We start from the raw sequence: 112,099 nt of genomic DNA on the forward strand, positions 1-112,099 counted from the left end.
TCGTCGACGGGCCCTGGCTGTTCGACTCCGCTCCACCGTCGTACGGTCCCGGCGCGTCGCAGGACGACCCGATCCCCGCGTTCGCGCCCAAGCAGGGCGAACTGCCGGAGGAGTACCGCACCGCATCCAAGGAGGAGCTCGCCGAGCGCATCCGCACCGCCAAGGCGACCCTCGGCGACCGCGTCGCGGTGATGGGCCACTTCTACCAGCGCGACGAGGTCGTGCAGTTCGCGGACTTCGTCGGCGATTCGTTCCAGCTCGCCAACTTCGCCAAGGCGCGCCCGGAGGCCGAGACCATCGTCTTCTGCGGCGTGCACTTCATGGCCGAGACCGCGGACATCGTGTCGCGGCCGGAGCAGAACGTCATCCTCCCGAACCTCGCCGCCGGCTGCTCGATGGCCGACATGGCCGACCTCGACTCGGTGCAGGAGTGCTGGGAGGCGCTGGAGGAGCTGTACGGCACCGAGCCGGACGCCGACGGCCGCGTCCCGGTCATCCCGGTCACCTACATGAACTCGTCGGCGGCGCTCAAGGCGTTCTGCGGCGAGCACGGCGGCATCGTCTGCACGTCGTCCAACGCGGCCACCGTCCTGCAGTGGGCGTTCGAGCGCGGCCAGCGCGTGCTGTTCTTCCCGGACCAGCACCTCGGCCGCAACACCGCCAAGGCGATGGGCGTCCCTGTCGAGCGGATGCCGCTGTGGAACCCGCGCAAGCCGCTCGGCGGCAACGACGAGGCGTCCCTCGGCGAGGCGCAGGTCATCCTGTGGCACGGCTTCTGCTCGGTGCACAAGCGCTTCACGGTCGGCCAGATCGAGCACGCCCGCGCCGAGTTCCCCGACGTCCGCGTGATCGTGCACCCCGAGTGCCCGATGGAGGTCGTGGACGCCGCCGACGAGTACGGCTCGACCGACTACATCGTCAAGGCGATCCAGGCGGCGCCCGCGGGCTCCACCTTCGCCATCGGCACCGAGATCAACCTGGTGCAGAGGCTGGCGGCGGAGTACCCGCAGCACACCATCTTCTGCCTCGACTCGGTGGTCTGCCCGTGCTCGACCATGTACCGCATCCACCCCGGCTACCTCGCGTGGGTGCTGGAGGGCCTGGTGCGCGGCGAGGTCGTGAACCAGGTGCGCGTGGCCGACGAGGTCGCGGCGCCCGCCCGGGTGGCGCTGGAGCGCATGCTCGCCGCCCGGCCGGACACCACGATGGCGGCCTGACATGGCCCGCGTCGTCGTCGTCGGGAGCGGGATCGCCGGACTCGTCGCCGCGCTGCGGGCGGCCGAGCGTCACGATGTGACGATCGTGACCAAGGGCGGTGTCGAAGACGGCAGCACCCGGTACGCGCAGGGCGGGATCGCCGCCGCCGTGTTCTCCGACGACAGCGTGGCCGAGCACGTGGCTGACACGCTGCGCGCGGGCGCCGGCCTGAATGTGGTGGCGGCCGTGGAGGCGCTCTGCGGCGACGGGCCGGCACGGGTGCGCGAGCTGATCGCGCTCGGCGTCGCCTTCGACCGCGACGGAAAGGGCCTCGCCCGCGGGCTGGAGGCCGCGCACTCCAGCGCACGCGTCCTGCACGCGGGCGGCGATGCGACCGGCGCCGAGATCGAGCGGGCGCTGGACGCGGCTGTGCGCGCCGCCGGCATCCGCGTGGTGACCGGGGCGTTCCTCCGGGACGTGCTCGTGACGGACGGCGCGGCCTCCGGGGTCGCGCTGCGACTGGCCGGCGGAACCGACGTCGAGCTCGACGCCGACGCGGTCGTCCTGGCGACCGGCGGCTGGGGACAGCTCTACGCGCACACGACGAACCCGGAGATCGCGACCGGCGACGGGGTCGCGGCCGCCTACCGGGCGGGCGCGCTGCTGGCGGACCTGGAGTTCACGCAGTTCCACCCGACCGCGCTGCGGCTCCCGGCAGCGGACGGCGGCTCGCGCACCTTCCTGGTGTCGGAGGCCGTGCGCGGCGAGGGCGCCGTGCTCCGCAACGCGCGCGGCGAGCGGTTCATGCTCGACGTGCACCCGGACGCCGAGCTCGCGCCGCGCGATGTCGTCGCCCGCGGGATCGCCGTCGAGATGGCGGCGCAGGACGGCCTCCCGGTCGTGCTCGACGCGACGGCGCTCGGCGCGGACTTCCTCGCGCACCGCTTCCCGACCATCGACGCCGCGTGCCGCGCGGCCGGGATCGACTGGTCCCGTGAGCCCGTGCCCGTGACGCCCGCCGCGCACTACGCGATGGGCGGCGTCGCGACGGACGTCCACGGCCGCACGAGCCTCCCCAGGCTGTTCGCGGTCGGGGAGGTCGCCTGCACCGGGGCGCACGGCGCCAACCGGCTGGCCTCCAACTCGCTGCTGGAGGGTCTGGTGTTCGCACACCGCGCGGCCGAGGCCATCGGCGAGACGTGGCCGGAGCCGCCCGCCTGGGTCGCGGAGCCGAGCCGGGCCGCCTCGGCTGCGGTGGAGCTCCCGGAGGGCGACGAGCCGTTCGACCGCGCGCGGCTGCAGTCCGTCCTCTGGACCGGCGCGGGTCTGCACCGCGACCGTGCCGGCCTCGAACGCGCCGCCCGCGCGCTGGCCGCCCTGCGCGAGCCGGCGCCCGGAGAGGACGCCAACCTCCTGCAGCTCGGCCGCCTCGTCGTCGCGTCCGCCCTGTCGCGCGAGGAGTCGCGCGGCGCCCACTTCCGCTCCGACTTCCCGCTGCCGGCCGCGCGCACGCCCCGCCACACCGTGCTCGCTCCGCTGTCCGTTCCTACCGAGGTGACCGTTCCATGCTGACCCGCCAGATCATCCACGACGTCGTCCGAGCCGCTCTCACCGAGGACGCGCCGTGGGGAGACCTGACCAGCGAGCTGCTCATTCCCGAAACGGCATATGCCACCGCGCGCCTCTCCGCGCGCGAGCCCGGCACGTTCTCGGGAGGTGCGGTGTTCGCCGCGGCGATGACGCTGACGGACCCCGCCATCGAGGTCGACCTGGCCGTCGCGGACGGCGACGCCTTCGAGGCGGGCGACACGCTCGCGACGGTGAGCGGCCCCGCCCGCTCGGTGCTGCAGGGCGAGCGCGTCGCGCTGAACTTCGTGCAGCGGATGTCGGGGATCGCGACTCTCACCGCGTCCTTCGTCGCCGAGGTGGCGCACACCTCCGCCCGCATCGTCGACACCCGCAAGACTACGCCGGGCCTGCGCGCGTTCGAGCGTCACGCCGTGCGCAGCGGCGGCGGGCACAACCACCGCTACTCGCTCTCGGACGCGGTGATGGCCAAGGACAACCACCTGGCCATCCTCACCGCGCAGTCCGGGCTGTCGGTGACCGACGCCCTCCGCCGGGTGCGCTCCGAGCTCTCGCACACCACGCACCTGGAGGTCGAGGTGGACCGCATCGACCAGATCGAGCCGGTGCTCGCCGCCGGGGTGGACACGATCATGCTCGACAACTTCACGCTGGACGAGCTGCGCGAGGGCGTGGCGATCGTCGGCGGCCGGGCGATCGTGGAGGCCAGCGGCAACGTCAGCCTCGCCACCGTGCGCGACATCGCGGAGACCGGGGTGGACGTCATCTCGTCCGGCGCGCTCACGCACAGCGTCCGCTCGCTCGACCTCGGCCTGGACGTGGTGCTGGAGAACGCATGACGTCCACCCTGTACCTCGACGCCGCCGCGACCTCCGCGGTGCGCCGGGAGGTCCTGGAGGCGATGTGGCCGTACCTCACCGGCGACTTCGGCAACCCGTCGAGCCACCACGCGGTCGGCGAGTCGGCGGCGCGCGCCCTGGCCGCCGCGCGCGCGACGGTCGCGGAGTGGCTCGGCTGCCGGGCGTCGGAGGTCGTCTTCACCTCGGGCGGCACCGAGGCGGACAACCTCGCAGTCAAGGGGATCGCGCTGGGCGCCCCGCGCGGCCGGCACCTCGTGACCACGCCGATCGAGCACGAGGCGGTGCTGGCCTCCGTCGACTACCTGGTGCGCGTGCACGGGTTCGAGGCGACGTACCTCCCTGTCGGGCGCGACGGGCTGGTCTCCCCCGACGACTTCGCAGCGGCGCTGCGGCCGGACACGACGCTCGCCAGCGTGATGCTCGCCAACAACGAGGTCGGCACCGTCCAGCCGATCGCGGAGCTGACGGCGCTGGCCCACGCGCAGGGCGTGCCGTTCCACAGCGACGCGGTGCAGGCGGCGGGCTGGCTCCCGCTCGACGTGCGCGCGCTCGGCGTCGACGCGCTCAGCGTCTCCGGGCATAAGATCGGCGCGCCCAAAGGGATCGGGGCCCTGTACGTGCGGGGCAGGCTCCCGCTCGAGCCGGTGCTCCACGGCGGCGGCCAGGAGCGCGGGCGCCGCTCCGGCACCGAGAACGTCGCGGGCGTCGTCGCGCTGGCCACAGCCGCACGGCTCGCGATGCGCGACCGGGAGGCCCACGCCGCCCGCGCCACGGCGGCGCGCGACGCGTTCACGGCCGCGGTGCTGGCACAGACCCCCGGCGCGGAGCTGACCGGCCACGCGTCGGCGCGGCTGCCGGGCACGGCCTCCTTCGTGTTCCCCGGCACCAACGGCGAGACGGTGCTGCTGGAGCTGGAGCGCCGCGGGATCGTGTCCTCCAGCGGCTCAGCGTGCGCGGCCGGCAGCGAGGACGCGTCGCACGTGCTGCTCGCGCTCGGCTACGACGAGGACGTGGCCCGCACGGCGGTGCGGTTCTCCTGGGGACCGGAGGTCACCGAGGACGCCCTCGTCGCCGTCGCCCCCGCGGTGGCAGAGGCCGTCCGCGAGGTGCGCGGCCTCGCCCCTGAAACCATGAAGCGACATTCGTGCCGAATGGCGCTTCTCGTCGCCGCATTCGCGCCATTCGGCACGAATCCTGTGCGTCGGTTACGCGGAGAGTGAACGGGAGGGCGAGTTCATCTGTTCGAAACCCACGATGTCGGGGGTCGTGGATAGTGTGGACCGGTGACTGAGAAGACCTCACCTGCGCCCGCCGACGCCATCGACACCGGAGCGCTCGGTGAGTCCCAGGCAGGCGCGGCCCAGCCGCGCATCGCGCCGCGCGATCAGCGCGTCATCTGGCTGCTGCTGGCCGCCACGTTCGTCGTGATCCTCAACGAGACGATCATGAGCGTCGCCATCCCCAAGCTGATGGACGACCTCCACATCGACGCGCTCGCCGCGCAGTGGCTCTCCACCGCGTTCATGCTGACGATGGCCGTGGTCATCCCGATCACCGGCTTCCTCCTGCAGCGCTTCACCACCCGCCAGGTCTTCATCGCCGCGATGTCGCTGTTCTCGCTCGGCACGCTGGTCGCCGCCCTCGCGCCGGGGTTCAGCATCCTCGTCGTCGCGCGCGTGATCCAGGCCTGCGGCACCGCGATCATGCTGCCGCTGCTGATGACCACGCTGATGACGCTGGTCCCGCCCGCGCTGCGCGGACGGACGATGGGCAACGTGTCGATCGTCATCTCGGTCGCGCCGGCGATCGGCCCGACCATCTCGGGCGTCATCCTCAACTTCCTGGCCTGGCGGTGGATCTTCCTCATCGTGCTGCCGATCGCCGTCGTGATGCTACTGATCGGCATCAAGTTCGTCGAGAACGTCACCGAGACCCGCAAGAGCCGCGTCGACGTGCTCTCGGTCATCCTCTCGGCGTTCGGATTCGGCGGCCTCGTCTACGGCCTCACCCTGAGCGGCGAGACCGGCCCGGCCGCGGCGGCCAACGAGCCGATCCTGTGGACTTCGCTCGCGGTCGGAGTGGTGGCGCTCGCGGCGTTCATCACACGGCAGCTCCTCCTGCAGCGCAAGGACCGCGCGCTGCTCGACCTGCGGACGTTCCGCAGCCCGATCTTCACGGTCGCGATCGTGCTGATGGCGATCACGACGGCGTCGCTGTTCGGCGTGATCATCGTCCTGCCGCTCTACCTGCAGCACGTGCTGCACCTCGACGTGCTCGGCACCGGACTGCTCCTGCTGCCCGGTGGGCTGGTGATGGGCCTCGCGGCGCCGTTCGTCGGCCGGCTCTACGACCGGATCGGACCGCGTCCGCTGGTGATCCCGGGGGCGATCCTGGTGAGCCTGGTGATGTGGGGGCTGACGATGGTGACCGAGACCACCCCGATCTACCTCGTGCTCATCGCGCACATCACGATGAGCCTCGGCCTGGCACTGATGTTCACGCCGCTGTTCACGGCCGGCCTCGGCGCGGTGCCCCCGCACCTGTACTCGCACGGCAGCGCCATCCTCGGCACCATCCAGCAGGTCGGAGGCGCGGCGGGCACGGCGCTGCTGGTGGCGGTGCTGTCCGCGCAGACCGCGGCCCTGGCGGCGGGCGGCGCCTCGCTCGACGCGGCCACTGCCGGAGGCATCCGCGCGGCGTTCTTCGCGGCGGCGATCATCTCGCTGTTCGGGGTGGTCGGCTCGTTCTTCATCAGCAAGCCCGCCGACGCCCCGTCCGAGGCCGCGTTCGCGCACTGACGCCACCGCCGAGGGGCACGTCGTTGTCACTTTCGAGCGCGAAAAGTGACAACGACGTGCCCTTCGGCTGAGGGGTGGCGGCTCTGGCACGGCCGCTGCCGCGGTGAGAGCATGGAGGCCGCGCCCCAACGACCTCGGGCGACGCGAGGAGGCAGCCGTGACCATCATCCAGACCCCCGACCCCGGGGACGCCACCGGCGACGTCGCCGAGATCTACGCGAAGGACGAGCGCGACCTCGGCTATGTGGCCGAATACACGCGCGTGATGGCGTTCAACCCCGAGGCGTACCGCGCCTGGGAGCAGCTGGTCCGGGCGATCATCGCCCAGCTCGGCGTGCGGCGCTTCGAGCTCGTCACCCTCGCCGCCGCCGAGGGAACGCACTCCCAGCACTGCCGCCTCGCGCACGGCCGCAAGACCCTCGCGGTCATGGACGCCGACGCGGTGGAGGCCGTCGCCCGCGACTTCCACGACGCCGGCCTGAGCGAGGCCGAGGTCGCGATGATGGACTACGCGAAGCGGGTCAGCGAGGACTCCGCGGCCATGACGGACGCCGACTCGCTGCGCCTGCGCGAGCTCGGCTTCACCGATCGTGAGATCGTCGACATCACGCTGGCCGCCGCGGCGCGCAACTACTTCAGCCGCGCCATCCAGGCGCTGGGCGTGTCGGTGGAGGTCCCGCCCGGGATCAGCGACGGCCTCCGCGACGCACTGCTGGCGCCGCTGTGAGCGCCGAAGAGGCCCAGCCGACCGAGGAGATCAGGGCGGTCGAGCGGGAGGTCGTGCAGGACGTCACCCTCGCCAACCCGCGCCCGGTCGGCCGCATCCAGACCCGCCGCATCACGATGCAGCCGGACGTCGTGGGCGGCCTCCACCTCCACAACGGCCCGGTGGTCGGCTCGATCGAGCGCGGCTCCGCCCTCTACCAGGTCGAAGGCGGGGCCGTGGTCACCCTGGAGGCCGGCGACACCTTCTACGAGGAGGAGGGCGCCCGCATCGCCCGGTTCGACGCCGGCCCCGAGGGGGTCGTCTTCCTCGCCCACTTCCCGGTCGGCACCCACGAGGAGCCGACCCTCACGATGCTGTAGGAGGCCCGTCATGGTCTATCGCGTCAAGCGCGTCTACGACCCGCCCGCCGTCGAGGACGGCCTCCGCGTGCTGGTCGACCGGCTGTGGCCGCGCGGCCTCACGAAGGAGAAGGCCAAGGTGGACCTCTGGCTCAAGGACGTCGCGCCCTCCACCGAGCTGCGCCGCTGGTTCCACCACGAGTCCCCGCTGTTCGACGAGTTCACCGAGCGGTACGACGCCGAGCTCGACGCGAACCTGGCGGTGGCCCAGCTCCGCGAGCTGGGCGACACGCATCCGGTCGTCACGCTGCTGGTCGGCGCGCGCGACCCGGAACTGAATCAAGGGGTGGTGCTCGAGAGATATCTCGAGCACCACCCCCGGTGACGGCAACCACAGCCGTCGACGCCGGCCACGCCCGGTTCAGACGGCCGGCGCCAGCTCCTCCTCGACCTGCTCCGCCTCGTCCACCAGGAACCAGGTGTACGCGGGGATCGTCAGGAAGGTCGGGAACTCCTCCGCGAGAGACACCTCGGCCAGCAGCTCGGCCGCGTCGTCGAAGCGGTCCGGCGCTCCCGCGGTGCGCGCCGCGGCACTGAGCCGCATGCACTCCTCGGCCAGGATCCCGGCGACCAGCGCGCGGTCGACCGGCGTCCCCTCGGCGGTGACGACCCGGTTCTCGATCCACTGCCGGAGCAGCGAGCGGGAGATCTCCGCGGTCGCGGCGTCCTCCATCAGCCCGTCGATGGCGACGGCGCCGGTACCCCGCAGCCAGGCCTCGATGTAGCGGAGGGCGACGGAGACGTTCGAGCGCACGCCCGCGTCGGTGACGGTGCCGCCCGCCGTCGTGACGTCGAGCAGGTCGGCGGCGGTGACGTGGACGTCCTCGCGCAGGCGGGCGACCTGGTTGGGCCGGTCGCCGAGCACCGCGTCGAACTCGGCGAGCGCCGTCGGGATGAGGTCGGGATGGGCGACCCAGGTCCCGTCGAAGCCGTCGCCGGCCTCCCGGCGCTTGTCGTCCGCGACCTGCGCGAGGGCGCGTTCGGTCGCCTCGGCGTCGCGACGGTTCGGGATGAAGGCGCTCATCCCGCCGATCGCGTGGGCGCCGCGCTTGTGGCACGTCGCGACCAGCAGCTCGGTGTACGCCCGCATGAACGGGACGGTCATCGTGATGCCGCTGCGGTCGCCGAACGCGAAGCGCTTGCCGCGGCCGAGGAACGTTTTGATGATCGAGAAGATGTAGTCCCAGCGGCCGGCGTTGAGGCCGGCGCAGTGGTCGCGCAGCTCGAAGAGGATCTCCTCCATCTCGAACGCGGCCGGGATGGTCTCGATCAGGACCGTCGCCCGCACCGTGCCGACCGGCATCCCGATCCGCTGCTGGGCGAAGACGAAGATGTCGTTCCAGAGTCGCGCCTCCAGGTGCGACTCCAGCTTCGGCAGGTAGAAGTACGGACCGCGGCCCGACGCGACCAGCTCCTCGGCGTTGTGCCAGAAGTACAGGCCGAAGTCGGTGAGGGAGGCGCTGGCCGGGGCGGTGCGCCCTGCCCGGTCGGTGAACGCGAGATGCTTCTCGACCAGGTGCCAGCCGCGCGGCCGCATCACGATGGTGGGCGTGTGCTCGTGCGGGGTGGTGACCCGGTAGTCCTTGCCCTCGGGGCTGGTGAAGGCGAGCTGGCCGCGGACCGCGTCATGCAGGGTGCGCTGGCCGCCGATGACGTTCGCCCAGGTGGGGCTGGTCGCGTCCTCCTGGTCGGCGAGCCAGACCCTGGCGCCCGAGTTGAGGGCGTTGATGGCCATCTTCGGGTCGGTCGGGCCGGTGATCTCCACGCGGCGGTCCTCCAGGCCCGGGCCGGCGCCGGCGACGCGCCAGTGCGGGTCCTCGCGGATCGCCTCGGTGGCGGAGAGGAAGCGCGGGTCGCGGCCGTTGCCGGCCTCCTCGCGGCGGCGCTGGCGCTCCAGCAGGAGCTCCTGGCGGCGCGCGGCGAAGGCCTGGTGCAGGTGGTCGACGAAGGCGAGCGCCTCCGGGGTCAGGATGTCGTCGGTCCCCGTCACGCGGGGTCCCGTGATCTCGATCATGGTCGTTGTCCTTTCGCTGGTCCCCCGCCATCGGTTCCGGAGTTGTGCACGCTTCGCACGGCGTGTCGACGTACATGACTCCGGGAGAGATGGAGGGGGGTGCGGGGGTGGGAGGTTAGAACTGGTGTTGTTCGGTGGAGCCGACGAGGGCGAGCGTGGCGCTGGTGGGGTTGAGCGCGGTCGCGATGCGGTCGAAGTAGCCGGTGCCGACCTCCCGCTGGTGACGGGTGGCGGTGTAGCCGGAGCTCTCGGAGGCGAATTCGGCCTCCTGGAGGTCCACGTACGCGCTCATCTGCCGGTCGGCGTAGTCCTTGGCGAGCGTGAACATGGAGTAGTTGAGGGCGTGGAAGCCCGCGAGGGTGATGAACTGGAACGCGTAGCCCATCGCCGCCAGCTCGCGCTGGAACCGGGCGATCGTCTCGTCGTCCAGGTGCTTGCGCCAGTTGAACGACGGCGAGCAGTTGTACGCCAGCTTCTTGCCGGGGAACTGCGCGTGCACGGCCTCGGCGAAGCGGCGGGCGAGCTCCAGGTCGGGCTCGGCCGACTCCACCCAGAGCAGGTCGGCGTACGGCGCGTAGGCGAGGCCGCGGGCGATGACCGGCTCGATGCCGTTCCGCACGTCGTAGAAGCCCTCCGCCGTGCGCGTGCCGGTGAGGAACGGCCGGTCGCGCTCGTCGTGGTCGCTGGTGAGCAGGGTGGCCGCGAGCGAGTCGGTGCGGGCGATCACGATGGTGGGGACTCCCGCCACGTCGGCCGCGAGCCGGGCGGCGTTCAGGGTGCGGATGTGCTGCCCGGTCGGGATGAGCACCTTGCCGCCCATGTGGCCGCACTTCTTCTCGCTGGCGAGCTGGTCCTCCCAGTGCACGCCCGCCGCTCCCGCCTGGATCATCCCGTGCATGAGCTCGTAGGCGTTGAGCGGGCCGCCGAAGCCGGCCTCCGCGTCGGCGACGATCGGAGCCATCCAGTCGGCCACCGGGCCGTCGGTGCCCTCGACCTGGCCTGCGCGCAGCAGCGCGTTGTTGATGCGGCGGACCACCGCGGGGACCGAGTTGGCCGGGTACAGGCTCTGGTCGGGGTAGGTCTGACCGGACAGGTTGGCGTCGGCGGCGACCTGCCAGCCGGAGAGGTAGATCGCCTCCAGGCCGGCGCGGACCTGCTGGACGGCCTGGTTGCCGGTGAGCGCGCCCAGGGCGGCGACCCACTTCGGGTCCTCTCCGCCGCCGTCGCGCTGGATGAGCTCCCAGAGCTTCTCGGCGCCGCGGCGGGCGAGCGTCTGCTCCTCGCGCACCGGGCCGCGGAGCGCCACCACGTCCTCGGCCGTGTAGTCGCGGCGGATGCCGGACCAGCGCGGGTCGGCGTCCCACTCGAGGCGGAGCTCGGCGGCGGTCTGCGTGGTGTCGCCGGGGCGGGCTGCGGGGTTCATGGTGACCTCCATCGGTCGGATCGTTTGACACGATCGTGGCCCGGCCGCAACAGGTCCGGAGAAGATCCGTCGACAGAAATTCGCGGGTTCTTCTGTTTGCTAGAACTTCCGGGGAGTGTCACCATGGCCTGCATGACCGACACCGCTGTCAGGATCGACGACGAGCCGACCGGAGCCGACGCGCTCACGCTCGGCCGGCGCGTGCGCGCGTTCCGCCTGGAGAGGGCCATGACCCTGGAGGCGCTCGCCGCCGCGATCGACCGGGCGCCCTCGCAGGTGTCCGCGATCGAGAACGGCAACCGGGAGCCGCGCCTCGCCCAGCTCCGTGCCATCGCCGCCGCCCTCGGCGTGACGGTGGACGACCTTCTCGCCCCCGACGCGCCGGACGAGCGCGCCGCCCTGGAGATCGCGGTCGAGCGGGCCCAGCGCGGACCCGTGTTCGGCGCCCTCGGGATCGACCCGGTGCGGGTGTCCAAGGCCGTCCCCGATGCGACGTTGCGGGCGATCCTGGCCCTGCACCAGGAGGTCGCGCGGCTGCACAAGGAGCGCGCGGCGACCCCGGAGGAGGCCCGCCGCGCCAACGCCGAGCTGCGCGCGACGATGCGCGCCCGCGACAACTACTTCGCCGACTTGGAGGCGATCGCCGCCGACCTGCTGGGCGCCGTCGGGCACACCGGAGGCCCGGTCTCCCACCAGACCGTGGCCGACATGGCCGACCGGCTCGGGTTCTCGCTGCACTACGTCGGCGACCTCCCGCACTCCACCCGGTCGGTGACCGACAAGCGCAACGGCCGCATCTACCTGCCGACCGAGCAGTCGGCCTCCCGGGACTCCCGCTCCCCCATCCTGCAGGCCTTCGCCTCCCAGCTCCTCGGCCACGACGAGCCGGGAAATTACGCCGACTTTCTGCGGCAGCGGGTGGAGACCAACTACCTGACCGCGGCGCTGCTGCTGCCGGAGAAGGACGCGGTGGCGTTCCTGACGGAGGCCAAGAACTTCCGGCGCATCTCGATGGAGGACCTCCGCGACGCCTTCGCGGTGTCGTACGAGACGGCCTGCCACCGGTTCACCAACCTGGCGACGGCGCGGCTCGGCATCCCGGTGCACTTCATGAAGGTGCACGAGTCCGGGACGATCATCAAGGCCTACGAGAACGACTCGGTGGCGTTCCCGTCTGACGCGCTGGGGGCGATCGAGGGCACGCCGGTCTGCCGGAGCTGGACGGCACGGACGGTCTTCGACGTCGCCGACCGGTTCAGCCCGTACTACCAGTACACGGACACACCGCGCGGGACGTTCTGGTGCACCTCCCGCATCGAGAAGGCCAAGGAGGGCGACTACTCGGTGAGCGTCGGCGTGCCGTTCGCGCACGTGAAGTGGTTCCGCGGGCGCGAGACGACGCACCGCGCGGTGTCGCGCTGCCCGGACGAGTCGTGCTGCCGCCGGCCGTCGGGTGCGCTCGCCGACCGCTGGGAGGGGATGGCGTGGCCCGCGGCGCGCACGCCCACCTCGCTGCTGGCGGCGCTGCCGACCGGCACGTTCCCGGGCGTGGACTCCACGGAGGTCTTCGACTTCCTCGAACGGCACGCGCCGACGGCCGGCTGAGGTACACGCGCGGGATTCACTAGGATCGCCGTGTGCGTGACGGAGTTCACCCACGTCAGGAGGACAGGGTGAAGACGCCGCGCCCCATCACGCTCGCTGCCGCCGTGCTCGCGCTCGCCGCGGGTCTCGCCGTGGCCTCGCCGGCGGCCGCCGACTCGGGACCGGTGGTCCACGGGACGATCAGCCTCGGCGACGCCTCCCACCCCGCCGCCGCGGGCGAGGCGCGCGTGAGCCTCGTAGGCACCTACCTCGACACGAGCGTCGTGCCCATCGGCAGCCCGGTGCTCACCGACGCCTCCGGTGCGTACTCGCTGACGGCCCCGCTCCCCTACCCGAACGAGCACCTCGAGTTGCACGTCGAGTACCTCGGCACGGGAGGCTACCAGTCCGTGTACGGCAACCGTGCGAAGTTCGTCGGGCTTCCCGGCGAGGGCGAGGACCTGTCGCTCCTTTCCGGCGCGGACATCACGTTCGACCAGACCCTCCCGCTCCCGACCACGATCACCGGCCGGATCGTGACGACGGCGAACGCCGCCGCACCCGCCGGATCGGTGATCGCGGCACGGTCGGACACGTGGCAGTGGTTCTCCGCGCACAAGGACCAGGCACCGGCGGTGACGACCCTCGCCGACGGCACGTACACGATCAGCGGCCTCCTCCCCGGTGCGTACAGCGTCGGGTACGACGGCCAGGGGTCCTACTGGACCGGGACGTCGTGGGCGAACCGGGAGACCGCCACCCGAGCGTTCGCCGTCGACACTGCCGCGGGTTCGGTGGCTGCCGCGGATCAGACGACCTACGGACTCGCTCAGATCTCTGCAGGATTCCAGTGCCCACGATGCTCCTCCACTGCGACGGGGTCGATCGTCGGCGACTCCCAGTTGATCCAGGTCGAAGCGGATGGCTCGGAGACCGTGCTGCAGCGCACCGCCCAATACATGGGCACGTACGGCACCTACGGCTTCCTGACCTTCCCGGGCACGTACCGGGTCATGGAGTACATCGCCGGCCAGCCGGAGGCCGGGACCTTCTGGTCCGATCCGATCACGCTCGGCGAGTACGACTCGATCTACCCCACGACCACCTTGAGCCTTCCCGCCACCACGCGGCTGGCCGGCGCCGACCGTTACGCGACGTCCGCGACGATCTCGGCGAACACCCTGTCGTCGTCCTCGCGCTACGACCCGGGAGTCGGAACCGTCTTCGTCGCCAGCGGCCAGAACTTCCCCGACGCGCTCTCCGCGGTTCCGGTGGCCGGCTCGCTCGGCGCACCGCTCCTCCTCGTGCCGCAGGGCTTCGTCCCGGACGCGATCGGCGCCGAGCTCACCCGGCTCCGACCCGGCCGGATCGTGATCGTCGGAGGCACCGCAACGGTCTCGGACAGCGTCGCACAGAGCCTGTCGCAGTTCGTCGCGTCCCCCGCCGACGTCGTCAGAGTGGCCGGCGGCGACCGCTTCGCCACCTCCCGCGCGCTCACGGAGTTCGGCTTCCCGACAGGGTCGAAGACTCTCCTCCTCGCGTCCGGCTGGACGTTCCCCGACGCCCTCTCGGCCGGTGCCGCCGCTCGCGCGAAGCACGCGGGCGTGCTCCTGGTGGACGGGCGTGCTTCCGCCCCCGACGCCGCCACGGTCGCTGAACTGCAACGCTCGGGCGTCACCAACGTGGAGATCGTCGGCGGCGCCGCTGCGATCTCCTCCGGATTCGAAGCGGGGCTGTCGGCCATTCCCGGCCTGACCGTCACGCGCGTGGCCGGAGCGGATCGGTTCGCGACCTCCGTCGCGATCACGGCGGACGCGTTCCCCGGCCTCGACTCCGCGCAGACGGGCGTCGTCGGCGCCCTCCACGAGCACGACACGGCCGTGATCGCGTCGGGGGCGAACTTCCCGGACGCCCTGGCAGGGGCTGCCCTCGCAGGGCGGATGGGAGCCCCTTGCTGATCGCCGGCCAGAGCTGCCTGCCCCCGGACGCGCTGTCGGCTGTCGAGCACCTCGGCGTCAAGACCGCCGTCCTCGTCGGCGGCACCGCCGCGCTGTCGACGGGCCTCGACACGCTCACCACCTGCCGCTGACCCTGGCGCCGAAGGGCACGTAGACGCCCCTGAAACCGCGTTTTCGGGGCGTCTATGTGCCCTTCGGCGTCCGTGGAACTCAGTCCAGGACGAGCTCGCGGAGGGCGACACCGTAGGGGGCGAGCGCCAGCTCGCCGCCGGGCTCGCCGCTCAGCGTCCGCAGCTCCCCCGCCACCTCCGGCCGCACCGTGGCGGCCGTCGCGTGCTGCGACACGAACACCGCGAAGCGCCGTCCGTCGTCGTGCACCAGCGTGTCCACGAACACCCGCGGGTCGTCGAGCCGCACGTCGCGCTCCACGTCGGCCGCCGCCGCGAGCGCGTCGTACAGCCGCCAGGTCTCCTCCGGGTTGCTGCGCGCCCGGGCGGACGCGAAGTACTCCAGCGGATACGTCGCCAGCACCGCGCGGCCCGCGCCGTGCTCCTTCACCACGATCGCCGGACGGCCGTGCGCGTCCACCGCGACGACGGTCCCGGAGGTCGCCCGCACCGGCAGGAAGGTCCGGCCGTTCTCGTTCCCGGCCGCGGGGACGCTGAGCACCGTCCCGGCGGGGAGCGACCCGAAGTCCGCCACGAACCGGATCGTCGCCGCTTCGTCGGTCACCGGCTCGGCCAGCCCGTACGCGCTCTGCGGGCGGACGCCGAAGAGCGCCTCCGTATTCGTCCACCACGGCCCGCGCTGCACCCCGCTGTCGCCGTGCGAGTACGACGCGTACACGGTCGCCCCGTCCCGCGCCAGCTCCTCCAGCTGCAGCCACGAGGTCGCGCAGAGCTGCTTGACCGACGGCAGCAGGTACAGGCCGTAGCCGACCGGGAGGCCGCCGTCCTCCCGCTCGCGGACCACCGCCACCGGGATATGCGCCTCGTGCGCCGCCAGGTACGCCTGCTCGCCGGTCGCGACGATGTGGGCGCGTTCGACCTCGTTGGTGAACGGGTAGTCCGCCTCCAGGTGCGACGGCACGACGATCGCGGCGTCCACCGGCGTGCGCTTCACGTTCGGGAGGTCGATCGCGGCGAGGTCGGCGGCGAACCGGGCGAGCTCGCGCAGCGGCGGCTTGGGCGCGCCGTGCCGGTCGGTGATGCCGAAGTGCATCTCGAACGGGTGGTGCGAGTACGGCCGCTGGCCGGCGAGGTCGTCGTAGTCGGTGTTGTTCCAGGCGATCCAGCCCGTCGCCCCGGCGAGGAGCGTCGTGTAGAGCAGCTGCCGGTAGTAGGAGGCCGCGCCCTCGTCGGAGACGAAGTCGCTGGTCAGGCCGAACTCCTCCATGATCACCGGGAGGCCGACACCGGCGAGCTCGGCGATGTACGCCGCCTTGAGGTGCTGGCGGGTCTGGTCGGTCTCCATCCGGTAGACGTGCGGGCCGACGAAGTCGGTGAACCGGGCGAGGTCGCGCACCGAGAAGCCGTTGTCGTGCCCGGTGGTCTCGATGCCCCACGACCCGTCGCCGACCGCGACCGGCTGCGTTCCGCCGCCCGCGCGGACCGCGTTCACCAGCAGCGAGGCCCAGGCGTCCACGATCGGTCGTGGCGCCTCCCCGCCGTAGATGGGCACCTCGTTGGTCAGCAGCCAGCCGGCCACCGCCGGATGCGCGGCGAACCGCGCGGTGAGCTCCCGCACGTACCAGGCCTGGCGGCCGACGAACCAGACGTCCCGGTAGAGGTCGCGCCCCTCCCGCCACACCGGATCCCAGTTCTCGCCCGACATGTGCCCGACCAGGAAGGTCGGCACGGTCGTCATCCCGGTCTCGGTGTGCGCGTCCAGGAAGTCGGCGAAGTTCGCCAGGCACTGCTCGTCCAGCGTGTCCGGGGTCGGATGGAAGTCGGGCCAGTAGAAGAACGACCGGGTCATGTTCAGGCCGTGGTCGGCCAGCACACGCAGCTCCTGACGGATGACCGCCGGGTCGTAGCGCTTCCACATGAGCGGTCCGCCGGTGCGCGACCAGAAGTTCGCTCCGAGCCAGACCACGGGCGTTCCGTCGACGGTGAGAAGGGGGACGGGCGGTCCATGATTCCTTTCGGGGTGGTGCGCAGGCTACTTGACGGCGCCGGCGGTGAGGCCCGCGACGAAGCTCCGCTGCAGGATGAGGAACGCGACGACGATCGGGATCGACACGACGAGCGAGGCCGCCATGATCTGGTTCCAGTAGACGTTCGTCTGCGTCGAGTACAGCTGCAGGCCGACCGCGAGCGTCCGGTTCTCGTCCGTCGTCATCACGGAGGCGAAGAGCACTTCGCCCCAGCTCGTCATGAACGAGTAGATGGCGACCGCGATCAGGCCGGGCTTGGCCGCGGGCAGCACGACGTGCCAGAGCGCGCCCATCGGCCCGGAGCCGTCGACCATCGCCGCCTCGTCCAGGTCGCGCGGGATGCCGTCGAAGTAGCCGGCGAGCATCCAGATCGCGAACGGCAGCGCGAAGGTCAGGTAGGTGATCACCAGGCCCCAGCGCGTGCCGACGAGCTGGATGCCGACCGCCTGGTTGATGTTCACGAAGATGAGGAACAGCGGCAGCAGGAACAGCACGCCGGGGAACATCTGCGTGGACAGCACCGTCGTGGTGAAGACGCCGCGGCCCTTGAACCGGTACCGCGACACCGCGTAGGCGGCGAACACGGCGATGATCAGGCTGAGGATGGTCGCGGCGCTCGCCACGATCACGCTGTTGATGAAGTACGACGCCAGCGGCACAGTCGACCACATGTCGATGAACGGCTGGAAGGTGATGTTCGTCGGCCACCAGGTGAACGCGCCCTGCACATCCGACAGCGGCTTCACGGACGAGGTGATCATCACGTAGAGCGGCACCGCCGTGAACAGGGTCAGGAAGACGACGACGACCCAGCGGAAGACTTTGGACGAGGCGGTCTCACGCATTGCGGTTCCTCCGGTTGAGCACGATCAGGTAGATGCCGGACACGATGAGCAGGAAGATCAGCAGCAGCACGCTCATCGCGGCGCCCGAGCCGAAGTTCCAGGTCAGGAACGACGCGTTGTAGATGTGGAACGAGATCAGGTCGCCCGCCGCGGGTTGGGCGTTGCCGAACAGCACGTACGGCGTGTTGAAGTCGTTGAACGTCCACAGGAACATCACCAGCAGCAGCACGGCGTTGACCGGCCGCAGCATCGGGAGGGTGATCGACCGCCACTGCCGGAAGGGCTTGGCCCCGTCGACCGCCGACGCCTCATACACCTCGTCCGGGATGGACTGGAGGCCCGCCATCAGCATCAGGAACGCGAACGGCCACAGCCGCCAGATCGCGACGATGACGATCGACCAGAACGCGTTGTCGCCGATCAGCCAGAACGGCTTCTGACCGGGCAGGCCGAGGTTGTCGAACAGGAAGTGGTTGACCGCCCCGGTGTCCTTCTGGAGCATGAACTTCCACGTGATGATGCCCGCGTAGAGCGGCAGCGCGTACGGCACGAGGAACAGGGTGCGGAAGAACCCGCGCCCGCGGAACCGGCCCTGCAGCGCGACGGCCGCGGCCATCCCGAGCGCCCAGGAGAGCCCGACCACGAGGATGGTGAAGCTGCAGGTGATGAGGAACGAGGTCAGCAGGCCGGCGCCGATGGACGTGTTGAAGTCCAGCGCGACCTGGTAGTTCTTGAGGCCGACGAACGGCGCCTCGCTCCAGTTGGCGATGAAGAACTTGGTGAGCTGCAGGAAGCTGATCCAGATGCCGGTGAGCATCGGGATGACGTGGATCAGCAGCTCGAAGAGGATGGCCGGCGCCAGCAGCACCAGCGGAAGCCACCAGCCCTTGGGCCGCTTGCGGCGGGTCTTCGCCGGGGCCGGCGCCTCGGCGGGGCTGGTCCGGACGGATGTCGTCGTCGACATGGAACTCCTTCGGTGGGTGCGGCGGCCGGGCGGGAGGAGGCTCCCGCCCGGCCGTCGCGGTGGCGGACTAGCCGCCGATCGACTGCTTCACCTGGTCCTGAGCCGTGCTCAGAGCCGACTTGATGTCGGAGTCGGAGACGGTGCCTCCGGTGGCGATCTTGGCGAACATGTCGTTCATGGCCTTGCCGACGGTGTTCTCGAACTGGTCCTCGGCCGGCACCAGCGGCAACGGCTTGGACATCTCGTTGTAGATCTTCGTGAACGTGGCGGCCTCGTCCGGGTTGTCCGTGAAGACGGCCTTGGCGCCCTTCAGAACCGGCAGGCTCGAGTACGGCTTGCCGAGTGTCGTCTGCGTCGACTCGCTCGTCATGTACTTGACGAACTCGAGGGCGGCGTCCTTGTTCTTGGTGTTCTTGAAGATCGACAGGTTGATGCCGGCGACGTGGCTGGCGACCGGCTTGCCGCCCTCGGGCGACGGGAACGGCACGACGCCGTACTGGTCGGACTTCATCCCGTTGGCGTTGATCGACGAGTCGGCGTTGTTCTGGCTGAGGATCATCGCGACCTTGCCGGTGGCGAAGTCGTTCACCGCCTGGACGCCGTTGTCGTACTGGGCGTTGGAGGTGTTGACGACCTTGTCGGTCTGCATCAGGTCGAGGTAGCGCTTGATGCCGTCGATGTTCGCCTGGCTGGTGAACGTCGGGTTGCCCTTGCTGTCGAACCAGGAGCCGCCGTTCTGCGCCGAGTTGATGAACGCGAAGTGGGAGTTCTCGGTGTAGCTGCCGGCGGCGAGCGAAAAGCCGTACTGGGTGCCGGTGGTCAGCTTCTTGGCCGCGGTGACCAGCTGCTCCCAGTTGGTCGGCGGCTGGACGCCGGCGTCGGTGAACATCTTCTTGTTGTAGTACAGGCCGTAGGCGAGACCGTAGAGCGGGACGCTGGTGGGCGTCTTGCCCGCCGCGCCGCCGGTGTCGAGGGCGGTCTTCACGAACTTGTCGCTGCCTCCGATCGCCTTCATCTCACTGTCCCCGAACGGCAGGAACGCGCCGGTCGCCTGAAGGAGGCGGCCCAGGTGTTGCCGATGTTCAGGACGTCGGGCCCCTGCCCGGAGGTGACGGCGGTCTGGATGCGCGTCTGCAGGTCGTTCCAGCCGATGACCTCCAGCTTGACCTTCACCCCGGTCTTCTTGGTGAAGTCGTCGAGCACCGGCGTCAGGACCTGCTTGTCGTTGTCGAGGCTGGTGCCCTGGTTGCTCGCCCAGTAGGTGATGGTCGAACCGCTGGCCGACGATGTCGACCCGCTGCTGCTGCAGCCCGCCGCCACGAGCGAGATCGTGGCCGCCAGCGCTGCGGCGGCGATGACGCGTTTCCTCATTGTGACTCCTTCGTCTCTTGATGGGCGCCGCCGCTCCCGTCCCCGGGGAGCGCACCTGACGCCACGGCGACTATAACTGAACCGGTTCAGTGATTCCAAGCGTTGACACCCCAGGTTTCAGGGGTATATCGGATACGTTTTCAGACCGAGGCGCGGACGCTGGTCGACCGCACGACCAGCTCGGAGGCGCGCGCGGTGCGGATCGCGGTCTCCACGCCGGCGAGCTCGTCCAGCAGCATCCGGGTGGCCCGCCTGCCCTGCTCCTCCGGGAACCGCGCCAGCGCGGTCAGCGGCCGGGACCCGAGGCGGCAGATCAGGGAGTCGTCCCAGCTGACCAGGGCCACGTCGTCGCGGCCGGCGCGGCTGAGGGCGGCCTGCGCGCCGAGCGCGAGGAGGTCGTTGGAGGTGACCAGCGCGGACAGCGACGGGTCGCTCGCGTGCGCGGCGGCGATCCGCTCGCCGGCCTCCATCGAGTAGTCGGTCGGCTCCGAGGCCGCCCGCATCCCGAGGTCGCCCGCGAATCGCGCGATCGCCTCGGCCCGCTCCCGCTCGTGCTCGAACTCGGCGGGGCCCTGCAGGTGCAGGATGCGGCGGTGGCCGAGCGCGTGCAGGTGGTCGACCAGGATGTGCGCGTCGCCCCACGCGTCGTAGAGCAGCACACGTCCGGGCGCGACGCTCTCGTCGTTGCCGTGCAGCACGAACGCCAGGCCGAGCTCGTCGAGGAGGGCCGGCCGCGGGTCGCCGACGATGATGTCGAAGAGCATGACGCCGTCGACGCGCTGCTCGGCGCTCCAGCGGCGGTAGGCCGCGAGGTCCTGCCCGTTCGAGGGGCCGACCATGCGCAGCAGCAGCGACTGCCCGCTCTCGGCGAGCTCGGCCTCCACCCCCGCGAGCAGGCTCATGTAGTACGGCTCGGTGCCGAGCAGCCCGGGATCGCGGCGCAGCACGATCCCGATCGCGTCCGACCGGGCGCGGGAGAGGGCGCGGGCGCTGGAGCTGGGATGCCAGCCGAGCTCGTCGGCGAGGTCGAGCACGCGCCGCCGGGTCTCGTCGCTCACACCGGGCTGGCCGTTCAGCGCGTACGACACCGACGCCTTCGACAGCCCCAGCCGGTCGGCGAGGCCACCGATCGTCACCCGGGTCGCTGTCCCCACGTCATGCTCCTCTCGCGCCGGCCGCTGCGGCCGATCGGGGAAAGAGTACATCGAACTGAAGCGGTTCAGCCCCCGTGTCGTCTGCGAGGATCCGCACATCTCCGCGCCGGACGGTCTGCCCGGAGTCGGGCCGGATTCGCGACGGACATCCGGTGCGGCGCCGGGCAGAATGGGCGGCACCAGCACCTCACCAGCACCGGATACCGCACCAGGAGGACATCGCCGTGGCGACCACCGTGTTCGAACGACAGGCACCCCCGGCCGCCGTGGTGACCCACGCGCTCGCTCCCGCCCGGCAGGCCGTGTTCTGGATCGAGGACGCCCCCGGCGACCGCTATCCGCGGTTCCGCGGCGACGTCGAGTGCGACCTCGCCGTCGTCGGCGGCGGCTACACCGGCCTCTGGACGGCGCTCCTCGCCAAGCGCGAGAACCCGTCCGCGCGCATCGTGCTGGTGGAGGGGCGCCGGATCGGCTGGGCCGCCTCCGGGCGCAACGGCGGCTTCTGCGAGGCGAGCCTCACGCACGGCGACGAGAACGGCCGCACCCGCTTCGGCGGGGAGTTCGACGAGCTGCAGCGGCTCGGGATGGCGAACCTGGACGAGATCGAGGCCACCGTCGCCGAGCTGGGCCTCGACGCGGAGTTCGAGCGCAACGGCGCGATCGACCTCGCGACCGAGCCGCACCAGGTCGGGTGGCTGCGGGAGGCCGCCGACGGCGAGCACGCGCGCTTCCTGGACCGCGAGGCCGTGCAGGACCAGGTGCAGTCCCCCACCTACCTCGGCGGCCTGCTCCGCACCCGCGACTCGGCGCTGGTCCACCCCGCGAAGCTCGCCCGCGCGCTCGCACGCGCCTGCGAGGCGGCCGGGGTCGAGCTGTTCGAGCACTCGCCGGTGGAGGGCATCGGCGAGGGCACGACCCTCTACACGCCGGAGGGCGTCGTCCGGTCGAAGCGCACGGCGCTCGCCACGAACGTGTTCCCGAGCCTGCTCAAGCGCAACCGGCTCGCCACCGTGCCGGTCTACGACTACGTCCTGATGACCGAGCCGCTCAGCGCCGACCAGCTCGCCTCCATCGGCTGGTCCGGCCGCCAGGGCCTCGGCGACTCGGCCAACCAGTTCCACTACTACCGGCTGACGCGCGACAACCGCATCCTTTTCGGCGGCTACGACGCGGTGTACCACTACGGCGGGCGCGTCCGCGAGCGTTACGAGGACCGGCCGGAGACCTTCCGGAAGCTGGCCGCGCACTTCTTCACGACCTTCCCGCAACTCGAAGGCCTCACCTTCACGCACCGCTGGGCCGGCGCGATCGATACCTGCAGCCGGTTCTGCGCCTTCTTCGGCGCCGCCCGCGGCGGGACGGTCGCCTACGCGACCGGCTACACCGGGCTCGGCGTCGCCGCGACGCACTTCGGCGCGCAGGTCATGCTCGACCTCCTGGCCGGCCGGGAGACCGAGCGGACGAGCCTGGAGATGGTGCGGAGCCGGCCGCTGCCGTTCCCGCCGGAGCCGGCGGCCTCCCTCGGCATCAACCTCACCAGGTGGTCGCTCGACCGCGCCGACCATCGCGAGGGACGGCGCAACGCGTTCCTCCGCACGCTCGACGCGGTCGGGCTGGGGTTCGACTCGTGAGCGGCGCTCTGGACGCCACGGGGAGCGTCCGCGCATCCGGGCTGCCGCTGGAGCGGTCGGAGGACGACCCGCTGACGGCCGCGGCCGAGCTCGGCCGGTTCGCCGGGCTGGAGGTCGGCGTCTGGGAGATGGCGCCGGGCACGACCACCGACGTGGAGGCCGACGAGGTGTTCGTCGTCATCGCCGGCCGGGCGCGGGTCGACTTCCCGGAGACGGGCGCTCGGCTGGAGCTCGGCGCCGGGGACGTGGTCCGGCTGACGGCCGGCGACCGCACGGTGTGGACGGTGACGGAGACGCTGCGGAAGGTCTATCTGGCGCCGACCGCCTGAGTCAGCGCCGCACCCGCCGCGCGAGCACCGCGGCGTGCAGCGCCCCGATCGTCTCCCCGTCGTCCAGGTCGAGGCCGAGCAGGTCCTCGATGAGCCCGATCCGCTGGTAGAACACCGACCGGGACAGGTGGCTCGCCACGGCGGCCCGCGTGCGGTTGCCCGGGTGGCTCAGGTAGGCGCGCAGCACCTCGATCAGATCGCCGTCGTTGGCGAGGTCGTACTCGATCAGCGGCCGCAGCATGCGCTCGGCGTACTCCTGCAGTCGCGGGTCGTCGCCGAAGGCCGTGACCAGGCGCAGCAGCGGACGGCTCTCGGCGCGCTGCACGACGGCGTGCCTGCCGCGGCCGCCGCCCCCGCGTCCGGTCAGCTCGACGGCCTCCTCCACCGACCCCAGCAGCCCCGGGATGCCGTGGGCGTCCGAGCCGACCCCGACGACCGCGGCGTCCCCTCCGGCGAGCGCGTCGGCGACGGCGTCCGCGCCCGGCCGCCCGTGCCGCGACGACACGGCGACCACGAGGAGCCCGGGTGCCGCGGGATGCGGCGCCGCGATGGCCTCCGACCCCGCCGTCCGCGCGGCCTCCAGCGCCCGCGCCGCCGCGCCGGCCTCCACCCGCCCCGACCGCGTGCGCACGGCGACCCCGGCGAGCACGCGCTCGGCGACCGGGAACCCGGACGCCTCGAACCGCGCGGCCATGCCGCCGTCGCCCGCGAAGCGCCGGCCCAGCAGCGCGCCGAGCAGCGCGTCGTGGCTGCGGCGCGTCCACTCCTCCTCGTCGCGGTCGGCCAGGCGGCTGAGCGCCAGCGCGACGGCCGCCTGCTCCAGCACGCTCGACCGGCCGGCGGGATGCGGCTCGCCGGGCAGTGCGACAAGGTGGCCCCAGCGCATCCCGCGCGCCGCGACCGGCGTCAGCGTCCAGCCGGGCTCGCCCGTTCCGCGATGCGCGGCCCGCGAGCGCTGCTCCCAGCGGTCCAGCTCGGCCTCGCCGTCGCCGACGTTCTCAGCCACGAGCACCTGGTGGCCGGTGTCCTCCAGCACCACGGGGCAACCGAGCACGCGCGCTGCCTGCGCGACGATGAAGTCGGCAGGGCTGCCGCGCAGGCTCAGCCCGGTGAACAGCTCGCGGATCTCGTCCCTCGCCCGCAGCGCGACGGTCTGGTCGTCGATGATCCTGGCGTGCACCGCCTCCGTGACCGCGACGAAGCGCGCCTCGCGGTGCAGGACGACGAACGGCAGACCGGCCGCGCGGAACTCCTCCACCAGGGGCGCCGGCGCCTGCGGCGTGCGGTCGCCGAGCTCCAGCACGAGGCCGGCGATCTCCGCCTCGGCCAGGTCGCGGCCGAGCGCCCGCAGCGCGCGAGCGTCCCGCGGCCAGCCGAGGCCCGTCGCCAGCAGCAGCTCGCCCCCGGAGACCAGCCGCGCCACGTCCGCCGTCTCGGCCACATGGACCCAGCGCACCAGCGTGTCGAGCGCGCCCTCGCCCGTCAGTACCTCCGGCAGCGCGTCGGCCATCGGGTCCATCCGCAGCACCTCGCGGACGGTCGGCAGCAGCATCCGCTCCGGCGTCGGACGAACTGTCTCCTCTTGCCCGAACGTCCGACGATCTGGCCTCATCGTTCGCTCCTTCACTCTGTGATCATGGGGATTGCAAGCCTACTTCCCCGCCGGGCATTCCGTCCGGCGCAGCAACCCCAGGAGGATTCCGTGGCCCTGATCCGCCACTTCGTGAACGGCGAGGAGTCCGGCGACCCGGCCCGCCTCGGCCCCGTCTTCGACCCCGCCACCGGCGTCCGGCAGCACGACGTCGTGCTCGCCAGCGTCGCCGAGACCGAGGCGGCGATCGCCGCGGCGAAGGCCGCCCTCCCGGCTGGCGCGCCACCAGCCTGACCAAGCGCGCCGACGTGATGTTCCGGCTCCGCCACCTCCTCGCCGAGCGCCGCTCCGAGCTCGCCGCGATCGTGACGAGCGAGCACGGCAAGGTGCTCTCCGACGCCGCGGGCGAGATCGCGCGCGGGCTCGAGAACGTCGAGTTCGCCTCCGGCCTGATCGACAAGCTCAAGGGCGAGTACAGCGAGCAGGTCTCCACCGGCATCGACGTGCACAGCGTCAAGCAGCCGGTCGGCGTCGTCGCGTGCATCACCCCGTTCAACTTCCCGGTCATGGTGCCGCTGTGGATGGTCGCCAGCGCGATCGCCTGCGGCAACACCGTCGTCCTGAAGCCGAGCGAGAAGGACCCGTCGGCCTCCGTCTACCTGGCGAAGCTGTTCGCCGAGGCCGGCCTGCCCGCGGGCGTGCTCAACGTCGTGCACGGCGACAAGGAGGCCGTCGACACCCTGCTCGACTCCCCCGACGTCGCGGCCGTCTCCTTCGTCGGCTCCACCCCGATCGCCCGCTCGATCTACCAGCGCGCCGCCGCCAACGGCAAGCGCGTCCAGGCCCTCGGCGGCGCGAAGAACCACATGGTCGTCCTGGAGGACGCCGACATCGAGGCCGCGGCCGACGCCGCCGTCTCGGCCGCCTACGGCTCGGCGGGCGAGCGCTGCATGGCCGTCAGCGTGCTCGTCGCGGTCGGCGAGGCCGGCGACCGGCTCGTCCCGGCCATCCAGCGCCGCCTCGGCGCGCTCGCGATCGGCCCCGGCACCGACCCGGCCAGCGAGATGGGCCCGCTCATCACGCGCGAGCACCGCGACAAGGTGGCCTCCTACGTCGCTGCGGCCGCCGCCGAGGGCGCCACCGTCGTCGTGGACGGCACCGCCCAGGAGTTCGACAACGACGGCTTCTTCGTCGGCGTCAGCCTGGTCGACCACGTGAAGCCGGGCACCGCGGTCTACGACGACGAGATCTTCGGGCCGGTGCTCTCGGTCGTCCGCGTCGACAGCTTCGACGAGGCCGTCGCGCTCATCAACGCCAACCCGTACGGCAACGGCGTCGCCCTGTTCACCCGCGACGGCGGCGCCGCCCGGCAGTTCGAGTTCGACGTGGAGGTCGGCATGGTCGGCATCAACGTCCCCATCCCGGTCCCGATCGGCGCATACTCGTTCGGCGGCTGGAAGAACTCGCTGTTCGGCGACTCGCACATCTACGGCCCCGAGTCGTTCCACTTCTACACGCGCAGCAAGGTCGTCACGACGCGCTGGCCCGACCCGGTGCACTCGAAGATCGAGCTCGCGTTCCCCGGCAACTCCTGATTTCGGAGGTACATGCATGACTGACACGATCGACACCGCACTCCGCACCGGCTTCACCGACCGCCGCGGAGTCGAGCACCCCTTCGGGGACGCCGACGCGGAGACCCAGGTCCGCAGCGACGACCGCAGCCACGTCTTCCACTCCTGGAGCGCCCAGGCGCAGATCGCCCCGCTGCCGATCGCCGCGGGCGAGGGCTCCACGTTCTGGGACTACCAGGGCAACGCCTACCTCGACTTCAGCTCGCAGCTGGTCAACCTCAACCTCGGCCACCAGCACCCCGACCTCGTCGCCGCCATCCAGCAGCAGGCCGGCCGCCTCGCGACCATCCAGCCCTCGATGGCGAACGACGTGCGCGGCGAACTCGCCCGCCGGATCGCCCGCGTCGCGCCGGGAACGCTGAACCGGGTGTTCTTCACGAACGGCGGCGCCGACGCCAACGAGTACGCGGTGCGGATGGCCCGCAGGGTGACCGGTCGCCGCAAGGTGCTGTCCATGTACCGCTCGTATCACGGCGGCACCGCGACCGCGATCTCGCTGACCGGCGACCCGCGCCGCTGGGCGAACGAGCCGAGCGACCCGTCCGTCGCCCACTTCTTCGGCCCATACCTCTACCGCTCGGCGTTCCACTCCACCACCCCGGAGGAGGAGACGCAGCGCGCGCTGGAGCACCTGGAGAGCGTCATCGTCCTGGAGGGCGCCGCCACCGTCGCCGCGATCATCATCGAGACGATCGTCGGAACGAACGGCGTGCTCATGCCACCGCCCGGCTACCTCGCCGGCGTGCGCGCCCTCTGCGACAAGTACGGGATCGTTTACATCGCCGACGAGGTGATGGTCGGCTTCGGCCGGGTCGGCGAATGGTTCGCGGTGGACGCGTTCGACGTGGTGCCCGACCTGATCACCTTCGCGAAGGGCGTCAACTCCGGCTACGTCCCGCTCGGCGGCGTGGTCATCTCGGACGCGATCGCGGACTTCTTCGACGACGTCTCCTTCCAGGGCGGCCTCACCTACTCCGGCCACCCGCTGGCGTGCGCGGCGGGCGTCGCGACGTTCGACGTGTTCGAGCGCGACGGCATCCTGGAGCGCGTGCGCGACCTCGGCGAGCGCGTCGTGGAGCCCGAGATCACCGCCTGGCTCGACCGCCACCCGTCGCTGGGCGAGGTCCGCGGCCGGGGCCTGTTCTGGGCGCTGGAGCTGGTCCGCGACCGCGAGACGCGCGAGCCGCTGGTCCCGTTCAACGCGGCCGGAGCCGACGCGGCCCCGATGGCCGAGGTCGCCGCGGCATGCAAGGCGGCCGGCGTCTGGCCGTTCACCCACTTCAACCGCATCCACATCGCCCCGCCCCTGGTGATCACCGAGGCCGACCTCCGCCGCGGCCTCGCCGCGATCGACGCCGCCCTCACCGTCGCCGACCGCTACGCGGTCTGAGCCGGCTCACCCATCTGAGCCACTGCATCCAGGGGACGCAACACGCCGCACCGCCAGACGCGGAACGGCGTGTTGCGCCCCCTTGTGCGTGCGCGGCGGGATGGGGACGGTCCGATGCGGCCGTGGCGGGATATCGTGACAGCATGAGTGAACCTGGGGACGGCCGTGTCGCGGTCTACATCGACTTCGACAACATCGTCATCTCGCGTTACGACCAGGTGCACGGCCGCGGGTCGTTCATGCGCGACCGGCAGAAGTCCGGCACGCAGCCCAAGCCCGCCTTCGTCGCGAAGCTCGCGGAGGCGCGCGTCGACCTCGGGGCGGTGATCGACTTCGCGTCCTCCTTCGGCACCCTCGTGCTCACGCGCGCGTACGCCGACTGGTCCGCCGCCGTGAACGCCGAGTACCGCGGCCAGCTCGTCGGCCGCGCCGTCGACCTGGTGCAGCTCTTCCCGGCCGCGGCCTACGCCAAGAACGGCGCCGACATCCGCCTGGCGGTCGACGCCGTGGAGGACCTGTTCCGGCTCCCCGAGCTCACCCACGTGGTGATCGTGGCGGGCGACTCCGACTACATCCCGCTGGCCCAGCGGATCAAGCGCCTCGGCCGGTACGTGATCGGCATCGGCGTCGCCGGCTCGACGGCGCGCTCGCTCGCGGCCGCGTGCGACGAGTTCGTCAGCTACGACGACCTCCCGGGCATCGCCCGCGACGAGGCGGCTGAGACGGACGCCGCCGCGGCGGAGACGGCCGGCGCCGAAACCGAGACGGCTCCGGAGGCCGCACCCGCCGGCACGTCCCGCCGCCGCTCCACCCGCTCGACCGCGGCCTCCACCGACACCGACGCAGCCGCCGACGAGGTCGCCACCGACCAGCCCGAGGAGCCCGAGCAGCCCGCGAAGCGTCCCGCCCGCAAGCGCAAGGCCGCGACGCCGGAGCCGGAGGCCGAGGAGGAGACCGCGGAGGACCCCCAGGTCGTCGCCACGCGCCTCCTGGCCCGGGCGATGCAGCTCGGCCACGAGAAGGACGACTCGGAGTGGCTGCACTCGTCGACAGTGAAGGGCCAGATGAAACGCATGGACCCGTCGTTCAGCGAGAAGGCCCTCGGCTACCGGTCGTTCAGCGACTTCATCAAGTCCCGCAACTACCTCGTGGAGCTCGACGACAGCTCCACAGCCCAGGTGCTCCGCCTCACGCCGGCCCGATCGCGGCGAGCCCGGCACAGCGGCAAGGCCTCCGACTCGGTGTCAGCGTCATGAGCACCGGCGACGCGGACGAGCCCGGCGGTGACCGCCGCGGCAACGCGGACCGCCCCGGCGTCGTGACCGCTGTCGCCATCCTGTGCTGGCTGGTGGGGACGATCGAGCTCATCCTCAGCGTGCTCCTGATCGTCCTCGCGGCGATCCGCGGCGTCCTCCCCGCGAACGAGACCGGGAACATCCTGGTCTCGACGATCGGATACCTGATCGTCGCGGTCGCCTACATCGCGGTCGGGTTCGGCGTCTTCCGCGGCGCGGACCTCGCGCGCGTGATCGTGCTCCTCGCGAGCGTGGTGCACCTCGGCGTCGGGCTGTACACGGCACTCACCACGCAGCCGGTCGCCGGCATCCTCTCGATGGGGCTTGCGGTCGCGATCGCGCTGCCGCTGTGGGTCGGGCGCGGCGCGGCCTGGTTCGGGCGCGGGCGCACGGGCACGCCCGAGCACTGAGCACCCACCCAGCCAAACCGCGTTGACTGGGCGGCATGGCACGAGTGTGGTTGGCAGAGCAGTGGGGTTCCCCCGACACGTGGACGTTCGCCGAGCGGGAGGTGCCGCGTCCGGGACCGGGCGAGGCGAGGATCCGGGTGCGCGCCGCGGGCGTCAACCCGGCCGACTACAAGCACGTCGCCGGTCCCCGTCCCGGTCTCGACCTCCCGGTGCCGATCGGCTACGAGGCGGCGGGCGAGCTGGTGGAGCTCGGGCCGGACACCGAGCTGGCCTCGGGCGGTGGCGCGCCGGGTGACGCGGTCGTGGTGTTCCGCATCCAGGGCGGGTACTCGACCGAGGTCACGGTCCCGGCGGCCGACGTCTTCGCCAAGCCGGCGGCGCTGTCCGACGAGGAGGCCGCCAACCTGCTGCTCGCCGGCGCGACGGCGGCGCAGATGCTCGACGTCACGCACGTGGGAGCCGGGGACACGATCCTGGTGCACGGCGCGTCCGGCGCGGTCGGCGTGAGCGCGCTGCAGCAGGCCGCCGAGCTCGGCGCGCACGTGATCGGGACCGCGAGCGAGGCCGGCTTCGCCCGCGTGCGGCGGTTCGGCGGCATCCCCGTCGCGTACGGTCCCGGCCTCGCGGACCGGGTCCGGGATGCCGCGCAGGGGCCGATCGCCGCCGCGCTCGACACCGTCGGCACGGACGAGGCGGTGGACGTCTCGCTCGAACTGGTCGAGGACCGCGACCGCATCGTCACGATCGTCGCCTCCGGGCGCGCCGGGACGGACGGCTTCCACTCGATCTTCGGCGCGCAGCCAGAAAGCGCGGCCTTCCGCGACGCGGTGCGGCCGCGGTTGCTGGCGCTCGCGGCGGAGGGGCGGCTGCAGGTCCCGATCGCGCGCACGTATCCGCTCGCCGAGGCCCCGGAGGCGCTGCGGTTCCTCGCCGAGGGGCATCCGGGAGGGAAGATCGCGCTGCTGCCGTGATCCGCCGCGCGCCGGCGCTCAGTGGTGGAACGCCACCCGGTCCGGCCCCGGCATCGGCGCCTTCAGCTCGTCCAGCTCCTGCACACTCGTCCGGATCGCGTCCACCAGGCCGCCCGCGAGGTCGCGGCTGAGCCCGTTCCTGACGACCGCACGCTGCACCGTCACCTCCGTGAGCGCCTCCGGCATCGGGTAGGCGGGCACCAGCCAGCCGCGCGTGCGCAGCCGCATCGACAGGTCGTAGAGCGTCCAGGGCGCGTCGTGGCCGGCCTTCACCTGCCACGCCGCGACCGGGATGTCGCTGCCGTCCGTCCAGATGTCGAAGCGTCCCAGCGCCCGCACCTCGTCGGCCAGGTAGCGGGCGACGTCCCGTGAGGCGGTCTGGACGCGCTTGTAGCCGTCGAACCCGAGGCGCAGGAACTGGTAGTACTGCAGCAGCACCTGGGCGCCCGGCCGGGAGAAGTTGATCCCGAAGGTCGGCATCTCGCCGCCGAGGTAGCTGACCTTGAAGATGAGCTCCTCGGGCAGCAGGTCGGCCTCGCGCCAGACCACCCAGCCGATCCCGGGATAGACGAGCCCGTACTTGTGCCCGGACGTGTTGATGGAGGCGACCCGCTCCAGGCGGAAGTCCCAGACGATGTCGGGCTGAATGAACGGCGCGACCATCGCCCCGGACGCTCCGTCGACGTGGATCGGGACGTCCAGCCCGGTCTTCCTCCGGATCGCGTCGAGGGCGTCGCTGATCGCCTGCACCGGCTCGTACATCCCGGTGTACGTGACGCCCATGATGGCGACGACGCCGATCGTGTTCTCGTCCACGTACCGGTCGAGCCCGTCGCCGTCCAGCGTCTTGTGGTCGAGCGAGATGGGGACGAAGCGCGGCTCGACCTCGAAGTAGTTGCAGAACTTCTCCCAGCACACCTGCACGGCCGCGCTCATCACGAGATTCGGCCTCTCGGTGGACTTCCCGGCGGCGCGCCGCCGCTGCTGCCAGCGCCGCTTGAGCGCGAGGCCGCCCAGCATGCACGCCTCCGACGACCCGATGGTGGAGGTGCCGATCGAGCGCTCCGGGTCCGGCGCGTTCCAGAGCCCGGCGAGCATGCGCCAGCACCGGGTCTCGATGGCGGCGGTCTGCGGGTACTCGTCCTTGTCGACGATGTTCTTGTCCACCGCCTCCGCGTACAGCCGACCGGCCTGATCCTCCATCCAGGTCCCGACGAAGGTCGCGAGGTTCAGCCGCGCGTTCCCGTCGAGCATCGCCTCGTCGTGCACCACCTGGAAGGCGGTGTCCGGCAGCGACTCGCCCTCCGGGAGCGTGAACCGGGCGAACTCGGTCGCCTCCCCGGCCCGCGAGAACACGGGATTGAGGCCGACGGGCTCCTCGGGGGACTCGTAACCGTGACGCATGAGGGGAGCCTATGCCTGGAGGGCGGGAAGGCGCAGGGCCAGCGGCTGATAGTTTCGGAAGGGACGGTTCGGGAGTCTCGGATTCGGGGGGCGGCATGGCGGGTTCGGGTGTCGCGAGGCGCCTCGCCGCCGCGGTCGCGGTGGTCGCGCCGGCCGCGCTCGCGCTCTGGTCCCGCGCGGCGTGGGGAGCAGAGCTTCCGGAGACGGTCGGGACACACTGGTCCTCACCCGGGCCGGCCGACCGCACGACGCCGACGCACGACCTCTTCGCCGGTGCGTTCGGCGTCTCGGCGATCGCCGCACTCCTCGGCGCGACGGCCGGGCTGCTCCCGCGTCTTCACCCGCTCACGAGGCGCCTCATCCTCCTCGCGACGGGGAGCGTGTCCGCGATCGCCGCGACCCAGTGGATGGTGCCGACCTGGCTGACCATGCGCGCCGGGGACCCGGGCGAGGCCGTCCTGGGCGCATGGATCCTCATCATGTTCGGCGCCTTCGCCTACGGCGTCCTCCCCTCCTGCTGGCGCCGCCGCCCCGGCAGGCGCACACCTCCCTGACGCTCACGGCCGAACCGCGAGCGCTCACCACCGGTCGCCTATTCGACCTGCAACTGCGTCCGTGCCGGGGACGGGCAGATCAGGAACGCATGACCGTGGTCGCGTTCGATCTCGTGCTCGTCGATGCGGCGGCTGCACAGCGGGCACGTCGCGGCTTCCGTCCTCGGTGTCTCCTGGCCGTAGGGGCCGAGCGGAGGCGGACCGAGGACCGGGAGCAGCTTCGCGTCCAGCCATTCGGCCGCTCGCTCGGCGCGAGAGCCCGAGCGGCCCTCCACCTTGTCCATGACTCGATGGTAGGCCGGTTATGGGCCGGTGCGAGTGCCTCGCAGCGGGCGCCCAGCCGCCCCACACCCTAGACCGGCCCGCCGCCCTCCACCTCGTCCTCCCGCATGATCACCATGCCGCCGGTGCGCTGGCTGGTCTGCAGCAGCGCCTCCATCCAGTGCTCGTTGAGCGCGGGAGGCCGGGAGCCGTTGAACACGAACGCCAGCGGGATCTCGCGGCTGATCCAGAGGCTCATCCGGCCGCCGCCCTGCTCGACCGGGATCTCCCAGTTGAGCAGGAAGCTCTCGTGGCGGCGCAGCTTGGTGACGAGGGCGATCTTCACGTGCGAGAGCGTCCGGTCGTCGAACTCGTACTCGCGGCCGACGCCGTAGATCAGTTTGCCCATCTCAGTCGGCCTGCTTCTTCGCGCGCGACTCGCGGAAGCTGCCCTCGGGGATTTCCTGGCGGATCTCGGCGCGGAGCTCGTCCTCCAGCATCAGGCCCGCGTTGCCGTTGGCCTTCTCGGTGAGGATGGCCAGCCACTCCCGGTTGAGCTCGGGGAGGGTGTTGTGGGTGAAGGCGAACTGGAGGCTGATCGAGGGGTCGAGCCAGATCGAGCGCAGCGTCGGCTCGGTGCCGCCCGTGCGGTCGGCCCAGATGAGGAGGAAGCCCTCGCGGCGGCGCAGCTTCGTGGCGATCACCGCCTGCAGATGAGCGAGCACCCTGTCGTCGAAGGTGAAGCCGTCGGCTCCGTCGTAGATCAGCGTTCCCATCGGTGTCCTCTCCGGTTCTCACTTTCGCCGTCCGCCCGCGCGCCGTCAAGACGTCAGGCCGCCGCGGCGTACCGTCTGCACATGGACGCTCTCACGCGAACCATCAAAGCGGCGCTCCTCTACGAGGACCGCCGGACCCTGGACAGCGTCGTGGTCGTGCCCCTGATCGGAGGGTGTCCGCCGGGCGAGATCCGCGTCGCCACCCTCTTCGCCGGCGCCCTCGCCTACGACGTCTACGAGCTGGACGACGACGAGGAGTTCTCCTCCATGCCCGCCTATCCCTACCGTTCGACGATCCCGCTGACCACGGCCGACCTCGAGGACTGACCGGGCAGAAGGCCGGCGGCCACGGGACGCCGCCACGCCCGGGAGCCCGCCCGCGCGCCGCGTAGGGTGGACGCGTGACCGACGCACCGCCCGACAACGCCCGCACGGGCTGGGCGGTGGCCTCCCTCAGCCTCGGCACGCTGCTCAACCCGCTGAACTCCTCGATGATCGCCGTGGCGCTGGTGCCGCTTCAACGCGACTTCCAGGTGAGCGTCACGACGGTGACGTGGGTGATCACGTCCTTCTATCTGGCCTCCGCCGCCGGGCAGCCGCTGATGGGGCGGTTCGCCGACCGGTTCGGGCCGCGGCGGCTGTTCCTGTTCGGGATGCTCGTGGTGGTGCTGGCGTGCGCGCTCACCCCGCTCTCGTCGTCGTTCGCCGCCGTCTGCGCGGGCCGGGTCGCGCTCGCTGTCGGGACCGCGACGGCCTTCCCCTCCGCCATCGCGATGCTGCGGACGGTGTCGGCGCACACGCGCGTCGGGACTCCCCGGCTGCTCGGCCGCATCCAGATCGCCAACACGTCGGGCGCCGCGATCGGCCCGGTGCTGGGCGGCGCGCTGGTCACGTTCCTCGGCTGGCAGGCGATCTTCTGGGTCAACGTGCCGCTGGCCGTACTGGCGTTTCTGGGGGTGCGGTTCTTCGCCCCGAAGGACGCGGCGCGCGAGCGGGTGCCGCTGCGCCGGGTGGTGGCGGAGTCGGACGTGCCGGGGATCCTCCTCTTCATCGCGACCCTGACCGCGCTGCTGGTGTTCCTGCTCGACCTCCGGCCGCAGCCGCTGTGGTGGCTGCTGCCGCTCGTGCCGATCGCCGGCGCGCTGTTCGTCTGGCGCGAGCTGCGCACCGCGCACCCGTTCCTCGACCTGCGGCTGCTCGGCGCGAACCACCGGCTGCTGATGGTCTACCTGTGCTTCGCGGTGTTCAACACGGTCTACTACTCGGCGTTCTTCGGCCTCCCGCAGTACCTCCAGGAGCACGGCGGCTACTCGGCGGGCGTGACCGGGCTGCTGATGTTCCCGCTGGCTGCGGTGACGATCGCGGTCACCCCGCTGGCCGCGCGTGCGATCGAAGGGGTCGGACTGCGGCCGACGCTGCTCACGGGAGCGGCTGCGCTGATCGTCGGGGCGGTCCTGCTCGGGTTCGCGGCCGCCACGACGGCGCCGTGGGTGGTGCTGCTGATCACGGCGGCGCTCGGCATCCCGTACTGCGTGGTGAGCATCGGTATGAACCAGGCCCTCTACGCCGCCGCCCGCCCGCAGGACGCGGGCGTCGCGGCGGGCATCTTCCAGACCTCGCGCTACGTGGGCGCGATCGTGGCGACGACGGTGCTCGGGCTGCTGTTCAGCGCGGGGACGACCCCGGCGAGCTGGCTGGCGGCGGTCGGGGTGGCGAGCGCGCTGGCGGTGGTGCACCTGTGCCTGCTGGTGTTCGTACGGCGCCGGTCGCAGCCGGGCGGGGCGCCGGGGGTGCCACGGAGGCCGCGCCCTCCTAGACTCCGCGGCATGAGCGGGAGGGTCCCTGAGCGGGAGCGCCCCACGACCGGGGGCGCGACATGAGCGGCTGGCTGCCCTCCGCCGCGCTCGTCCCCCAGCTCCTCGCGCTGCTGCTCGCGTTCGTGCTGTCGGCCGTGATCGGCGTGGAGCGCGAGCGCCAGTTCAAGAGCGCCGGGCTGCGCACGCACATCCTCGTGGGGCTCGGCTCCGCGTTGTTCACGCTGGTGTCGGCGTTCGGCTTCACGGCGTTCGGCCTCCCGGCGTCCGACCCGGCCCGGATCGCCGCGCAGGTGGTGACCGGCATCGGCTTCGTCGGCGCCGGCGTGATCTTCGTGAACCGCGGCAACGTGGTCGGCCTCACCACCGCGGCGTCCATCTGGATGACCGCGGCCGTCGGCATGGCGTGCGGCGCCGGGCTCCCGCTGCTCGCGATCGCCGGGACGGCCCTCCACCTCATCGCGCTCGGGTCGCTGCCGACCGCCGAGCGGCTGATCCGGCAGCGCTCCGAGGCCCGGCTGGTGGTGCGTGTCGCCCCGTCGGGCGCACCCCTCGGCGTCGTGCTGGACCGGCTGACCGCGGACGGCCTGCACGCGCGCGTGGACCACCTCCGCCGCCTCCCGGACCAGGACCTCGAGCTCGCCGTCTACATCCGGGGAAGCAGGAGGAGGCCGACCGCCTCCTCACCGACCTGGGCCGGATCGACGGCGTCGTGAGCGTCAAGGCGGGGCCGCTGCGGAGCTAGTGCTCCGGCCGATCGCCGGCCGCCGCCCCGACCCGCACGCAGCAGCCGCCGGCCAGCGGCTCCAGCCACGCCTCCCGGCCGTCGCTCGCGCCGGCGCTCAGCGCGGACACGAACGCGGCGTTCGCGGAGCAGATCACGTCGGTGTGGCGGCTCGACAGCCGGTGGAACGGACAGTTGGCGAGCACGTAGCCGCCCGCGTCGTCGTCCACGGGCTCGTAGCCGAGCCCGTCGAGCGTGTCGGCCACCGGACGCGACGGGTCGCTGCGTTCGGCGCCCTGCTCGGCGGCGACGGCCAGGAGGCACTCGCGGACGGGACGGCCGGTGCCGTCCGACCGTTCCACCGCGGCGGCCAGCAGCTCGCCCGCGAGGTCGTAGCGTCGCGGCGGGATGCTGGCGACCAGCTCGTCGCCCGCGAGCGAGTAGAACTTCGCGGGGCGGCCGGAGCCCGGGCCGCGCTTCTCGCCGCGATGCCGGAACTCGGCGACCAGCACGCCCGCATCCACGAGCTTGTCGAGGTGGAACGCCGCCGCCGCGCGGGTCAGGCCGGTGCGCTCGGCCAGTTCGTCGCGGCCGAGCGGGCTCCCCTCCGCGGTCAGGATGCGGACCAGTTCGCGGCGTGCGGGCTCGGCGAGCGCCGCGACGGCCGCCACGTCGTCGTCGGTCATGCGGCCATCCTATCTCTAAAAATGCGAATCTTGACAAAAGAAATCCGCGGACGTACTCTCAGCGCAGGACCGAGGAGGCACGATGACGCTGACCACAGAATCGCCCGGAGACGAGACCCTGGTGCACCCGGCCGCCGAGCCCCTCCTCGAACCGCTGACAGGTCCGTGGGCCGCTGCCATCGACCGGCCGCGCGCAGAGGCCGCGGTCACCGAGCTTCTGCACGCCCTCGGCCGCGACACCGCCGACCCCCAGCTCGCGGACACGCCGCGCCGCGTCGCCGCCGCCTTCGCCGAGCTGCTCGACGCGCCGCCGCTGCGCGCGACGACGTTCCCCAACGACGAGGGCTACGACGACCTCGTGCTGGTGCGCGACATCCCGTTCGTCTCGCTCTGCGCGCACCACCTGCTGCCGTTCCGCGGCGTCGCGCACGTCGGCTACCTCCCGGGCGACCGGCTGCTGGGGCTCTCCAAGCTGGCGCGCGCGGTCGAGCACTTCTCCCGCGACCTGCAGCTCCAGGAGCGGCTGACCGTGCAGATCGCCGACTACCTGGACGACGAGCTGGAGCCCCGCGGCGTCGGCGTCGTCCTGGAGGCCGAGCACCTGTGCATGGCGGTCCGCGGCGTCCGCGCGCCGGGCGCGACGACCCGCACCTCCCGGTTCACCGGCGAGCTCGCCGGGATCGGCCCGCGGCGCTTCCTCGACGGGCGGGCCGACGGATGAGCGCGACGGCCGACCTCCGCCGCGCCGGGGTGAGCATCTGGCTGGATGACCTCTCGCGCGGCGACCTCGTCTCCGGGAGGCTGGCCGAGCTGATCCGCGAGCGCGATGTGACCGGGGTGACGACGAACCCGACCATCTTCGCGAAGGCCGTGGAGGACGACCCGGACGCGTACGCCGGCCGGCTCGCCGAGCTGCGCGCGACCGGCGCCGATCCACGGGAGACCGCGCTCGCGCTCGTCGCAGCGGACGTGCGCGAGGCCTGCGCTGTCCTCCGCCCGGTGTTCGAGGCCTCCGGAGGCGCGGACGGGTTCGTGTCGATCGAGGTCACGCCGGACGCCGCCCACGACACGGCGGCGACGCTCGCCGAGGTCCGGGACCTGCGCCGACGCGTCGACCGGCCGAACGTGCTGGTCAAGATCCCCTCCACCGACGCGGGCGTGCGCGCGCTGGAGGAGGCGACCGCGGAGGGCGCCTCCATCAACATGACGCTGCTGTTCGGGCTGGAGCGCTACGCAGAGGTGATGGCCGCCTACCGCGCAGGACTCGCCCGGGCCGCGGCATCCGGGATCGCGCTGGGCGGCATCCGCTCTGTCGCGTCGTTCTTCGTCTCCCGCGTCGACGTGGCGGTGGACGAACGGCTCACCGCCATCGGCAGCCCTGTGGCGGACGGGCTCCGCGGGCTCGCCGCCGTCGCCAACGCGCGCCTGGCCTACGCCGCGTTCGAGGAGTCGCTGCTGGGGCCGGAGTGGCAGGCGCTCGTTGCGGCCGGGGCCCACCCGCAACGGCCGCTCTGGGCCTCCACCGGCGTGAAGGACCCGGCGATGCGGGACACCCGCTACGTGGAGGAGCTGGTCGCGCCGGACGTGGTGGACACGATCCCGGCGAAGACGCTGGAAGCGCTGCACGACCACGGCGTCGTGCGCCCGGACACGATCCGGGGCAGCTACGCGGAGTCGCGGGCGATCCTGGATGATCTGGAGCGCGCGGGCGTGCGCCTCGCGGACGTCACCGTGAAGCTGGAGCAGGCCGGGATCGACGCGTTCGGCGCGTCGTGGGAGCGGCTGGTCGCGGCGGTCGCGGGCTGAGCACAGCGCGCGGCATCGGGGAACGGAGCGCCCCGTGGAAGGCGACGGGGCGCTCCGCCGGGAGGGCTAGCCCTCCTTCTCCGGCGCAGCGGCCGCTCCGGCCCCCTCGTGCTGCGCCTTCGGATAGTTCCCACTCCGTTGGTGGGTGCTGCGCACGAGGGGCGGCCTGCCCTCGCGCTCGGAGCCCACATAGGCTCCGACGACCTCCGAGTCGGGGCCGAGGTGCCCCTCCCTTCGGTGTACTGACCGTGAACGACGCGCCCTTCGGCCGTCTCGGGCTCGGCCTGGGTGTACCGGCCCTCGATCACGTCGCGGTCCTGTTGTTCGACCATGACGATCGCCTCCTTGGTTGCGATATCGCAATTATTCCGCGGTCGCAACCACTCCGGTAGTGGTCGTGGTGCACTCGGAGCGTGTTCGCATGTCCGATTCAGGGCGCGCCCGACCGCCTCCGGACCCGCACTGATGCGCGAGCCCGGTGATGCACGGTACAACTGGAGAGTGGACCACGAAGAACAGCACCCCGACGACGTCGACGCCGCCCTCCAGGCCGCGGACGTGATGATGCGGGTCGCCGCCCGCTCGGTGTCCGAAGTCGAGGACATCGTCACCTCGCCGCAGCTCCGGGTGCTCGTGATGGTCGCCACCCGTGGACCGCAGACCCTCGGCGGCGTGGCCGCCGAACTCGGCGTGCACGCGTCCAACGCCACCCGCACCTGCGAGAAGCTCGTCCGGCTGGGACTGGTCGAGCGGGCCGAGGACCCGGACGATCGCCGCTTCGTCCGGGTGACCCTCACACCGGAGGGTAGCGCGCTCGTCAAGCGCGTCATCGGCCACCGGCGTGCGGCCCTCGCCGAGGTGCTCGCGAGCATGGAGCCCGACGAGCGGAGCGCGGCCACGGCGTCGTTCCGGGCGTTCGCGAACGCGGCGGGCGACCTCCCGAGCGCCGACGGGCGGTTCACGCTGCTGCTCCCCGGGGCGGCAGCGGGCATCTAGCGGATCGCGCCCCCGTCAGTCCGGCGGATCGGCGTCGCAGCGCGGGCACGGGCCGTCGCCGTCGCGCATCGCCCCGCACTCGGGGCAGACGGAGCCCAGCCAACAGGCGGGATCGCCGCCGATCTCCCGCAGCTCCCAGGCGTCCACGTCGAAGTCGGAGCCGGATTCGGCGTCGGCGTCAGCGGGCGCTCCTCCGCGCGGCCCCAACGGCTCCCCGATCCCGAAATAGTGCCGGAAGCTGTACACGATCGGCTGCCAGGCCAGCGGGTCGATGTGGTCGCCGTCCGCGACGATCCGCCGGTCGGCGTGCACGCGCACGACCTCCGCCTCGGCGATCGCGTACTCCCCCGTGACGCCCGGCGTGATGCGGCGCACCTCCGCCTCCAGCTGGAGCAGGCACTCGGCCACCCGCGGCGGGCCGACCAAGTCGGACGCCTGCGGTGTCAGCCCGGCAGCAGCGAACTTGTCGGCGCGGTGCGTGTACCGCCCCGCCTTCGCGGCGGGGACCTCCGTGCGTCCGGTCAGCTCGGCGATGCGCTCCACCGCGGGCCAGAGCGGCGGCGACGGGAAGCTGACGGCCAGCTGTGGCCGCTCCTGCAGGTTCGCGAGCGTCTGCCCCTCCGTTTCGAGACCGAGCGCGAGCATCTGGCCGAGCGCCCAGTACGAGGAGGCGGGCGCGAGGTTCGGGCTGCCGTCGGCGTTCAGCGAGGAGAGCAGGATGACCGGGGTGCCCGCGTAGAGGATGGGCGGCCGCACGACGCGGTGCGTGCCCACGGGCTCAGCGGGCGTCATCCGGAACCCCCGCGGCGAGCTCGGCGAACACGTCGGACGCATCCTCGAGCCGGGAGAGCCCGGCGCTCTGCCCCATCCAGAGCGACATCAGCTCGGGCTGTCCCGCGGCCGACGCGGCCCGGCGGAACACGCCGGTGAGGATGTTCTGCAACGGGAAGGTCGCTCGGGCCCGGCTGTTCTCGATCGCCCGGACGGCGTGGTTCGGGAGACCGCGCGCGAGCCGGCCGCTCATCGCCCGCGTCAGCACGGTGTCGCTGGCGAGCGCAGCGCGGATGCGCTCGCGGTGGATGGCCGGGGCCGCGGACTGCGCCGTCGCCAGGAAGGCGGTCCCCGCTTGAACGCCCGACGCGCCCAGCGCGAAGGCCGCAGCGACGCCGCGCCGGTCGGCGATGCCGCCGGCCGCGATGACGGGCACGCTCACCGCGTCCGCCACCTGCGGGATCAGCGAGAGCCCGCCGACCAGGCTGCGCTCGGACTCGATCAGGAAGGACGGCCGGTGCCCGGCGGCCTCGGAGCCGGACGCGACGATCGCGTCGACGCCCCCGGCCTCCAGCACGCGCGCCTCGGCGACAGTGGTCGCCGCGCCGATCACGAGGATGCCGCGCGCGTGCGCCGCCTCGATCACATCCCGCGCCGGGACGCCGAACACGAAGCTCAGGGCGGCCGGCCGCGCGTCGAGCGCTGCCTCCAGCTGCTCGTCGAAGTCCGGGAGCGGCGCGACCGGCCACTCCGGCGGCAGCACGCCGGCCTGCGCGAAGAGCTGGGCCATCCCGGCGACGGCGCGGTCGAACTCGTCGCGGGCGGGCGCGTCGTGCTCGCCCGCCTCCCGGTGCGGGAGCCACAGGTTGAGGGCGATGGGACGGCCGGTGGCCTCCCGCAACTCGGCGACGACCGAGCGGATGCGCGCGCCGTCGTAGCCGTACAGCCCGTACGAGCCGAGGCCTCCAGCCTCGCTCACGGCCGCGGTCAGGGCGACGGACGACAGCCCGCCGAACGGACCGAGGACGATCGGCGCGTCGATCCCCAGCATGGTGCTCAGACTCATCCGCAGGTCTCCAGCCTCAGAAGCGATGACGTCGCCCGATACAATTGCGTATTCGCAAGTGTCGGCGCGACTCCGATTATATCGGCGCGTGGTCCGGCCGGAGGGGGCAGCGACGCGCCGAGGCGAGCACGGCGCCGATCCGAGGATGCGGCGGGCGCACGACACCCGCCAGTGGCGACACCCGCTAGCCTCAGGGGCGTGGATGTGGACGTTCCGACCGCTGCCGGCCCCGGCCGGCTGGTGGTCGCGCCCGCGGAGCATCCCCGGGCCCTGCTCTGGCTCGGCCACGGCGCGGGCGGCGGCATCGGCGCCGCCGACCTCACCGCACTCGCAGCCGAGCTTCCCGCGCTCGGTGTCACCGTCGCGCGCTACGAGCAGCCGTGGCGTGTCGCAGGCAAGAAGGTCGCCTCCCGGCCGCCCGCGCTCGACGCCGCCTGGCTGGAGACCGCGCCCGTCGTCGCGGACCTCGCCGGCGGCGTCCCCGTGATCGTGGGAGGCCGCAGCGCGGGAGCGCGAGTGGCGTGCCGCACCGCGGCCGAGACGGGAGCCGTCGCGGTCGTGTGCCTGGCGTTCCCGCTGCATCCCCCGGGCCGTCCTGACGTCACGCGCCTGGACGAGCTCCTCACGCCGGATGTCCCCGTGCTGGTCCTCCAGGGCGACCGGGACACCTTCGGCGGCGCCGACCTCCTGCGCGCCGAGCTGGCGACCGCGCCCGGCGACCACGCGAACGTGCGGATCGTGCCCGTCGCGGGCGCCGACCACGGGATGAAGACACTGAAGGCCTCCCCGCTCACAGCGCGCGACGTGCGCGAGCTGGTGGTGGCGACGACGGCGGCCTTCGTGGACGACGTGCTCGGCTCCGCGGCGCGCTGAGCGTCCGCACGCTCGCCGCTATCCCCCCTCGAAATAAAGTCGGTATTCAGTGTTGCTATCTACCGGTACTCGGCGTTACTATCTAGTGGTAGTCAACAGCACTGAGTAGTTGGAAGGGGTGTCATGGGCAAGCAGACGACCGAGATGCTCAAGGGCACGCTCGAGGGCATCGTCCTCGCCATCCTGTCGGGCCGGGCCGCGTACGGGTACGAGATCACCTCGTGGCTGCGCGACCAGGGCTTCGAGGACATCGCCGAAGGCACCGTCTACGCCCTGCTCGTCAGGGTGGAGCAGCGGGGTCTCGTGGATGTCGAGAAGGTCCCGTCGGAGAAGGGGCCGCCCCGCAAGGTGTACTCGCTCAACGCAGCGGGACGCGAATACCTGGACGAGTTCTGGAGGACCTGGAGCTTCCTCGCAGAACGACTGGAACAGCTCCGAGACGGAGGAAACTGACATGGCACCGAAGTGGATCGAGCTGGTCACCGGATCGCTCGAGCAGAAGAAGCAGTACCGGCAGATCAAAGGCCGGCTGGACGCCCTCCCCGAGCCGTACAACGGCGTCGCGAAGGCGCTCAACCGCTACCTCATGTACAACGGCGGGATCGTCGACGGCGACACCATCCTCACGATGATGACCGACTTCGTGGAGCTGTGGGAGCGCGCGGCGGCCGACGGCACCCCGGTGCGCGACATCGTCGGGGACGACCCGGTCGAGTTCGCCGAGGCCTTCGCCGCGGCGTACGTCGGCACCCGCTGGATCGACAAGGAGCGCGCCCGCCTCACCGAGGCGGTCGACGCGGCCGAACGCGAGCAGGAGAAGAACTCATGAGCCCCACCACCACCGGCCCCGCCATCCAGGTGCGCGGCCTCCAGAAGTCCTACAAGGACCTGCACGTCCTGCGCGGCGTCGACTTCGACGTCCAGCCCGGCAGCATCTTCGCCCTCCTCGGCTCCAACGGGGCGGGCAAGACCACGGCGGTGAAGATCCTCTCCACCCTGCTGAAGGGCGACGACGGCACGGCCACCGTCAACGGGTTCGACGTGGCCCGCAACCCGGACGAGGTGCGCGACTCGATCAGCCTCACCGGCCAGTTCGCCGCGGTGGACGAGGTCCTCAGTGGCCGGGAGAACCTCATCCTGGTCGCCCGGCTCCGCCACCTGAAGAACCCGGCGGGGATCGCGGACGAGCTGCTGGCCCGCTTCGCGCTCACCGACGCGGGAGGCCGCAAGGTCGGCACCTACTCGGGCGGGATGCGCCGCCGGCTCGACATCGCCATGAGCCTCATCGGCCAGCCGCCGGTGGTGTTCCTGGACGAGCCGACCACCGGCCTCGACCCTCAGGCACGCCTGGAGGTCTGGGAGACGGTCAAGCGCCTCGCCGGCCGCGGCACCACCGTGCTGCTCACCACGCAGTACCTGGACGAGGCCGAGCAGCTCGCCGACCGCATCGCGATCCTCCACGAGGGCCGCATCATCGCGAACGGCACGCTCGCCGAACTCAAGCAGCTCCTCCCGCCGGCGAAGGTCGAGTACGTGGAGAAGCAGCCCAGCCTGGAGCACGTGTTCCTCGCCATCGTCGGACCCTCGGCCCCGGCCGCGGCCTCCCCGAACCCTCGAAGGAGTCCTGATGTCCACCGCGAACTTCGTCGCAGACACCACCGTCCTCACCGGGCGGTCCATGAAGCACATCACGCGCAGCCTGGACACGATCATCACCGTCACCATCGTGCCGATCGCCCTCATGCTGCTGTTCGTGTTCGTCCTCGGCGGGGCCATCGACACCGGCCCCGACTCGGGCTCGTACGTGAACTACCTGCTCCCCGGGATCATGCTGATCACGATCGCGTCGGGCATCTCGTACACCTCGTACCGGCTGTTCATGGACCTCCAGGGCGGCATCTTCGAGCGGTTCCAGTCCATGCCGATCGCCCGGTCGAGCGTGCTCTGGGCGCACGTGCTGACCTCCCTGGTCGCCAACATGATCTCGGTCGTGCTGGTGGTCCTGGTGGCGCTGCTGATCGGCTTCCGCACCGGCGCGAGCGTGCTCGCCTGGCTGGGGGTCGCGGGCATCCTGGTGCTGTTCACCCTGGCCCTGACCTGGGTGGCCGTGATCGCGGGACTGTCGGCGAAGAGCGTGGACGGTGCGGGCGCCTTCGCCTACCCGCTGATCTTCCTCCCGTTCATCAGCTCGGCGTTCGTCCCGACCAACACGATGCCCGCCCCGGTCGCCTGGTTCGCCGAGCACCAGCCGGTGACGCCGATCGTGGACACCATCCGGGCGCTGTTCGCGGAGCAGCCGGTGACCGGGGACATCTGGATCGCCCTCGCCTGGTGCGTCGGCATCCTGGTGGTCGCGTACGGTTTCGCCACCGCGATCTACCGGCGGCGGATCAGCCGGGGGTGAGTCCTCCGCCCTCCCCTCGGTGGTGCGGCCGCCGGCCCGGTTCGGGTCGGCGGCCGTTCCGCGTGCGGGGTATCAGCTCAGCTCGCGCCGCACGATCCAGCGGACGCGGCCTCCGGAGTGCGCGTCCGTCTCCCGCAGCCGAGCGAACCCGTGCTTCTCGAACAGCTCGACCGTGCCGACATACCCGCTGATCACATCCACCCGCTCGCCGCGCGTCTCCACCGGGTAGCCCTCCACCAGCCGCGCCCCCGAGGCCCGAGCGTGCTCCACCGCCCCGTCGAGGAGGTCGTGCATCAGCCCGCGCCTGCGGAACCCGCCGCGCACGACGAAGCAGACGATCGACCACGGGTCGAGCTCCTCGTCGAGGTGCGGGATGGTGCGGGAGTTCAGCAGCCGCCGGTAGGTGGACTTCGGCGCGACCGAGCACCAGCCCGCGACCTCCCCGTCGGCGTAGACCAGCACGCCGGGGCCGGGCTCCGTCTCACACTCGTTGTGCATGTACTCGATGCGCTCGGGCATAGGCAGGCGGGCGTCCCTGTACGACATGCACACGCAACCGCCGCCACCCGGCTTGCGTGGCACCATGAACGTCGCGAAATCGTCCCAGCGCCCCGCGGCGGGCAGCACCTCGATGGCCATGCCCGAAGCGTAGCGGTCACCACCGACGCCGCCGGCTGTCCCGATTCGTGCCGAATGTGGCGATTGCGACGCCCCATCCCGCGATTCGTGGCGAATGTCGCGGAGCCGCTGCGGGAGGATCGTGGGGTGTCCAGCGACCTCCTGATACGCATCCACTCCCCCGAGTTCCAGGCCATGTCCGAGCGCGTGCTGCGCGCGACCGAACTGACCTCCCGCCTCAACGTGCTGCCCTTCGACGACGAGGACGGCAAGGCGGCGCTGCTCGCGGAGATCCTCGGCCGCCCGCTGCCGGAGCGGGTGACGATCTACCCGCCGTTCTTCACCGACCACGGCCTGAACCTGGAGCTGTCGGAGCGGGTGTTCATCAACCAGAACTGCACGTTCCTGGACTACGCCGGCATCCGCCTCGCCCCGCGCGTCATGGTCGCCCCGCGCGTCACCTTCATCACGGTGGGCCACCCGGTCGACGTGGAGGACCGCCGCGTCTGGCTGACCGGCGGCCCGATCGACGTGGCCGAGAACGTCTGGATCGGGGCCGGGGCGACCATCCTCCCTGGCGTCAGCATCGGCCGGGACGCGGTGATCGCGGCCGGCGCCGTCGTCGCGGAGGACGTGCCGTCCGGGACGCTGGTCGCCGGGCCGAAGGCGACGGTGCTGCGGGAGTTCTGAGCCGGCTTCTTTCGGCGCCCGCCTATCCCCACGGGCGTTCCGGCGGCGTAGGGTGCGGCACCATGAACAGCATCCCTTCCTCGCCGGGCGGCACTCCCCGGCGCCCGCACCGCGCGGAGCTCGCCGACTTCGCCGAGCGCCTCCGCGGCCAGCTCGGCGGCCTCCCCGGCTTCGGCCACTACCCCGGAACGATCGCCACCCTCGACGCCGGCCACCTCGCCCACACCCTCGGCACGGGCGCCGACCTCGCCCTCCCGTCGGCCGTCGCGACCGGCGACGTCCTCTTCGCGCCCGACCTCAACCCGGCGTTCTACTACTCGTGGGACGTGCACCCCGTTCAGCAGCCGGACTGGTTCCGGGTCTCGGTACGCTTCACGCCGTCCGACTTCGGGATCACCGAGACGCGGTCGTACGACCTCGCGTGGGCGGTGGTGCCGTTCTTCCTCGAACTGGGGGCGGTGCTGACGGTGGAAGCGTCGGCGAACGCGGGGGTCGTGCCGGCCTCGTGGACCCTGGACGCGTTCGAGGTGCGGACCCTGCATGTGGGCGTCGGACCCATCGGGCCGGATGAGACGGTGCATGTGGACCTGGTGCGTGGCAGCTCGAACGGGAGCTGGATCTGGCTGCACACGGTGATCGGGGACCCTCCGTTGACGACGGAGCCCTGAGCCCCGCAGAAAGGAGACACGATCCGCGTTCTCCTTCCGGCCTGCACCCGGAAGGAGTCCCGCGGAGTGTCGCCCCCAATCTGCTGCGCGGAACGGCCTGGGGACTACTCCGGCTGATACAGCGCGAGGATGTTGCCGTCCGGGTCCTTGAACCAGGCAGATCTGCCGACACCTGCAGTCGTGGCGATATGGCCGACTGTCTTGAGCTGGGGAAAGTCGTAGTCCTCGAAGACGACGCCGCGCGAAGCCAGGTCGCGCACATCGCTGTCGATGTCGTGCGACCAGAGCCGCACCTGAGTGTGGTCGGCTTTGTTGCCTCCAGGCCGTCCGTAGACGAGCAGGGTGGAGCCGTCAGGCGACTCGAACAACAGATGGTTCGGGATCGTCTCCGGCGAGAGCGTCAGCCCTACCTGCCGCACGTAGAACTCCTGGCTCCGGACCAGGTCGGTACTGGTAAGCACGGCGGAGATCCTCGTTGTGGTCAACATTGCAGCCTCCTTGTTGCGACCCCGCTTGGAGGCTACGCCGTGCGCTCGCGTCCCTGACCTCCCGAGTTCGCGTCAGGTGCCTCCCTCCGCCGCCCAGAGCTCCTCGGCCTCCAGGGTCAGATCGACCAGCTGACGCAGGAGACCCCCATCGACGTCGAGCGCAACAGGGTGTACCTGTCGTACTCGCCCAGCGGCGCGATCGCCGCCAGCTGCCACGCGGCTGCGACGGGATCGTCCGACAGCTCGACACCGGCATCCGAGTTCGGCTCCGCGACGCGGGCGATCACGCGGCGGACGACCACTTCGGCCTCGGCCCGCAGGGGTTCGAGCGCCTCGGACCACTCCAGCTCCGGCAGCATCGAGAGCTCGGCCCGGGGATACGGGTCCTCCTCGACCCAGCGCTCGACCGTGAACCGCCGGGTGCCCACTCCGACGATGAGCAGGTCCTCGGCGCCCGCGGAAGCGCTCACCAGACGCGCCATCGTCCCGACCGAGGCGCGCTGGTCGCCACCCCCGGCTTCGGATCCGCGCTCGATGAGGACGACGCCGAACTCGAACCCCGGTTCGTCCTCGTCGAGCAGTCGCCCCACGAGCGTGAGATACCGCGGCTCGAACACCCGCAGCGGGATGGCCACAGCGGGGAACAGCACGGATCCGAGCGGGAACATCGGGGAGGCGGCCATACTCCAGTGAAGCACCGGGGGCATAGGGTGAAAAGGTGCCCCGACCGCGCCCCGAGACCCCAGGAACGGGCCAGGAGTCCGTCTGGGACTACCCGAGGCCGCCGCGCATCGAGCGCGTCCCCGCGCCTGTCACGATCCGTCTGGGCGGGCAGCTCATCGTTGAGACCCGAGACGTCCTCCGGGTGCTCGAGACCAGCCATCCGCCGGTGTACTACCTCCCGATAGCGCACTTCGCACCCGGCGCGCTGGTGGACGCCGACGGTTCGTCGTTCTGCGAGTTCAAGGGCACCGCACGCTATCTCGACGTGCGCGGCGGAGGCGAGGTGCGGTCCGCTAGTGCGTGGAACTACCCGCATCCGTCGCCCGGGTTCGAGCCGCTCCGAGAGCGCGTCGCCGTCTACGCGCAGCAGATGGACGAGTGCACAGTCGACGGCGAGGTCGTCACGCCGCAGCCCGGGGGCTTCTACGGCGGCTGGATCACGAGTGCCGTGGTCGGGCCCTTCAAGGGGTCCCCCGGGTCCCTGGGCTGGTGAACGAGGGAATACCCGCACAGGGGTCTCTCACCTGCTCGCTGGTAAGGTCGCGCGCATCGAAATGACGGAGAACGACGTGAGCGACGATCGCACCCTGGGTCTCACCCTGGGCGGTGGAGGCGCGTTCGGCGCTGCGCATGTGGGGGTTCTCCAGGTGCTCGCGGAGCGCGGCATCCGCCCGGGGATCATCACCGGCACGAGTTCCGGCGCCCTGGTCGGCGCAGCATATGCTGCGGGCTTCGAGCCGCCGGCTATCGAGCGCGCCGCGCGGAGGTTCCGCTGGAGCGCGATCGCCCGGTGGTCGTTCACTCCGCGCTGGGGACTGCTCGACACGCATGCGGTCGGGCATTCCCTCCACCGCCACCTGGGCTCGGATCCGCTCATCGAGCACCTCCCTCGCCGGTTCGCCGCCGTCGCCACCGACCTCCGAACCCGCCAGGCGGTGACGATCGACGAAGGACCGCTGAGCGTCGCCCTGCGGTCGACGATCGCGGTGCCAGGGCTCCTCCCTCCGGTGCGCCGCGACGGGAGGCTGTTGGCCGACGGCGGCATCGTCGACAACGTTCCGGTCCGGGCCACCCGCGCACTCGGCGCGACCCGCGTCATCGTGGTGCGCCTGCACGCGAAGTGGGAGAACGTTCGGATGATGCGGATGGTCACAGCCACCGCAGACCTCAAGCGCGACCCCTCAGTCGTGCTCATCCAGCCCGAGATGGGCGGGATGGCGCAGTGGGGGATGTCCGATGTGCCGCGTCTCATCGCCGAGGGGCGGCGAGTGGCGACCGCGGCACTGGATGAAGCCGAGTCGCGCGGGACGATCGTACGTGCGCGCGAGCCCGAGCGGGTCGGCGAGCGGATGCTCGACGCGGCCTGAACGTACAGCGAAAAGGAGGAATCCCGGGCCGTTCGCGGCTAAACGTTGAACCGGAACTCCACCACGTTACGTTGCCGAAAAGCATGACGCACTGAACTATGAGTCGACCTCTACCGCCCGCGCGTTGCGTTCGGCGAGCGGCACGAGATGCGTCCACGCGTTGAGCTCGTTTTCTACGGGAGGTTGTAGATCACCAAGCCGGCCGCGATAGCTGCGACGCATATGGTGACGCCAAGCCACACCGGGACAACCGAGCGAGGCTTTCCTTCGGCGACTCGCCTGTCGCCAACTCGCTTGTCGAACCTCCTTGCCCAGGGCATCAGGGCCGATAAAACGATCGCAGCCACTATCAGGAGGACTATCCACAGCGGCAACGGCCACCAGCTCTCTTAGTCGGAACGGTCGGGACAGCATCCCACAAGGCCAACCAACCTTCATCGATCGAATCTAGCGGAAAACCCCTGATCAGCTAGACATTAAACCGGAACTCGACCACGTCGTCGTCCTGTTATGCCGTCAGTCCGCCAGGCCGGACCCACCTACCTCTATCTCGATGCCGGTCAGGCGGGAGAACGCCAAGACTGCCTCGCCAGCCTCGTCGACGATTTCCAACAAAAGACGCAGTCGCCCCCCGTCTGCTCGGTTGACCTCATTCAGAAATCTGGAGGCTGCTCTCTGGAACCGGGCTTCGGCGGGTCCGAGTGCGTCGAGAATTGCCATCTGTTTCGAGCCGGGCAGAGCCAAGAGACCTTCGCCGACCTGCATGAACGAGGTAGAGATCGCTTCCATCTGAGCGGTTACCTCAGCCCGAGGGTCAGCAACATCGGAGGCAAGGGGGTGCCCGAGCCGCCTTCTCGTTCTATTTCGCCGCCGAGAAGCTTCTCCGCAGCGGCATTTGCCGCTGCGATCGAGGACCACGGTCCGATGATGAAGAGCGCGACCTCAGCGCGTTCAGCAAAGGCAATAGCAGCCGGGGTGTAGCCGCCGGCGGAATAGAAAATCTGATGGTCAAAGTCATACGCCGCCCCGCGAAGCTTCTGTATTTCCGGCGCTCCGGTAGGCGTCGCGTGGAACTTCACCTGTGCAGCGGCATGGCGCGATTGGACGTCAATTCCTCCGTCAGCGCCGCTTTCAGTTAGGTCGGCATCGGTGAACCCCAGTGTGCGCATGTGTCCGGCAGCAAGAAGTTCAGCGTCCTGCCAAGTGACAAGGTTGCGGGGCTGGTCGTCACTCTGCTTCTCGATATTGACCGACATTGACATAAAGCCCTTTCTTGGAGCGGTCCGTCCGACATGCGGGGCCGCTCTCGCAGATACCTAACTGTGGCGGACCTACACCACGTCGCCGTCCTCCGAAGAGCAGGCCGGGTGCCGAGCGCACTGTCCCAGCCGCTCGCCGCTAGGCACCCCGGCGGCAAGCGGGTGCGCCACCCACGCCCGGAACTCATCACGGAAACTATCTCAACACCGTATCGAGTTCGGTTTGGCGTGTGTTAGCGCTGGGCGCCCCTCTTCGGGGCGAGAGTGAATGCCGTTCGGGGCGAGAGTGAATGCCGCCGCTTCACGGATCGCTACCGCCCGGCGAGCGGTGATTGCGCCAATCAGCCCTTGGACGTTGGCTGTGATCCAAAGCGGAACTTCACCACGTCGCCGAGCCTCTGAACGCTTCTAAGTCACAGGAGTGACTTCGCGGGCTCGAAACCTGCCCTGAGAGTCCTCATCCAACACGAACTCGACGAGTTGGCCCGCGCTGGGCCCACCGTCGTCCAAGAAGCTCGTCAACGCGCCCGCGTGGAAGAATACATTGTCGGGGATCTCGGGATGGCTGATGAAGCCATACGTGCCCTTATAACTCAGCACGCGGCCTCGTCGAACGACGACAGATTCCTCAGTCGATACCGGGACACGCTGCCGGGTCGGCTCACCGAGAAGCCTGGCAATGACTCCGGCCGAATCCAGTGCTGCCGCCCCCTTCCCTTGCATCGCAGCCACCAATCGGGGCCACTCTTCGGATCGTCGGAATAGCCCTTCATGCTCCGCCACACTGGCCAAGGCCGACCTTGCCCGCGCGACGTCATCGCGCTTGGCGTCGGCCTCCAACTTGCTCAGTGAACGGAACGCGACCGCCGCAGCGCGAACGGCACCCGAGACGAGTCGCGCGTCTCGGCTGCCGCTGTCGATGAGCGGCTTCGCGCAGTAGAAGCCAGCCAGTGCCCTATCTAGTGCCACTGCGGGCCGTTTTTCGAGAAGTTCATCCTCGGCCCAACGGCGCCAGCTGTCCACCAAGGCGGTTGTTACAATCCTCGCCAACTTATGGCTCGACGTGTCGAGCGCCTCTTCCAGGTACTCCTGGCCCTCGGCGTAAGTCTTATCCCACACCAAGAAGTTCCCTAGGGCGAACGAGGTATCAGAATTCCTCAGCGTCTCGTGCGCGAATCGCTCCAACTCAATGGCTGCAGGAATGTCGTGCATCACTCGGGCGAGGTGACCCGCATAGAAGTGAGCGACGGTCGCCTTATGCTCTGGTGATTCGCAATCCGCCATAGCCGACCGGTACAGCGCTGCCGCTCGCGCAGCGTCCCCGCTCTTACTTGCTATGAAGGCACCCACGCGATCAATCTCGAAGAACCCGGGGTTCAGCGACCGCGCCCGTTCTACGTAAGCCTCAGCACCGTCCCAGTCGGCGTCGGCTGAAAGCCGCAGCGCGAGCCGCAGCAGGTGGGCGGTCGGCTCATCCAGATCATTTCTGAGGCGGATGACGTTGGCGTCCAATTGACGGTTTTGGAGTTCACGTCTGTGCTCTTCGCGGTCGTGAATATAGGCGGACTCGCGGGCCAGCACCTGATTCATCAGGGTGGAATTGTGGTCAGCCCGCGGCAAGTACGCCCTCGCCGTCATCGATAGCTCAAGCAGGTCTAGCTTGTCGCCATCGGGCGAAGGCGTCCTAGTCAAGAGCGAGCCCTGGAAGAGATCCTGAGCGGAACGGCGCAGTGTGTCGACCGCCAAAGCCGAAATGACAGCTAACTCATCGAACGAGATGGCGCGATCAAGGGAACGCAGGATCGCGAGCACGAGCTTCGAGTCAGATGACAACGCCTCGTAGACGTTATCGACGCAGAAGCGCAGCAGCTCGCCCTGGTGCCGAAGCGTGTCCTCTGGCATCTTGCCGGCTTCGACGCTGAGGATGAACCAGCGGATGGCTAGCGGCGACATTCTGAGATTAGTTACGTAGGCGCGGATCTCATCCACCGGCTTGGCGGCGAGATCGTACTGGCGGCGCCTTCCAGCGAACTTCTTGAAAAGGAGGACCGCATCCCCAATAGCAAGTTCACCAAGGACAAACCGACGCTCGACTTGGCCGATCCCGACACGACTCGTGAAGAGGAAGGTTACAGATTCGGGAAGGGCGTCATAGAGGTCCAGCACCTCGCTACCTTGCGCGGATTCGAGGTTGTCAAGCACGACCAGGCAACGAAGCCCTGAGAGGTGGTCCGCGAGTTCATCCAGTGAACCCCGGAACGATGGGTCAAGCACCCGTCCAAGCGCTTCGGTAGCGCCGGCGACGTCTCTCAAGGCGTCTGTAATGCTGCGGACGCCTGCGGCTGTCAGCAGTTCATGCTTCAGGGATACCCACAGAACAGCATCGAAAAACGGCTCAGGTGCGTCCACCATTTGATACGCCACTTGCAAGGCAAGAGCGGTCTTGCCGATGCCACCTTCACCAGTGATCGTGATCATTCGGTCGCGACCTTTGAGAAGGAGCGCCGTCACGTCGGAGACATCCTTGCCTCTACCGATTAGTCCCGTCTCCTCATGGTCTGCAAGTGGAAGGTTGTGGAGGACCTTCTCGACGGGCTTTGGGATCGATGTGAAGGGCGGCTCCCAACGCGTATCCCGCTCGAGCCTTGAGAGCATTTGCCTTGTTAGCTGAAAGTAGCGTGAGGCGAAGAGCCCTATCAGGCTCTGCGCGCTCTCAAGGTCATCGCCATGCAGAGGACGCCCGTGCATAACGCGGTTTCTTATGGCTACAAGCCTGTCCATCGCGCTCACGTTTCGGGCGAGCTCGTCACCTAGGTCTCGAGGCAGGACGGCTGAGTGACGCATCAGGATGTCGAACGCCTGGCGAAGGTAAAGGTAATGCACGATCGAGCTCGACTCAGACGATTCGTCTGCAGCGCGCCGCGACTCTGCAAGCTCGTAATCAGACCCGAGGACTTCTTCCACCGGGAGGTGGTCAAGCAAGTATTCCTCAATGGCTAGACGAAGATCATGTTCGAACGCATCCAGGAGCTGGAACGCTCGTGCTTTGCTAAAAATGACTTCCACTGCGGCGCTTTCTGGTGATGATCACACCAGCCTGGTCGCCAACTGACTGGCACCGCTACCCCCTAGCCGCGGGACAGCCCAGGCGGCTATGGCAGGCACGGGGCGAATACGAGACACCCGCAGGCGCGATCGCCAAGATCAACCCTTGGAGCTAAACGTACATCCGAAGCGGAACTCGATCACGTAACGTTGCGGAAAATCATGACGCTTCCAGTGCGGTCGAATCCGTCGAGCTAGCCACTTGTCGGAGACGTGTTGACCAGACGCGAATCGTATCGAGCGACGGGTTGTTGATTTTCGGGTTTGAGAGCTCGAAGAGCAGCGTCGCCAGGTCAGCTGGGGATTTTGCGTCCAGCTCGATGTCGTCTCGCCCTTCGACCGCTTCAGCCCAGGTAGTCAAGCGATGAAGGCTGACGCGACCGGCGATGCAACGTTCAAGAACGCCTCGCGCGTCGTCGGCAGTCATTGTGGCGACGTTCTCGCGCCTGTCCCACCCAAGCCCTGCCACTGCCCGAACCGCGTCCTCGAACGATTCCGAAGGGGATGATGCTTCGCAGGTATCGCTCGTGAGCTCGCAAGTCCAGCATTTCAGGTCGCCGGATCTTCGTCGTCGAACCATCCCTCGGCTTCGCTCACGGTCAAGCCGTGGGTGTAGGCGACGAGTTGACCCAGGAACTCGGTTCGGTTGTAGCCGGCTCCTACGCTTCTGGCGCACCAGTCGCCGTCATCCAGTTTCACAAGCATGAAGACCGACTCGGCTTTGGTGCCCTCGGGCAACGGCGCGACCAGTAGCTCTCCGAGCACTTGCGCAGCGGGAACGGGATCGCGACGTTCGTCAGTTGCCATAGCTGTCATTGTTCAGCATCGGGAAAGAATTCCCCACACCGTCAGGTGACGACGAAACGGATTCGAAGTAGTTTCCATCAGGATGCGGATTCAGCCGCATAGCAACGTCAGCGCCCACAGGAGGTCTCCTATCGCCGGCGAGGGTACCCGTACTTCGATGGATTGGTGAACACCGCGTCCACCGTCAGGCTGGCGCTACTCGGATCCATGTCGACCTGGCCCAGAATCTCGATGGCCTTCTCGCGATCACACCGATTAATCGCGCGATCCCACGGATCGAGCAGGCCAGCCACGAACAACCTTTCGTTGACAGTCATCGCCGAGTAGTTCGCATGTGAGTCGGACACGACGAACAGACTATTCCGCTTGGCGTTCGATTCGAAAGAAACCCCAGGTCAGCTACAGATTAAACCGAAATTCGACCACATCCCCATCCTGCATCACATACTCCTTCCCCTCCATGCGCGCCTTCCCGCGCGCACGCGCCTCCGCGACGCTGCCCGCGTCGACGAGGTCGTCGAAGGAGATGACTTCGGCCTTGATGAAGCCCTTCTCGAAGTCGGTGTGGATGACGCCGGCCGCCTGGGGGGCCTTCCAGCCCTTGTGGATCGTCCAGGCGCGGGACTCTTTCGGGCCGGCCGTCAGGTACGTCTGCAGGCCGAGGGTGTCGAAGCCGATGCGGGCGAGCTGGTCGAGGCCGCTCTCCGTCTGGCCGGTGGAGGCCAGCAGCTCGGCGGCGTCGGCGGCGTCGAGGTCGATGAGCTCCGACTCCAGCTTGGCGTCGAGGAACACCGCCTGGGCGGGGGCGACCAGGGCGGCGAGCGCGGCGCGGCGGGCGTCGTCGGTGAGCACGTCCTCGTCCACGTTGAACACGTAGATGAAGGGCTTCGCGGTGAGCAGGCCCAGCTCGCGGATCGGCTCCAGGTCGATGGTGGAGGCCGACAGCGGCTTGCCGTCGTTCAGGAACGCCATCGCCTCGCGGGCCGTCTCCAGCACGACCGGCTCCAGCTTGCGGCCCTTCACCTCCTTCTCGTACCGCTGCTCCGCCTTCTCCAGGGTCTGCAGGTCGGCGAGGATGAGCTCGGTGTTGATGGTCTCCATGTCGCCCGCCGCGTCCACCTTGCCGGCGACGTGCACCACGTCGGGGTCGGAGAAGCCGCGCACGACCTGCGCGATCGCGTCGGCCTCGCGGATGTTGGCGAGGAACTTGTTGCCGAGGCCCTCGCCCTCGCTCGCGCCCTTCACGATGCCGGCGATGTCGAGGAACGACACCGGGGCCGGGAGGATGCGCTCGCTGCCGAACAGCTCGGCCAGCTTGTCGAGGCGCGGGTCCGGGAGGTTCACGACCCCGACGTTCGGCTCGATGGTGGCGAACGGGTAGTTCGCCGCGAGGGCGTCGTTCTTGGTCAGCGCGTTGAAGAGGGTCGACTTGCCGACGTTCGGGAGTCCGACGATACCGATAGTGAGAGCCACGGTCGTCCATTCTACGGGCGCGAACAGAACCCGGCCGCCGACCTCAGCCCAGCGCCGCCCGGTAGCACCGCGTGACGTACGGCAGCTCGATCCGCTCCGCCCCCGCCAGCTCCGGATGCTCGGCGTGCAGCCGGCGCAGCGACGCGATGACCGCCGCCTGCGCGTCCGGGGCCTTCGTGATGAAGTAGCTGCGCGAGCGCGCCAGGTCCAGGAGGCCATCCAGCGTCAGCGCCTGCACCCAGTGCACGTCGTGCCGCTCCAGCTCGCCGAACGGCGCTCCCACCGCCGGCTCCTCCTCCTCGCCGAAGGTCGCCTCCCCCGCGCCCATCAGCTCGCCCAGCTCGCGCACCCAGTCGACGCTCTCGTCCCGGTCGTTCCAGACCAGGCCGATCCTGCCGCCCGGCCGCAGCACGCGCGCGACCTCCGGGACCGCGCGCCCGCGATCCACCCAGTGCCACGCCTGCGCGGCGACGACCAGCCCGGCGCTCGCGTCGGGCACGGGGATGCTCTCGCCCGCCCCGATCCGCGCCTCCGCCTCCGGGATGCGCTCCGCGAGCACGCCGAGCATCTGCGGCGACGGGTCGACGGCGATCACGTCGAAGCCGGCGTCGACGAGCGCGCGCGTCAGCTTGCCGGTGCCGGCGCCGAGGTCGACGACCGGGCCGGTCACGCCCTCCGTGAGCCAGGCGACCGCGTCCGCCGGATAGTCCAGCCGGGCCAGGTCGTACAGTTCCGCCGCCCGGTCGAACGCCCGCGCGTGCGCCTCCCGCTCCCGTCGCTCCCGCATACCGCGACCCTACGCCGTCGGCCCCGCCCCGTCGGAATCCGGCGCTCCGCGGCGTGGGCGACACGGCGACGTCGGTGGGCCGTGCGAGAGTTCGGGCGTGCCACTGGACTTCACCGCCATCGACTTCGAGACCGCGAACTCCTCTGCGGCGTCCGCCTGTTCGGTCGGGCTGGTGAAGGTGCGCGACGGCCGTGTGGTCGACCGCGCGAGCTGGTTCATCCGGCCGCCGCTCGGGCACGACGTGTTCCAGGAGTGGAACGTCCGCATCCACGGCATCCGGCCGGAGGACGTCGCCGGCGCCGCGGGCTGGGTCGACCAGCTCGCCGACCTGGTGGAGTTCGCGGAGGACGACCACCTGGTCGCCCACAACGCCGGCTTCGACATGGGCGTCATCCGCGCCGCGTGCGCCGCCACCCTCGTCGCCTGCCCCGAGTACCGCTACCTGTGCAGCCTCCAGGTCGCGCGCCGCACGTACCACCTGGAGTCGTACCGCCTGCCGGTCGCGGCGATGGCGGCGGGGTTCGAGGACTTCCACCACCACGACGCCCTCGCCGACGCGGAGGCCTGCGCGGCGATCGTCGTGCACGCTGCGCGCCGCCACGACGCGGCGACGATCGACGACCTGGCCGCGCTGACCGGCGCCCGCGTCGGCCGCATCGGCATGGCCGCCGCGGCGTAACTCCCGCCCGCTCCGGGGTCCGACGCCCCCGCGCGCCCACACGGGGCGGCGCGAGCGCCAGCGCCAGCGCGCCCATCAGGCATAAACACCTCTGTAATAAAAGCATTGCAACTTCTCGCGTCACGTTCTAATGTCCAGACATAGCAACAAGACGCGAAGGAGCGACCATGACCGCATCCCCTCATCCGGAGGCCGCCGAGACGGCCCTCGGCAGCACCGCCTCCGCAGGCTCGAGACCTCCCCACCCGGACGATCCCCGCGCGCGCCGATTCCTCCGCCGGATCGCCGTGCTCGCCACCTTCGGCGGCCTCCTCTTCGGCTACGACACCGGCGTCATCAGCGGCGCCCTGCCGTTCATGCAGTTCGACCAGCGGCCGCTCACCCCGCTGGAGGAGGGCACGATCGTCTCGTCGCTCCTCTTCGGCGCGGCGCTCGGGTCGTTCCTCGGCGGCCGCATCGCCGACCGCCGCGGACGCCGCAAGCTCATCGGCGCGCTCGCGATCGTGTTCTTCGTCGCGGCCGTCGCGTGCGCGTTCGCGCCGACGATCGGCGTCATGATCGCCGCCCGGTTCATCCTCGGCCTCGCGGTCGGCGGCGCCTCCGTCGTGGTCCCGCTGTACCTCGCCGAGCTCTCCCCCGCCGCCCGCCGCGGCCGCATCGTCACGCAGAACGAGCTGATGATCGTCTCCGGCCAGCTCGCCGCGTTCGTCGTGAACGCCGTGCTCGCCTCCGTCGTCCCGGAGCACGCCGCGGTGTGGCGCTGGATGCTCGTCGTCGCGTCGCTGCCGGCCGTCGTGCTGTTCTTCGGGATGCTCGTCCTGCCGGAGAGCCCGCGCTGGCTCATCCTGCACGGGCGCTTCGCCGAGGGGCTCGCGGTCCTGCGCCGCCTCCGCGCCGAGCAGCAGGCCGAGCGGGAGGCCGAGGAGATCCGCCGCCACGAGGAGCGCGCCGTGCGCACGCCGCTGCTGAAGGAGCTCGGCGTGCCGTGGATCCGCCGGGTCTTCGTCATCGGGCTCGGGATCGCGATGGTCCAGCAGCTCACCGGCGTGAACTCGATCATGTACTACGGCGTCCAGATCCTCCAGAAGTCCGGCTTCGACCAGCAGGGCGCGCTCATCGGCCAGATCGCCAACGGCGTCATCTCGGTGCTCGCCACCTTCGTCGGCATCGCGCTGCTCGGCAGGGTGGGCAGGCGCCCGCTGCTGATCACCGGCCTGATCGGCACGACGACGTCGCTGCTGCTGGTCGGCGGCGCCTCGGCGCTGCTCGCTGGATCGCCCGCGCTGCCGTTCGTGGTGCTGTCGCTCACGGTGACCTTCCTGGCGTTCCAGCAGGGCGCGGTCTCGCCGGTGACCTGGCTGATGCTCGCGGAGATCTTCCCCGCCCGCATCCGCGGCGCCGCGTTCGGGCTGGCCGCGCTCATCCTGTGGCTGACGAACTTCCTGGTCGGCTTCCTGTTCCCGCAGCTGGTGGACGCGCTCGGGATCTCGCCCACGTTCTTCCTGTTCGCGGTCGTGGGCGTCGGCGCGGTCGTGTTCGTCGCGCCCAGCCTGCCCGAGACGCGCGGGCGCAGCCTGGAGACCCTGGAGGCCGAGCTGCGTACGCGCTTCACGCGCTGATCGCCCCCGGGTCAGCGCATCAGGAGGGCGGGGCGGGAACGATTTCCCGCCCCGCCCTCCGTCGTCGCGGCGGTTGTCGGCGGCCCCTGCGACACTGAGCGCATGGACTTCCCCGCACTGCTCCTCGGCCTCCTTCTCGGTCTCCTCGTCGGCGCGGCGGGCGCCGGTTACGCCGTCGCGCGACTGCTCCGGAGTCGCGAGGCCGCGGCGCCCACGGTGGAGGACCCGGCGATCGTCGCCGCCCGCCACGAGAAGGAACTCTTGGAAGTGCGGGCGGAGGAGGCGGCGACGCAGGCCGGGCTCCGCGCGGAGCTCGCCGCGGCCGACACCCGCGTCGACTCGCTGCAGGAGCAGCTCCGCGGGGCGCAGGAGCAGCTCCGCGAGACCGTGGAGCGGCACCGCGCAGAAGCCCTCGCCCAGACCGAGCGCGAGCGCGCCGAGAGCAAGGTGCTCCAGGCCCTGGCGCCGGTGCGTGAGAGCCTCAGCGACATGCAGCGCAAGGTGATCGAGCTGGAGACCCAGCGCAACCAGCAGCACGGCCAGCTCGCCCAGCAGCTCCGGTCGGCGGCCGAGTCGGAGGAGCGGCTGCGCAGCACCGCCGAGTCGCTGGCGTCGGCGCTCCGCTCCAACAGCACGCGCGGCGTCTGGGGCGAGACTCAGCTCCGCAGCGTCGTGGAGGCTGCGGGCCTCATCGAGCGGGTGGACTTCGACGTGCAGTCCAGCATCCACTCGGAGTCCGGAGCCGGCCGTCCCGACATGATCATCCGGCTCCCCGGCGGCAAGAGCATCGCGCTCGACGCCAAGGTGCCCTTCAACGCCTACCTCGAAGCCAGCCAGATCCCCGCGACCGCGACCGGCGCCGAGGGCGCGCAGCGCGAGGCCCTTCTCAAGCAGCATGTGAAGGCCGTCCGCGACCACATCACCACGCTGGGCAGCAAGGCGTACTGGACGGGCCTGGAGTCCTCCCCCGAGCTGGTCATCGCGTTCATCCCGAGCGAGTCACTGGTCTCGTCGGCGATGGAGGCGGACCCGTCGATCATGGAGTTCGCCTTCGGCAAGCGCGTGGCCCTGGCCTCCCCCGTGACGCTGTGGTCGGTGCTCAAAACCGTCGCGTTCAGCTGGCAGCAGGACGTGCTGACCCAGGAGGCCAAGCAGCTCTTCGACCTCAGCCGCACCCTCTACAGCCGCCTCGGCACCACCGCCGGCCACATCGAGAAGCTCGGCCGGTCGATCGAGCGCACGGTGAAGGACTACAACGGCTTCGTCGGCTCGTTCGAGCGCCAGGTGTTCCCGGCCGCGCGCAAGCTCGGCGCGCTCGACGAGTCCAAGGTGATCGGCGTCCTGGAGGGCATAGAGGAGGCGCCGCGCGAGCTCACGGCGTTCGAGCTCGTGGACGAGCTGGACGCACGCGCCGAGGGCCGCCTCCATGTGGAGGCCGCCGCCGACGACGCCCGCGACATGCACGGCATCGACAAGCTCGCCATCGAGGAGCGCGCCCGCGCCGCGGCCGCGGACGCGGACGCCGACGACGCCTCCGGCGCCGCCTGACGCGACCCGAAGTCCCGTCGAGGGGCACGTAAACGCCCCTAAAACGCGGTTTTAGGGGCGTTTACGTGCCCCTCGGCGCTCTAGAGCTCGTCCGCCGACAGCCACTTCTCGGCGAGGTGGTCCGCGACCACGCGCCGGATGGTGCCCGACTTGGAGCGCAGCACGATCGACTCCGTGCGGATGATCGGGCCCTTGCGGCGGACGCCCTCCACCAGGCCGCCGTCGGTGACGCCCGTCGCGACGAAGAAGGTGTTGTCGCCCTTCACCAGGTCGTCGGCGCCGTAGATGCGGTCCATGTCGAGGCCCGCCGCGATCCCCTGCGCGCGCTCGGCGTCGTCCTTCGGCGCCAGCCGGCCCTGCATGAACCCGCCGATCGCCTTGATCGCGCACGCGGTCGTGATGCCCTCCGGGCTGCCGCCGATGCCGACGCACAGGTCGATGCGCGACTCGTAGCGGGCCGCGTTGATCCCGCCGGCCACGTCGCCGTCGAGCATCAGGCGCGTCCCGGCGCCGGCGGCGCGGATCTCCTCGATCAGGCCCTCGTGGCGCGGCCGGTCGAGCACGGCCACGCGGATCTCCCCCACCGGCTTGCCCTTGGCCTTCGCCAGCTCGCGGATGTTGTCGCCGATCGGCTGCGACAGGTCCACGACGCCGCGCCCCTCCGGCCCGGTGACGATCTTGTCCATGTAGAAGACGCTGGAGGCGTCCAGCATCGTGCCGCGGTCGGACACCGCGATCACCGACAGCGCGTTCTGGCGTCCGGCGGCGGTCAGCGAGGTGCCGTCGATCGGGTCGACCGCGATGTCGCAGGCCGGCCCGCGGCCGTTGCCGACGTGCTCGCCGTTGAACAGCATCGGGGCGTTGTCCTTCTCGCCCTCGCCGATCACGATCAGCCCGTCGAAGTTCACCGTTCCGAGGAACTTGCGCATCGCGTCCACGGCCGCGCCGTCCGCCGCGTTCTTGTCGCCGCGGCCGATCCACGGGGTGGCCCGGATCGCCGCCGCCTCGGTCGCCCGCACCAGCTCCATCGCCAGGTTCCGGTCGGGGTGAAGGAAGAGGGACGCGGTGTCGGTGCTGGTCATGATGGGTCCTCCCGGACGAATCGAAACGACGGTGTCAGCCGCCAGGCGACGGCGAAGCCAGTGTATCGAGGGAGCCCGCCGGGGGCACGGCACGCGCTCGGTATGATGAGTCCCGTTCGACACCCCGATTCCCAAGGAGCCGTAATGCCCATCGCCACGCCGGACCAGTACGCAGAGATGCTCGACAAGGCGAAGGCGGGCGGCTTCGCGTATCCCGCGTTCAACGTCTCGTCGTCGCAGACGATCAACTCGGTGCTCCAGGGCCTCACCGAGGCGGGCAGCGACGGCATCATCCAGGTCACCACCGGCGGCGCGGACTACTTCGCCGGCCAGACCGTCAAGGCCCGCGCGACCGGCGCCCTCGCCTTCGCGAAGTTCGCCACCGAGGTCGCGAAGAACTACCCGATCACCGTCGCGCTGCACACCGACCACTGCCCGAAGGGCGCGCTCGACGACTTCGTGCTGCCGCTCATCGCCGCCTCCGAGGAGGAGGTCCGCGCGGGCCGCAACCCGATCTTCCAGTCCCACATGTGGGACGGCTCGGCGGTGCCGCTGGCCGAGAACCTGGAGATCGCGCAGGAGATGATCAAGCGCACCAAGGCCATCAACGCCATCCTCGAGGTCGAGATCGGCGTCGTCGGCGGCGAGGAGGACGGCGTGCGTCACGAGGGCTCCAACGACGCCCTCTACACGACCCTCGCGGACGTCGAGAAGGCCGTGGAGGCCCTCGGCCTCGGCGAGAACGGCCGCTACATGGCCGCGCTCACCTTCGGCAACGTGCACGGCGTCTACAAGCCGGGCAACGTGAAGCTGCGCCCGGAGCTCCTCAAGGAGATCCAGGACGGCCTGGCCGCAAAATACGGCACCGGCCCGAAGCCGCTCGACCTCGTCTTCCACGGCGGCTCCGGCTCGACCGACGCCGAGATCGCCGAGGCGGTCCGCAACGGCGTCGTGAAGATGAACATCGACACGGACACCCAGTACGCCTTCACCCGCTCGATCGCCGGCTACATGTTCGAGAACTACGACGGCGTGCTCAAGGTCGACGGCGAGGTGGGCAACAAGAAGGCCTACGACCCGCGCGCCTGGGGCAAGGTCGCCGAGACGGCGATGGCCGCCCGCGTCGTGGAGGCCACGCAGCAGCTCGGCAGCGCCGGTCACTCCGGCAAGTAGTCAGCGCACGTAGGCTGGGGGGATGAGCGAGCACGAGCCGGAGAAGGCGCCGGACGAACGACCGCGCCCGAAATACGGCGAGCTCGCCCCTCCCGGCTGGGTGTGGAAGCCCCCGCAGGACGCGGACCGGCTGGACACCACGCACCACAGCCCGGCGGCGTCGGAGGTCGAGCAGCCTCCCGCCGCGCCGCCCCAGCCCGGGCCGTTCGACCGGCCCGGACCGTACGACCGACACGGGGGCGCCCCGCACGACGGCGGACAGCCCGGCTACGGCCACCCGTACCCGTCCAGCCCCCAGCTCCGCGCCGACGCGCCGCGCTGGAACGTCACGACCACGATCGTGCTGCTCGTCGTCGGGTTCTTCGGGATGTCGTACTCGATCGGCGCCCTGCAGGGGCTGCCCTCGGCGATGCAGCTCATGCACTCGTCGCTGAGCCTCGGCAAGTACGTGCAGGACCCCTCGGTCGGCCCGCTGATCACCGCGGGCACGATCGCGATGGCCGGCATCTGGGCGGTCTCGCTCGGGCTCTCTGTGTGGCTGCTCGTGCAGAAGCGGCTGGCGTTCTACGTCCCGCTCATCGCCGGGATCGTGGCGTTCATCACCCTCTTCGTCATCCTGGGCCTGATCTTCTCGACCGACCCGGCGCTGCTCGACTACTACAACGGGATCGCGCCCGCCACGCCGGGTCCGTCCACCCCGGGTCCGTCCACCCCGGCGCCGAGCTCGCCGCCTCCGGCGAGCCCGACCGCCACTCCCGGGGCGTCGACCTCCGCTTAGGCCGCGCGCGACTCAGCGAGCCCCGCGGCGAGCGGCGTCGTCGGCCGGCCGATCAGCTCGCTGAGCGTCCCGGGCGCGTCGGCGAGGGCGCCGTCGCGGATGTTGCCGTCGAGTGCGACCACGAAGCCGGCCGTCCCCTCGTCCAGGCCCGCCTCGCGCAGCGCCGCGCCGTGCTCCTCCGGGGTCACCGAGCGATAGGCGACCGGACGGCCGAGCAGCTCGCCGATGGCCGCGGCGAGGTCGTCGAACGTCCAGGCGACGTCCCCGGCCAGCTCGTAGACCGCGCCGTCGTGGCCGTCGGTCGTGAGCACGACGGCCGCGGCCTCGGCGTAGTCCTTGCGGGAGGCGCTGGCGACGCGTCCGGTCGCCGCGCTGCCGACGAGCTCCCCCGTCGCGGCGGCGACGTCGAGCTGGCCGGTGTAGTTCTCGGTGTACCAGTTGTTGCGGAGCACCGTCACCGGGAGTCCGGAGGCGGCGAGCAGCTTCTCGGTCTCGGCGTGCTCCGGCGCGAGCACCAGGTCGGTGTCGTCGGCGTGCGGCGCGCTCGTGTAGACGAGGCGGCCGACGCCCGCGCGCACAGCCGCGTCGATGGCGTTGCGGTGCTGCGGGATGCGCTGACCGACCTCCGAACCGGAGACGAGCAGGAGGGCGTCGGCCGCGGCGAACGCCGCGTCCAGGGTCTCCGGCTTCTCGAAGTCGATCACGGCGGTCTGCACGCCGCGCGCGGCCAGTGGGGCGAGCCGCTCTTCGCTGCGCCCGAGGGCGCGGATGTCGGCGGTGGGCACTCCGCGGTCGAGGAGAGCGTCCACAGTGAGGCGTCCGAGGTGTCCGGTGGCTCCGGTGACGACGATGGTCATGGGTGTGTTCCTTTCGGTCGGTCGTCGTTCGCAACCGGGTCCCGGCCCGAAAACTTCCCTGTCGGAGGTACCCACTTTTCGGTAAGTTACTGACGTGGACACCAGATTCGAGTCGTTCGAGGCCCTCGGCTTCACCGACGGCGTGCTCCCCTCGGAGTGCCCGTCCCGCATCGTGCTCAACCACGTCACCAGCACCTGGGGCGTGCTCGTGCTCGTCGCGCTCGCGCGGAGCGACCTGCGCTGGGGCGAGCTGCGCCGCACGGTGCAGGGCATCAGCGAGAAGATGCTCGCCCAGACCCTCCGCACCCTGGAGCGGGACGGCTTCGTCTTGCGCACCGCCCAGCCCACCGTCCCGCCGCGCGTCGACTACAGTCTCACCGGCCGCGGCCGGGAGGTCACCGAGCACCTACTGCCGCTGATGGGCTGGATCGCCGACAATGCCGACGACATCCTGTCCGGCGCCCCTCCCGCGCCGCTCGGCTTCGAGACCGGGCAGGGCTCGGTGAGCGGGGACTTCCGCGACGGCAACGAGGACTCCCTCTACGCCTCGGCCTGGTCGGCGTTCGTGGCCGACGGGGTCGGAGGGCACGCGGCCGGCGAGATCGCCTCCGCGACGGTCGCGATCCGCCTGGCGTCGATGCTCGACGCGACCGAGGGCCGCGTTCCCGGGGAGGCGCGACTGCGCGAGCTGGTCGCGATCGCGAACTCCGACCTCGCGCTGCGCGTGCGCCTCGACCCCGCGCTGGCGGGCATGGCCACGACCCTCGTCGGGCTCTTCTCGGACGGCGTGCGGATCACCGTCGCGCACACCGGGGACTCCCGCGCCTACCGCCTGCGCGACGGTGCCCTGGCGCAGATCACCGAGGACGACTCGCTCGTCCGGGAGTTGCTGGCCACCGGAGCGATCGGCGAGAGCGAGATCGCGGAGCACCCGCTGCGCTCGGTCGTCACGCACGTCCTCGGCGGGGACCCGGAGGACGCCGCCGCGCTGCACGTCGCGTCGGAGCCGGCGCGGCGCGGCGACCGCTGGCTGCTCACGAGCGACGGGCTCACCGACTACGTCCCGATCGAGGATGTCGCCGAGACCCTTGCGGTGGCCGCGACGCCGCAGGACGCGGCGGACGCGCTGGTCGCGCTCGCGCTGCGGCACCGCGCCCGCGATAACGTCTCGGTGGTCGTCGCCGACGTCGTGGAGCTGGCGGAGGCTCCCGCGTACCGCCCCGCCTTCGGCGGCTCCGCCGCCGCCGACCCGGCGTCCTCCCGCACGCTCTGAGGCGCCGTGAACCCCCGAGGGCATTGCCAACAGGGTCAGGCCTGGCCGCGGCCTCCGAGGGCGCGGGCGTCCTGCTTGCCGCTGATGTCTTTGCGGAGCTCCTTGGGCAGCGAGAACATCAGGTCCTCCTCCGCCGTCTTGACCTCCTGCACCTCGGCGTAGCCGGCCCCGGAGAGGTCCGCCAGGACCTCCTGCACCAGGACCTCCGGCACCGAGGCGCCGCTGGTCACGCCCACGGTCGCCACGCCGTCCAGCCACTCCTGGCGGATCTCGCTGGCGTAGTCGACCCGGTAGGCCGCCTTCGCGCCGTACTCGAGCGCGACCTCCACGAGGCGCACCGAGTTGGACGAGTTGGCCGAACCGACCACGATCACCAGGTCGGCGTCCTCCGCCACCTTCTTGATCGCGACCTGACGGTTCTGCGTCGCGTAGCAGATGTCGTCGCTCGGCGGGTCCTGGAGGTTCGGGAAGCGCTCGCGGAGGCGGCGGACCGTCTCCATCGTCTCGTCCACCGACAGCGTGGTCTGCGAGAGCCACACGACCTTGTCCGGGTCCTTCACCTGGATGCGGTCGACATCCTCCGGGCCGTTCACGAGCGTCACGTGCTCGGGGGCCTCGCCCGCGGTGCCCTCGACCTCCTCGTGCCCCTCGTGGCCGATGAGCAGGATCTCGAAGTCGTCGCGGGCGAAGCGCACGGCCTCGCGGTGCACCTTGGTGACCAGCGGGCAGGTCGCGTCGATGGCGAGGAGGCCGCGGTCCGCCGCCGCGTTCACGACAGCGGGCGAAACACCGTGCGCCGAGAACACCACGTGTGCGCCCGTGGGGACCTCGTCCACCTCGTCCACGAAGATCGCGCCCTGCTGCTCCAGCTCGGACACCACGTGCACGTTGTGGACGATCTGCTTGCGCACGTAGACCGGCGCGCCATAGTGCTCGAGCGCCTTCTCGACGGCCACGACGGCGCGGTCGACGCCGGCGCAGTAGCCGCGCGGGGCCGCCAGCAGCACACGCTTGTGTCCCTGGACCGGGATATCCTGAAGCCGCCCGCGCTCGCCGGCGTCCCGCTTGACGGGGATCCGGGGCATGGGGAGGCTGATGGTCGCATCGCTCACCCCTCGATCGTACGCGGTGGGCGCTGATCAACGGATGGGAGGCCGGGTGGCACAGGTCGCTGGCGGTACGACGGGCGCGCCGACGATGACCCCTGGGCCGCCGACCCTCGACGCCCCGTGGCCGGTCGCGCTGCTCGCCGACCGCATCCGTGGCTGGATCGACCGGCTCGGCACCGCCTGGGTCGAGGGCGAGATCACCCAGTGGGGCGTCTCCGGCGGCAACGTCTACGGCAAGCTGAAGGACCTCCGCGAGGACGCGACGATCAGCTTCAGCATCTGGTCGTCGGTGAAGGCGCGCATCCCCGCCGACCTCAAGCAGGGCGACCGGGTGATCGCCGCGGTGAAGCCGAACTACTGGGTCAAGGGCGGCAGCCTCACCATGCAGGTGAGCGACATGCGGCACGTCGGCCTGGGCGACCTCCTGGAGCGGCTGGAGCGGCTGCGCGCGCAGCTCACCGCGGAGGGCCTGTTCGCGGCCGAGCGCAAGAAGCGGCTGCCGTTCCTCCCGCACACCATCGGCCTGGTCACCGGCAAGGACTCCGACGCCGAGAAGGACGTGCTCCGCAACGCGCAGCTGCGCTGGCCGGCGGTGCGGTTCCGCGTCGTCCACGCGGCCGTGCAGGGCGACCGGACGGTCCCGGAGGTCGTCTCCGCCATCCGGACGCTCGACGCCGACCCCGAGGTGGAGGTCATCATCGTGGCGCGCGGCGGCGGCGACTTCCAGAACCTGCTCGGCTTCAGCGACGAGCGCGTGGTGCGAGCGGCCTCGGAGGCTACGACGCCGATCGTGAGCGCCATCGGCCACGAGGCGGACCGCCCGCTGCTCGACGACGTCGCGGACCTGCGCGCCTCGACGCCGACCGACGCCGCCAAGCGCGTCGTCCCGGACGTGGCGGAGGAGCTGGCGCGCGTACAGCAGGCCCGCGCGCGCCTCGGCACCCGCCTGACGCACATGATCACGCACGAGATCGACCGGATCGGCCACCTCCGCACCCGCCCGGTGCTGGCCTCCTCGACCTGGATCGTGGACTCCCGAGCACAGGAGCTCACCCGCTACGTCGCCCGCGGCGTCGAGCTGGTGGAGCGCCGGGCCGACCGCGAGAGCACGCGCATCGCGGAGCTGCGCGGGCAGCTCCGCGCGCTGTCGCCGCAGGCGACGCTCGACCGCGGTTATGCGATCGTGCAGAACGCGGCAGGACACGTGATCACGTCGCCCGCGGAGGCGCCGCCTGGCGCGGAGGTGCGGGTGACGCTGGCCGGCGGCGCGTTCGCGGCCACCGCGGGCGACCGGCTCCCCTCCCCGGCCGGCGAGGACGCCGGCACCGGCGCCGATCCCGATCCAGCGCCCGCCCAGCGAGACAAATAGAATGGACATCATGCCCACCTCGGAGATCAGCGCGCTCAGCTACGAGGAGGCGCGGGACGAGCTCGTCCGCGTCGTCACCGAGCTCGAGCAGGGCTCCACCACGCTGGAGGAGTCCATCGCGCTGTGGGAGCGCGGCGAGGCGCTCGCCCGCCGCTGCGAGGAGTGGCTGATCGGCGCGAAGGCACGGCTCGACGCCGCCCGCGGCGGAGCAGCCGCAGGCGCAGCCGCGGGCGCACGGAGCGTGTCAGACACCGAATGAGTCCCCGCACCCGCACCAGCACTCCCAAGCCTCCCGCCGTCGTCGCCGAGCTCGGCCGCCCGGAGACGCCGGAGGAGACCGCCGCCCGCAAGGCGCAGAACTCCGCCAACCACCGCAACCGGCAGACGGTCAACAACCTCGTCTACTCGCTGATCGCGACGGTCGCGCTCGTGGCGGTCATCGTCCTGATCGTGCCGCGCGGCAACCCGACTTCGTCGGCGCCCGCCGTCGACTACGCCGCCGTCGCCCAGCAGGCGCAGGGCAGCGAGCCCGACCGGCTCGTGGTGCCGACGCTCCCGTCCGGCTGGTCCTCCAACAGCGCCGAGCTGCGCACGAAGACCTCCGACGGCGTCGACGCCTGGTACATCGGGCTGCTCACGCCGAAGGGCCAGTACGTCGGCATCACGCAGGGCTTCAACGCCAACGACAGCTGGGTCGCCGACCAGGTGAACCGCACCCGGATCGCCGGCACCCGGGAGATCGACGGCGTGAAGTGGGACGTCTACGACAACCGCTCCGCCGGATCGTCCGCCGGCAACGTCGCCTACGCCCTCGTGACCACCGCCGGCAAGAGCACGGTCGTCGTCTTCGGCACCGCCGACGACGCCGAGTTCACGACGGCCGCCCGCTCCCTCTCCGACCCGCTCCACTCCCTCGGCTCACCCACCCCAGGAGGAAACTAGATGCCCACGACCCGTCCCGGCCGGATCTGGAAGGAACTGCTGGCAGGAAACGAGCGCTTCGTCACGGGAGCGCCGCAGCACCCGCGGCAGGACGTCGAGCGACGCCAGAGCGTGGCGGAGGGCCAGAACCCGGTCGCCGCGATCTTCGGCTGCGCCGACTCGCGCCTCGCCGCCGAGATCATCTTCGACCTCGGCCTCGGCGACGCCTTCGTCGTCCGCAACGCCGGGCAGGTGGCCTCCGACTCCGCGATCGCCTCGCTGGAGTACGCGGTCGCCGTGCTGAACGTGCCGCTCATCCTGGTGCTCGGTCACGACGCGTGCGGCGCGGTGTCGTCCGCGATCGCCTCGCAGGCGGAGGGGGCCGACCCGCTGCCGCCGCACATCGCGCAGCTCATCGCCCCGATCCTGCCGGCCGTCCACCGGGTGGCCGGCACTGCCCCGGGCGAGGCCGTCGTGCCCGCCGAGGTCGACGCGCTCGAGGTCGGGCGCCTGCACCTGCGCGACACCGTCGCAGAGCTTCTCGCGCGATCGGAGATCATCAGCGACGCCGTCGCCGCCAATCTCCTCGCCATCGTCGGAGCGAACTACGTGCTCCAGGAAGGTCGGGTCGTTCCCGACGCCGTCGTCGGACTGGCCGAACCGGCCGCCGACCCAACGCCCGCGCGCTGACGCGCCAGGGCCCAGAAAGGAAGAACACACCGTGGTGGACACGCAGGCGGGCACCGAGTACCGCATCGAGCACGACACGATGGGCGAGGTGCGGGTCCCCGCAGCCGCCCTGTACGGCGCGCAGACGCAGCGCGCCGTCGAGAACTTCCCGATCTCGGGCTCGGTTCTCGAGCCGGCTCAGATCGCCGCGCTCGCCCGCATCAAGAAGTCGGCGGCGCTCGCGAACGCGCGCCTCGGCGTCCTGGACGCGGACGTCGCCGAGGCCATCGCCGCCGCCGCAGACGAGGTCGTCAGCGGCGCGCACAACGGGGACTTCCCGATCGACGTCTACCAGACGGGCTCCGGCACCTCCTCGAACATGAACATGAACGAGGTGCTGGCGACGCTCGCCTCGCGCCGCCTCGGCCGTCCGGTGCACCCGAACGACCACGTCAACGCGTCGCAGTCGTCCAACGACGTCTTCCCGACCTCGGTGCACATCGCCGTCACCGGCGCACTCATCGACGACCTCATTCCCGCGCTCGACCACCTCGCGGTCGCGCTGGAGGAGAAGGCGCAGCTGTGGGCGACCGCCGTCAAGTCGGGCCGCACGCACCTCATGGACGCCACCCCGGTGACGCTCGGCCAGGAGTTCGGCGGCTACGCCGCGCAGATCCGTTACGGCATCGAGCGCGTCCAGGCCGCGCTGACCCGCGTCGCGGAGGTCCCGCTCGGCGGCACGGCCGTCGGCACCGGCATCAACACCCCGCTCGGCTTCCCGCAGCTCGTGATCGAGCTGCTGACCGCCGAGACCGAGCTGCCGATCACGGAGGCCCGCAACCACTTCGAGGCCCAGGCCAACCGCGACGGTCTCGTGGAGGCCTCCGGCGCGCTCCGCACGATCGCCGTCAGCCTGACCAAGATCTGCAACGACCTGCGCTGGATGGGCTCGGGCCCGAACACCGGTCTCGGCGAGCTGCACATCCCCGACCTGCAGCCGGGCTCCTCGATCATGCCGGGCAAGGTCAACCCGGTCATCCCGGAGGCCGTGCTCATGGTCGCCGCCCGGGTGATCGGCAACGACGCCACCATCGCGTGGAGCGGCGCGTCCGGCCTGTTCGAGCTGAACGTCGCCATCCCGGTGATGGGCACAGCGCTGCTGGAGTCGATCCGCCTGCTCACCCAGGCCAGCCGGGTGCTCGCGGACAAGACCGTCACGGGCCTGGAGGCCAACCTCGACCGCGCCCGCGCGTTCGCGGAGTCGAGCCCGTCGATCGTGACGCCGCTTAACCGCGTGATCGGCTACGAGGCCGCCGCGAAGGTCGCCAAGCACGCCGTCGCCCAGGGCATGACCGTGCGGGAGGCCGTGATCGACCTCGGCTTCGTGGAGCGCGGCGAGATCACGCTGGAGCAGCTCGACTCGGCACTCGACGTGCTGAGCATGACCCACCCGGGCTGAGCCCGGACCCGGACCGCTCGCGAGCCGTTCGATCGAGGCGCCCCTCCTGCACTGCGGGAGGGGCGCCTCGCCGTTTGTCACCCCAGCAGCACGAACCCCCAGAACGTCCCGAGCAGCACCGGCCCGAACGGCAGCTCCGCGGACAGCAGCCGCCTGGACCCGCGACCACCGGCCACCGCCCACGCCACCGCCACCCCGGCCAGAAACGTCACGACCACCCAGCACCCGACGACCGCCACGACCTCCCCCAGCGGCGGCCCTCGCTCCGCCACCAGCGCCGCGAGGGCCCCGGCCAGCACCGCCGCGAGCTTCACGTCGCCCATCCCGAGCCCGCCTCCCGACGCCAGCACCGCGAACCCGACGAGAGCCGCCACGCCGCACCCCAGCGCCGCGACCGCGACCGGCCATCCGCCGGGCCGGAGCGAACTCCAGACCGCTCCCACGACCACGAACGCCGCCCCTGGGACAACGAGCGCGTCCGGCAGCCGCAGCTCGCGCACGTCGTACTGCACGAGCGGCGCGGTCACGGCCGCGACATACAGCGCTCCGATCGCGGCCGGCCCGGCGTCACCTGCCCCCAGCAGGGCGACGCTCAGGCCGACCGCGACAACGATCCGGATCGTTTTCTCAACCATGCCCTCACGCTAGGTGCGGCGACACGGCCTCCTTACGATTCCACAGAAAATACGAGAATCCCGAATTCATCCACAGCAGGCGAGGTTCTTTCGCCTGCCGGCTCACCCTCAGGCCAGCTCGTTGCCCTCCAGCATCTCCGTGACCAGCGCCGCGATCGCCGAGCGCTCCGAGCGCGTCAGCGTGACGTGCGCGAACAGCGGGTGGCCCTTCAGCGTCTCGATCACCGACGCGACGCCGTCGTGCCGGCCGACCCGGAGGTTGTCGCGCTGCGCCACGTCGTGGGTCAGCACCACCCGCGAGTTCTGCCCGACGCGGCTGAGCACCGTCAGCAGCACGTTCCGCTCCAGCGACTGCGCCTCGTCCACGATCACGAACGCGTCGTGCAGCGAGCGGCCGCGGATGTGCGTGAGCGGCAGCACCTCCAGGATGCCGCGGTCCAGCACCTCGTCCAGCACGTTCTGCGACACCAGCGCACCGAGCGTGTCGAAGACCGCCTGACCCCAGGGGTTCATCTTCTCGCCCTGGTCGCCCGGCAGGTAGCCGAGCTCCTGGCCGCCGACCGCGTACAGCGGCCGGAACACCATGATCTTCTTGTGCTGCTGACGCTCCAGCACGGCCTCCAGCCCCGCGCACAGGGCGAGCGCCGACTTGCCGGTGCCGGCCCGTCCGCCGAGCGACAGGATGCCGATCTCCGGGTCGAGCAGGAGGTCGATCGCCAGCCGCTGCTCCGCCGAGCGGCCGTGCAGCCCGAAGACGTCGCGGTCGCCGCGCACCAGCTTCACCTCGCCGTCGGCGACCACGCGCCCGAGCGCCGAGCCGCGGTCCGAGTGCACGATCAGGCCCGTGTTGACCGGGAGCCCCTCGACCTGCGAGGTGCTCATCCACTCGTTCTCGTAGAGCGAGCTCATCTGGTCGCTGCCGAGCGAGATCTCCGCCAGCCCGGTCCAGCCGCTGTCCACGACCTGCTCGTGCCGGTACTCCTCCGCCGCCAGGCCGATCGACGACGCCTTGACGCGCATCGGGAGGTCCTTGGAGACGACCGTGACCGCGAGCCCGTCGTTCGCGAGGTTCATCGCCACCGCGAGGATGCGGGAGTCGTTGTCGCCCAGCTGCATCCCGCTCGGCAGCACCGACATGTTGGAGTGGTTCAGCTCCACCCGGAGCGAGCCGCCCTCCCCGACGGGGATCGGGAAGTCGAGCCGTTCGTGCTGCACCCGCAGATCGTCCAGATTGCGCAGCGCCTGCCGCGCGAAGTATCCGATCTCGGGATCGTTGCGCTTCCCTCCAGCTCGCTCACGACGACGACAGGGATGACGACAGCGTGTTCGGCGAACCGGAAGATCGCCTTGGGGTCGGACAGCAGCACCGAGGTGTCGAGCACATACGTGCGCTCGCTCTGACGGGTTCCGCTGGGTGCCGACTCGAACTGCCGGGTTCCTGATTCAGCCACGACCACTCCCACCCCGCCGCTCCGCTTGCGCTGGAGCCGGCGGATCCTTGGCGAGCCGGCCATTGGGTCTCGAAACGAACTTATGTGGCCGTCTCGATCGGGCGCCGTGCCCGATGAGTCGAAAGTACGCCGCACCGCCGACACAGGGGGCTCCGAATGCCGCGTGTCGTGTTTCGTTCAGGTGAACATTCGCCCCCAGTTCTGGGAGGCGCGGATCAGGCCGCCGAGGCGTAGGAGGTGAGGGCGGCGCGCAGCATGTCCAGGGTCTCCTCGGTGGTCCCGGCGTGGACGCTCAGCCGGACGCTCGTGGCCCGCACCTTGGCTGACACCCCGTGGTTGAACAGGGAGGCCGCCAGCACGGTCAACTGCTCGGGCAGCGGCTCCAGCACGACGATCCCGGCGCGCTCCGCGGGGTTGCGCGACGAGGCGACGGGAAGGGCGAACTCGTCGGCGAGGTCGATGACCTGCTCGGCCAGGTCGGAGATGGCGGAGCCGATCTCGGCGACGCCGACCGCCGCGACCTCCTCCAGCGCCGCGGCGAGGCGGGCCTCGGCGACCAGGTCGGGGTTCGACACGGTGAAGGCCGCCGCGCCCTTCACCGGCTCCAGCACGTCGTCCCAGCGTTCACCCTCGCCGGTCCCGACCCAGCCGCTGAAGACGGGGGTCAGGTGCTCGATCGCGCGCTCGCTGAGCGCGAGGAAGCCGGTGCCCCAGCCTGCCCTGGTCCACTTCTGGCCGCCGGAGACGACGACGTCCGCGACCTCGTAGGGGACGTCGACCACGCCGAAGCCCTGGATGGCGTCCACGATGAGCAGGCGGTCCCCGATCACCTGGCGGATGCCGTCGATGTCGGCGAGGTAGCCGGTGCGCGAGTCGACCAGGCTCACCATCACCGCGCTGGTCGAGTCGGTGAGCTGCTCCTTGAGTTGCGCCGGGGTGACGCGCCCGTGGTCGGTCTCCAGCCACACCGGCGTCACGACGTGCATCGCCTGCGCGGCACGCACGGCCGCGTAGGTCACGCTCGGGAACTCGCCGGGAGACAGCAGCAGGTCGCCGCCGGTGAGCCCGAAAGCGGCGTGCATGAGGCCGGTGGAGGCGTTCGGCTGGAAGGCGATCTGCTCGGCGGGGAAGCCGGTCAGAGCGGAGATCGCGTCGCGGACGCGGGCGTCCTCCACGTTCATCCGGTCGACGGTCCCGAAACGCGCCGTGGCGAGCGCCTCGTACTGCCCCAGCGTCTCGGCGCGCACCGCCGCCGACAGCGGTCCGACGCGCCCGTAGTCCAGGTACCCGGGCTCCTCGCCGAACCCCGCCGCGAACTCCTCGATCGTCGTCATCGTGACCTCCGGGGACCATCCTGCCGTCCGACCCGCCGGCGACGCGAATCGTCAGGAGCCGTAGCGGCGGTGGCGGCGGGAGAAGTCGCGCATCGCGCGCAGGAAGTCGACCTCGCGGAGGTCGGGGCCGAGGGCCTCCACGAAGTAGAACTCGCTGTGCGCGCTCTGCCACAGCATGAAGTCGCTCAGCCGCTGCTCGCCGGAGGTGCGGATGACGAGGTCGGGGTCGGGCTGGCCTCCCGTGTAGAGGTGCTCGCCGATGAGATCGGGGGTGAGGAGGTCGGCCAACGTCTCCAGGCTGCCGCCCTCCGCCGAATGCGCCGCGACGATGCTGCGCATGGCGTCCGTGATCTCCTTGCGGCCGCCGTAGCCGACCGCGAGGTTGATGTGCAGGCCCTTCTTGTCGGCGGTGCGCTTCTCGGCGTCGGCCAGCGCGGTCACGAGCGGCTCCGGGAGACCGGTCATCGAGCCGACGTGCTTGACCCGCCAGTCGCGGTAGCGGGAGAGGTCGTCGGCGAGCTCGGCGATGATCTCGATCAGGTCGGAGAGCTCGGAGCTCGGCCGGTTGGTCAGGTTGTCCGACGACAGCAGGTAGAGCGTCACCACCTCGATCCCGAGGTCGTCGCACCACTCCAGGAACTCGCGCATCTTCGCCGCGCCCGCGCGGTGGCCGTGCGCGACGGTCGTCATGCCGACCTGGCGGGCCCAGCGGCGGTTGCCGTCGATGATCATCGCGACGTGCCGGGGCAGCGACTCCGGGCCGAGGCCGGCGATGTCGCGTCGCAGCCGCTTCTGGTACAGGCCGTAGAGCAACCCGTTGGCCGTCTCGGAACTGCGTCTCGCTCACGCAGCTACGTTAGCGCCCCTGACGTGTCCGATTCCCAGCATCCGAGCACCCGCCTCCCCTACTCTTGCTCCATGACGCCGCGAAACGCCCCCGAGCCTGAGGACGTCGGCGAGCTGCTCACCGAGCCGGCCGCCGACCTCCCGCCCGCCGACGCCGCGGTGAAGGCGGACGACTCCCGCGGCCCTCTGCTGCCGAACATCCCGCTGCTGGACGCCTCCCCGCCTACCCGGCCGACATCAAGCCGACCTGGCGCGGCTGGATCCACGCCGGAACGTTCCCGGTCACGATCGCCGCGGGCATCGTGCTCATCAGCCTGGCGCACGGAGCGCCGGCCAAGTGGGCGTCGGCGGTGTTCATGCTGACCTCGATGCTGCTGTTCGGCAACTCGGCGCTCTACCACCGCTTCAACTGGCGGCCGCGCACGAAGGTCATCCTGAAGCGCATCGACCACGCCAACATCTTCCTGCTGATCGCCGGCACCTACACGCCCCTCGCCGTGCTCGCCCTCCCGCCGCAGAAGGGCATCGTGCTGCTCTGCGTCGTGTGGGCGGCGCGCTGCTCGGCATCGGCTTCCGGGTGTTCTGGATCCACGCGCCGCGCTGGCTGTACGTGCCGATCTACCTGCTGCTCGGCTGGGCGGCGATGATGTACATCGTCGACCTGGTCAACGCCAACGTGGCGATGATGGTGCTGGTCTGCGTCGGCGGCGTGTTCTACACGATCGGCGCGGTCATCTACGGAATCAAGAAGCCGAACCCGTTCCCCGGCGTGTTCGGGTTCCATGAGATCTTCCACACCTTGACGGTGCTGGCGTTCCTCTGCCACTGGACGGCGACGCTGCTGATCGCGCTGCATCCCGCCTACAACGGCTGACGCCGGGAGTTCAGGGGCGGGAGTCGCCGTCCGCGTCGTCCTGCTGCTCGCCGGCCTCGGCATCCAGCTTGTGCGCGATCTCGTCGCGGTAGCGCACCCGGCGGATGCGGCGCGTCATGTCGAGGATCAGCAGCACCGCGGCGACCGCGATCAGGAAGGTGACGGTGAAGCCGACGACGCCGGGCGTGACCGCGTCATCGCTCGGTCCGGAGGTCGGCGACGGCGTGGGCGTCGCGGCCAGCCAGACGCCCGCCTTCAGCAACAGCTCCCCCATCACACGGCCTCCACGGACACGGTGGACAGGTCGTTCTGACGCATGGCGGGCTTCGCTTTCGGATCGGGTGGTTCGGGAGGCGCGAAGCGCGATTCACAGCTTCGTCTCCTAGTCTTGTCTCAGCCTACCGTCGCCCCGACGGCGGGCCTGAACGATGCCCCTGAGAGGCGGACGGCGAGTACATGGCACGCGTGACCGAGGCGCCGTCCGAGACCCTCGCATCCCGCTACGGCCGCACCCCGAAGCGCCGCCGCCGCGATCGCTGGCTGCTGATCGGCGGTGCCGTCGCCGTGCTCGCGGTGGTGACCGCGTGGGTGTTCTGGGCGGGCTGGGACAACGACCAGGCCGACCTTCAGACCACCGACACCGCGTACGTGATCCCCGACGCCCACCATGTGCGGATCACCTTCACCATCAACGCCAAGCCGGGCGACAGCGTCACCTGCGCGTTGCAGGCACTGAACCAGGACTACGCGATCGTGGGCTGGCGGATCGTGACCTATCCCGGCTCCGATTCCCGTGTGACGACGTACAACGAGACGATCCGGACCATCTCGCAGAGCAACACGGGTTTGATTAACACCTGCTGGCTGACCTAACATTCTCTGGATACGCCCCGGCCGAGGCCGGGGCGTCTACTTTACCCACCGGCGCCAGCCGGCCATCAGCCGAAGCGGGAAAATCCGTGCAGGCGCGAAGGAGTTCATCATGTCCCAGGAGTCTCAGGTCACCTTTCTGACCCAGGACGCGTACGACCGTCTCTCGGCCGAACTCGAGGAGCTCAGCGTCAACGGCCGTAACGAGATCGCGAAGCGCATCGAGGCGGCCCGCGAGGAGGGCGACCTCAAGGAGAACGGCGGCTACCACGCCGCGAAGGACGAGCAGGGCAAGATCGAGGCCCGCATCGTGCAGCTCACCAACCTGCTGCGCAGCGCCACGGTCGGCGAGGCGCCGGAGAGCCACGGCGTCGTGGAGCCCGGAACCGTCATCACCGCGACCATCGCGGGCGACGAGAGCGTCTTCCTGATCGGCAACCGCGAGATCGCGGCCGGCACCGACCTCCCCGTCTACAGCGAGCAGAGCCCGCTCGGCTCCGCCATCCTCGGCCTCAAGGTCGGCGACAAGACCGAGTACACCGCCCCCAACGGCCGCCAGATCCCGGTCACGATCTCCAAGGTCGACACCTACACCGGCCAGTAACCGCCGAGTACGCGCGAAATCAGTCGGAGACCGCCGAGTACGCAGATCATCTGCGAACTCGGCGGTTTCTGCTATTCCTCTTCGAGGACGGGGTCGTAGCCGGCGGAGCGCAGCACCTGGATGACCTGCTCGCGGTGCTCGGTGCCGCGGGTCTCCACGGAGACGTCGAGCTCGACCTGGCTGAGCTGGAGCCCGTTGCCGTGCCGCGTGTGCAGCACCTCCACCACGTTGGCGTTGACGCCGGCGAGGATCTCGGCGATGCGCGCGAGCTGTCCCGGCCGGTCCGGGAGCATGATCGAGAGCCGCAGGTAGCGGTCGGAGGCCGCGAGGCCGTGGGCGATGACGCGCTGCATCAGCAGCGGGTCGATGTTGCCGCCGGAGAGGATGGCGACCACCGGCCGGGCTGGGTCGTCCGCCGGGATGAGTCCCGCGAGAATCGCGGCCACTCCGACCGCGCCGGCGGGCTCCACCACGAGCTTCGCACGCTCCAGCAGCACCAGCAGCGCGCGGGCGATGTCGTCCTCGGTGACGGTGACCACGGCGTCCACCGCGTCCCGGATGATCTCGAAGTTGAGCGCGCCCGGCCTGCTGACCGCAATGCCGTCGGCGATGGTCCCGACGACGGCGATCTCGGTCGGCTCCCCCGCCGCGAGCGACGCCGGGTAGGCGGCGGCGTTGGCCGCCTGCACGCCGATCACGCGGACCGTGCGCCCTCGCGGGCCGCGCGCTGCTTGACCGCGCTGGCCACGCCGGAGATGAGCCCGCCGCCGCCGATCGGCACGACGATGGTCTGGACGTCCGGCACCTCGTCGAGGATCTCCAGACCCAGGGTGCCCTGCCCGGCGACCACGTCCGGGTGGTCGAACGGCGGGATGAGCACCGCGCCGGTCTCTGCGGCGAAGTCGGCGGCGGCCCGGAGGGTCTCGTCCACGATGCTGCCGCTGAGCACGACGTCCGCGCCGTACGCGCGCGTCGCCTGGAACTTGGGGATGGCCACGCCCACGGGCATGAAGATCGTGGCGTGGATGCCGAGCTCGCGAGCGGCGAAGGCGACGCCCTGCGCGTGGTTGCCCGCGGAGGCGGCGACGACGCCGCGCGCCCGCTCCTCCGCGTTCAGCTTGGAGAGCCGGTGGTAGGCGCCGCGGATCTTGTACGAGCCGGTGCGCTGCAGGTTCTCGCACTTGAGGATGACGGGGGCGCCGAGCACGTCGGTGAGGTACCGGGAGGTCTCCAACGGCGTCGGCTGGGCCACCCGGGCCACGATCGCGCGCGCAGCCTCGATCTCGTCGAGGCCAGGGCCTGCGAACGGGGTGCGCGTCGGATCGGTCGCGGTATCCACTCGCACAGCCTACTCGTGGTCATATACCGCTGAATGAATGCGACCGATTACGTCCGCGGAGCCCTGCGGGGGCGCGGCACGGTCTCCCAGATCGCGCCCTCCGGAGCCGCGGTGGCCTCCGGCGGCGTCGACCGCCAGGCGCCGGACGACACGTAATGCACCATCACGTTGAGCACCGCGACGAACGGCACGGCGAAGAGCGCGCCGGGGATGCCGGCCAGCAGCGAGCCCGCCGCCACCGCCAGCACCACCGCGAGCGGGTGCACCTTCACCGCCGTGCCCATGATCAGCGGCTGGAGGACGTGGCCCTCGATCTGCTGCACAAGCAGCACCACCGCGAGCATGATGAGCGCGAAGACCCAGCCCTTGAAGACGAGTGCGACGAAGACGGCCAGCGTGCCGGTGAGCACGGCGCCGACGATCGGGATGAACGACCCGAGGAACACCAGCACCGCGATCGGGAGCACCAGCGGCAGCCCGAGGAAGAACGCGCCGAGGCCGATCCCGAGCGCATCGATGGAGGCGACGAGCACCTGCACCTTCGCGAAGTTCCGCAGGGTCAGCCAGCCGGCCTGTCCCGCCCCGTCGACCGCGGCCCGCGCGTTCTTCGGGAAGATCCGCACCATCCAGCCCCAGATGCTCCGGCCGTCGATGAGGATGAACAGCACGCTGAACACCGTCAGCAGCGCACCGGTGAGCACGTGGCCCAGCGTGGAGCCGATCGAGAGCGCGCCGGAGATGTAGACCTGGCTGTCCTGCTGCAGCGACGACCAGAGCGACTGGAAGGCGCCGTCGATCTGCTCCGTCGTCAGGCCGAGCGGGCCGGTCGTCAACCAGCTGCGGAACTGGTCGAACGCCGCCACCGTCTGGGTCTGTAGGTCGTGGCTCTCCCGGGTGACCTGCCAGATCGCCAGGTAGAACAGCCCGCCGACGACCACGATCAGCGTCAGCAGCGTGGCGACGATCGCCAGCCAGCGCGGCCAGCGGTGGCGGATCAGGAAGTCCTTGAACGGCACCAGCAGCGCGGCGAGGAGCACCGCGACCAGCACGGGGACGACGATCAGCCGGAGCTGGACGATGAGGAAGACCACGACCGCGATCACTGCGCCGATGACGAGCAGCCGCCACGACCAGGCTCCCGCCAGGCGCACGCCGCGCGGCAGGGACGCGTCGACCGGCGCGACCTCCTCGACCCGGGTCGCGAGGTCGCGCCGGCGCTTCAGGAAGCGCGCCCGGGCCGGCGGGACGGACGGATGCTGCGGTGCCGGAGCGTCGCTCTCTGCCATGCCCGTCAGTCTAGGTGCGCGACCCGGCTCATCCTGAAGGATCGCTCAGGAAGCGCCGGGTCGCCCGATGACGATCAGGGCTCGAACACCAGCGGCGGGTGCTCGATGGAGGTGGAGAACCATTGCCAGGCGGGCCCGGAGGACGTCTGCTGGATCGAGGCGTAGGTCACCTGTCCCGGCGGGACGTTGTTCAGGCCGACCGAGACCGAGACGTTCCCGTTCACGGTCTTCACGCCGGCGCCGGTCACGCTGCCCGCGCCGGCGTACCCGCCGACGGTGAGCGACACCGGGCCGCTCGTGGCGATGAGGAACTCCACGACGTAGCTCGCGACCGCCGTCGCGCCGTACGCACCCGGGTCGAAGTGGACGGAGACGCCGGGGCCGCCGGACGGGACCTGCCGGAAGCTGAACGACGCGTACGGCGTGCCGGTCGTGTCGGTCTGCATGATGTCCGACGCGATCAGCGTCAGGTTGGTGCGGCCTTTGCCGACGGTGTGGGTCGGGCTGATGGTGTCGATGGGGAAGAAGAAGGGCGGCCACCAGTGGATGTCGCCCGGACGGATCCGAGTGACCAGGTCACTCGGCGAGAGGGTCTTCACGAAGGTTGAGGGGTCGATGGCGTCCGAGTACTCGGCGTCCGCCCCCGGGACGATACCAGACATGAGCATTACTCTAGAACGCCGTCCCGTCTCGCACACCCGTGCCACCACTGATGTCGAGGGGCACGTAGACGCCCCTAAAACGCGGTTTTAGGGGAATGTCCTCCAGGTCGGGTTGGCAGCCGGGCTGTGGAAACCGGCTCGACGCCACGTTAGGGAGGCCGGCATACCAGTGGCCCAGCGGGACGTGACCATCGGGTGAACGGGGAGTGTCGGACCTTGCCGCTAAGGTCGATCCGTGGTCGAACAGCTCTCCCCGCCCTCGCGCGCCGCATCGCGCTCGCCGCCCAGGGCTTCGGGCGCCCGCGCCCCGCGGTGGTGGGCACGCGCCAGCTCAACGGGCTCATCGACCGCATCAACCTGCTGCAGATCGACTCGGTGAACGTGTTCGAGCGCAGCCACTACCTCCCGGCGTTCGCCCGACTCGGCGCCTACGACCGCACCCTCCTCGACCGGCTGACCTTCGACGCGCGCGGGCCGCACACCGAGTACTGGGCGCACGAGGCCGCGTTCGTGCGCAAGGAGGACTGGTCGCTGTTCCGCTGGCGGATGCGCCAGTACCGCGAGCGCTACGGCACCGGCAACGCGTGGTTCGCGGCGCACGACTCCACGCTGTCCTGGCTGCGCAGCGAGCTCGCCGCCAAGGGCCCGCTCGCGGCCGGCGAGATCGAGCACGACGCCAACCGGCGGTCCGGGCCGTGGTGGGGCTGGTCGGAGGTCAAGCGCGCGCTGGAGCGGATGTTCCTGTTCGGCGAGGTCGCCATCGCCGGGCGCACGCGCTTCCAGCGCCGCTACGGGCTGGTGGAGGACGTCCTCCCGGCGAGCGTGCTCGACCGCACGGTGAGCGACGCCGACGCCATCCGCGAGCTGATGCGCCGCTCGGCCGTCGCCCACGGCATCGGCACGCTCCGCGACTTCGCCGACTACTACCGGCTCAAAGGGCCGGCCGTCGCCGTCGCGATGCAGGAGCTGGAGGACGCGGGCGAGGTCGTCCCGGTGCAGGTGGCGGGCTGGACCGGGGCCGGTGACCGCCCGGTCAAGGCCTGGCTGCACCGCGACGCGCGCCGGCCGCGCAGCATCGACGCCGCCGCTCTCCTGTCGCCGTTCGACCCGGTGGTCTGGTTCCGCGACCGGGCGCTGCGGACGTTCGGCTTCCACTACCGCATCGAGATCTACACGCCCGCCCCGCAGCGGGTGTACGGCTACTACTCGCTGCCCATCCTGCTGGACGACGAGCTGGTCGGCCGCATCGACCTGAAGAGCGACCGGCAGGCCGGCGTGCTGCGGGTGCAGTCCGCGTGGACGGAGGCCGGCGACGGCGGCCGGGTGGCCGAGCGGCTGGTCCCGCTGCTGGGCGAGACCGCGGCCTGGCAGGGCCTGGGCGGCGTGGAGGTGGCGGAGGGCGCACGGGGCGACCTCGCCCCCATGCTCGCTGCGGAGCTCGCCCTGGCCGCGCCCACGGCCTTCTGACGACGCCCTCGCGGCGGCGCGGGGTGCGGGGGTAAGGTGCGGGACATGAGTTCACCGCTGGAGTATCTGGACGCCGACGGGGCCGACGAGGCCGACTACGAACAGCCCATGCGCGAGCTCTTCGCGTACCGCGACGGCGAACGCTGGCTCGACGGCATCGTGACGGGCGTGAAACGCGGGCCGGACGGCCGCGCGCACGTGCAGTTCGACAACCGCATGTGGGTGACGACGGACGACGTGCGCGAGTCGAGCCACTACATCGCGGTGCTGCTGAACCCGGACTCCACGGTCTACGCGGAGGTCATCACCGGCTACCGCGACGGAGCCCCCGCCGACCTCATCCGCGACATCGACGTGGTCGACGGCGCGAACAACGCCGGCACCGAGTGGCGCCCGCTGGACGAGCGCGCGGTCGGCACGCGCGTGCGCTACCGCTACACCGGCACCGCCGAGCTGGAGGCCGCCGAGGCGTAGCCTCCCGCCCCTGCACATTCGTGCCGAATGTCACGAATGGCGCCGCCGAAGTGGACATTCGGCACGAATGTCAGAAGGTCGAGCCCATCTTCTCGAGGCGGTCGACGCGCTCGGGGATGGGCGGGTGCGTCGAGAACAGCCGGCTCATCAGGCTGGGCCGGAGCGGCTCCGCGATCCACAGATGCGCCATGCTGCTGTTCTGGCGGCGCATCGGCCGGCCGTAGTCCTGCAGCTTGAGCAGCGCGCTCGCGAGCGCGTCCGGGTGCCTCGTCGTCATCGCCCCGGTGGCGTCGGCGAGGTACTCGCGCTGGCGGGAGACCGCGAGCTGCACGAGCGTCGCGACCAGCGGCGCGATGATCGCGGCCACCAGGCCGAAGACCAGCACGATCGGGTTGCCGCCGCCGCCGTTGTTGTTGTTGCGGTTGTTGCCGCCGAAGAAGGCCATCCGCACGAAGATGTCGGCGATGAGCCCGATGGCGACGGTCAGGCCGAAGACGATCATCGACAGCCGGATGTCGTAGTTGCGCACGTGACCGAGCTCGTGCGCCATCACGCCCTCCAGCTCGGCGTCGTTCATGATGTCGAGCAGGCCGGTGGTCGCGGCGACGGAGGCGTGCTGCGGGTCGCGCCCGGTGGCGAACGCGTTGGGCGCGGGGTCGTTGATGATGTAGACCGCCGGCATGGGCGTCCCGGTCGTGATCGAGAGGTTCTCGACCACGTTCCAGAGCCGCGGGTTGTCGGCCTTGGTGATCGGCACGGCGCCGGACATGCTGAGCGCCTGGCTGGAGGCCATGAAGTACTGGAACACGGCGTAGACGATCGCGCCGATCCCGACCCAGGCCAGGATCGCCCAGCTGTTGTAGATGACCGAGAACAGCCAGCCGAGCGCACCGATGAGGAGCAGGAACAGCAGGATGATGAAGACGGTGTTGCGCTTGTTCCTGGCGATTGCCCTGTACATCGACGCCCTAGAACTGAACGCGCGGCGGCTCGGCGATCGCCGCCAGGTTGTCGACCTCGAAGAACTCGCGCTCGCTGAAGCCGAGACGGCGGGCGAACAGGTTGTTCGGGAAGACCCGGATCTTGGTGTTGAACTCGCGCACACCGCCGTTGTAGAACCGGCGCGAGGCCTGGATCTTGTCCTCGGTGTCGACCAGGTCGGCCTGCAGGCGCAGGAAGTTCTGGCTCGCCTGGAGCTGCGGGTAGGCCTCCGCCACGGCGAAGATGCTCTTCAGCGCGGTCTGCATGTGCCCCTCGGCCACGGACGCGTCGCCCGGCGTCTGCGCCGACAGCGTCTCGGCGCGGGCCTTGGTCACCGACTCGAAGACCCCGCGCTCGTGCGCGGCGTAGCCCTTGACCGTCTCGATCAGGTTCGGGATGAGGTCGGCACGACGCTTGAGCTGCACCGTGATGTCGCTCCACGCCTCGTCCACCCGCACCTTGAGCGTGATGAGCGAGTTGTACGTTGCCCAGAAGTAGATTCCGATGATCGCGACGAGCACGACGACGATGATGACCGGAATGAGCCATTCCATTGCGGGAACTCCTAAGCGTGTATGCGCCGATCGACTGCGCTGAACAGCATCCTAACCGGGACGGATGCGCCTCCCACGGGCTTCCCATCACACTCGAAGCAACCGCAATGCGGATGGACAGGGCACCAGGTCCGGGGTGCACAATGGCACTCGTGAGTGAGCTCGCCGAACGCCGCAGGAGGGGCCGGCCGCGCAAGGAGCGCGGGGCGGCCTCCACCCGTTCGGCCATCGTGCGCGCGGCGGCCGACGAGTTCACCGAGCGCGGCTACGAGGCGGCGTCGCTGCGCGCCGTCGCGAGGCGCGCGGGCGTCGACTCCGCCCTCGTGCACCACTACTTCGACGACAAGGCCGAGCTCTTCGCGGCCACGCTGGAGGCCCCCTGCGGCCCGACCGGGTGCTCGACGTCGTCCTCGGCGCGCCCCGGGAGCAGGTCGGAGAGATGCTGGTGCGCTACCTGCTCACCCAGTTGGAGGACGAGCGCGCGGCCGGCCGGATGGTGCTCATCCTCCGGACGGTGCTGAGCAGCGGCCCGGGCACGCGGATGCTGCGCGAGTTCCTGACCCGCGAGGTGTTCACCCGGCTGGCGGCGCTGACGCACTCCGACGACGCCGACCTCCGCGCCGACCTGGCCGCGTCGCAGGTGGTCGGGCTGATGATGACGCGCTACGCGCTCAAGCTCCAGCCGGTCGCGAGCGCGGCCCCCGACGAGCTGGCGCGGCGGGTGGGGCCGGTCATCCAGTGGCATCTGTTCGGGGATATTGACGGAGGGCGCGGTCCAGGCGAATAATTCATCACATGATGAATTCATCGTCCTCCGTGCGCGACGACCTCGTCAGCGACGCCGCCGTCGTCATCGACGGGCTGCGCGTGAAGCGCGGCCGGACGACCGTGCTCGACGGGCTCGACCTGCACATCCCGCGCGGTCAGGTCGTCGGCCTGCTCGGCCCGAGCGGCTGCGGCAAGACGACGCTCATGCGCTCGATCGTCGGCGTCCAGCGCGTCGCGGGCGGCACGGTCGAGGTGCTCGGCCAGCCCGCCGGCTCGGCCGCCCTGCGGCACCGGGTCGGCTACGTGACCCAGGCGGCGAGCGTCTACGACGACCTGACCGTGCGGCAGAACCTGGCGTACTTCCGCAGTGTGCTCGGCGCGGGCAAGGCGGACGTCGAGCGCGCCATCGAGGCGACGGACCTCGGCCCGAACGCCGGCCGGCTCGTCTCCACCCTCTCGGGCGGGGAGCGCAGCCGCGTCTCCCTCGCCGCGGCGCTGCTCGGCTCCCCCGACCTCCTGGTACTGGACGAGCCGACGGTCGGCCTCGACCCGCTGCTGCGCGTCGAGCTCTGGACGCTGTTCCATCGGCTCGCGGACGGCGGCACCAGCCTCCTGATCTCCAGCCACGTGATGGACGAGGCGACCCGTTGCGACCGGCTGCTGCTGATGCGGGAGGGCGCCATCCTGGCGGACACGACCCCGGAGGAGCTGCTCGCCGAGACCGGCGCGGCGGACGCGGAGGGCGCCTTCCTGACGCTGCTGCGCAGGCACCACCCGCGGCACGCGATCGGCGAAGGGACCGAGGACGGCGAGCCCACGGAGACCGATCACGAGGAGAACCAGCACGAGGAGACCGGGCACGGGGAGGCCGCGCGATGAACCCCACCCGCACCCTCGCGACCGCCGGCCGCGTGCTCACCCAGATCCGGCACGACCCGCGCACGATCGGCCTGCTGGTGGTCGTGCCGAGCCTCCTGATCGGCCTGGTCGCCTGGATCTTCACGGACACGCCGGTGTTCGCCACGATCGGGCCGGCCATCGTGGCGCTGTTCCCGTTCATCGTCATGTTCCTGGTCACCAGCATCACGACGCTGCGGGAGCGCCGCACCGGCACGCTGGAGCGGCTGCTGTCGATGCCGCTCGGCCGCGGCGACTTCATCCTCGGCTACACCCTCGCCTTCGGGCTGCTCGCGATCGTCCAGTCGCTGGTCGCGGTCGGCTACGCCGTCTGGGTGTGCGGCCTGGAGATCAAGGGAGACCCCTGGCTGATGGTGGCGGTCGCGGTCACCGACGCGGTGCTCGGCAGCACGCTCGGCCTGTTCGCGAGCGCGTTCGCGCGCACCGAGTTCCAGGTGGTGCAGTTCATGCCGGTGATCGTGTTCCCGCAGATCCTGCTCGGCGGCATCTTCATCCCGCGCGACCAGCTCCCGGACGGCCTCCGCCAGATCAGCGACTGGCTGCCGCTCTCGCACGCGGTGGACGCGCTCAACGCGGTCTCCACGGGCTCGCACGACGCCGCCTACATCGGCGGCCAGCTCCTCATCATCGGCGGCTTCGCCGTCGCCGCCGTCGTCGTCGGCGCCCTCACCCTCCAACGCCGCACCCCTAGCCCCCAGCCACCAATTCCGGAGTTGTGTACGCCCGAACACGGCGTGTCGCGTGCATAACTCCGGAAGAGATTGCGTCAGGGGCCGAGGGTGCGGCGGAGGTAGGCGTTGTCGAAGCGGCGGTCGGGGTCGAGGCGGTCGCGGGCGGCGAGGAAGGCGTCGAAGCGGGGGTAGGCGTCGCGCAGCGAGTCGGCGTCGCGGGTGTGCATCTTGCCCCAGTGCGGGCGGCCGGCGTGGGCGGTCATGATCTCCTCGACGGCGGCGAAGTACTCGGTCGGGTCCTCCCGGAAGTATCGGTGCACCGCGATGTAGCCGGTCTCGCGACCGTGCGCCGTCGAGAGCCAGTTGTCGTCGGCCGCCGCCGAGCGCACCTCGATGGGGAACGAGATGCGCCAGCCCCTCCGCTCGATGAGGGCCTTCACCTCGGCGAGCGCACCGGGCACGGCCTCCCGCGGCAGCGCGTACTCCATCTCGCGGAAGCGCACGCCGCGGTTGGTGACGAACACCCGCGGCGAGTGGTCGGTGAAGTCCCGGTTCCCGGTGAGCTTCTGGGCGAGCCGGCTGAACGGCGGGATGATGCCGGGCACCGCCGTCCCGACCGCGCAGACGCCGCGGTAGAGGCCATTGGCGAGCAGTTCGTCGTCCAGCCAGCGTCCGGCCCTCGACAGCGGGGCGCGCGGCTCGGTGAGCGGCAGCCGGGTGTTCGTCTTGGTCAGGCCGGTCTCGGTGTGCGGGAACCAGTAGAACTCGAAGTGGTCCTCGCGCGCCGAGCGCTCCAGGTAGCTGTCGAGCACCTGCTGCAGCGGCTCCGGACGCTCGACCGCCTTGAGCAGGTACGCCGGGACGCACTGGAGGGTGATGTCCACGATGACCCCCAGCGCGCCGAGCCCGAGGCGGACGGCGGGCAGCAGGTCGGCGTTCTCGTCCTCGCTCACGGTCAGCAGCTCACCGGTGCCGGTCACGAGCGTGACCGCGACGATCTGGGTCGCCAGGCCGCCGAAGGAGCCGCCCGTGCCGTGCGTACCGGTGGAGGTCGCGCCCGCGATGGTCTGCCGGTCGATATCGCCCATGTTCTGCAGCGCCAGGCCGTAGGGGCGCAGCAGCCGCGGCAGCTGGTGCAGGCGCGTGCCCGCGGCCAGGCGCACCCGGCCGCGTTCCAGGTCGACGTCGAGGACGCCGCTGACGTCCTCCAGGTCGAGCAGCACGCCGGGCGCCGCGGCGATGCCGGTGAAGCTGTGCCCGGCGCCCACCGCCTTGATCCGCATCCCCTGGTTCGCGGCCGCCACGACCGCGCGCTGGACGGCCTCCGCGTCGCGCGGGCGCTCGACGCGCTGCGGACGGATGGACTCGCTGCGGCCCCAGTTCCGCCAGACGGCCCCGTTCGCCGTCACAGGAACACCTTCCCCTCGCCGCGGTAGCTCGGCGCGGAGCCGACAACGGCCGCCCGGCCGTCCACTGTGTCCACCAGGTGGAAGTCGTCCACGTGCTCGCTGAGCTCCCCCGACTTCGTGTGCCGCAGCCAGACCCGGTCGCCGACGCGCAGGATGCCCGCCGCCGTGCCCGTGACCGGGGTCTGCACCTCGCCGGCCATCTCGCGGTCGACCATCGACAGCCCGGTCGGCCACTCGATCTTCGGGAGCCGGTCCGCTCCGGGAGGGCCGGAGGCGATCCAGCCGCCGCCGAGCAGGGTGGCCGTGCGCTCGTCGGGCCTGCGCACCACGGACAGGGCGAACGACGCCGCGGGCGCGGGCCGGAAGCCGCGATAGGTGTCGAACAGGTGTCCGCCGAACAGGCCGCTGCCCGCGGCGATCTCGGTCACCGACGGGTCGGAGGCCGTGAACTCCAGCGAGCCGGTGCCTCCGCCGTTCACGAACGCCAGGTCGGCGATCGCGCGCACGGCGGCCACGGCCTCCCCGCGGCGGGCGATCAGCTCCTCGCGCGAGCTCTTCTGCATCCAGCGCAGCGTCGCGCCCCACGCCGGGCGTCCAGGCGGGTTGTCGCCCTGCCCGGCGATCTGGGCCTCGTAGCCCATCATCCCCACCAGCGCGAAGCCGGGTCGCCGCACGATGACCTCCGCGACCGCCCGCACCGTCTCGACGCTGTGCAGCGGCGAGCGGTAGACGCCGATGTGGCCGAGCACGGGGGCGTCCCAGGAGGAGTCCAGCTCCAGGCAGAGCCGGATCGTCTCCCGTTGCGCCGGCGGCACGACCGCGTCGATGAGGTCGAGGTGCACGACCGAGTCGACCATGAGCGTGACTCGGGAGGCCAGCTCGGGCGAGGCGGCCAGCCGGGCGATCGCGGCGCGGTCGACGGTCGGGTAGCCGACCACGACGTCCTCGATCGGCGCGTGGCCGGCGTCGCCCTCCGCCAGCCACAGGGCCTCGGGCAGCGTGTAGGCGAGCACGCCCGCGTAGCCGGGGAGGGCGAGGACGGCGTCCAGCACCGCGCGCACGCGCACCGACTTGGAGGCCACCCGGATCGGCTTGCCCGCGGCGCGGCGGAGCATGTCGTGCGTGTTGTGGCGCAGCGCGGGCAGGTGCAGCGCGCCGAACGCCGGGTCGAGGCGGGCGGTCGCTGCGCTCAGCGCGGGCCAGAACACGTCGGGCGTGGTCCAGGTGCGCTCGGAGGCGGAAGGCTTGGTGGTCAAGTCGATGAGATCCGTCATCAGCGCACCGCCTTCACCCGTGCGACCGCGAGGGCTCCCGCGAACGCGAACACCCCGGAGAGCACGAACAGCCCGACGAACCCGCCGAGCGCCGCCACGATCGCTGCTCCGAACAGCGGCGCCATCGCCTGCGGCACGGCCGTCGCGATGTTCATGATGCCGAGGTCCTTGCCGCGGTTCTCCGGGTCGGGCAGCACCTGGGTCGCGAGCGCCTGGTCCACCGACAGGAAGCACCCGTAGCCCAGGCCGAGCAGGCCCGCCGCGACCATCGCGACCGACAGCTCCGGCACGAACGCCAGCAGCAGCGCGGCCACGCCCTGCAGCGCCGAGGACACGAACACGAACGCCTTGCGCCTCCCGAGCCGGTCGGAAAGCCGGCCGAGCGCGAGCGAGGCGATGATGACGAACACCATGTAGATGAGGATCAGCACGAGGAGGTCGTCGTCGGCGTGCTCGTCGTGCAGCCCGAACTCCAGGAAGTACAGCAGCAACGACGTCCCGAACGCGTTGCCGAAGTTCACCAGCACCCGGCTCAGCAGCGTCCAGCCGAAGTCGGGGTGCTCGCGCGGGCTGATCCAGAGCCCCTCGATCACGCCGCGGAACGTCATCCGCTCGCGCAGGTGCGGCGGCAGCACCGCGTCCGGGAGGAACAGGAACGGCAGGACGAGCAGCACCAGCAGCACGGCCATGGCGGTGTAGCCGACCAGGGCGCCGACGAACACGTAGGTGACGAGCGAGACGCCGAGGATGATCCCGATCGCCTGCGGGGCGCTGATCCAGCCGGAGACATAGCCGCGCTGGCCCACCGGCACCTGGTCGGAGATCGTCGCGGTCAGCGCCGCCGTGAGGACGCAGAACCCGGTGAGCGCGAGCGACCAGAAGACGCCGATCCCGACCATCGTCGTCTGTAGGCCGAGTACGACCAGCGACACTGCGAACAGCGCCGCTCCCCCGGCGACCCACGGGCGACGGCGACCAGACTCGGCTGGTGGTGCGGTCCGAGAGCGCTCCGGTCAGCGGGTACGCGACGATCGCGCAGACGCCGGAGATGCCGGAGATGATGCCGAACGCGACCACGTTGTCCACCCAGTAGCTCGTGTGCAGCTGCGCCTGCACCTGGTCGGGCAGCAGCTTCTGGATGGGCGCGAGCTGCGCCATCCAGACGCCCAGCCAGGCGACGGCGAAGGCCGCGATCCAGCGGCCGGGGACGCGACGGGTGGGTTCGGCGAAGACGGCCGGCGTCGAGGTGTGGGTCATCGGGCACCTGCGTTCGGGTCGGGGGTGGAGGGGGCGGGGACGGGACGTGGGGCGTCGGCGAGCGCGGCGAGCGCGTCGGCGGCGAAGTCCAGGCTGCGCTCGGCCGCGGCGTCGTCGCGGGTCACCAGCCAAGCGATGGTGAGGCCGTCGGTGAGGGTCACCAGCAGGCGGGCGACCTCGGCGACCGGGATACTCCAGGCGCTGCCGGTCAGTTCGGCGGCGGCGCGCGCGGCGCGTTCGGCGAGCTCGTAGTAGCGGTCGTACTGCTTGCGGGCGAGCGGCGCGAAGCCCGGCTCGCGGAGCGCCCAGTGGGTCAGCTCGAACATCGCCTTCTCGCGGTCGGGGTCGGCGCGCACGCCGTCGAGGTAGTGCTGGAGGCCCGAGCGGATCGCGGCGCGAAGCTCCAGCGGGGCCGTCGCCGGGTCGAGCGCGGGCTCCAGATCGCTCTGCTCCCCCGCCACGACGGTGCTCACGAGCTCGGCCATCAGCTCGTCGCGGGAGGCGAAGACGTAGTGGAAGCTGGCCAGCGGCATCCCGGCCTCCGCGACGATGCGCCGGGTGGTGGCGGCGGCGACGCCGTCCCGCGCGATCACCCGCAGGGCCGCCTGCACGAGCGAGGCGCGCCGTGCTGCCGGGGCGATGCGCGTCATCGAAGCTCCTCACGGTGCCGTCGCGCGTCCTCGCGCGGAGTGGGACAGTTGACCCACTTGTCAGTATGCCGTAAATCCGGCCGGGTAGTTTGACACGAGGCATGTCCTGCCCCTCAAATGGGGTGGAATGCGGGTATTTACGTCGGACGTGTCTCCACCAGTCCGGCCCAGGGGGGCGACCGGGCCGGTCGTCGCTGTGCTGTCCGGATTCGTCGTCGCCGCGCTCGCCTTCGCCGTCGGGTCGATCGCGGGGCTCGCCCCTCCGGCGTCGGCGCAGACCAGCTCCGCATCCAGCGCGTCCCGCAGCATTCCCACCCGCACAGCAACAGCGGATGTCACCGGTCCGTCCCTCGCAGACGCGACCGCACCCGCCGACAACTCCGCCCCGGCCGACACCCCGACCCCGACACCGACGCCGGGGCCGCCGACACTCGACCCGCTGCCGAGCGGCTTGGTCACGACCTTCCCGCTGACCGTGTCCGGAACCGCCGACCCCGGCGACGTCATCGACGTCTCCGGCGGCTCCTCCGCGAGCGCCGCCGGCTCCTGCACAGTGACCGCCGCGGCCGACGGGACCTTCCGCTGCGCCCTGCAGCGCCTCCCCGACGGTCCGGGCGTGCCGGTCCGCGCCGTCTCCCGCTCCAGCGGGCTCGCCAGCAGCGGGCGCGTCGACGTGCTCTCCCCGCCGAGCATCGTGTCCGCTCCGGGCGGGACCAGCGGAGGCGGCATCCGCGGCACGGCCTACCCCGGCGCCTCGGTGACGGTGACCGCCGAGACCGGCGCCTCCTGCACCTTCCCCGCGGACAGCGCGGGCAACTGGGGCTGCGTCGTCCCGGGGCTCGGCGACGGCCGGCACACGGTCTCCGCCACCCAGGTGGCCCCGTTCTCGTCCACGCGATCGGCGCGGAGTCCGGCCGTGGGCGTCGTGGTCGACACCGTCGCCCCGTCGGCGCCGACCATCAGCTCGCCCGCGCCGGGCACGGCGGTCGCCGCGGGCGGCACGATCGGGTTCGGGGGCGCCGGCGAGTCGGGGGCCACCGTCTCCGTCTACGCCAGCACCTCCGCGGGCACGACCGTGGCCTGCACCGCGACGGTCGCCGGGGGCGCCTGGTCGTGCGCCGCGACCCTCCCGGCGGGCGACTACCTGGCCTCCGCGCTGCAGCGCGACGGCGCGGGGAACGTGAGCGCGGGCAGCAACCCCGTCGCCGTCACGGTGGAGGCCGCCGGCGGCGCGACGACGCCGCCGCGGAACCGCACCAGTCCCGCCCCGAACCTGGCGCCGGCGCCCGCGGTGCCCCCGACGACCACGTCCCCGCCCTCCGCGCCGGTCGCGCCGGCGCACCCGAACACCAAGGGCTGGACCTCCACCCCGTTCACGACCGCCTCCGCGCCGGTCGTCACGGCTTCGTCGTTACCCGGCTGGCTGCGCTCGGTCGGGCTGGCGGTCGCCGCACTGCTGCTGCTCGTGCTGCCCGCGCGGCTGCTCGTCGTGTCGCTGGCGCGCCCGCGGGAGCAGCGAGCGGAGCGCGCCTCCCTCTTCGGCCGCAACCGGGCCGCCGCGGAGCTCGGCGAGGCGGACGCGCTGCTCGGCGGGCGCGCGGCGGTCCCGGGTGGCGGGGCGCACGCCGCTCCGGACGGCGCGGCCGCGGAGGGCAGGCAGCCGGTCTGGCTCGCGCCCGTCGTCGGCGTGGCCGCCGCGACGCTCGTGACGCTGTCCACCTCCGTCCACGACGCCTCGGCGTACGTCCGCCTCCTGGTCGCCGTCTCGCTTGCCATCGTCGGGGTCAACGCGATCTGGGTCCTCTCCGCGCGCGGCATGACCCGGCACCTGGGAGTGGCAGTGGCGCGGACGGTCGTGCGGCCCGGCCTCCTCGTGGTCGTCGCGGCGGCCGCGATCGGCTCACGGCTGCTCGGCCTGGAGCCCGCCCTCCTGTTCGGACTCGTGCTCGGGGCGGTGCTCCCCGAGGGGCTGGGGCGCCTCGAACGTGGCCGGACGGCCGCCGTCCAGCTCTCGGCGGTCGCCGCGTTCGGCGTGCTGGCGTGGCTGACCGTGGGCGTCCTGCCGACGCCGTCCGGCGCGGTGTCGGCGTTCCTGGTGGAGCTGGTGAACGCCGTCGCGCTCGTCGCGATCGGTTCGACCGCCCTCGCGCTGCTGCCGTTCGGCCCCCTCGCCGGTCGCGCCGTCCTGCGGTGGTCGCGGCCGCTCTGGCTGGCCATGGCGCTCGTCGTCTACACGGTGCTGTTCGCTCTGCTGCTGCCGGTGACGTCGCTGGCCGAGACCGGGGCGGGTGTCGTCGCCGTCGTGATCATCGCGGTCGTGTTCGCCGCGGTCGCGCTGTCGGTGTGGCTGTGGGAGCGGTACGTGGAGCCCGCGCGCTGACACGGGCGCACGCTTGCGCTCACAGCGCGTCGACGTAGAACCAGTCGCCGCCCTCCCGGACGAACCGGGACACCTCGTTCAGGCTGCCGCGCTCGGCGCCCTTGTAGTACGCGGTGAACGCCACGACGCCGTCCGCGTCGAACGGGCCTCCCCGCTCGGTGTACTCGATATCCAGCCGGTACCAGCGGAGGCCGTCGTCCAGGTCGAGGGCCTGCGGGCGGGTGGACGGATGCCAGCTGCTGAGCAGGTAGGCGGCGTCCCCGAGCGCGAACGCGCTGAACCGCGACCGCATCAGCCGCTCGGCGGTCGGCGCAGGGACTCCGGCGTGCAGGGGACCGCAGCAGTTCGCGTAGGTCTCGCCGCTCCCGCAGGGGCATCGTGTGTCGCTCACCCGGCGAGCCTAGCCGACGCGCTGCGGGCATAAAGGACCCGGCCGGAGCCTTACGTCGGGGGATCTCGGGCTCCAGCCGGGTCGGAGGACACCTCACCAGAAAGGGTGTCGGCACCTAGTCTGCACGGCCCGGGTGGGTGCACCCTTGGGGCGGCCTGAGGGACCTCTCAGCGCGGCGGGCAGCCGTCACGCGGCCTCAGGAGAGGGCGACAAGCTTGAGGGCGGACTGCGGCCCCGCCGGGCCCGGACGCGTATATGGTTGGACGCATGGAAGGCGTGCTCATCGGATTCATCTGGACGGTCATCATCGTCGGCGGCGCTCTCGCGTTAGGCGCCATCGTCCAGATGGTGAAGTCGCCCTACCGCGACCGCTGACGTCGAGCCGCTTCCGCGGACGGATCGCCCCTATAGCCCAATTGGCAGAGGCAGGCGACTTAAAATCGCCCGAGTGTGGGTTCGAGTCCCACTGGGGGCACACTGAGCTGCAGCCCTGAGGGCGCGCTGCTGTGCAGGAAGACACGTCGGGATCTCCTTCGGATAGGGCTTCTGAAGGAGATTTCGGGGCGCGCCGGCCGCATTCCCCTGGCATGCAGAAGGCCCGGTCCTGGGGACCGGGCCTTCTGGGTGGCTTACTTGGCTGCGGCGGGTTCCTTCGCGACGGCCTTCTTCTTGGGGGCCTCGGCCGGGGCGGTCTCGAGGGCCGGCTTCGGGCGGGCGGCGAACTCCTCGAACGCGGCGCGCGGCGTCTGGAGGGCCTCCAGCGAGACGATGTCGCGGCCGAGCCAGAAGTTGTTCCACCAGCCCCACAGGACGCGCCACTTGCGCTCCCAGCTCGGCATCGCCAGGCCGTGGTAGCCGCGGTGGGCGAACCAGCCGAGGACGCCCTTGATGGCCAGCTTGCCGGACTGCAGCACGCCGATGCCGAGGCCGAGACCCGCGACGGCGCCGAGGCTCTTGTGGTAGTACTGGCGCGGCAGCTCGCCGCGGAGGTCCGCGATGATGTTCTTCGCGAGCAGCTTGCCCTGGCGGACGGCGTGCTGGGCGTTCGGCACGCAGTAGCCGCCGACGCCCGCGCCGGTCAGGTCGGGGACGGCCGAGACATCGCCGGCGCCCCAGGCGTCCACGACGATCTCCTCGTCGGTGCCCACGCGCAGGTCGGCGCGCACGCGCAGCCGGCCGCGCTCCTCGATCGGGAGGTCGGTGTGGCGGACCACGGTCGGGTTGGCCATGACGCCGGCCGTCCAGACGATGAGGTCGGTCTCGAAGCTCTCGCCGGTGGACAGCTCGATGCGGCCGTCGACGGCGCTGGTGAGCTGCGTCTCCAGGTGGATCTCCGCGCCGCGCTCGGCGAGGTTCTTGATGACCCAGTGGCTGGTCGGGAGCGACACCTCCGGCATGATCCGGCCCATGGCCTCGATCAGGTGGAAGTGCGTGTCCTCGAACGACAGCTCGGGGTACTTCTTGAGAAGCGCGCTCGCGAAGGAGCGGAGCTCGGCGAAGATCTCGATGCCCGCGAAGCCGCCGCCGACGACGGTGACGGTCAGGAGGCGGTCGCGCTCCGGACCGGCCGGGAGGGTCGACGCCTTGTCGAAGTTCGTGAGCATCTTGTCGCGGATGTACACGGCCTCCTCGATCGTCTTGAGGCCCACGGCCTGCTCGGCGACGCCCGGGATCGGGAAGGTGCGCGACACGGCGCCCGCGGTGACCACGACGATGTCGTACTCGAACTCGTACGGCTCGCCCGCCGCCGGGTGGATGGTCGCCGTCTTGTTCGCGTGGTCGATGTAGCCGACCTTGCCGCTGACGATGTTCGTGCTCGTGAGGTGACGGCGGTGCGAGACCACCGCGTGGCGGGGCTCGATGGAGCCGACGGCCACCTCGGGGAGGAACGGCTGGTACGTCATGTACGGCAGCGGGTCGACCATGGTCACTTCGGCCTCGCCCGAGCGGAGCTGCTTCTCGAGCTTCCACGCGGTATAGAAACCGGCGTATCCTCCGCCGACGATCAGGATTTTGGGCACAGTAATGCGTCTCCTCAACACGAAAGTATGGGTGTTAATCTACCCCCTGCTACGCGCTCGCCTGAAATGCAGCCACGCACCCACCCCGCCGAGGGCGAGGAGTGTGACGAAACCGGACATCAGACCGAACGGCAGCCAGAAGGCGGTGAGGACGCTCCATTGCGGCCAGAAGAACGATGTCCATGCTACAGGTCGTTCCGGGCTGAGCTTCGCGGGCGCCGGCGCGGCCTGCGCGTCCGGCGCCTTCGGGACAGCCGTGGCGGGGGTCTCCGCCCGGCGGTGGATGTGGACCCACTGGGCCAGGTCGCCCATCGGGTTCGCGCTCACGTGCGGCACGGTCGCGGTCACCGCGGCCGCCGCATCGAGCAGCCCGTAGCCGTAGACCGGGCTCGGGACCGTCGTGACGCCGGCCGGCTTCCGTGCGGTGCGGATGATCCGGTTGATGACGTCCGGCGCCTTCAGCCCGGGATGCGCGGCCCGCACGAGGGCGACCGCCCCGGCGACCAGCGGCGCCGCCCCGCTGGTGCCCGCCCACTGCACATAGCCTCCGCCCGGGTTCGCGCCGACCAGCTCCTCGCTCGGCGCGGACACGCCGATCGTGATGCCCTGCGACGACGCGTCGAAGGAGGCCTGCCCGGCCCGGTCGACGCCGGCGACGGTGAGGACGCCCGGGATGGTGGCGGGCGCGCCGACCTCGGTCGTCCCGCTCCCCCGGTTGCCGGCCGCCGCGACGATCACCACGTCATGGGAGAACGCGTACTGGAACGCGTCGTCCCAGCTCGTCGGCCAGTCGAGGGTGTTGCGGGTGAGCGAGATGTTGATGACGGAGGCGCCGCTGTCGACCGCCCAGCGCACCGCCTTCGCGATCTGATCGTCGTTGTCGACGTTCCCGGTCGCCTTGCCGAGCGCCACGGAGGCGCTGAGGATGCTCGCCTGCGGCGCCGCGCCCAGCACCCCGGTGTCGGGGCCGGTCCCGCGCCCGGCGAGCAGGGAGGCCACCCAGGTGCCGTGGTTCGCGGCGTCGCCGTCGCCCAGCGGCTTCTGGCCGTTCGCGGCGCCGACGCCGGACACGTCGGTGCCGCCGGTCACCGCGCCGGCCAGGTCGGGTACGGTCCCGTCGACGCCGGTGTCGATCACCGCGACCTTGACGCCCGCGCCCTTGGTCGTCTGCCAGGCCTGGGCGAAGCCGTACTCGGTCAGCCAGTACTCCAGGTCGCGCACCTGGTCGGCGTGCGCTGCGGTCGCGGGAGCGATCCCCACGACGAGGGCGGCCGCGAGCGCCGTCGCGCCCGCAGCCAGGGTGCGGCGGAGCCGGGTCAGCCGGCCTGGATGCGGCACTCGCACACCTCGGGCGACCACCCGCCCCGCGCGAGCGCCAGGTCGCCGATGGGATTGACGCCGGGGCCGGCGGCGAGCGCATGCGCCGCGAGCGCGTGCAGGCACTTGACGCGGGTCGGCATCCCGCCCGCCGAGACACCGGCGAGCTCCGCCACGACGCCGATCGACTCGCGGTCGGCGAGGTACTGCTCGTGGGCGGCGCGGTACTGGTCGCGCACGTCCTCGTCCTCCGCCAGGAGGTCGTTGTACTCGTTCATCACCTGGGTGGCCTCCAGCTGCGACATCGCGGCGGTGGCGGCGGGGTGCGAGAGGTAGTAGAAGGTCGGGAACGGCGTGCCGTCGTCCAGCCGCGGGGCGGTGGAGACGACGGTCGGGCGGCCGCACACGCAGCGCGCGGCGATCCCCACGACGTTGCGCGCCGGGCGGCCGAGCTGCTCGCTCACGGCCGCGATGTCGGCGTCGGTGACGGGGTCGAACGGAGGTCTGGTCATGTCGTGTCTTGCGTTCCTGGGTTACTTGCTCGGTGCGGGAGTCGGGGCGGGCGCCGGCGTGCTGCCGAGCTGCGCCGGGGTGGCGTCGGTGAGCCCGGCGCCCATCAGCGAGCCGAACAGGGAGCCGACCCAGTCGGTGCGCGTCTTCTGGAGCTTGGAGCTCACCGGAGTGGTGTCGCCCTTCGCCGCGGGGGCGCGGTCGTCGATGACGAGGTAGCTGGTCTCCCCCGGCATCACGTAGTACAGCCGGTCGCGGGCCTGGGCGCGGATGTAGCTCGGGTCGTTCCAGCGGGCGCGCTGCTCCTTGAGCGCGTCCACCTGCGCGGAGAGCTGCTGGACGGCCTTCTGCTGGTCGGCGATCTGCTGGCGCTGCGAGAGGTAGCCCTGCAGCGACGGCGCCAGGATGACGACGGCGAGCACGACGGCCCCCATCATCACGAGCGAGAAGGCGGAGAAGTGCAGGCCGCGCAGCCAGCGCCCGGTCGCCGTCGGCTGCTCGAAGGAGGCGGCGACGCGCTGCGTGCGCGGCTTCGGCATGGCCCCTCCTGCGGTTCTGGGCGGACGTGGAGGACCGGGCGTCCCCGCTGACAATCGTAGGCGATCCGCCCTGAGCGGCAGCCGCGCGGCCGGGGTGTCGCGGGGTGCTCAGTGCGCTGTCAGCATGACGACGAGCCGCACGGCTCCGACGGCGACCAGTCCGAGCCCGCCGAGCGTGAACACCAGCCCGATCGCCCGGGCGTCGCGCGGCCGGAACCGCTCCCGCGCATCCCGGTCGGCGAACAGGGCCGCCGCCCGCTCGGGCCGGCGCAGCAGGTAGGCGCCGAACACGACGAACAGCGCGGCCAGCAGGAGGAACACCCCCAGCACCAGCACCTCCCCGAAACCCCCACTCCCACATCCTCCCAGCTACGCCGAAGGGTGAGTAGTCGCGGAAATCCCTGACGGGATAACCGCGATTACTCACCCTTCGGCGGTAGGTCAGCCCTGGAAGCGGGGGAAGGCGGTGCGGCCGGCGTAGACGGCGGCGTCGCCGAGCTCCTCCTCGATGCGGAGGAGCTGGTTGTACTTGGCGACGCGCTCGGAGCGGGCCGGGGCGCCGGTCTTGATCTGGCCGGCGTCGGTGGCGACGGCGAGGTCGGCGATGGTGGTGTCCTCGGTCTCGCCGGAGCGGTGCGAGAGCACGGCGGTCATGCCGCTGCGCTGGGCCAGCGACACCGCGTCGAGCGTCTCGGTGAGGGTGCCGATCTGGTTGACCTTCACCAGGATGCTGTTGGCGGCCTTCGCCTTGATGCCCTGGGCGAGACGCTTCGGGTTGGTGACGAAGAGGTCGTCGCCGACGAGCTGCAGCTTGCCGCCGAGCTCGGCGTTGAGGAGGGTCCAGCCCTCCCAGTCGTCCTCGGCCAGGGGGTCCTCGATGGAGACCAGCGGGTAGTTCGCCGCGAGCTCCTGGTAGTAGGCGCTCATCTCGGCCGCGGTGCGGTCCTGGCCCTCGAAGCGGTAGACGCCGTTCTCGAAGAACTCGGTGGAGGCCACGTCGAGACCGAGGGCGATCTGCGAGCCGACCGTGAAGCCGGCCTTCTCGATGGCCTCGGAGATGAGGTCGAGCGCCGCGCGGTTGTGCTCCAGCTCGGGGGCGAAGCCGCCCTCGTCGCCGAGGCCGGTGTTGAGGCCCTTCGACTTCAGCAGCGACTTGAGCGAGTGGTAGGTCTCCACGCCCCAGCGCAGGCCCTCGGAGAAGGTCTCGGCGCCGATGGGAAGGACCATGAACTCCTGGATGTCGACGCCGGTGTCGGCGTGGGCGCCGCCGTTGATGATGTTCATCATCGGGACGGGGAGGACGTGCGCGTTGGGGCCGCCGATGTAGCGGAACAGCGGCAGGTCGGCGGAGTCGGCCGCGGCCTTGGCGACCGCGAGGCTGACGCCGAGGATCGCGTTGGCGCCGAGGCGCTTCTTGTTGTCGGTGCCGTCGAGCTCGATCATCGCCTCGTCCACCAGGCGCTGGTCGCTGGCCTCGTAGCCCTCGATCGCCGGGCCGATCTCGTCGAGGACCGCGTCCACGGCCTTCTCGACGCCCTTGCCCAGGTAGCGGTCCTTGTCGCCGTCGCGAAGCTCGTAGGCCTCGAAGGCGCCGGTGGACGCGCCGGATGGGACGGCGGCACGGCTGACCGTGCCGTCCTCCAGCAGCACCTCGACCTCGACGGTCGGGTTGCCACGGGAGTCGAGAATCTCGCGAGCGCCTACAGCTTCGATCTGAGCCACAACAGTCTCCTTGGTGGTTTTCGTGGGTGTCCGAATCAGTCTAGTGACGTCGGGTTAACGGCATTCACGGGGTGGCTGGATGCTTGCGACAAATGGCGCGAGCAGGCGTGCGCACTCACACCAGCGGCTTGAACTCCAGCGCGGCGGCGTCCGCGGTCCCCGGATCGACGAACGCGAAGGACCGGTACCCGGCCGCCGCCGCGCGGTCCAGCACGCCCTTGAGGTTCTTCGCCCGGCGGTCGAGCCGCACCCGGCGACCGGAGGCCACCAGCTCGGACTTGATCGCCATCAGCCTGTCGAGCGGGACACTCGGGTCGTGGACGAGCACCACGGTGTCCAGGGCGTCATCCTCCGGCACGTCGATCAGGTCGACCACGCGCTCGAAGCCGATCGAGAACCCGCACGCCGGGACGTCGGTGCCGAGGAAGCGGCCGATCATCCCGTCGTAGCGGCCGCCGCCGCCCACCGAGCTGCCGGAGCCCGGGTGCGCGATCTCGAAGATCGTGCCGGTGTAGTAGCCCATGCCGCGCACGAGGGTGGGGTCGAACCGCAGCGCCACTCCCTCCGGGAGGGTGTCGAGCGCGTGCGCCAGCGCCTCCAGGGCGGCGATGGCGTCGGTGTCCATGCCCTCAGGGAGGATGCCGGAGATCGCCTCGACGGTCAGCTCGACGCCGCCGTCGGCCAGGTGCGGCTCCAACGCGGCGAGGATGCCGCCGAGCACCGCTGCGGAGTCCGCCCCGCCCTCGCTGAGCTCGGCGACCACGCCCTCCGCGCCGATCTTGTCGAGCTTGTCGATCGAGATGAGCACCTGAGGCCAGCGCGACTCGGCGAACCCGCAGTACTCCAGCAGGCCGTTCAGGATGCGGCGGTCGTTGATCCGGATGGTGCAGCCGGTCAGGCCGAGCGCCTCCAGGGCGGCCGCGGTCGCGGTGATGAGCTCGACCTCGGCGAGCTGCGAGCCCTCGCCGATGATGTCGATGTCGCACTGGACGAACTGGCGGTAGCGGCCCTTCTGCGGCCGCTCGGCTCGCCAGACCGGCGCGATCTGGATGCTGCGGAAGACGGGAGGCAGCTCGGCCCGGTGGGTGGCGTAGAAGCGGGCCAGCGGCACAGTGAGGTCGAAGCGGAGGCCGAGGTCGCAGAGCGCGAGGGTGTCCCCCGACTCGATGGCGGCACGCAGGTCGTCGCCGCCGAGGCCGCGCTTGAGCACGCTGAAGGCGAGCTTCTCGTTGTCGCCGCCGAGGCCCGAGTGCAGGCGCGCAACGTCCTCGACGACCGGGGTCTCGATCTCGTCGAAGCCGTGGGCGGCGAAGCTCCGGCGGATCACACCGAGCGCATGCTCGCGGCGGGCCTTCTCGGCGGGGAGGAAGTCGCGCATGCCGCGGGGCGGGGTGATCGGGGAAGCCATGCGACGATTCTTCCAGATGGAGGGGTCCGGATGCCGACCCCCGACGGAACCGCATCGCGGCCGAGGAGGACTACCATCGGATGCCGCCCGGGGGATCGCGGGGAGGCCGGCAGGAGTCGTAGACTGCCCCCGTTGCCACCCTGATGTCGTGCCGACCCCGCGCGATGCGGTGGTGTCCCAGTGAGGACCTGGCATGAGCCGCAGCCGTCCGACCACCTCGGCTGCGTTGCCAGACACACGACAACGCGTCCGCCCCGGACCGGGATGATTGCGCCGCCGGACGGCGCCGTCGGACCCGATCGGCGGCCCGGGTCCCCGGCGGGCGCGCTGCCGGCCAGCGCGCACATCCAACTGACAGGACACGCCGCCTCCGGTCGCGCCGTGACGGCGTGTCCTGTCAGGCAGTGCGAGGTGGTTCTATCGACGCGAGTACGACGGTGTGAGAACCTTCCGCGCATCGCGCATCGCACGGGTGCGTGCCCTCCAGAAGAAGCGCCGGGCGCGCTCAGCCTTCAGGACCGGGTTGATCGGTTCGCGAAGCAGGTCGCCCTCGCCGTGGGAGATCATCGTGCGGAACAGTCTGTGCGCGGGCGGGATTCGATCCGCCGGAGACGCCGCGAGCATGCGCACCAGAAGACGACGGTCGTTGTACGGCGTGAACGCCTCCTGCGCGATGTCCCATTCGAGCTGGCTCTGCGCCTGCCACGTCCCCAGCTGGTGCTCCCAGTGGAACAGCAGGTCCATGTCCCAGCCGAGCTCACGGGAGACGGGAAGGGTCGCGTCGTACCAGTGCTGCATCGACTCCATGATGAACGGCACGGTGTCCCAGTGCGGAATGATGCGGGTGATGTCCGTGACCGACCGGATGTCGAGCGGCAGTCCGTCGATGTTGTAGTAGCACCGGACCAGTTCCGCGATGTTGCCCTTGACACCGACGAACTCGGACGGGAACGCGCGGGTGAGGCCGTACGCGATCGTCGCATCGTTCGGATGCGCCATCGGCGAGTTCTCCTTGTAGCGCTTCACGAACTCCGCCGGTGGCGGCGTCTTGGCATCGAAGATGTGGTGCTCGTGCTCGAGGCGCCCCAGGAGCGAGGCGGGAATGGTGAGATCCGGCGACCCGTCCCCCAGCCACCGGTAGAGCATGGTGTACGTCCAGATCCCGTCCAGTTGCGCGCTGGCGGCCGCCAGGAGCGATCGCGAATCCTGACCGGCAGTGACAGGGAGCGCGAGCTTGAAGCGCTCCTTCGCTGCGGCGATCTGCGCACGGAGCATTTCGAAGGACTCGGCGGCGACCTCAGCGGTGGGCGTCCCGCCGATCGTGAGCGGCTCGACCGGCCAGTAGCGCTCCTGCACACGCTCCGCGGCCTTCAGCACATGGTTGGGGACAAGCCGGTCGACGCCGTCGAACAGTGTCGTGTCGGCCGTGAGGTGGTCCTCGCGCACATTGATCCCGTAGCGCGAGCCGATGTACTCGCGATACCGCTTCCCACGGCCGACCGGTGCGACGAGCGCCAGCAGATTCGACTGCGACGCGACGTGGAACCCGTCCACGAACGTGTACTCGGCTGCCCGCAGACCGCAGGGGTCGTGCATGACCTCGATCTCGTCGCCGTCGAAGACGAACAAGACGAAACGGCCGGACAGATCCGAGAACGTCGGCCACCACTTTCCGTCTTCTCGGGAGGCCGCCAGTGTCGCGAGGATGTCGGCGTCTGTCGCCTTCGGCCGATCGCGGTCGATCGCATATCCGAGCAGCAGCAGGGTCACACCGGTTTTGGTGTCCTCGTGAACGGTGACACCCAGTTCCGGATGGCTGTAAAGCGTGTGACCCCCAGGCATGGATCGGACGGGCCAGCCGGGCAGCTCATCAGTGGTTCCCGAGGTCAGGAGGAACTGGCGTCGAAAAGCCAGAATGTCGTAGGTTTCCATAGACCGCTTAGCATAGCGACTCAGGCATTCAGAATCTCCCCCATGGTATTGACATTTCTACAACCGGGCCGGCCGGCAAGCGGCCTCAGGCCGTGTGATGGCGCCCGAGCGGGACCACCAACGGGGTGTCGGTGACGGGATCGGGCACGATCACCGACGTGACGCCGAAGACGTCGTGCACGAGGTCGGCGGTGACGACGTCGGCGGGCTCGCCCGACGCGACGATCGCGCCCGCCCGCATCGCGACCAGATGGTCGGCGTAGCGCGCGGCGAGGTTGAGGTCGTGGAGGACCATGACCACCGTCGTTCCGCGTGCCGCGTTCAGATCGAGCAGCAGGTCGAGCACGTCGAGCTGGTGGCTGATGTCGAGGAACGTGGTCGGCTCGTCGAGGAGCAGGATGCCGGTCTGCTGGGCGAGCGCCATCGCGATCCAGACGCGCTGGCGCTGGCCGCCGGAGAGCTCGTCGATCGCGCGGTCCGCCAACTCGGCGACGCCGGTCGCGGTCATCGCCTCCTGGACGGCCGTGTCGTCGTCCGCCGTCCAGCGCCGGAACCAGCCCTGGTGCGGGTAGCGGCCGCGCGAGACCAGGTCCGCCACGGTGATCCCGTCGGGCGCAGTGGGCGTCTGGGGCAGCAGGCCGAGCCGGGTGGCGACCTCCTTGGTGGGCAGCGAGCGGATGTCCGCGCCGTCGAGCAGCACGCTGCCGGAGGCCGGGGCGAGCAGCCGGGACAGCCCGCGCAGCAGCGTGGACTTGCCGCAGGCGTTCGGCCCGACGATCGCGGTCACGCGGCCGGGCGGGACGTCCAGGTCGAGCCCGTCCACGACGACGCGGCCCTCGTAGGCGAGGGTGAGGTCGCGCGCGGCCAGGGTCTGTTCGGTCATGCGGCCCCTTCTCTCTGAGTATTCGTCATTCTCTCAGCCTCCCCGGCCGACGCGGTTGGTCCTGGTGAGCTGCCAGAGCAGGTAGGGCGCCCCGACGATGCCGGTGACGACGCCGACCGGGAACACGACGCCCGGCACGGCGAACTGGGCGACGACGTCGGACAGCACGAGCACGAGCGCGCCGACGAGGGCGGCGGGCACCAACGCGAGCGAGCCGCGTCCCACGAGCCCGCGCGCGACGGGTGCCGCCAGCAGCGCGACGAACGCGATCGGCCCCGCGACCGACACAGCGACGGCGGCGAGCGCCACCCCGACGCCGATGCTCACGATGCGCGTGCGCTCGGGGCGCACACCGATCCCGGCCGCCAGGTCGTCGCCGAGCCCGAGCGCGGCGAGCGGCCTCCCGACCAGCAGCGCCGCGGGGACGAGAACGACGGCGGAGACCGCCAGCACGGCCAGCGACGTGCCGTCCACGCTGTTCAGGCTGCCGGTGATCCAGACCAGCGCCTGCTGCACGTCGCGCAGGTCGGCGCGGGTGAGCACGTAGGAGACGATCCCCGCGCAGACCGCGGCGAAGCCGATCCCGACCAGGACGAAGCGGTAGCCGCTCACCCCGTTGCGCCACGCGAGCAGGTAGATCAGCACGGCGGCGACCAGCGTGCCGGCGAGGACGACGCCGGAGAGCGCGAGGCCGGTGATCCCGAACCAGACCAGGGCGATGGCGCCGGTCGCGCTCGCGCTGGTCGTGATGCCGATGATGTCGGGGCTGGCGAGCGGGTTGCGGGCGACCGACTGGAACAGCGCTCCGGACAGGCCGAGGCACGCGCCCACCAGCACCGCGGCGAGCAGGCGCGGCAGCCGGAGGTCGAGGATGACGAACGACGTGAGCCGGTCGGCGCGGCCGACCAGGGCGGCGAGCACGTCGGAGGGCGCGACGCCCGCGTCCCCGAGAGTGAGCGACACGGCCGAGACCAGGACGACGAGCACGGCGAGCGCGAGGGACACCCGGAGCGCGCGACCGTGACGGTGACGGCGATCGCGGGCGACGCTCGACACGGCGGAGGCCGTTCCCGCGGCGGTCTGCGCGCTCACAGCCCCACCGGCTTCCTGCGCCGCACGAGCGCGATGAACAGCGGCGCCCCGACGAACGCCATGACGATCCCGACCTGCAGCTCCCCGGCGGCGCGACGACGCGGCCGACCACGTCGCACGCGATCAGCAGCGCGGGCGCGATGACGGCGGAGAACGCGAGGATGCGGCGGTAGTCCGCGCCGACGACCCAGCGGGCGGCGTGCGGCACGACGAGCCCGACGAACGCGATCGGGCCGACCGCGGCGGTGACCGACCCGCAGAGCAGGACGATCGCGACGGCCGACAGCGCCCGGGCGAGGCCGACCCGCTGGCCGAGGCCTCGGGCCACGTCGTCTCCGAGTGCGAGACCGTTGAGCAGCCTCCCGAGCGCGAGAGCGAGCACCGCGCCGGCGAGCAGCGTCGGCAGCACCTGCCAGAGCACGTCGAGGCCGCGTCCGGCGAGCGACCCGACCTGCCAGAATCGCATCTGGTCGAGCGAGACCCGGCTGGTCAGCATGACCGCGGTGATGAGCGAGCCGAGCGCGGCGGAGACCGCTGCTCCCGCGAGCGCGAGCTTGACCGGCGTCGCGCCCTCCCGGCCGACCGCGGACACCGCGTAGACCAGGCCCGCCGCGAGCGCCGCCCCCGCGAAGGCGAACCAGACGTACCCGGACACCGTCGTGACGCCGAGGAACGCGATCGCCACGACGACGGCCAGAGACGCGCCGAAGTTCACCCCGAGGATGCCAGGATCGGCGAGCGGATTGCGCGACAGGCCCTGCATCACCGTGCCGGCCAGGCCCAGCGCGAGCCCGGCGGCGAGGCCGAGCAGCGTGCGCGGGAGGCGGCTGCCGACGACCACGAGGGAGTCGGGGTCGCTCCCCGAGTAGTGCGTCAGCGCGTGCAGGACGTCGGCGGGCGCGATGGTCCGGGCGCCGACCATGAGGCTGAGCACGCACACCGCCAGGAGGACGACGACAGCGATCAGGAAGCCCAGGAGGGTACGCCGGCGCCTCCGGACGTGCGCGGGGATCTCCCCGGCACGCCCGGCGGGCGCGGTGGCGACACCGGTGGGCATCGGCGGGCTACTTCACCTTCGCGGCGGCGGCGGCGAGCTGCGGCACATAGCGGTCGAGCATCCACGGGATGCTGAGCACGCTGGGCGCGCTGGTGGCGGCGACGAACGACTCGCCCACGATCGGCGCGAAGCGGCCCTCCTTCACGGCGGGCATGGCGGCGACCAGCGGGTCGGCGGTGAACGCGTCGACCGAGGACTGCGTGTCGAAGTACATGACGAGCAGGTCGGTGTCGATCTTCGACAGGTTCTCGTAGCTGAGCTGGTAGAAGAAGCTGCCGTCGCCCTTCGAGGAGTCGAGGGAGGCGATGCTCGGCGAGTTCTTCATCCCGAGGTCGTTCAGCAGCTGCACCCGAGGGTCCTCCGCGCGGTAGACGTTGAGCACGCCGGGCTGGTTGGCGGCGGCGTAGAAGAACGTCTTGCCCGTGATCGCGGGGTTCTTGTCGGCCAGCGCGGCGACGGAGGACTCGGTCTTCTTCACGAGCGCGTCCGCCTGGGAGGTCCTCCCGAGCGCCTTTCCGACGATGGCGGTCTGGTCGCGCCAGCTCGTCGCCCACGGCTTCGTCGGGTAGGCCACGACGGGCGCGATCTTGCTGAGCGTGTCGAACTCGGTCTGCGTGAGGCCGGAGTAGGGGGCCAGGATGACGTCGGGCTTGGCCTTCACGAACTGCTCGAACGGCACCTCGCTGGAGTCGGCGTCGAGGAGCTGAGGGGTCTTCCCCTTCAGCTCGGCGATCTTCTCAGCGTCCCACGGCAGGAGGCCCTTCGCGTCGCCGCCGTAGCTGAACTTCGGCATCGCGACCGGGACGACGCCGAGGGCGAGCGCGATGTCCTGCGCGCCCCAGCCCCAGGTCGCGACGCGCTTCGGCGCCGCGTCGATGGTGGTCTTGCCGAGCGCGCTGTCGATCGTCACCGGGAAGCTGCCGCCCGAGCCCGAGGACGAGGGTTCGTCGGCCTGTCCACCCGCCGAACAGCCGGTGAGGACGAGGGCGGCCGCGGAGGCGACGGCGGCGAACGACAGGACCAGGCGTGAGCGGGCGGAAACGGGCATGACTCTCCTCAGGAGGGTGCCGATGGCACGGAGTGGGAAGCGTGCCGACGTGGCACGTTAGGTAAGCCTAACCTAAACCGATGCTTCCTGCTCGCGGATCTCCCCCTGCAGTTCGCGCAGCGTCGAACGCAGCGCACGCTCGGCGTCCAGGCCCTGCGCCTTCGCCGACGCGACGATGGCCAGCAGCAGCGGCCCCAGCTCGTCCTCGCTCTCCACCTGCACGCCGCCGGACTCGCTCAGGTCGATCAAGCCGACCTTCTCGGCCCGGCCGAGCAGCTTGTCGGCCAGCGCGAGGGAGGGCATGGCCTGCGGGATGCCGTCGAGCACGCTGGTGCGGCCCGGCTTCTCGGCCTTCTTGAGGTCGTCCCAGAACCCGACCACGTCGTCCGCGGTCTCGGCCGTGCGGTCGCCGCCGAAGACGTGCGGGTGCCGGCCGACCATCTTGCGGGTCATCTGCTCGGCGACGTCCTGGATGTCGAAGTCCTCGCCCGGGGTGTGCGCGGCGATGTCGGCGTGGAACAACACCTGGTAGAGCACGTCGCCGAGCTCCTCCAGCATCTCGTCGCGGTTCCCCGTCTCGATGGCCTCGATCAGCTCGTAGGTCTCCTCGATGAGGTACTGCACCAGCGACTCGTGCGTCTGGGCGGCGTCCCACGGACAGCCGCCGGGGGCGCGCAGCTGCGCCATCACGGCGACGAGCTCGTCGAGTCTGGTGGGCGCCGCGTCGGTCATGGGATGCTCCTCCCGTCGGGGACAGGTTCATCCTCTCACCGGAACCGATCGGTAGACTGGGATGACTGGTGTGCCGGGAAGTCTGGTCGGCGAATTCGTCCCCCGTTGCGCGCGTCGGCGCGAGATTGGCCACCGATGAGCATCATCCGTTCCGAGCGCACCGCCGCCGGGCTCCTGCTGGGCGCCGCCGCGCTCGGCCTCCTGCTGGCGAACACCGCGATCGGTCCCGCGCTGCTGAACCTCCAGCACGCCCACCTCGGCGGCGACCTGGTGGACCTGAGCGTGGGGCACTGGATCAGCGACGGGCTGCTCGCGGTCTTCTTCTTCATCGTGGCGGTCGAGCTCAAGCACGAGCTGGTGGCCGGCGAGCTCAACTCGGTCGCGAAGGCCGTCCACCCGGCCATCGCGGCGGCGTGCGGCGTGGCCGTGCCCGCCCTGATCTACCTCGCGATCACGGCGGGCTCCGGCCTGTCCGACGGCTGGCCGATCCCGACCGCGACCGACATCGCCTTCGCGCTCGGCGTGCTCGCGGTGTTCGGGCGCGGGCTGCCGAACCGGTTGCGGGTGTTCCTGCTGGCGCTGGCGGTGCTGGACGACCTGGTGGCCATCCTGATCATCGCCGTGTTCTTCACGACGGACCCGAACCTGCTGGAGCTCGGCGCCGCCGCGGTGGTCGTCGTCGCGTTCGGGCTGCTCAGCCGAACGCTGCACGGGAGGCTGCGCTGGCCCATCGGGGTGCTGATGGTGCTGCTCGCGGTGCTGACCTGGTGGCTCGTCTACGACTCCGGTGTGCACGCCACGATCGCGGGCGTCGCGCTCGGGCTGGTCATGGCGCGTGGGCCCGGTCGTCGCACCGCGCACGCGCTGGAGCCGTGGTCGAACGGGCTGATCCTGCCGCTGTTCGCCTTCTCGGCCGCGCTCGTCGTCATCCCGGCGGTGTCGCCGGCGGAGCTGTCGCCGGCCTTCTGGGGAATCCTGGTCGCCCTCCCGGTCGGCAAGATCGTCGGTATCACGCTGGGCGGCTGGCTCGGGTCGTTCACCCGGCCCAGAGCTGAGCGCGCGCGCATCTCGCCGCTCGGCCTGGTGACCATCGGAGCGCTGGGCGGCATCGGCTTCACGGTGTCGCTGCTGATGAACGAGCTGGCCTTCGCGGGCTCGGCCACCGTGCGCGCGGAGGGCACCCTTGCGGTGCTGCTGGGCTCCGCGGTGTCGATCGTGCTCGCCGGCATCCTCGTCACCACGCTCGCGCGCCGCAACCGCCGCCAGCATCCACGCGCGATTCGTGCCGAATCGCGCGAAACGCCACATTCGTGACGAATCCCGCGAATCCAGGTGCGACGACATTCGTGCCGAATCGCGCGAATCGGCGCGCGAAAAGCGCCATTCGGCACGAATCGCGCGATTCCTGGCGCCACGACATTCGTGACGAATGGCGCGAATTGACGCCGCAAACGCGCCATTCGGCACGAATCGCGCGCGGCGCGTCAGCGCAGGAGCGCGGGGAGGGCGACGGCCGCGACGAGGAGCAGGAGGGTGACGACGCCGATGGCGATGCCTCCCGGGTGGCCGAGGTTGAGGGTCACGCCCACGCCGAAACGCTTCGGGACGAAGAGCGCCGGGTCGGCGGGGTTGACGTAGATCAGCCCGCCCTTCCAGTGCCGGTCGTCGTCGCGCGGGTCGACGGCGTCGCGACCGGCGCTCGGCGCGGTCGCCCCGACTCCGACGGGCACCGCGGCGCGGGCGGCGCGCGTCCCGTTGACGAGCCGGAGGGCGTAGACGCCGATCACCACGAAGATCACCACCAGCAGGGCCACCGTGACGATGCCGATCCCGGCGCTCGGCTCGTCCGACCCGTCGTGGAGCCAGCCGATCACGGACAGCGCGGCGATCGCTGCGGACACGACGAACGCTATCCAGCCGAGCAGCGACTGGGTCAGCTCGGCCTGCAGCGCGGCGATCCGCTCGGAGACCTCCGGCCCCTCTCCCCCGCCGCGCCGCCACGGGACGGCACGGAGCACGAACGCGATCCCGACCATCAGTGCGAGCACGCCGAGCGCGATCAACAGCGGCCCGAACACCGTCAGGACCGTCTTCTCCGCGAAGCGGTCCGGGTGGCCGCTCGCGTCCCAGTGCACCGCGATGGAGGCGGGGAGGCTCTCGTACAGCGCGACGCCGACCGCCCCGGCCGCCAGCAGCAGCACCAGCGCGGCGGCGTACCAGCCGAACGCCGGCCGCGACCGCGCGCCGGTGTCCGGCGTGACGCTGCCGCTGATCCGCACCGGCACGTCGTCCAGCCAGCCGCCCGCACGCTTGGCCGCCTGGATGCTCCGGCGCGACAGCAGGTAGCCCCCGATGGAGCCGGCCAGCAGGACCAGGGTCGCGACGAGCGCCGGCGCGGCGGGGCCTACCGGGATGACGAGTGCGGCCGCGATGAGCGCGACGACGTACGAGACCACGACGACGACGCGGAACCGCCGAATCGCCGCGACCACGACCGGATCGGCCACCCGGGTGCGCGGCACCAACACGCCGAGCGGCAGGGTGGTGCGGCTGATCGCGGGCAGCATCAGGAAGATCGCGGCGGTCAGCGTCGTCACGGCGAAGGTGCTCAGCAGGACGGCGGTCATGGGGTGTTTCCTTTCGTGTCCCCGGCGCCAGGTGCAGCGCCGGGCTGGTCCGCGGCAACGTGCTGCTCGCGGGCCCGGTCGAACAACCAGGCGATGGCGGACGTGCGGGACTCCAGCTCGGACCGCTCGACGCCGTGGGCGATGCCCTCGGCGATCAGGGCGCTCAGCCGCGCCGACCAGTCCGCGAGGAACCGCTCGTCGGGCGGCCCGCTGGCGGCGTCGCGCGCGATCACCGAGCCGGAGCGCCGGCTGGTGCGCACGATGCCTTCGGCGCGGAGCGCGTCGTACGCCTTGACGACAGTCGCGGCGTTGATCCCGAACCGCACGGCGAGCTGCCGCACGGAGACGAGCGCGTCGCCCTCGCGCAGCTCGCCGCGCGCGATGGCGTCGATGACGCGGTCGTGCAGTTGCTGGTAGAGCGGCGTCTCCGCCGTGGGATCGAGCTCGATGCGCACGCGACGCCCTCCCATCTGTATCGGTAGCTATAATACAGCCGATACAGCGGGAGGCGTGACGCGTCAGGCGGCGGGTTCGGTCGCCGGCTCGGGAGTCGGGAACAGGGCGCCGAGCAGGCTGCCCACCCACTCGATCAGCCCCGCGTCGTCCAGAGCCTCGCCGTTCACCCGCGGCAGCGGGACCGTCGCGACCTTGGGCGCGGCGTGGTACTTCGACCCCGGGTACATGCGCTGCAGGCGCACCTGCAGGGAGTCGGGGAGCAGCGCGGGCGCCAGGCGCAGGTTGGAGCCCATCGCCACGACCTCCCCCAGGCCGGCCTTCTGGGCGGCCCGGCGCAGGCGCGAGACCGCGATCAGGTTCAGCACCGGCTGGGGCGGCTCGCCGTAGCGGTCGGCCAGCTCCTCCAGCACCAGGTCGATCTGGCCGTCCTTCGCAGCGGGCGAACTCGCGGTGGACAGCTTCTGGTAGGCCTCCAGCCGCAGGCGCTCGCTGTCGACGTACTCCTCGGGGATGTGCGCGTCGACCGGCAGCTCCAGCCGCAGCTCGGTCTGGCCCTCGGCGACCTCCCCGCGGAACGTGGAGACGGCCTCCCCGATCATCCGGAGGTACAGGTCGAAACCCACGCCGGCGATGTGGCCGGACTGCTCGCCGCCCAGCAGGTTGCCCGCGCCGCGGATCTCCAGATCCTTGAGCGCGACCTGCATACCGCTGCCGAGGT

The 112,099-nt window shown here is 71.1% G+C and carries 109 protein-coding genes, 1 tRNA gene and 9 pseudogenes (2 of these 119 only partly in view); 58 read left to right on the forward strand and 61 right to left on the reverse strand.

Translation table 11 applies throughout. The annotated features are described in order from the left end of the window. The 8 genes from nadA to ACQ86L_RS05155 all read left to right on the forward strand — a co-directional run. Positions 1-1,217 carry the 3' portion of a quinolinate synthase NadA gene (gene nadA, locus ACQ86L_RS05120; RefSeq protein WP_434317946.1) on the forward strand. The gene continues 79 nt to the left of window position 1, outside the view, so only the last 1,217 of its 1,296 coding nucleotides appear in the window; its start codon lies beyond the left edge, outside the window; its stop codon occupies positions 1,215-1,217. A 1-nt stretch (position 1,218) separates the two neighbouring features. Next, complete coding sequence (gene nadB / locus ACQ86L_RS05125) at positions 1,219-2,769, forward strand: L-aspartate oxidase (protein ID WP_434317947.1); 1,551 nt, start codon at positions 1,219-1,221, stop codon at positions 2,767-2,769. Beyond that, positions 2,763-3,623 (forward strand): carboxylating nicotinate-nucleotide diphosphorylase, encoded by an 861-nt coding sequence (nadC, locus tag ACQ86L_RS05130; RefSeq protein WP_434317948.1) that lies wholly within the window; start codon positions 2,763-2,765, stop codon positions 3,621-3,623. The genes nadB and nadC overlap by 7 nt, the downstream gene beginning before the upstream one ends. Continuing rightward, positions 3,620-4,864, forward strand: coding sequence for a cysteine desulfurase family protein (locus ACQ86L_RS05135; RefSeq protein ID WP_434317949.1), 1,245 nt, complete (start codon positions 3,620-3,622; stop codon positions 4,862-4,864). Before nadC ends, ACQ86L_RS05135 begins: the two co-directional genes overlap by 4 nt. Before the next feature lie 63 nt (positions 4,865-4,927). After that, complete coding sequence (locus ACQ86L_RS05140; protein ID WP_434317950.1) at positions 4,928-6,442, forward strand: MDR family MFS transporter; 1,515 nt, start codon at positions 4,928-4,930, stop codon at positions 6,440-6,442. A gap of 157 nt (positions 6,443-6,599) precedes the next feature. Then, a complete protein-coding gene (locus ACQ86L_RS05145; RefSeq protein WP_434317951.1) occupies positions 6,600-7,169 on the forward strand; it encodes a peroxidase-related enzyme in 570 nt (189 codons plus the stop codon). Beyond that, entirely contained in the window at positions 7,166-7,528 is a 363-nt protein-coding gene (locus ACQ86L_RS05150; RefSeq protein ID WP_434317952.1) for a hypothetical protein, read from the forward strand. The genes ACQ86L_RS05145 and ACQ86L_RS05150 overlap by 4 nt, the downstream gene beginning before the upstream one ends. Before the next feature lie 10 nt (positions 7,529-7,538). Then, a complete protein-coding gene (locus tag ACQ86L_RS05155) occupies positions 7,539-7,892 on the forward strand; it encodes a DUF488 domain-containing protein (RefSeq protein WP_434317953.1) in 354 nt (117 codons plus the stop codon). A gap of 36 nt (positions 7,893-7,928) precedes the next feature. Here the strand turns inward: ACQ86L_RS05155 and aceB are convergent, their stop codons facing one another. Together aceB and aceA are read right to left on the reverse strand one after the other, a co-directional pair. Then, a complete protein-coding gene (gene aceB, locus ACQ86L_RS05160) occupies positions 7,929-9,581 on the reverse strand; it encodes a malate synthase A (protein ID WP_434317954.1) in 1,653 nt (550 codons plus the stop codon). A gap of 115 nt (positions 9,582-9,696) precedes the next feature. Beyond that, complete coding sequence (gene aceA, locus ACQ86L_RS05165; RefSeq protein ID WP_434317955.1) at positions 9,697-11,016, reverse strand: isocitrate lyase; 1,320 nt, start codon at positions 11,014-11,016, stop codon at positions 9,697-9,699. Positions 11,017-11,136: 120 nt separating this feature from the next. Between aceA and ACQ86L_RS05170 the strand changes: the two genes are divergently transcribed. The 3 genes from ACQ86L_RS05170 (at position 11,137) to ACQ86L_RS05180 (ending at position 14,677) form a co-directional block, all read left to right on the forward strand. Further along, on the forward strand, positions 11,137-12,609 hold the full coding sequence (locus ACQ86L_RS05170; RefSeq protein WP_434317956.1) for a helix-turn-helix domain-containing protein: 1,473 nt from the start codon (positions 11,137-11,139) through the stop codon (positions 12,607-12,609). A gap of 68 nt (positions 12,610-12,677) precedes the next feature. Then, positions 12,678-14,546 carry a cell wall-binding repeat-containing protein gene (locus ACQ86L_RS05175; protein ID WP_434317957.1) on the forward strand — a complete coding sequence of 623 codons (1,869 nt, stop codon included), beginning with the start codon at positions 12,678-12,680 and terminating at the stop codon, positions 14,544-14,546. Next, positions 14,540-14,677 (forward strand): hypothetical protein, encoded by a 138-nt coding sequence (locus tag ACQ86L_RS05180; protein ID WP_434317958.1) that lies wholly within the window; start codon positions 14,540-14,542, stop codon positions 14,675-14,677. The genes ACQ86L_RS05175 and ACQ86L_RS05180 overlap by 7 nt, the downstream gene beginning before the upstream one ends. Positions 14,678-14,756: 79 nt before the next feature. Here the strand turns inward: ACQ86L_RS05180 and ACQ86L_RS05185 are convergent, their stop codons facing one another. The 5 genes and pseudogenes from ACQ86L_RS05185 to ACQ86L_RS05205 form a co-directional block, all read right to left on the reverse strand. Beyond that, positions 14,757-16,640 carry a glycoside hydrolase 5 family protein gene (locus ACQ86L_RS05185; protein ID WP_434317959.1) on the reverse strand — a complete coding sequence of 628 codons (1,884 nt, stop codon included), beginning with the start codon at positions 16,638-16,640 and terminating at the stop codon, positions 14,757-14,759. Positions 16,641-16,706: 66 nt separating this feature from the next. Then, the gene (locus tag ACQ86L_RS05190) at positions 16,707-17,546 is read right to left on the reverse strand and encodes a carbohydrate ABC transporter permease (protein WP_434317960.1); all 840 of its coding nucleotides are present in this window, start codon (positions 17,544-17,546) and stop codon (positions 16,707-16,709) included. After that, on the reverse strand, positions 17,539-18,510 hold the full coding sequence (locus ACQ86L_RS05195) for a carbohydrate ABC transporter permease (RefSeq protein WP_345834547.1): 972 nt from the start codon (positions 18,508-18,510) through the stop codon (positions 17,539-17,541). Before ACQ86L_RS05195 ends, ACQ86L_RS05190 begins: the two co-directional genes overlap by 8 nt. A gap of 67 nt (positions 18,511-18,577) precedes the next feature. After that, a pseudogene (locus ACQ86L_RS05200) lies at positions 18,578-19,881 on the reverse strand (ABC transporter substrate-binding protein). A gap of 140 nt (positions 19,882-20,021) precedes the next feature. Then, positions 20,022-21,035, reverse strand: a complete 1,014-nt coding sequence (locus ACQ86L_RS05205) for a LacI family DNA-binding transcriptional regulator (RefSeq protein ID WP_434317961.1) — start codon at positions 21,033-21,035, stop codon at positions 20,022-20,024. 224 nt (positions 21,036-21,259) lie between these two features. Here ACQ86L_RS05205 and ACQ86L_RS05210 point away from each other — a divergent pair, with 224 nt between their 5' ends. Next, on the forward strand, positions 21,260-22,666 hold the full coding sequence (locus tag ACQ86L_RS05210; protein ID WP_434317962.1) for an NAD(P)/FAD-dependent oxidoreductase: 1,407 nt from the start codon (positions 21,260-21,262) through the stop codon (positions 22,664-22,666). After that, positions 22,663-22,995: a cupin domain-containing protein gene (locus ACQ86L_RS05215; protein ID WP_434317963.1), complete on the forward strand. Its 333-nt coding sequence runs from the start codon at positions 22,663-22,665 to the stop codon at positions 22,993-22,995. Before ACQ86L_RS05210 ends, ACQ86L_RS05215 begins: the two co-directional genes overlap by 4 nt. 1 nt (position 22,996) lies before the next feature. On the opposite strand, the gene ACQ86L_RS05220 is transcribed toward ACQ86L_RS05215, so the two are convergent. Beyond that, on the reverse strand, positions 22,997-24,607 hold the full coding sequence (locus tag ACQ86L_RS05220) for a PucR family transcriptional regulator (protein WP_434317964.1): 1,611 nt from the start codon (positions 24,605-24,607) through the stop codon (positions 22,997-22,999). A 90-nt stretch (positions 24,608-24,697) separates the two neighbouring features. On the opposite strand from ACQ86L_RS05220, the pseudogene ACQ86L_RS05225 reads away from it, so the two are divergent. The 5 genes and pseudogenes from ACQ86L_RS05225 to ACQ86L_RS05245 all read left to right on the forward strand — a co-directional run bounded on the left by ACQ86L_RS05225 (position 24,698) and on the right by ACQ86L_RS05245 (position 30,286). Further along, positions 24,698-26,181, forward strand: a pseudogene (locus ACQ86L_RS05225) (CoA-acylating methylmalonate-semialdehyde dehydrogenase). 16 nt (positions 26,182-26,197) lie between these two features. Continuing rightward, positions 26,198-27,610, forward strand: coding sequence for an aspartate aminotransferase family protein (locus ACQ86L_RS05230; protein ID WP_434317965.1), 1,413 nt, complete (start codon positions 26,198-26,200; stop codon positions 27,608-27,610). Between the two features lie 143 nt (positions 27,611-27,753). Then, positions 27,754-28,866 carry an NYN domain-containing protein gene (locus ACQ86L_RS05235; RefSeq protein WP_434317966.1) on the forward strand — a complete coding sequence of 371 codons (1,113 nt, stop codon included), beginning with the start codon at positions 27,754-27,756 and terminating at the stop codon, positions 28,864-28,866. After that, positions 28,863-29,315, forward strand: a complete 453-nt coding sequence (locus ACQ86L_RS05240) for a hypothetical protein (RefSeq protein ID WP_434317967.1) — start codon at positions 28,863-28,865, stop codon at positions 29,313-29,315. The genes ACQ86L_RS05235 and ACQ86L_RS05240 overlap by 4 nt, the downstream gene beginning before the upstream one ends. Before the next feature lie 35 nt (positions 29,316-29,350). Further along, on the forward strand, positions 29,351-30,286 hold the full coding sequence (locus ACQ86L_RS05245; RefSeq protein WP_434317968.1) for a quinone oxidoreductase family protein: 936 nt from the start codon (positions 29,351-29,353) through the stop codon (positions 30,284-30,286). Between the two features lie 18 nt (positions 30,287-30,304). Here the strand turns inward: ACQ86L_RS05245 and ACQ86L_RS05250 are convergent, their stop codons facing one another. Beyond that, positions 30,305-31,690, reverse strand: a complete 1,386-nt coding sequence (locus tag ACQ86L_RS05250; protein ID WP_434317969.1) for a glutamate decarboxylase — start codon at positions 31,688-31,690, stop codon at positions 30,305-30,307. Between the two features lie 95 nt (positions 31,691-31,785). Between ACQ86L_RS05250 and ACQ86L_RS05255 the strand changes: the two genes are divergently transcribed. Then, complete coding sequence (locus ACQ86L_RS05255) at positions 31,786-32,244, forward strand: hypothetical protein (protein ID WP_434317970.1); 459 nt, start codon at positions 31,786-31,788, stop codon at positions 32,242-32,244. A gap of 38 nt (positions 32,245-32,282) precedes the next feature. Here ACQ86L_RS05255 and ACQ86L_RS05260 read toward each other — a convergent pair whose 3' ends face one another. The 3 genes from ACQ86L_RS05260 to ACQ86L_RS05270 form a co-directional block, all read right to left on the reverse strand. Then, entirely contained in the window at positions 32,283-32,528 is a 246-nt protein-coding gene (locus ACQ86L_RS05260) for a hypothetical protein (RefSeq protein ID WP_434317971.1), read from the reverse strand. A 68-nt stretch (positions 32,529-32,596) separates the two neighbouring features. Then, complete coding sequence (locus tag ACQ86L_RS05265; protein WP_434317972.1) at positions 32,597-32,914, reverse strand: hypothetical protein; 318 nt, start codon at positions 32,912-32,914, stop codon at positions 32,597-32,599. Position 32,915: 1 nt separating this feature from the next. Further along, the gene (locus tag ACQ86L_RS05270; protein ID WP_434317973.1) at positions 32,916-33,281 is read right to left on the reverse strand and encodes a hypothetical protein; all 366 of its coding nucleotides are present in this window, start codon (positions 33,279-33,281) and stop codon (positions 32,916-32,918) included. A gap of 81 nt (positions 33,282-33,362) precedes the next feature. Between ACQ86L_RS05270 and ACQ86L_RS05275 the strand changes: the two genes are divergently transcribed. The 3 genes from ACQ86L_RS05275 (at position 33,363) to ACQ86L_RS05285 (ending at position 35,811) form a co-directional block, all read left to right on the forward strand. Beyond that, complete coding sequence (locus tag ACQ86L_RS05275) at positions 33,363-33,608, forward strand: hypothetical protein (protein WP_434317974.1); 246 nt, start codon at positions 33,363-33,365, stop codon at positions 33,606-33,608. Positions 33,609-33,682: 74 nt separating this feature from the next. Beyond that, positions 33,683-35,161 carry an MFS transporter gene (locus tag ACQ86L_RS05280; protein ID WP_434317975.1) on the forward strand — a complete coding sequence of 493 codons (1,479 nt, stop codon included), beginning with the start codon at positions 33,683-33,685 and terminating at the stop codon, positions 35,159-35,161. Continuing rightward, a complete protein-coding gene (locus tag ACQ86L_RS05285) occupies positions 35,158-35,811 on the forward strand; it encodes an MgtC/SapB family protein (protein ID WP_434317976.1) in 654 nt (217 codons plus the stop codon). The genes ACQ86L_RS05280 and ACQ86L_RS05285 overlap by 4 nt, the downstream gene beginning before the upstream one ends. Before the next feature lie 25 nt (positions 35,812-35,836). Here ACQ86L_RS05285 and ACQ86L_RS05290 read toward each other — a convergent pair whose 3' ends face one another. Continuing rightward, complete coding sequence (locus tag ACQ86L_RS05290; RefSeq protein WP_434317977.1) at positions 35,837-36,505, reverse strand: helix-turn-helix transcriptional regulator; 669 nt, start codon at positions 36,503-36,505, stop codon at positions 35,837-35,839. Positions 36,506-36,587: 82 nt separating this feature from the next. Between ACQ86L_RS05290 and folE the strand changes: the two genes are divergently transcribed. The 3 genes from folE to ACQ86L_RS05305 all read left to right on the forward strand — a co-directional run bounded on the left by folE (position 36,588) and on the right by ACQ86L_RS05305 (position 39,307). Then, positions 36,588-37,226 carry a GTP cyclohydrolase I gene (gene folE, locus ACQ86L_RS05295; RefSeq protein ID WP_434317978.1) on the forward strand — a complete coding sequence of 213 codons (639 nt, stop codon included), beginning with the start codon at positions 36,588-36,590 and terminating at the stop codon, positions 37,224-37,226. Beyond that, a complete protein-coding gene (tal, locus tag ACQ86L_RS05300; RefSeq protein ID WP_434317979.1) occupies positions 37,223-38,311 on the forward strand; it encodes a transaldolase in 1,089 nt (362 codons plus the stop codon). The genes folE and tal overlap by 4 nt, the downstream gene beginning before the upstream one ends. Positions 38,312-38,812: 501 nt before the next feature. After that, on the forward strand, positions 38,813-39,307 hold the full coding sequence (locus ACQ86L_RS05305; protein WP_434317980.1) for a MarR family winged helix-turn-helix transcriptional regulator: 495 nt from the start codon (positions 38,813-38,815) through the stop codon (positions 39,305-39,307). A gap of 15 nt (positions 39,308-39,322) precedes the next feature. On the opposite strand, the gene ACQ86L_RS05310 is transcribed toward ACQ86L_RS05305, so the two are convergent. Together ACQ86L_RS05310 and ACQ86L_RS05315 are read right to left on the reverse strand one after the other, a co-directional pair. Next, positions 39,323-40,099, reverse strand: coding sequence for a flavin reductase (locus ACQ86L_RS05310; RefSeq protein ID WP_434317981.1), 777 nt, complete (start codon positions 40,097-40,099; stop codon positions 39,323-39,325). Beyond that, positions 40,086-41,144: an NAD(P)H-dependent flavin oxidoreductase gene (locus ACQ86L_RS05315; RefSeq protein ID WP_434317982.1), complete on the reverse strand. Its 1,059-nt coding sequence runs from the start codon at positions 41,142-41,144 to the stop codon at positions 40,086-40,088. Before ACQ86L_RS05315 ends, ACQ86L_RS05310 begins: the two co-directional genes overlap by 14 nt. A gap of 198 nt (positions 41,145-41,342) precedes the next feature. Here ACQ86L_RS05315 and ACQ86L_RS05320 point away from each other — a divergent pair, with 198 nt between their 5' ends. The 5 genes and pseudogenes from ACQ86L_RS05320 to ACQ86L_RS05340 all read left to right on the forward strand — a co-directional run bounded on the left by ACQ86L_RS05320 (position 41,343) and on the right by ACQ86L_RS05340 (position 44,421). After that, positions 41,343-42,017 (forward strand): alpha/beta hydrolase family protein, encoded by a 675-nt coding sequence (locus tag ACQ86L_RS05320; RefSeq protein WP_434317983.1) that lies wholly within the window; start codon positions 41,343-41,345, stop codon positions 42,015-42,017. Positions 42,018-42,140: 123 nt separating this feature from the next. Further along, on the forward strand, positions 42,141-42,470 hold the full coding sequence (locus ACQ86L_RS05325) for a PadR family transcriptional regulator (RefSeq protein WP_185276928.1): 330 nt from the start codon (positions 42,141-42,143) through the stop codon (positions 42,468-42,470). Between the two features lies 1 nt (position 42,471). Then, positions 42,472-42,846, forward strand: coding sequence for a DUF1048 domain-containing protein (locus ACQ86L_RS05330; protein WP_345834515.1), 375 nt, complete (start codon positions 42,472-42,474; stop codon positions 42,844-42,846). Beyond that, positions 42,843-43,598: pseudogene (locus ACQ86L_RS05335) on the forward strand (ABC transporter ATP-binding protein); the annotation flags it as partial. The gene ACQ86L_RS05330 and the pseudogene ACQ86L_RS05335, both read left to right, overlap by 4 nt. A 46-nt stretch (positions 43,599-43,644) precedes the next feature. Continuing rightward, positions 43,645-44,421 (forward strand): ABC transporter permease, encoded by a 777-nt coding sequence (locus ACQ86L_RS05340; RefSeq protein WP_434317984.1) that lies wholly within the window; start codon positions 43,645-43,647, stop codon positions 44,419-44,421. Positions 44,422-44,493: 72 nt separating this feature from the next. On the opposite strand, the gene ACQ86L_RS05345 is transcribed toward ACQ86L_RS05340, so the two are convergent. Next, positions 44,494-45,060: a GNAT family N-acetyltransferase gene (locus tag ACQ86L_RS05345; protein WP_434317985.1), complete on the reverse strand. Its 567-nt coding sequence runs from the start codon at positions 45,058-45,060 to the stop codon at positions 44,494-44,496. A gap of 126 nt (positions 45,061-45,186) precedes the next feature. Between ACQ86L_RS05345 and ACQ86L_RS05350 the strand changes: the two genes are divergently transcribed. Then, the gene (locus ACQ86L_RS05350; RefSeq protein WP_434317986.1) at positions 45,187-45,729 is read left to right on the forward strand and encodes a DapH/DapD/GlmU-related protein; all 543 of its coding nucleotides are present in this window, start codon (positions 45,187-45,189) and stop codon (positions 45,727-45,729) included. 62 nt (positions 45,730-45,791) lie between these two features. Then, a complete protein-coding gene (locus ACQ86L_RS05355) occupies positions 45,792-46,397 on the forward strand; it encodes a hypothetical protein (RefSeq protein WP_434317987.1) in 606 nt (201 codons plus the stop codon). A gap of 104 nt (positions 46,398-46,501) precedes the next feature. Here the strand turns inward: ACQ86L_RS05355 and ACQ86L_RS05360 are convergent, their stop codons facing one another. Further along, a complete protein-coding gene (locus ACQ86L_RS05360; RefSeq protein WP_434317988.1) occupies positions 46,502-46,885 on the reverse strand; it encodes a VOC family protein in 384 nt (127 codons plus the stop codon). 116 nt (positions 46,886-47,001) lie between these two features. Then, complete coding sequence (locus ACQ86L_RS05365) at positions 47,002-47,583, reverse strand: LON peptidase substrate-binding domain-containing protein (protein ID WP_434317989.1); 582 nt, start codon at positions 47,581-47,583, stop codon at positions 47,002-47,004. 20 nt (positions 47,584-47,603) lie between these two features. Between ACQ86L_RS05365 and ACQ86L_RS05370 the strand changes: the two genes are divergently transcribed. Together ACQ86L_RS05370 and ACQ86L_RS05375 are read left to right on the forward strand one after the other, a co-directional pair. After that, positions 47,604-48,101 (forward strand): DUF427 domain-containing protein, encoded by a 498-nt coding sequence (locus tag ACQ86L_RS05370; RefSeq protein ID WP_434317990.1) that lies wholly within the window; start codon positions 47,604-47,606, stop codon positions 48,099-48,101. A gap of 76 nt (positions 48,102-48,177) precedes the next feature. Beyond that, the gene (locus ACQ86L_RS05375) at positions 48,178-48,975 is read left to right on the forward strand and encodes a patatin-like phospholipase family protein (RefSeq protein ID WP_434317991.1); all 798 of its coding nucleotides are present in this window, start codon (positions 48,178-48,180) and stop codon (positions 48,973-48,975) included. Between the two features lie 516 nt (positions 48,976-49,491). Here ACQ86L_RS05375 and ACQ86L_RS05380 read toward each other — a convergent pair. From ACQ86L_RS05380 to ACQ86L_RS05415, 8 genes are all read right to left on the reverse strand, one after another. Then, complete coding sequence (locus tag ACQ86L_RS05380; protein ID WP_434317992.1) at positions 49,492-49,764, reverse strand: hypothetical protein; 273 nt, start codon at positions 49,762-49,764, stop codon at positions 49,492-49,494. A gap of 8 nt (positions 49,765-49,772) precedes the next feature. Further along, positions 49,773-50,231 (reverse strand): restriction endonuclease, encoded by a 459-nt coding sequence (locus ACQ86L_RS05385; protein WP_434317993.1) that lies wholly within the window; start codon positions 50,229-50,231, stop codon positions 49,773-49,775. A 411-nt stretch (positions 50,232-50,642) separates the two neighbouring features. Then, entirely contained in the window at positions 50,643-53,300 is a 2,658-nt protein-coding gene (locus ACQ86L_RS05390) for an NB-ARC domain-containing protein (protein ID WP_434317994.1), read from the reverse strand. A gap of 199 nt (positions 53,301-53,499) precedes the next feature. Then, complete coding sequence (locus ACQ86L_RS05395) at positions 53,500-53,766, reverse strand: hypothetical protein (RefSeq protein ID WP_434317995.1); 267 nt, start codon at positions 53,764-53,766, stop codon at positions 53,500-53,502. Positions 53,767-53,888: 122 nt separating this feature from the next. Continuing rightward, positions 53,889-54,146: a hypothetical protein gene (locus ACQ86L_RS05400; protein ID WP_434317996.1), complete on the reverse strand. Its 258-nt coding sequence runs from the start codon at positions 54,144-54,146 to the stop codon at positions 53,889-53,891. Positions 54,147-54,274: 128 nt separating this feature from the next. Beyond that, entirely contained in the window at positions 54,275-54,493 is a 219-nt protein-coding gene (locus ACQ86L_RS05405) for a hypothetical protein (RefSeq protein WP_434317997.1), read from the reverse strand. 52 nt (positions 54,494-54,545) lie between these two features. Further along, positions 54,546-55,619, reverse strand: a complete 1,074-nt coding sequence (ychF, locus tag ACQ86L_RS05410) for a redox-regulated ATPase YchF (protein WP_434317998.1) — start codon at positions 55,617-55,619, stop codon at positions 54,546-54,548. Positions 55,620-55,662: 43 nt separating this feature from the next. Beyond that, a complete protein-coding gene (locus ACQ86L_RS05415) occupies positions 55,663-56,406 on the reverse strand; it encodes a class I SAM-dependent methyltransferase (RefSeq protein ID WP_434317999.1) in 744 nt (247 codons plus the stop codon). Positions 56,407-56,503: 97 nt separating this feature from the next. Between ACQ86L_RS05415 and ACQ86L_RS05420 the strand changes: the two genes are divergently transcribed. The 3 genes from ACQ86L_RS05420 (at position 56,504) to ACQ86L_RS05430 (ending at position 60,252) form a co-directional block, all read left to right on the forward strand. Beyond that, positions 56,504-57,085 carry an exonuclease domain-containing protein gene (locus ACQ86L_RS05420; RefSeq protein WP_345834499.1) on the forward strand — a complete coding sequence of 194 codons (582 nt, stop codon included), beginning with the start codon at positions 56,504-56,506 and terminating at the stop codon, positions 57,083-57,085. Positions 57,086-57,252: 167 nt separating this feature from the next. Beyond that, entirely contained in the window at positions 57,253-58,704 is a 1,452-nt protein-coding gene (locus tag ACQ86L_RS05425) for a sugar porter family MFS transporter (protein WP_434318000.1), read from the forward strand. Between the two features lie 102 nt (positions 58,705-58,806). Then, positions 58,807-60,252, forward strand: coding sequence for a DNA recombination protein RmuC (locus tag ACQ86L_RS05430; protein ID WP_434318001.1), 1,446 nt, complete (start codon positions 58,807-58,809; stop codon positions 60,250-60,252). A gap of 80 nt (positions 60,253-60,332) precedes the next feature. Here the strand turns inward: ACQ86L_RS05430 and glpX are convergent, their stop codons facing one another. Beyond that, complete coding sequence (gene glpX / locus ACQ86L_RS05435) at positions 60,333-61,334, reverse strand: class II fructose-bisphosphatase (RefSeq protein ID WP_345834496.1); 1,002 nt, start codon at positions 61,332-61,334, stop codon at positions 60,333-60,335. Positions 61,335-61,478: 144 nt separating this feature from the next. Between glpX and fbaA the strand changes: the two genes are divergently transcribed. Next, the gene (gene fbaA / locus ACQ86L_RS05440; protein ID WP_434318002.1) at positions 61,479-62,507 is read left to right on the forward strand and encodes a class II fructose-bisphosphate aldolase; all 1,029 of its coding nucleotides are present in this window, start codon (positions 61,479-61,481) and stop codon (positions 62,505-62,507) included. A 22-nt stretch (positions 62,508-62,529) separates the two neighbouring features. Beyond that, the gene (locus ACQ86L_RS05445; RefSeq protein ID WP_434318003.1) at positions 62,530-63,285 is read left to right on the forward strand and encodes a DUF6264 family protein; all 756 of its coding nucleotides are present in this window, start codon (positions 62,530-62,532) and stop codon (positions 63,283-63,285) included. On the opposite strand, the gene ACQ86L_RS05450 is transcribed toward ACQ86L_RS05445, so the two are convergent. Further along, positions 63,282-64,142, reverse strand: coding sequence for an SDR family oxidoreductase (locus ACQ86L_RS05450; RefSeq protein WP_434318004.1), 861 nt, complete (start codon positions 64,140-64,142; stop codon positions 63,282-63,284). The genes ACQ86L_RS05445 and ACQ86L_RS05450 overlap by 4 nt on opposite strands. Positions 64,143-64,236: 94 nt before the next feature. Here ACQ86L_RS05450 and ACQ86L_RS05455 point away from each other — a divergent pair. Then, positions 64,237-64,599: pseudogene (locus tag ACQ86L_RS05455) on the forward strand (winged helix-turn-helix transcriptional regulator); the annotation flags it as partial. A 45-nt stretch (positions 64,600-64,644) separates the two neighbouring features. Further along, the gene (locus ACQ86L_RS05460) at positions 64,645-65,415 is read left to right on the forward strand and encodes a PP2C family protein-serine/threonine phosphatase (RefSeq protein ID WP_434318845.1); all 771 of its coding nucleotides are present in this window, start codon (positions 64,645-64,647) and stop codon (positions 65,413-65,415) included. 35 nt (positions 65,416-65,450) lie between these two features. Here the strand turns inward: ACQ86L_RS05460 and ACQ86L_RS05465 are convergent, their stop codons facing one another. After that, positions 65,451-66,500: a 4-hydroxy-3-methylbut-2-enyl diphosphate reductase gene (locus tag ACQ86L_RS05465; RefSeq protein ID WP_434318846.1), complete on the reverse strand. Its 1,050-nt coding sequence runs from the start codon at positions 66,498-66,500 to the stop codon at positions 65,451-65,453. 112 nt (positions 66,501-66,612) lie between these two features. Between ACQ86L_RS05465 and xseA the strand changes: the two genes are divergently transcribed. The 5 genes from xseA to ACQ86L_RS05490 are packed head-to-tail and all read left to right on the forward strand — an operon-like array spanning position 66,613 to position 70,942. After that, complete coding sequence (gene xseA, locus ACQ86L_RS05470) at positions 66,613-67,893, forward strand: exodeoxyribonuclease VII large subunit (RefSeq protein ID WP_434318847.1); 1,281 nt, start codon at positions 66,613-66,615, stop codon at positions 67,891-67,893. 10 nt (positions 67,894-67,903) lie between these two features. Next, positions 67,904-68,152: an exodeoxyribonuclease VII small subunit gene (locus ACQ86L_RS05475; protein ID WP_434318005.1), complete on the forward strand. Its 249-nt coding sequence runs from the start codon at positions 67,904-67,906 to the stop codon at positions 68,150-68,152. Continuing rightward, a complete protein-coding gene (locus tag ACQ86L_RS05480) occupies positions 68,149-68,835 on the forward strand; it encodes a DUF4245 domain-containing protein (RefSeq protein WP_434318006.1) in 687 nt (228 codons plus the stop codon). Before ACQ86L_RS05475 ends, ACQ86L_RS05480 begins: the two co-directional genes overlap by 4 nt. Then, complete coding sequence (locus tag ACQ86L_RS05485) at positions 68,836-69,504, forward strand: carbonic anhydrase (protein ID WP_434318007.1); 669 nt, start codon at positions 68,836-68,838, stop codon at positions 69,502-69,504. 31 nt (positions 69,505-69,535) lie between these two features. Then, positions 69,536-70,942, forward strand: coding sequence for a class II fumarate hydratase (locus ACQ86L_RS05490; RefSeq protein WP_434318008.1), 1,407 nt, complete (start codon positions 69,536-69,538; stop codon positions 70,940-70,942). Positions 70,943-71,019: 77 nt separating this feature from the next. Here the strand turns inward: ACQ86L_RS05490 and ACQ86L_RS05495 are convergent, their stop codons facing one another. From ACQ86L_RS05495 to ACQ86L_RS05515, 5 genes and pseudogenes are all read right to left on the reverse strand, one after another. Then, the gene (locus ACQ86L_RS05495) at positions 71,020-71,577 is read right to left on the reverse strand and encodes a prepilin peptidase (protein ID WP_434318009.1); all 558 of its coding nucleotides are present in this window, start codon (positions 71,575-71,577) and stop codon (positions 71,020-71,022) included. Between the two features lie 108 nt (positions 71,578-71,685). Further along, positions 71,686-72,597, reverse strand: coding sequence for a PhoH family protein (locus ACQ86L_RS05500; protein ID WP_434318848.1), 912 nt, complete (start codon positions 72,595-72,597; stop codon positions 71,686-71,688). A 12-nt stretch (positions 72,598-72,609) separates the two neighbouring features. Further along, positions 72,610-73,091 (reverse strand): annotated as a pseudogene (locus ACQ86L_RS05505) (PIN domain-containing protein); the annotation flags it as partial. A 152-nt stretch (positions 73,092-73,243) separates the two neighbouring features. Continuing rightward, entirely contained in the window at positions 73,244-74,362 is a 1,119-nt protein-coding gene (locus ACQ86L_RS05510) for an aminotransferase class V-fold PLP-dependent enzyme (RefSeq protein ID WP_434318010.1), read from the reverse strand. A 51-nt stretch (positions 74,363-74,413) separates the two neighbouring features. Next, on the reverse strand, positions 74,414-75,175 hold the full coding sequence (locus ACQ86L_RS05515) for an isoprenyl transferase (protein WP_434318011.1): 762 nt from the start codon (positions 75,173-75,175) through the stop codon (positions 74,414-74,416). A gap of 105 nt (positions 75,176-75,280) precedes the next feature. On the opposite strand from ACQ86L_RS05515, the pseudogene trhA reads away from it, so the two are divergent. After that, positions 75,281-76,082, forward strand: a pseudogene (gene trhA, locus ACQ86L_RS05520) (PAQR family membrane homeostasis protein TrhA). A gap of 10 nt (positions 76,083-76,092) precedes the next feature. Here trhA and ACQ86L_RS05525 read toward each other — a convergent pair. Continuing rightward, entirely contained in the window at positions 76,093-76,356 is a 264-nt protein-coding gene (locus tag ACQ86L_RS05525; RefSeq protein ID WP_434318012.1) for a hypothetical protein, read from the reverse strand. Between the two features lie 182 nt (positions 76,357-76,538). Here ACQ86L_RS05525 and ACQ86L_RS05530 point away from each other — a divergent pair, with 182 nt between their 5' ends. After that, entirely contained in the window at positions 76,539-76,955 is a 417-nt protein-coding gene (locus ACQ86L_RS05530; RefSeq protein ID WP_434318013.1) for a DUF4307 domain-containing protein, read from the forward strand. Between the two features lie 109 nt (positions 76,956-77,064). Further along, positions 77,065-77,556: a transcription elongation factor GreA gene (gene greA, locus ACQ86L_RS05535; protein WP_345834482.1), complete on the forward strand. Its 492-nt coding sequence runs from the start codon at positions 77,065-77,067 to the stop codon at positions 77,554-77,556. A 71-nt stretch (positions 77,557-77,627) separates the two neighbouring features. Here the strand turns inward: greA and ilvA are convergent. From ilvA to ACQ86L_RS05550, 3 genes and pseudogenes are all read right to left on the reverse strand, one after another. Continuing rightward, positions 77,628-78,895: pseudogene (gene ilvA, locus ACQ86L_RS05540) on the reverse strand (threonine ammonia-lyase). A 47-nt stretch (positions 78,896-78,942) separates the two neighbouring features. Next, complete coding sequence (locus ACQ86L_RS05545; RefSeq protein ID WP_434318014.1) at positions 78,943-80,181, reverse strand: AI-2E family transporter; 1,239 nt, start codon at positions 80,179-80,181, stop codon at positions 78,943-78,945. Between the two features lie 74 nt (positions 80,182-80,255). Next, positions 80,256-80,843, reverse strand: coding sequence for a hypothetical protein (locus tag ACQ86L_RS05550; RefSeq protein ID WP_434318015.1), 588 nt, complete (start codon positions 80,841-80,843; stop codon positions 80,256-80,258). Between the two features lie 216 nt (positions 80,844-81,059). On the opposite strand from ACQ86L_RS05550, the gene ACQ86L_RS05555 reads away from it, so the two are divergent. Together ACQ86L_RS05555 and ACQ86L_RS05560 are read left to right on the forward strand one after the other, a co-directional pair. After that, positions 81,060-82,310, forward strand: coding sequence for a winged helix-turn-helix domain-containing protein (locus ACQ86L_RS05555; protein WP_434318016.1), 1,251 nt, complete (start codon positions 81,060-81,062; stop codon positions 82,308-82,310). Between the two features lie 45 nt (positions 82,311-82,355). After that, positions 82,356-82,784, forward strand: a complete 429-nt coding sequence (locus ACQ86L_RS05560; protein WP_345834473.1) for a hypothetical protein — start codon at positions 82,356-82,358, stop codon at positions 82,782-82,784. 70 nt (positions 82,785-82,854) lie between these two features. Here the strand turns inward: ACQ86L_RS05560 and ACQ86L_RS05565 are convergent, their stop codons facing one another. Together ACQ86L_RS05565 and ACQ86L_RS05570 are read right to left on the reverse strand one after the other, a co-directional pair. Then, entirely contained in the window at positions 82,855-83,745 is an 891-nt protein-coding gene (locus ACQ86L_RS05565; RefSeq protein WP_434318017.1) for a M48 family metalloprotease, read from the reverse strand. 7 nt (positions 83,746-83,752) lie between these two features. Next, complete coding sequence (locus ACQ86L_RS05570) at positions 83,753-84,319, reverse strand: LemA family protein (protein WP_345834471.1); 567 nt, start codon at positions 84,317-84,319, stop codon at positions 83,753-83,755. Positions 84,320-84,471: 152 nt separating this feature from the next. On the opposite strand from ACQ86L_RS05570, the gene ACQ86L_RS05575 reads away from it, so the two are divergent. The 4 genes from ACQ86L_RS05575 to ACQ86L_RS05590 are packed head-to-tail and all read left to right on the forward strand — an operon-like array spanning position 84,472 to position 86,754. After that, entirely contained in the window at positions 84,472-84,840 is a 369-nt protein-coding gene (locus ACQ86L_RS05575) for a TetR/AcrR family transcriptional regulator (RefSeq protein ID WP_434318018.1), read from the forward strand. After that, entirely contained in the window at positions 84,759-85,106 is a 348-nt protein-coding gene (locus ACQ86L_RS05580; RefSeq protein ID WP_434318849.1) for a hypothetical protein, read from the forward strand. Before ACQ86L_RS05575 ends, ACQ86L_RS05580 begins: the two co-directional genes overlap by 82 nt. 8 nt (positions 85,107-85,114) lie before the next feature. Beyond that, positions 85,115-85,966 (forward strand): ABC transporter ATP-binding protein, encoded by an 852-nt coding sequence (locus ACQ86L_RS05585; protein WP_434318019.1) that lies wholly within the window; start codon positions 85,115-85,117, stop codon positions 85,964-85,966. Next, positions 85,963-86,754: an ABC transporter permease gene (locus ACQ86L_RS05590; RefSeq protein ID WP_434318020.1), complete on the forward strand. Its 792-nt coding sequence runs from the start codon at positions 85,963-85,965 to the stop codon at positions 86,752-86,754. Before ACQ86L_RS05585 ends, ACQ86L_RS05590 begins: the two co-directional genes overlap by 4 nt. Positions 86,755-86,771: 17 nt before the next feature. Here the strand turns inward: ACQ86L_RS05590 and ACQ86L_RS05595 are convergent, their stop codons facing one another. The 4 genes from ACQ86L_RS05595 to ACQ86L_RS05610 form a co-directional block, all read right to left on the reverse strand. Beyond that, positions 86,772-88,085, reverse strand: a complete 1,314-nt coding sequence (locus ACQ86L_RS05595; RefSeq protein ID WP_434318021.1) for a D-arabinono-1,4-lactone oxidase — start codon at positions 88,083-88,085, stop codon at positions 86,772-86,774. Beyond that, complete coding sequence (locus ACQ86L_RS05600; protein ID WP_434318022.1) at positions 88,082-89,359, reverse strand: amino acid deaminase/aldolase; 1,278 nt, start codon at positions 89,357-89,359, stop codon at positions 88,082-88,084. Before ACQ86L_RS05600 ends, ACQ86L_RS05595 begins: the two co-directional genes overlap by 4 nt. After that, positions 89,359-90,291: an MFS transporter gene (locus ACQ86L_RS05605; protein WP_434318023.1), complete on the reverse strand. Its 933-nt coding sequence runs from the start codon at positions 90,289-90,291 to the stop codon at positions 89,359-89,361. Before ACQ86L_RS05605 ends, ACQ86L_RS05600 begins: the two co-directional genes overlap by 1 nt. A 321-nt stretch (positions 90,292-90,612) precedes the next feature. Beyond that, positions 90,613-91,266 (reverse strand): TetR/AcrR family transcriptional regulator, encoded by a 654-nt coding sequence (locus ACQ86L_RS05610; RefSeq protein ID WP_434318024.1) that lies wholly within the window; start codon positions 91,264-91,266, stop codon positions 90,613-90,615. Between the two features lie 196 nt (positions 91,267-91,462). Here ACQ86L_RS05610 and ACQ86L_RS05615 point away from each other — a divergent pair, with 196 nt between their 5' ends. Next, positions 91,463-93,646, forward strand: a complete 2,184-nt coding sequence (locus ACQ86L_RS05615) for an Ig-like domain-containing protein (protein ID WP_434318025.1) — start codon at positions 91,463-91,465, stop codon at positions 93,644-93,646. Positions 93,647-93,665: 19 nt separating this feature from the next. On the opposite strand, the gene ACQ86L_RS05620 is transcribed toward ACQ86L_RS05615, so the two are convergent. Then, positions 93,666-94,037, reverse strand: a complete 372-nt coding sequence (locus ACQ86L_RS05620) for a YchJ family protein (protein WP_434318026.1) — start codon at positions 94,035-94,037, stop codon at positions 93,666-93,668. A gap of 401 nt (positions 94,038-94,438) precedes the next feature. Here ACQ86L_RS05620 and ACQ86L_RS05625 point away from each other — a divergent pair. Then, positions 94,439-94,512 (forward strand) — tRNA-Leu (locus ACQ86L_RS05625). A 154-nt stretch (positions 94,513-94,666) separates the two neighbouring features. Here the strand turns inward: ACQ86L_RS05625 and ACQ86L_RS05630 are convergent. From ACQ86L_RS05630 to ACQ86L_RS05690, 13 genes and pseudogenes are all read right to left on the reverse strand, one after another. After that, the gene (locus tag ACQ86L_RS05630; RefSeq protein WP_434318027.1) at positions 94,667-96,058 is read right to left on the reverse strand and encodes an NAD(P)/FAD-dependent oxidoreductase; all 1,392 of its coding nucleotides are present in this window, start codon (positions 96,056-96,058) and stop codon (positions 94,667-94,669) included. Between the two features lie 39 nt (positions 96,059-96,097). Then, positions 96,098-97,396: a S8 family serine peptidase gene (locus tag ACQ86L_RS05635; protein ID WP_434318028.1), complete on the reverse strand. Its 1,299-nt coding sequence runs from the start codon at positions 97,394-97,396 to the stop codon at positions 96,098-96,100. Further along, positions 97,375-97,887 carry a DUF501 domain-containing protein gene (locus ACQ86L_RS05640; RefSeq protein WP_434318029.1) on the reverse strand — a complete coding sequence of 171 codons (513 nt, stop codon included), beginning with the start codon at positions 97,885-97,887 and terminating at the stop codon, positions 97,375-97,377. The genes ACQ86L_RS05635 and ACQ86L_RS05640 overlap by 22 nt, the downstream gene beginning before the upstream one ends. A 21-nt stretch (positions 97,888-97,908) precedes the next feature. Then, entirely contained in the window at positions 97,909-98,424 is a 516-nt protein-coding gene (locus ACQ86L_RS05645; protein ID WP_434318030.1) for an FtsB family cell division protein, read from the reverse strand. A gap of 108 nt (positions 98,425-98,532) precedes the next feature. After that, positions 98,533-98,754: a hypothetical protein gene (locus tag ACQ86L_RS05650; protein WP_434318031.1), complete on the reverse strand. Its 222-nt coding sequence runs from the start codon at positions 98,752-98,754 to the stop codon at positions 98,533-98,535. A 111-nt stretch (positions 98,755-98,865) separates the two neighbouring features. Beyond that, the gene (eno, locus tag ACQ86L_RS05655; protein ID WP_434318032.1) at positions 98,866-100,146 is read right to left on the reverse strand and encodes a phosphopyruvate hydratase; all 1,281 of its coding nucleotides are present in this window, start codon (positions 100,144-100,146) and stop codon (positions 98,866-98,868) included. A gap of 115 nt (positions 100,147-100,261) precedes the next feature. Continuing rightward, positions 100,262-101,554, reverse strand: coding sequence for a histidine--tRNA ligase (gene hisS / locus ACQ86L_RS05660; protein ID WP_434318033.1), 1,293 nt, complete (start codon positions 101,552-101,554; stop codon positions 100,262-100,264). 417 nt (positions 101,555-101,971) lie between these two features. Next, complete coding sequence (locus tag ACQ86L_RS05665) at positions 101,972-103,486, reverse strand: hypothetical protein (protein WP_434318034.1); 1,515 nt, start codon at positions 103,484-103,486, stop codon at positions 101,972-101,974. A gap of 85 nt (positions 103,487-103,571) precedes the next feature. Further along, entirely contained in the window at positions 103,572-104,369 is a 798-nt protein-coding gene (locus ACQ86L_RS05670; protein WP_434318035.1) for an ABC transporter ATP-binding protein, read from the reverse strand. A gap of 33 nt (positions 104,370-104,402) precedes the next feature. Next, entirely contained in the window at positions 104,403-105,461 is a 1,059-nt protein-coding gene (locus ACQ86L_RS05675) for a FecCD family ABC transporter permease (RefSeq protein WP_434318036.1), read from the reverse strand. Further along, a pseudogene (locus tag ACQ86L_RS05680) lies at positions 105,458-106,518 on the reverse strand (FecCD family ABC transporter permease). The gene ACQ86L_RS05675 and the pseudogene ACQ86L_RS05680 overlap by 4 nt, the downstream one beginning before the upstream one ends. 7 nt (positions 106,519-106,525) lie before the next feature. Beyond that, entirely contained in the window at positions 106,526-107,566 is a 1,041-nt protein-coding gene (locus ACQ86L_RS05685; RefSeq protein ID WP_434318037.1) for an iron-siderophore ABC transporter substrate-binding protein, read from the reverse strand. A gap of 72 nt (positions 107,567-107,638) precedes the next feature. Continuing rightward, on the reverse strand, positions 107,639-108,298 hold the full coding sequence (locus ACQ86L_RS05690; protein WP_369962680.1) for a MazG family protein: 660 nt from the start codon (positions 108,296-108,298) through the stop codon (positions 107,639-107,641). A 135-nt stretch (positions 108,299-108,433) separates the two neighbouring features. Here ACQ86L_RS05690 and ACQ86L_RS05695 point away from each other — a divergent pair, with 135 nt between their 5' ends. Next, entirely contained in the window at positions 108,434-109,612 is a 1,179-nt protein-coding gene (locus ACQ86L_RS05695) for a Na+/H+ antiporter NhaA (RefSeq protein ID WP_434318038.1), read from the forward strand. A 170-nt stretch (positions 109,613-109,782) separates the two neighbouring features. On the opposite strand, the gene ACQ86L_RS05700 is transcribed toward ACQ86L_RS05695, so the two are convergent. From ACQ86L_RS05700 to mfd, 3 genes and pseudogenes are all read right to left on the reverse strand, one after another. After that, positions 109,783-110,925, reverse strand: a complete 1,143-nt coding sequence (locus tag ACQ86L_RS05700) for a DUF1648 domain-containing protein (RefSeq protein WP_434318039.1) — start codon at positions 110,923-110,925, stop codon at positions 109,783-109,785. After that, positions 110,922-111,380 carry a GntR family transcriptional regulator gene (locus ACQ86L_RS05705; RefSeq protein WP_434318040.1) on the reverse strand — a complete coding sequence of 153 codons (459 nt, stop codon included), beginning with the start codon at positions 111,378-111,380 and terminating at the stop codon, positions 110,922-110,924. Before ACQ86L_RS05705 ends, ACQ86L_RS05700 begins: the two co-directional genes overlap by 4 nt. Before the next feature lie 63 nt (positions 111,381-111,443). After that, positions 111,444-112,099, reverse strand: a pseudogene (gene mfd / locus ACQ86L_RS05710) (transcription-repair coupling factor); it runs 2,979 nt beyond the window's last position.

Origin of the sequence: Leifsonia sp. P73 (assembly GCF_051059105.1) — a bacterium.
Taxonomy (GTDB): Bacteria; Actinomycetota; Actinomycetes; order Actinomycetales; family Microbacteriaceae; genus Leifsonia.

Coding starts and splice junctions, on each gene's coding strand:
- ACQ86L_RS05345 (WP_434317985.1), bottom strand. CDS start 45,060: ATGGCCATCGAGGTGCTGCCCGCCGCGGGGCGCTGGGACGATTTCGCG.
- ACQ86L_RS05340 (WP_434317984.1), top strand. CDS start 43,645: ATGTCCACCGCGAACTTCGTCGCAGACACCACCGTCCTCACCGGGCGG.
- ACQ86L_RS05685 (WP_434318037.1), bottom strand. CDS start 107,566: ATGCCCGTTTCCGCCCGCTCACGCCTGGTCCTGTCGTTCGCCGCCGTC.
- ACQ86L_RS05195 (WP_345834547.1), bottom strand. CDS start 18,510: ATGTCGACGACGACATCCGTCCGGACCAGCCCCGCCGAGGCGCCGGCC.
- ACQ86L_RS05590 (WP_434318020.1), top strand. CDS start 85,963: ATGAACCCCACCCGCACCCTCGCGACCGCCGGCCGCGTGCTCACCCAG.
- ACQ86L_RS05430 (WP_434318001.1), top strand. CDS start 58,807: ATGGACTTCCCCGCACTGCTCCTCGGCCTCCTTCTCGGTCTCCTCGTC.
- aceB (WP_434317954.1), bottom strand. CDS start 9,581: ATGATCGAGATCACGGGACCCCGCGTGACGGGGACCGACGACATCCTG.
- glpX (WP_345834496.1), bottom strand. CDS start 61,334: ATGACCAGCACCGACACCGCGTCCCTCTTCCTTCACCCCGACCGGAAC.
- ACQ86L_RS05450 (WP_434318004.1), bottom strand. CDS start 64,142: ATGACCATCGTCGTCACCGGAGCCACCGGACACCTCGGACGCCTCACT.
- ACQ86L_RS05480 (WP_434318006.1), top strand. CDS start 68,149: ATGAGTCCCCGCACCCGCACCAGCACTCCCAAGCCTCCCGCCGTCGTC.
- ACQ86L_RS05155 (WP_434317953.1), top strand. CDS start 7,539: ATGGTCTATCGCGTCAAGCGCGTCTACGACCCGCCCGCCGTCGAGGAC.
- ACQ86L_RS05585 (WP_434318019.1), top strand. CDS start 85,115: ATGATGAATTCATCGTCCTCCGTGCGCGACGACCTCGTCAGCGACGCC.
- greA (WP_345834482.1), top strand. CDS start 77,065: ATGTCCCAGGAGTCTCAGGTCACCTTTCTGACCCAGGACGCGTACGAC.
- ACQ86L_RS05230 (WP_434317965.1), top strand. CDS start 26,198: ATGACTGACACGATCGACACCGCACTCCGCACCGGCTTCACCGACCGC.
- nadB (WP_434317947.1), top strand. CDS start 1,219: ATGGCCCGCGTCGTCGTCGTCGGGAGCGGGATCGCCGGACTCGTCGCC.
- ACQ86L_RS05645 (WP_434318030.1), bottom strand. CDS start 98,424: ATGCCGAAGCCGCGCACGCAGCGCGTCGCCGCCTCCTTCGAGCAGCCG.
- folE (WP_434317978.1), top strand. CDS start 36,588: ATGACGCTGACCACAGAATCGCCCGGAGACGAGACCCTGGTGCACCCG.
- aceA (WP_434317955.1), bottom strand. CDS start 11,016: ATGGAGGTCACCATGAACCCCGCAGCCCGCCCCGGCGACACCACGCAG.
- ACQ86L_RS05545 (WP_434318014.1), bottom strand. CDS start 80,181: ATGGCAGAGAGCGACGCTCCGGCACCGCAGCATCCGTCCGTCCCGCCG.
- ACQ86L_RS05415 (WP_434317999.1), bottom strand. CDS start 56,406: ATGCGGGAGCGACGGGAGCGGGAGGCGCACGCGCGGGCGTTCGACCGG.
- ACQ86L_RS05665 (WP_434318034.1), bottom strand. CDS start 103,486: ATGGAAACCTACGACATTCTGGCTTTTCGACGCCAGTTCCTCCTGACC.
- ACQ86L_RS05570 (WP_345834471.1), bottom strand. CDS start 84,319: ATGGAATGGCTCATTCCGGTCATCATCGTCGTCGTGCTCGTCGCGATC.
- ACQ86L_RS05485 (WP_434318007.1), top strand. CDS start 68,836: ATGCCCACGACCCGTCCCGGCCGGATCTGGAAGGAACTGCTGGCAGGA.
- ACQ86L_RS05135 (WP_434317949.1), top strand. CDS start 3,620: ATGACGTCCACCCTGTACCTCGACGCCGCCGCGACCTCCGCGGTGCGC.
- ACQ86L_RS05465 (WP_434318846.1), bottom strand. CDS start 66,500: ATGCCCCGGATCCCCGTCAAGCGGGACGCCGGCGAGCGCGGGCGGCTT.
- ACQ86L_RS05245 (WP_434317968.1), top strand. CDS start 29,351: ATGGCACGAGTGTGGTTGGCAGAGCAGTGGGGTTCCCCCGACACGTGG.
- ACQ86L_RS05495 (WP_434318009.1), bottom strand. CDS start 71,577: ATGGTTGAGAAAACGATCCGGATCGTTGTCGCGGTCGGCCTGAGCGTC.
- ACQ86L_RS05290 (WP_434317977.1), bottom strand. CDS start 36,505: ATGACCGACGACGACGTGGCGGCCGTCGCGGCGCTCGCCGAGCCCGCA.
- ACQ86L_RS05550 (WP_434318015.1), bottom strand. CDS start 80,843: ATGTCTGGTATCGTCCCGGGGGCGGACGCCGAGTACTCGGACGCCATC.
- ACQ86L_RS05385 (WP_434317993.1), bottom strand. CDS start 50,231: ATGTCGGTCAATATCGAGAAGCAGAGTGACGACCAGCCCCGCAACCTT.
- ACQ86L_RS05690 (WP_369962680.1), bottom strand. CDS start 108,298: ATGACCGACGCGGCGCCCACCAGACTCGACGAGCTCGTCGCCGTGATG.
- ACQ86L_RS05220 (WP_434317964.1), bottom strand. CDS start 24,607: ATGAGGCCAGATCGTCGGACGTTCGGGCAAGAGGAGACAGTTCGTCCG.
- ACQ86L_RS05240 (WP_434317967.1), top strand. CDS start 28,863: ATGAGCACCGGCGACGCGGACGAGCCCGGCGGTGACCGCCGCGGCAAC.
- ACQ86L_RS05310 (WP_434317981.1), bottom strand. CDS start 40,099: ATGACGCCCGCTGAGCCCGTGGGCACGCACCGCGTCGTGCGGCCGCCC.
- ACQ86L_RS05510 (WP_434318010.1), bottom strand. CDS start 74,362: ATGACGACGATCGAGGAGTTCGCGGCGGGGTTCGGCGAGGAGCCCGGG.
- nadC (WP_434317948.1), top strand. CDS start 2,763: ATGCTGACCCGCCAGATCATCCACGACGTCGTCCGAGCCGCTCTCACC.
- ACQ86L_RS05250 (WP_434317969.1), bottom strand. CDS start 31,690: ATGCGTCACGGTTACGAGTCCCCCGAGGAGCCCGTCGGCCTCAATCCC.
- ACQ86L_RS05560 (WP_345834473.1), top strand. CDS start 82,356: ATGAGTTCACCGCTGGAGTATCTGGACGCCGACGGGGCCGACGAGGCC.
- ACQ86L_RS05610 (WP_434318024.1), bottom strand. CDS start 91,266: ATGACGCGCATCGCCCCGGCAGCACGGCGCGCCTCGCTCGTGCAGGCG.
- ACQ86L_RS05355 (WP_434317987.1), top strand. CDS start 45,792: ATGAACAGCATCCCTTCCTCGCCGGGCGGCACTCCCCGGCGCCCGCAC.
- ACQ86L_RS05695 (WP_434318038.1), top strand. CDS start 108,434: ATGAGCATCATCCGTTCCGAGCGCACCGCCGCCGGGCTCCTGCTGGGC.
- ACQ86L_RS05640 (WP_434318029.1), bottom strand. CDS start 97,887: ATGACCAGACCTCCGTTCGACCCCGTCACCGACGCCGACATCGCGGCC.
- ACQ86L_RS05190 (WP_434317960.1), bottom strand. CDS start 17,546: ATGCGTGAGACCGCCTCGTCCAAAGTCTTCCGCTGGGTCGTCGTCGTC.
- ACQ86L_RS05500 (WP_434318848.1), bottom strand. CDS start 72,597: ATGCGCGTCAAGGCGTCGTCGATCGGCCTGGCGGCGGAGGAGTACCGG.
- ACQ86L_RS05445 (WP_434318003.1), top strand. CDS start 62,530: ATGAGCGAGCACGAGCCGGAGAAGGCGCCGGACGAACGACCGCGCCCG.
- ACQ86L_RS05325 (WP_185276928.1), top strand. CDS start 42,141: ATGGGCAAGCAGACGACCGAGATGCTCAAGGGCACGCTCGAGGGCATC.
- ACQ86L_RS05260 (WP_434317971.1), bottom strand. CDS start 32,528: ATGGACAAGGTGGAGGGCCGCTCGGGCTCTCGCGCCGAGCGAGCGGCC.
- ACQ86L_RS05530 (WP_434318013.1), top strand. CDS start 76,539: ATGGCACGCGTGACCGAGGCGCCGTCCGAGACCCTCGCATCCCGCTAC.
- ACQ86L_RS05670 (WP_434318035.1), bottom strand. CDS start 104,369: ATGACCGAACAGACCCTGGCCGCGCGCGACCTCACCCTCGCCTACGAG.
- ACQ86L_RS05380 (WP_434317992.1), bottom strand. CDS start 49,764: ATGGAAGCGATCTCTACCTCGTTCATGCAGGTCGGCGAAGGTCTCTTG.
- hisS (WP_434318033.1), bottom strand. CDS start 101,554: ATGGCTTCCCCGATCACCCCGCCCCGCGGCATGCGCGACTTCCTCCCC.
- tal (WP_434317979.1), top strand. CDS start 37,223: ATGAGCGCGACGGCCGACCTCCGCCGCGCCGGGGTGAGCATCTGGCTG.
- xseA (WP_434318847.1), top strand. CDS start 66,613: ATGACCCCTGGGCCGCCGACCCTCGACGCCCCGTGGCCGGTCGCGCTG.
- ACQ86L_RS05315 (WP_434317982.1), bottom strand. CDS start 41,144: ATGAGTCTGAGCACCATGCTGGGGATCGACGCGCCGATCGTCCTCGGT.
- ACQ86L_RS05525 (WP_434318012.1), bottom strand. CDS start 76,356: ATGGGGGAGCTGTTGCTGAAGGCGGGCGTCTGGCTGGCCGCGACGCCC.
- ACQ86L_RS05285 (WP_434317976.1), top strand. CDS start 35,158: ATGAGCGGCTGGCTGCCCTCCGCCGCGCTCGTCCCCCAGCTCCTCGCG.
- ACQ86L_RS05600 (WP_434318022.1), bottom strand. CDS start 89,359: ATGACGGATCTCATCGACTTGACCACCAAGCCTTCCGCCTCCGAGCGC.
- ACQ86L_RS05255 (WP_434317970.1), top strand. CDS start 31,786: ATGGCGGGTTCGGGTGTCGCGAGGCGCCTCGCCGCCGCGGTCGCGGTG.
- ACQ86L_RS05265 (WP_434317972.1), bottom strand. CDS start 32,914: ATGGGCAAACTGATCTACGGCGTCGGCCGCGAGTACGAGTTCGACGAC.
- ACQ86L_RS05700 (WP_434318039.1), bottom strand. CDS start 110,925: ATGACCGCCGTCCTGCTGAGCACCTTCGCCGTGACGACGCTGACCGCC.
- ACQ86L_RS05565 (WP_434318017.1), bottom strand. CDS start 83,745: ATGTACAGGGCAATCGCCAGGAACAAGCGCAACACCGTCTTCATCATC.
- ACQ86L_RS05270 (WP_434317973.1), bottom strand. CDS start 33,281: ATGGGAACGCTGATCTACGACGGAGCCGACGGCTTCACCTTCGACGAC.
- ACQ86L_RS05580 (WP_434318849.1), top strand. CDS start 84,759: ATGCTGGTGCGCTACCTGCTCACCCAGTTGGAGGACGAGCGCGCGGCC.
- fbaA (WP_434318002.1), top strand. CDS start 61,479: ATGCCCATCGCCACGCCGGACCAGTACGCAGAGATGCTCGACAAGGCG.
- ACQ86L_RS05170 (WP_434317956.1), top strand. CDS start 11,137: ATGACCGACACCGCTGTCAGGATCGACGACGAGCCGACCGGAGCCGAC.
- ACQ86L_RS05235 (WP_434317966.1), top strand. CDS start 27,754: ATGAGTGAACCTGGGGACGGCCGTGTCGCGGTCTACATCGACTTCGAC.
- ACQ86L_RS05425 (WP_434318000.1), top strand. CDS start 57,253: ATGACCGCATCCCCTCATCCGGAGGCCGCCGAGACGGCCCTCGGCAGC.
- ACQ86L_RS05330 (WP_345834515.1), top strand. CDS start 42,472: ATGGCACCGAAGTGGATCGAGCTGGTCACCGGATCGCTCGAGCAGAAG.
- ACQ86L_RS05395 (WP_434317995.1), bottom strand. CDS start 53,766: ATGACTGCCGACGACGCGCGAGGCGTTCTTGAACGTTGCATCGCCGGT.
- ACQ86L_RS05475 (WP_434318005.1), top strand. CDS start 67,904: ATGCCCACCTCGGAGATCAGCGCGCTCAGCTACGAGGAGGCGCGGGAC.
- ACQ86L_RS05360 (WP_434317988.1), bottom strand. CDS start 46,885: ATGTTGACCACAACGAGGATCTCCGCCGTGCTTACCAGTACCGACCTG.
- ACQ86L_RS05275 (WP_434317974.1), top strand. CDS start 33,363: ATGGACGCTCTCACGCGAACCATCAAAGCGGCGCTCCTCTACGAGGAC.
- ACQ86L_RS05400 (WP_434317996.1), bottom strand. CDS start 54,146: ATGGCAACTGACGAACGTCGCGATCCCGTTCCCGCTGCGCAAGTGCTC.